At 73.0% G+C, this 102,255-nt stretch carries 91 protein-coding genes and 9 tRNA genes; 56 read left to right on the top strand and 44 right to left on the bottom strand.

Annotated elements, in window-relative coordinates; translation table 11 throughout:
- The 6 genes from EIO00_RS16595 to EIO00_RS16570 all read left to right on the top strand — a co-directional run.
- Positions 1–146 (top strand): PfkB family carbohydrate kinase (locus EIO00_RS16595; RefSeq protein ID WP_277752889.1); only part of this gene is annotated, 146 nt, incomplete at its 5' end.
- Positions 147–268: 122 nt separating this feature from the next.
- Complete coding sequence (locus EIO00_RS16590; RefSeq protein ID WP_140179960.1) at positions 269–1,036, top strand: SDR family oxidoreductase; 768 nt, start codon at positions 269–271, stop codon at positions 1,034–1,036.
- A 69-nt stretch (positions 1,037–1,105) separates the two neighbouring features.
- A complete protein-coding gene (locus EIO00_RS16585; protein ID WP_140179958.1) occupies positions 1,106–2,038 on the top strand; it encodes a Ppx/GppA family phosphatase in 933 nt (310 codons plus the stop codon).
- A gap of 212 nt (positions 2,039–2,250) precedes the next feature.
- Complete coding sequence (locus EIO00_RS16580; RefSeq protein ID WP_140179956.1) at positions 2,251–4,290, top strand: protein kinase domain-containing protein; 2,040 nt, start codon at positions 2,251–2,253, stop codon at positions 4,288–4,290.
- Positions 4,291–4,418: 128 nt separating this feature from the next.
- On the top strand, positions 4,419–4,904 hold the full coding sequence (locus EIO00_RS16575) for a DUF485 domain-containing protein (protein WP_140179954.1): 486 nt from the start codon (positions 4,419–4,421) through the stop codon (positions 4,902–4,904).
- Positions 4,901–6,586 (top strand): solute symporter family protein, encoded by a 1,686-nt coding sequence (locus EIO00_RS16570; protein WP_140179953.1) that lies wholly within the window; start codon positions 4,901–4,903, stop codon positions 6,584–6,586. The genes EIO00_RS16575 and EIO00_RS16570 overlap by 4 nt, the downstream gene beginning before the upstream one ends.
- A gap of 44 nt (positions 6,587–6,630) precedes the next feature.
- On the opposite strand, the gene EIO00_RS16565 is transcribed toward EIO00_RS16570, so the two are convergent.
- The gene (locus tag EIO00_RS16565; protein WP_140179951.1) at positions 6,631–7,434 is read right to left on the bottom strand and encodes a universal stress protein; all 804 of its coding nucleotides are present in this window, start codon (positions 7,432–7,434) and stop codon (positions 6,631–6,633) included.
- A gap of 278 nt (positions 7,435–7,712) precedes the next feature.
- On the opposite strand from EIO00_RS16565, the gene EIO00_RS16560 reads away from it, so the two are divergent.
- The 4 genes from EIO00_RS16560 to EIO00_RS16545 are packed head-to-tail and all read left to right on the top strand — an operon-like array spanning position 7,713 to position 11,751.
- On the top strand, positions 7,713–8,639 hold the full coding sequence (locus tag EIO00_RS16560) for a viperin family antiviral radical SAM protein (protein ID WP_140179949.1): 927 nt from the start codon (positions 7,713–7,715) through the stop codon (positions 8,637–8,639).
- Positions 8,636–10,438 (top strand): prenyltransferase/squalene oxidase repeat-containing protein, encoded by a 1,803-nt coding sequence (locus tag EIO00_RS16555; protein ID WP_140179947.1) that lies wholly within the window; start codon positions 8,636–8,638, stop codon positions 10,436–10,438. The genes EIO00_RS16560 and EIO00_RS16555 overlap by 4 nt, the downstream gene beginning before the upstream one ends.
- A complete protein-coding gene (locus EIO00_RS16550; protein WP_140179945.1) occupies positions 10,435–11,295 on the top strand; it encodes an inositol monophosphatase family protein in 861 nt (286 codons plus the stop codon). The genes EIO00_RS16555 and EIO00_RS16550 overlap by 4 nt, the downstream gene beginning before the upstream one ends.
- A 33-nt stretch (positions 11,296–11,328) precedes the next feature.
- Complete coding sequence (locus EIO00_RS16545) at positions 11,329–11,751, top strand: ChaB family protein (protein WP_140179943.1); 423 nt, start codon at positions 11,329–11,331, stop codon at positions 11,749–11,751.
- Between the two features lie 11 nt (positions 11,752–11,762).
- Here EIO00_RS16545 and EIO00_RS16540 read toward each other — a convergent pair whose 3' ends face one another.
- The 3 genes from EIO00_RS16540 to EIO00_RS16530 form a co-directional block, all read right to left on the bottom strand.
- Positions 11,763–13,046 (bottom strand): ABC transporter substrate-binding protein, encoded by a 1,284-nt coding sequence (locus tag EIO00_RS16540; protein WP_140179941.1) that lies wholly within the window; start codon positions 13,044–13,046, stop codon positions 11,763–11,765.
- Entirely contained in the window at positions 13,043–15,403 is a 2,361-nt protein-coding gene (locus tag EIO00_RS16535) for a vWA domain-containing protein (protein ID WP_140179939.1), read from the bottom strand. The genes EIO00_RS16540 and EIO00_RS16535 overlap by 4 nt, the downstream gene beginning before the upstream one ends.
- Before the next feature lie 146 nt (positions 15,404–15,549).
- The gene (locus EIO00_RS16530; RefSeq protein WP_161602741.1) at positions 15,550–16,119 is read right to left on the bottom strand and encodes a GNAT family N-acetyltransferase; all 570 of its coding nucleotides are present in this window, start codon (positions 16,117–16,119) and stop codon (positions 15,550–15,552) included.
- Between the two features lie 93 nt (positions 16,120–16,212).
- Here EIO00_RS16530 and EIO00_RS16525 point away from each other — a divergent pair, with 93 nt between their 5' ends.
- A complete protein-coding gene (locus EIO00_RS16525) occupies positions 16,213–17,154 on the top strand; it encodes a zinc-binding dehydrogenase (protein ID WP_140179937.1) in 942 nt (313 codons plus the stop codon).
- A 9-nt stretch (positions 17,155–17,163) separates the two neighbouring features.
- Here EIO00_RS16525 and EIO00_RS16520 read toward each other — a convergent pair whose 3' ends face one another.
- On the bottom strand, positions 17,164–18,165 hold the full coding sequence (locus tag EIO00_RS16520) for a zinc-dependent alcohol dehydrogenase family protein (protein ID WP_140179935.1): 1,002 nt from the start codon (positions 18,163–18,165) through the stop codon (positions 17,164–17,166).
- Positions 18,166–18,595: 430 nt separating this feature from the next.
- Here EIO00_RS16520 and EIO00_RS16515 point away from each other — a divergent pair, with 430 nt between their 5' ends.
- Positions 18,596–19,873: a tetratricopeptide repeat protein gene (locus EIO00_RS16515; RefSeq protein ID WP_241661397.1), complete on the top strand. Its 1,278-nt coding sequence runs from the start codon at positions 18,596–18,598 to the stop codon at positions 19,871–19,873.
- Between the two features lie 63 nt (positions 19,874–19,936).
- Here the strand turns inward: EIO00_RS16515 and EIO00_RS16510 are convergent, their stop codons facing one another.
- The 4 genes from EIO00_RS16510 to EIO00_RS16495 form a co-directional block, all read right to left on the bottom strand.
- The gene (locus tag EIO00_RS16510) at positions 19,937–20,281 is read right to left on the bottom strand and encodes a hypothetical protein (protein ID WP_140179931.1); all 345 of its coding nucleotides are present in this window, start codon (positions 20,279–20,281) and stop codon (positions 19,937–19,939) included.
- A 580-nt stretch (positions 20,282–20,861) separates the two neighbouring features.
- A tRNA-Val gene (locus EIO00_RS16505) sits at positions 20,862–20,933 on the bottom strand.
- Positions 20,934–20,944: 11 nt separating this feature from the next.
- Positions 20,945–21,015, bottom strand: a tRNA-Cys gene (locus EIO00_RS16500).
- A 27-nt stretch (positions 21,016–21,042) separates the two neighbouring features.
- Positions 21,043–21,115: transfer RNA gene (locus EIO00_RS16495), tRNA-Gly, on the bottom strand.
- A 130-nt stretch (positions 21,116–21,245) separates the two neighbouring features.
- On the opposite strand from EIO00_RS16495, the gene EIO00_RS16490 reads away from it, so the two are divergent.
- Positions 21,246–21,782: a DUF6328 family protein gene (locus EIO00_RS16490; RefSeq protein WP_140179930.1), complete on the top strand. Its 537-nt coding sequence runs from the start codon at positions 21,246–21,248 to the stop codon at positions 21,780–21,782.
- Positions 21,783–21,904: 122 nt separating this feature from the next.
- Positions 21,905–22,390, top strand: coding sequence for an MSMEG_6728 family protein (locus EIO00_RS16485; RefSeq protein ID WP_140179928.1), 486 nt, complete (start codon positions 21,905–21,907; stop codon positions 22,388–22,390).
- Positions 22,391–22,410: 20 nt separating this feature from the next.
- Here the strand turns inward: EIO00_RS16485 and EIO00_RS16480 are convergent, their stop codons facing one another.
- Together EIO00_RS16480 and EIO00_RS16475 are read right to left on the bottom strand one after the other, a co-directional pair.
- A complete protein-coding gene (locus EIO00_RS16480) occupies positions 22,411–23,082 on the bottom strand; it encodes a DUF6766 family protein (RefSeq protein WP_140179926.1) in 672 nt (223 codons plus the stop codon).
- Between the two features lie 96 nt (positions 23,083–23,178).
- Positions 23,179–23,577: a hypothetical protein gene (locus EIO00_RS16475; protein ID WP_140179924.1), complete on the bottom strand. Its 399-nt coding sequence runs from the start codon at positions 23,575–23,577 to the stop codon at positions 23,179–23,181.
- 644 nt (positions 23,578–24,221) lie between these two features.
- Between EIO00_RS16475 and EIO00_RS16470 the strand changes: the two genes are divergently transcribed.
- Positions 24,222–25,208, top strand: coding sequence for a YbgA family protein (locus EIO00_RS16470; RefSeq protein ID WP_241661396.1), 987 nt, complete (start codon positions 24,222–24,224; stop codon positions 25,206–25,208).
- A 191-nt stretch (positions 25,209–25,399) separates the two neighbouring features.
- Here the strand turns inward: EIO00_RS16470 and EIO00_RS16465 are convergent, their stop codons facing one another.
- On the bottom strand, positions 25,400–26,296 hold the full coding sequence (locus EIO00_RS16465; RefSeq protein ID WP_140179922.1) for an aldo/keto reductase: 897 nt from the start codon (positions 26,294–26,296) through the stop codon (positions 25,400–25,402).
- Positions 26,297–26,593: 297 nt separating this feature from the next.
- Here EIO00_RS16465 and EIO00_RS16460 point away from each other — a divergent pair, with 297 nt between their 5' ends.
- From EIO00_RS16460 to map, 3 genes are all read left to right on the top strand, one after another.
- Complete coding sequence (locus EIO00_RS16460; protein ID WP_241661395.1) at positions 26,594–27,325, top strand: helix-turn-helix transcriptional regulator; 732 nt, start codon at positions 26,594–26,596, stop codon at positions 27,323–27,325.
- Positions 27,326–27,513: 188 nt separating this feature from the next.
- Positions 27,514–27,984 (top strand): SRPBCC family protein, encoded by a 471-nt coding sequence (locus EIO00_RS16455; RefSeq protein WP_140179919.1) that lies wholly within the window; start codon positions 27,514–27,516, stop codon positions 27,982–27,984.
- Between the two features lie 117 nt (positions 27,985–28,101).
- Complete coding sequence (gene map / locus EIO00_RS16450; RefSeq protein WP_140179917.1) at positions 28,102–28,869, top strand: type I methionyl aminopeptidase; 768 nt, start codon at positions 28,102–28,104, stop codon at positions 28,867–28,869.
- A 115-nt stretch (positions 28,870–28,984) separates the two neighbouring features.
- Here the strand turns inward: map and EIO00_RS16445 are convergent, their stop codons facing one another.
- Complete coding sequence (locus EIO00_RS16445) at positions 28,985–30,037, bottom strand: hypothetical protein (RefSeq protein ID WP_140179915.1); 1,053 nt, start codon at positions 30,035–30,037, stop codon at positions 28,985–28,987.
- Between the two features lie 91 nt (positions 30,038–30,128).
- Positions 30,129–32,474, bottom strand: coding sequence for a Sir2 family NAD-dependent protein deacetylase (locus tag EIO00_RS25285; RefSeq protein WP_161602740.1), 2,346 nt, complete (start codon positions 32,472–32,474; stop codon positions 30,129–30,131).
- A 555-nt stretch (positions 32,475–33,029) separates the two neighbouring features.
- Between EIO00_RS25285 and EIO00_RS16435 the strand changes: the two genes are divergently transcribed.
- Both EIO00_RS16435 and EIO00_RS16430 read left to right on the top strand, forming a co-directional pair.
- Positions 33,030–33,105: transfer RNA gene (locus tag EIO00_RS16435), tRNA-Met, on the top strand.
- Between the two features lie 141 nt (positions 33,106–33,246).
- Positions 33,247–33,323 (top strand) — tRNA-Arg (locus EIO00_RS16430).
- A gap of 236 nt (positions 33,324–33,559) precedes the next feature.
- On the opposite strand, the gene EIO00_RS16425 is transcribed toward EIO00_RS16430, so the two are convergent.
- The 3 genes from EIO00_RS16425 to EIO00_RS16415 all read right to left on the bottom strand — a co-directional run bounded on the left by EIO00_RS16425 (position 33,560) and on the right by EIO00_RS16415 (position 33,804).
- Positions 33,560–33,631 (bottom strand) — tRNA-Val (locus EIO00_RS16425).
- Between the two features lies 1 nt (position 33,632).
- Positions 33,633–33,707 (bottom strand) — tRNA-Cys (locus EIO00_RS16420).
- Positions 33,708–33,731: 24 nt separating this feature from the next.
- Positions 33,732–33,804: transfer RNA gene (locus tag EIO00_RS16415), tRNA-Gly, on the bottom strand.
- A gap of 151 nt (positions 33,805–33,955) precedes the next feature.
- Between EIO00_RS16415 and EIO00_RS16410 the strand changes: the two genes are divergently transcribed.
- The 3 genes from EIO00_RS16410 (at position 33,956) to sthA (ending at position 37,341) form a co-directional block, all read left to right on the top strand.
- Positions 33,956–34,975 (top strand): chorismate-binding protein, encoded by a 1,020-nt coding sequence (locus EIO00_RS16410; protein ID WP_140179912.1) that lies wholly within the window; start codon positions 33,956–33,958, stop codon positions 34,973–34,975.
- Positions 34,938–35,762 (top strand): aminotransferase class IV, encoded by an 825-nt coding sequence (locus EIO00_RS16405; protein WP_422100050.1) that lies wholly within the window; start codon positions 34,938–34,940, stop codon positions 35,760–35,762. The genes EIO00_RS16410 and EIO00_RS16405 overlap by 38 nt, the downstream gene beginning before the upstream one ends.
- A 163-nt stretch (positions 35,763–35,925) precedes the next feature.
- The gene (gene sthA / locus EIO00_RS16400; RefSeq protein ID WP_140179910.1) at positions 35,926–37,341 is read left to right on the top strand and encodes a Si-specific NAD(P)(+) transhydrogenase; all 1,416 of its coding nucleotides are present in this window, start codon (positions 35,926–35,928) and stop codon (positions 37,339–37,341) included.
- 7 nt (positions 37,342–37,348) lie between these two features.
- Here the strand turns inward: sthA and EIO00_RS16395 are convergent, their stop codons facing one another.
- Positions 37,349–37,768 (bottom strand): SsgA family sporulation/cell division regulator, encoded by a 420-nt coding sequence (locus EIO00_RS16395; protein WP_140179908.1) that lies wholly within the window; start codon positions 37,766–37,768, stop codon positions 37,349–37,351.
- A gap of 601 nt (positions 37,769–38,369) precedes the next feature.
- Between EIO00_RS16395 and EIO00_RS16390 the strand changes: the two genes are divergently transcribed.
- Positions 38,370–38,813, top strand: coding sequence for a PGPGW domain-containing protein (locus tag EIO00_RS16390; RefSeq protein WP_140179907.1), 444 nt, complete (start codon positions 38,370–38,372; stop codon positions 38,811–38,813).
- Positions 38,814–38,873: 60 nt separating this feature from the next.
- Here EIO00_RS16390 and EIO00_RS16385 read toward each other — a convergent pair whose 3' ends face one another.
- Positions 38,874–40,175 carry an alpha/beta fold hydrolase gene (locus EIO00_RS16385; protein ID WP_140179905.1) on the bottom strand — a complete coding sequence of 434 codons (1,302 nt, stop codon included), beginning with the start codon at positions 40,173–40,175 and terminating at the stop codon, positions 38,874–38,876.
- Between the two features lie 464 nt (positions 40,176–40,639).
- On the opposite strand from EIO00_RS16385, the gene EIO00_RS16380 reads away from it, so the two are divergent.
- Positions 40,640–40,993 (top strand): STAS domain-containing protein, encoded by a 354-nt coding sequence (locus EIO00_RS16380; protein WP_140179903.1) that lies wholly within the window; start codon positions 40,640–40,642, stop codon positions 40,991–40,993.
- A 33-nt stretch (positions 40,994–41,026) separates the two neighbouring features.
- Here EIO00_RS16380 and fahA read toward each other — a convergent pair whose 3' ends face one another.
- The 4 genes from fahA to EIO00_RS16360 all read right to left on the bottom strand — a co-directional run bounded on the left by fahA (position 41,027) and on the right by EIO00_RS16360 (position 44,891).
- Positions 41,027–42,214, bottom strand: coding sequence for a fumarylacetoacetase (gene fahA / locus EIO00_RS16375; protein ID WP_140179901.1), 1,188 nt, complete (start codon positions 42,212–42,214; stop codon positions 41,027–41,029).
- Positions 42,211–43,059, bottom strand: coding sequence for a hypothetical protein (locus EIO00_RS16370; RefSeq protein WP_206664161.1), 849 nt, complete (start codon positions 43,057–43,059; stop codon positions 42,211–42,213). Before EIO00_RS16370 ends, fahA begins: the two co-directional genes overlap by 4 nt.
- Positions 43,056–44,252 (bottom strand): homogentisate 1,2-dioxygenase, encoded by a 1,197-nt coding sequence (locus tag EIO00_RS16365; protein ID WP_140179898.1) that lies wholly within the window; start codon positions 44,250–44,252, stop codon positions 43,056–43,058. Before EIO00_RS16365 ends, EIO00_RS16370 begins: the two co-directional genes overlap by 4 nt.
- Positions 44,253–44,351: 99 nt before the next feature.
- Positions 44,352–44,891 (bottom strand): MarR family winged helix-turn-helix transcriptional regulator, encoded by a 540-nt coding sequence (locus EIO00_RS16360; protein WP_140179896.1) that lies wholly within the window; start codon positions 44,889–44,891, stop codon positions 44,352–44,354.
- 108 nt (positions 44,892–44,999) lie between these two features.
- On the opposite strand from EIO00_RS16360, the gene EIO00_RS16355 reads away from it, so the two are divergent.
- The 3 genes from EIO00_RS16355 to EIO00_RS16345 are packed head-to-tail and all read left to right on the top strand — an operon-like array spanning position 45,000 to position 47,101.
- A complete protein-coding gene (locus EIO00_RS16355) occupies positions 45,000–45,440 on the top strand; it encodes a hypothetical protein (RefSeq protein WP_140179894.1) in 441 nt (146 codons plus the stop codon).
- A 51-nt stretch (positions 45,441–45,491) separates the two neighbouring features.
- Positions 45,492–45,794, top strand: a complete 303-nt coding sequence (locus EIO00_RS16350) for a hypothetical protein (protein ID WP_140179892.1) — start codon at positions 45,492–45,494, stop codon at positions 45,792–45,794.
- Between the two features lie 29 nt (positions 45,795–45,823).
- Complete coding sequence (locus EIO00_RS16345; RefSeq protein WP_140179890.1) at positions 45,824–47,101, top strand: hypothetical protein; 1,278 nt, start codon at positions 45,824–45,826, stop codon at positions 47,099–47,101.
- 17 nt (positions 47,102–47,118) lie between these two features.
- Here EIO00_RS16345 and EIO00_RS16340 read toward each other — a convergent pair whose 3' ends face one another.
- The 5 genes from EIO00_RS16340 to EIO00_RS16315 form a co-directional block, all read right to left on the bottom strand.
- On the bottom strand, positions 47,119–47,595 hold the full coding sequence (locus EIO00_RS16340) for a YbaB/EbfC family nucleoid-associated protein (protein WP_140179888.1): 477 nt from the start codon (positions 47,593–47,595) through the stop codon (positions 47,119–47,121).
- Between the two features lie 278 nt (positions 47,596–47,873).
- Positions 47,874–48,419, bottom strand: coding sequence for a carboxymuconolactone decarboxylase family protein (locus tag EIO00_RS16335; protein ID WP_140179886.1), 546 nt, complete (start codon positions 48,417–48,419; stop codon positions 47,874–47,876).
- 121 nt (positions 48,420–48,540) lie between these two features.
- Positions 48,541–49,461, bottom strand: coding sequence for an NADP-dependent oxidoreductase (locus tag EIO00_RS16330; protein ID WP_140179884.1), 921 nt, complete (start codon positions 49,459–49,461; stop codon positions 48,541–48,543).
- A gap of 131 nt (positions 49,462–49,592) precedes the next feature.
- Positions 49,593–50,645, bottom strand: a complete 1,053-nt coding sequence (locus EIO00_RS25825; protein ID WP_206664160.1) for a nucleotidyl transferase AbiEii/AbiGii toxin family protein — start codon at positions 50,643–50,645, stop codon at positions 49,593–49,595.
- A 474-nt stretch (positions 50,646–51,119) separates the two neighbouring features.
- Positions 51,120–51,593, bottom strand: coding sequence for an SMI1/KNR4 family protein (locus EIO00_RS16315; RefSeq protein WP_161602738.1), 474 nt, complete (start codon positions 51,591–51,593; stop codon positions 51,120–51,122).
- A 244-nt stretch (positions 51,594–51,837) separates the two neighbouring features.
- On the opposite strand from EIO00_RS16315, the gene EIO00_RS16310 reads away from it, so the two are divergent.
- A complete protein-coding gene (locus EIO00_RS16310) occupies positions 51,838–55,428 on the top strand; it encodes a WD40 repeat domain-containing serine/threonine protein kinase (RefSeq protein WP_161602737.1) in 3,591 nt (1,196 codons plus the stop codon).
- A 1,200-nt stretch (positions 55,429–56,628) separates the two neighbouring features.
- On the opposite strand, the gene EIO00_RS16295 is transcribed toward EIO00_RS16310, so the two are convergent.
- Positions 56,629–57,231, bottom strand: coding sequence for a 2'-5' RNA ligase family protein (locus EIO00_RS16295; protein ID WP_140179876.1), 603 nt, complete (start codon positions 57,229–57,231; stop codon positions 56,629–56,631).
- A gap of 451 nt (positions 57,232–57,682) precedes the next feature.
- Between EIO00_RS16295 and EIO00_RS16290 the strand changes: the two genes are divergently transcribed.
- Complete coding sequence (locus tag EIO00_RS16290) at positions 57,683–58,123, top strand: tyrosine-type recombinase/integrase (protein WP_140179869.1); 441 nt, start codon at positions 57,683–57,685, stop codon at positions 58,121–58,123.
- 59 nt (positions 58,124–58,182) lie between these two features.
- Here the strand turns inward: EIO00_RS16290 and EIO00_RS16285 are convergent.
- Positions 58,183–58,254 (bottom strand) — tRNA-Val (locus tag EIO00_RS16285).
- A 75-nt stretch (positions 58,255–58,329) separates the two neighbouring features.
- On the bottom strand, positions 58,330–58,959 hold the full coding sequence (locus EIO00_RS16280) for an alpha-ketoglutarate-dependent dioxygenase AlkB (protein WP_140179867.1): 630 nt from the start codon (positions 58,957–58,959) through the stop codon (positions 58,330–58,332).
- 76 nt (positions 58,960–59,035) lie between these two features.
- Here EIO00_RS16280 and EIO00_RS16275 point away from each other — a divergent pair, with 76 nt between their 5' ends.
- Both EIO00_RS16275 and EIO00_RS16270 read left to right on the top strand, forming a co-directional pair.
- Positions 59,036–59,614, top strand: a complete 579-nt coding sequence (locus EIO00_RS16275) for a hypothetical protein (protein ID WP_140179865.1) — start codon at positions 59,036–59,038, stop codon at positions 59,612–59,614.
- 47 nt (positions 59,615–59,661) lie between these two features.
- A complete protein-coding gene (locus tag EIO00_RS16270) occupies positions 59,662–60,222 on the top strand; it encodes a copper resistance CopC family protein (protein ID WP_241661394.1) in 561 nt (186 codons plus the stop codon).
- A gap of 110 nt (positions 60,223–60,332) precedes the next feature.
- On the opposite strand, the gene EIO00_RS16265 is transcribed toward EIO00_RS16270, so the two are convergent.
- The 3 genes from EIO00_RS16265 to EIO00_RS16255 form a co-directional block, all read right to left on the bottom strand.
- Positions 60,333–61,349, bottom strand: a complete 1,017-nt coding sequence (locus EIO00_RS16265; RefSeq protein WP_241661393.1) for a polysaccharide deacetylase family protein — start codon at positions 61,347–61,349, stop codon at positions 60,333–60,335.
- An 8-nt stretch (positions 61,350–61,357) separates the two neighbouring features.
- Positions 61,358–62,983 (bottom strand): putative glycoside hydrolase, encoded by a 1,626-nt coding sequence (locus tag EIO00_RS16260; protein ID WP_140179861.1) that lies wholly within the window; start codon positions 62,981–62,983, stop codon positions 61,358–61,360.
- A 236-nt stretch (positions 62,984–63,219) separates the two neighbouring features.
- Positions 63,220–63,774 carry a hemerythrin domain-containing protein gene (locus EIO00_RS16255; RefSeq protein WP_241661392.1) on the bottom strand — a complete coding sequence of 185 codons (555 nt, stop codon included), beginning with the start codon at positions 63,772–63,774 and terminating at the stop codon, positions 63,220–63,222.
- Positions 63,775–63,957: 183 nt separating this feature from the next.
- Here EIO00_RS16255 and EIO00_RS16250 point away from each other — a divergent pair, with 183 nt between their 5' ends.
- The 6 genes from EIO00_RS16250 to EIO00_RS16225 all read left to right on the top strand — a co-directional run bounded on the left by EIO00_RS16250 (position 63,958) and on the right by EIO00_RS16225 (position 69,120).
- A complete protein-coding gene (locus EIO00_RS16250) occupies positions 63,958–65,169 on the top strand; it encodes a hypothetical protein (RefSeq protein WP_140179860.1) in 1,212 nt (403 codons plus the stop codon).
- Between the two features lie 198 nt (positions 65,170–65,367).
- On the top strand, positions 65,368–66,651 hold the full coding sequence (locus EIO00_RS25645; protein WP_140179858.1) for an FUSC family protein: 1,284 nt from the start codon (positions 65,368–65,370) through the stop codon (positions 66,649–66,651).
- A gap of 66 nt (positions 66,652–66,717) precedes the next feature.
- Positions 66,718–67,056, top strand: a complete 339-nt coding sequence (locus tag EIO00_RS16240; RefSeq protein WP_140179856.1) for a PadR family transcriptional regulator — start codon at positions 66,718–66,720, stop codon at positions 67,054–67,056.
- Positions 67,053–67,892 carry an ATP-binding cassette domain-containing protein gene (locus tag EIO00_RS16235; RefSeq protein WP_140179854.1) on the top strand — a complete coding sequence of 280 codons (840 nt, stop codon included), beginning with the start codon at positions 67,053–67,055 and terminating at the stop codon, positions 67,890–67,892. The genes EIO00_RS16240 and EIO00_RS16235 overlap by 4 nt, the downstream gene beginning before the upstream one ends.
- Positions 67,889–68,575, top strand: a complete 687-nt coding sequence (locus tag EIO00_RS16230) for a hypothetical protein (protein WP_140179852.1) — start codon at positions 67,889–67,891, stop codon at positions 68,573–68,575. The genes EIO00_RS16235 and EIO00_RS16230 overlap by 4 nt, the downstream gene beginning before the upstream one ends.
- 161 nt (positions 68,576–68,736) lie before the next feature.
- Positions 68,737–69,120, top strand: coding sequence for a DUF3618 domain-containing protein (locus EIO00_RS16225; RefSeq protein WP_140179850.1), 384 nt, complete (start codon positions 68,737–68,739; stop codon positions 69,118–69,120).
- A gap of 68 nt (positions 69,121–69,188) precedes the next feature.
- Here the strand turns inward: EIO00_RS16225 and EIO00_RS16220 are convergent, their stop codons facing one another.
- On the bottom strand, positions 69,189–70,199 hold the full coding sequence (locus EIO00_RS16220) for a CHAP domain-containing protein (protein WP_140179848.1): 1,011 nt from the start codon (positions 70,197–70,199) through the stop codon (positions 69,189–69,191).
- A 295-nt stretch (positions 70,200–70,494) separates the two neighbouring features.
- Here EIO00_RS16220 and EIO00_RS16215 point away from each other — a divergent pair, with 295 nt between their 5' ends.
- A complete protein-coding gene (locus EIO00_RS16215; protein WP_140179847.1) occupies positions 70,495–71,355 on the top strand; it encodes a spermidine synthase in 861 nt (286 codons plus the stop codon).
- An 810-nt stretch (positions 71,356–72,165) separates the two neighbouring features.
- On the opposite strand, the gene EIO00_RS16210 is transcribed toward EIO00_RS16215, so the two are convergent.
- Positions 72,166–73,398: a VldE C-terminal domain-containing protein gene (locus EIO00_RS16210; RefSeq protein WP_241661391.1), complete on the bottom strand. Its 1,233-nt coding sequence runs from the start codon at positions 73,396–73,398 to the stop codon at positions 72,166–72,168.
- 286 nt (positions 73,399–73,684) lie between these two features.
- Between EIO00_RS16210 and EIO00_RS16205 the strand changes: the two genes are divergently transcribed.
- Positions 73,685–74,023, top strand: a complete 339-nt coding sequence (locus tag EIO00_RS16205; protein WP_140179845.1) for an ArsR/SmtB family transcription factor — start codon at positions 73,685–73,687, stop codon at positions 74,021–74,023.
- A 7-nt stretch (positions 74,024–74,030) separates the two neighbouring features.
- Here EIO00_RS16205 and EIO00_RS16200 read toward each other — a convergent pair whose 3' ends face one another.
- Both EIO00_RS16200 and EIO00_RS16195 read right to left on the bottom strand, forming a co-directional pair.
- Positions 74,031–74,876, bottom strand: coding sequence for a DUF4253 domain-containing protein (locus EIO00_RS16200; protein ID WP_140179843.1), 846 nt, complete (start codon positions 74,874–74,876; stop codon positions 74,031–74,033).
- Between the two features lie 196 nt (positions 74,877–75,072).
- Positions 75,073–75,474 carry an ATP-binding protein gene (locus EIO00_RS16195; protein ID WP_161602736.1) on the bottom strand — a complete coding sequence of 134 codons (402 nt, stop codon included), beginning with the start codon at positions 75,472–75,474 and terminating at the stop codon, positions 75,073–75,075.
- Between the two features lie 525 nt (positions 75,475–75,999).
- On the opposite strand from EIO00_RS16195, the gene EIO00_RS16190 reads away from it, so the two are divergent.
- Entirely contained in the window at positions 76,000–77,016 is a 1,017-nt protein-coding gene (locus tag EIO00_RS16190; RefSeq protein ID WP_140179839.1) for a 3-oxoacyl-ACP synthase III family protein, read from the top strand.
- Positions 77,017–77,019: 3 nt separating this feature from the next.
- Positions 77,020–79,353, top strand: coding sequence for an AMP-binding protein (locus tag EIO00_RS16185; RefSeq protein ID WP_241661390.1), 2,334 nt, complete (start codon positions 77,020–77,022; stop codon positions 79,351–79,353).
- A gap of 43 nt (positions 79,354–79,396) precedes the next feature.
- Here EIO00_RS16185 and EIO00_RS16180 read toward each other — a convergent pair whose 3' ends face one another.
- Together EIO00_RS16180 and EIO00_RS16175 are read right to left on the bottom strand one after the other, a co-directional pair.
- Positions 79,397–80,068, bottom strand: coding sequence for a TetR/AcrR family transcriptional regulator (locus EIO00_RS16180; protein ID WP_140179837.1), 672 nt, complete (start codon positions 80,066–80,068; stop codon positions 79,397–79,399).
- Positions 80,069–80,299: 231 nt separating this feature from the next.
- On the bottom strand, positions 80,300–81,523 hold the full coding sequence (locus EIO00_RS16175) for an acyl-CoA dehydrogenase family protein (protein ID WP_140179835.1): 1,224 nt from the start codon (positions 81,521–81,523) through the stop codon (positions 80,300–80,302).
- Positions 81,524–81,580: 57 nt separating this feature from the next.
- Here EIO00_RS16175 and EIO00_RS16170 point away from each other — a divergent pair, with 57 nt between their 5' ends.
- From EIO00_RS16170 to pta, 3 genes are all read left to right on the top strand, one after another.
- On the top strand, positions 81,581–82,336 hold the full coding sequence (locus EIO00_RS16170) for an SDR family oxidoreductase (protein WP_140179833.1): 756 nt from the start codon (positions 81,581–81,583) through the stop codon (positions 82,334–82,336).
- 22 nt (positions 82,337–82,358) lie between these two features.
- Positions 82,359–83,315 (top strand): quinone oxidoreductase family protein, encoded by a 957-nt coding sequence (locus tag EIO00_RS16165; protein WP_140179831.1) that lies wholly within the window; start codon positions 82,359–82,361, stop codon positions 83,313–83,315.
- 128 nt (positions 83,316–83,443) lie between these two features.
- Complete coding sequence (gene pta, locus EIO00_RS16160; protein ID WP_140179829.1) at positions 83,444–85,489, top strand: phosphate acetyltransferase; 2,046 nt, start codon at positions 83,444–83,446, stop codon at positions 85,487–85,489.
- Here the strand turns inward: pta and EIO00_RS16155 are convergent.
- Both EIO00_RS16155 and EIO00_RS16150 read right to left on the bottom strand, forming a co-directional pair.
- Positions 85,465–86,139 carry a response regulator gene (locus tag EIO00_RS16155; protein ID WP_140179827.1) on the bottom strand — a complete coding sequence of 225 codons (675 nt, stop codon included), beginning with the start codon at positions 86,137–86,139 and terminating at the stop codon, positions 85,465–85,467. The genes pta and EIO00_RS16155 overlap by 25 nt on opposite strands.
- Before the next feature lie 46 nt (positions 86,140–86,185).
- Positions 86,186–87,457 (bottom strand): sensor histidine kinase, encoded by a 1,272-nt coding sequence (locus EIO00_RS16150; protein ID WP_241661389.1) that lies wholly within the window; start codon positions 87,455–87,457, stop codon positions 86,186–86,188.
- A 135-nt stretch (positions 87,458–87,592) separates the two neighbouring features.
- Between EIO00_RS16150 and EIO00_RS16145 the strand changes: the two genes are divergently transcribed.
- From EIO00_RS16145 to EIO00_RS16135, 3 genes are all read left to right on the top strand, one after another.
- Positions 87,593–89,056, top strand: a complete 1,464-nt coding sequence (locus EIO00_RS16145; protein ID WP_140179825.1) for a sugar porter family MFS transporter — start codon at positions 87,593–87,595, stop codon at positions 89,054–89,056.
- 291 nt (positions 89,057–89,347) lie between these two features.
- Complete coding sequence (thrS, locus tag EIO00_RS16140; RefSeq protein ID WP_140179823.1) at positions 89,348–91,324, top strand: threonine--tRNA ligase; 1,977 nt, start codon at positions 89,348–89,350, stop codon at positions 91,322–91,324.
- Positions 91,325–91,425: 101 nt separating this feature from the next.
- Positions 91,426–92,010, top strand: a complete 585-nt coding sequence (locus EIO00_RS16135) for a hypothetical protein (RefSeq protein ID WP_140179821.1) — start codon at positions 91,426–91,428, stop codon at positions 92,008–92,010.
- Between the two features lie 27 nt (positions 92,011–92,037).
- Here the strand turns inward: EIO00_RS16135 and EIO00_RS16130 are convergent, their stop codons facing one another.
- Positions 92,038–92,676 carry an Asp23/Gls24 family envelope stress response protein gene (locus tag EIO00_RS16130; protein WP_140179819.1) on the bottom strand — a complete coding sequence of 213 codons (639 nt, stop codon included), beginning with the start codon at positions 92,674–92,676 and terminating at the stop codon, positions 92,038–92,040.
- A gap of 245 nt (positions 92,677–92,921) precedes the next feature.
- Here EIO00_RS16130 and EIO00_RS16125 point away from each other — a divergent pair, with 245 nt between their 5' ends.
- Positions 92,922–93,461 (top strand): HIT family protein, encoded by a 540-nt coding sequence (locus EIO00_RS16125; RefSeq protein WP_241661399.1) that lies wholly within the window; start codon positions 92,922–92,924, stop codon positions 93,459–93,461.
- A 34-nt stretch (positions 93,462–93,495) separates the two neighbouring features.
- On the opposite strand, the gene EIO00_RS16120 is transcribed toward EIO00_RS16125, so the two are convergent.
- Positions 93,496–95,643: an elongation factor G-like protein EF-G2 gene (locus tag EIO00_RS16120; RefSeq protein ID WP_140179817.1), complete on the bottom strand. Its 2,148-nt coding sequence runs from the start codon at positions 95,641–95,643 to the stop codon at positions 93,496–93,498.
- 329 nt (positions 95,644–95,972) lie between these two features.
- On the opposite strand from EIO00_RS16120, the gene pgsA reads away from it, so the two are divergent.
- The 7 genes from pgsA to EIO00_RS16085 all read left to right on the top strand — a co-directional run bounded on the left by pgsA (position 95,973) and on the right by EIO00_RS16085 (position 102,202).
- Complete coding sequence (gene pgsA / locus EIO00_RS16115) at positions 95,973–96,608, top strand: phosphatidylinositol phosphate synthase (RefSeq protein ID WP_140179966.1); 636 nt, start codon at positions 95,973–95,975, stop codon at positions 96,606–96,608.
- On the top strand, positions 96,605–97,522 hold the full coding sequence (locus EIO00_RS16110) for a phosphatidylinositol mannoside acyltransferase (protein WP_175596249.1): 918 nt from the start codon (positions 96,605–96,607) through the stop codon (positions 97,520–97,522). The genes pgsA and EIO00_RS16110 overlap by 4 nt, the downstream gene beginning before the upstream one ends.
- The gene (locus EIO00_RS16105) at positions 97,519–98,682 is read left to right on the top strand and encodes a glycosyltransferase family 4 protein (protein WP_140179815.1); all 1,164 of its coding nucleotides are present in this window, start codon (positions 97,519–97,521) and stop codon (positions 98,680–98,682) included. The genes EIO00_RS16110 and EIO00_RS16105 overlap by 4 nt, the downstream gene beginning before the upstream one ends.
- Complete coding sequence (locus EIO00_RS16100) at positions 98,682–99,218, top strand: LemA family protein (RefSeq protein ID WP_140179813.1); 537 nt, start codon at positions 98,682–98,684, stop codon at positions 99,216–99,218. Before EIO00_RS16105 ends, EIO00_RS16100 begins: the two co-directional genes overlap by 1 nt.
- Positions 99,219–99,394: 176 nt before the next feature.
- A complete protein-coding gene (locus EIO00_RS16095) occupies positions 99,395–100,411 on the top strand; it encodes a DUF3048 domain-containing protein (protein ID WP_241661388.1) in 1,017 nt (338 codons plus the stop codon).
- 116 nt (positions 100,412–100,527) lie between these two features.
- Entirely contained in the window at positions 100,528–101,466 is a 939-nt protein-coding gene (pdxS, locus tag EIO00_RS16090; protein ID WP_140179811.1) for a pyridoxal 5'-phosphate synthase lyase subunit PdxS, read from the top strand.
- A gap of 97 nt (positions 101,467–101,563) precedes the next feature.
- Complete coding sequence (locus tag EIO00_RS16085) at positions 101,564–102,202, top strand: DUF6928 family protein (protein ID WP_140179809.1); 639 nt, start codon at positions 101,564–101,566, stop codon at positions 102,200–102,202.
- Positions 102,203–102,255: the final 53 nt, after the last annotated feature.

Genomic DNA, 102,255 nt, shown 5'->3' with positions numbered 1-102,255 from the left:
ACGCGTTCACCGCCGCGCTGTGCCTGCGGCTGGCCCGCGGCGACGACCTGGTCGCCGCCGCCCGGCTGGCCGTGCGCGTCGGCGCCGCCGCCGTCCGCCGCGCGGGCGCCCAGCCCTCTTTCCCCACGCCCGCCGACCTGCCCTGACCGGCCCTCCCCGGCGCCCGTCGACTCCGGGGAGGGCCGCCCCTGCCGCCCCGGGCGCCGACAGGAGGAGCGGATGGTCCACAATGCCGGGAACGTTCCGTCTGCGATCAGGGGAGGGAAGCGTGGACCTGTTCGACCTGACCGGGAAGGTCGCCGTCGTCACCGGGGGCACCCGGGGCATCGGCATGATGATGGCCCGCGGACTGCTGCAGGCCGGGGCGCGGGTGCACATCAGCTCCCGCAAGCCGGACGCCTGCGCCGAGGCCGCCGAGGAGCTGTCGCAATACGGCGAGGTCAGCGCCATCCCCGCGGACCTGTCCACCGAGGAGGAGTGCCTGCGGCTGGCCCGTGAGATCGGCGAGCGCGAGCAGGCCCTGCACATCCTGGTCAACAACGCGGGCGCGACCTGGGGCGCGCCGCTGGAGGAGTATCCCGCCTTCGCGTGGGACAAGGTGCTCGACCTGAATCTCAAGGCCCCGTTCTTCCTGACCCGGGCGTTCCTGCCGATGCTGGAGGCCGCCGCCACCCACGACGACCCGGCCCGCGTGATCAACGTCGGCAGCATCGACGGGCTGCACGTCCCGCTGCTGCCGACCTACGCGTACTCGGCCAGCAAGGCCGCCCTGCACCACATGACCCGGGTGCTGGCCCGCGAGCTGGGGCCCCGCCGCATCACCGTGAACGCCGTCGCGCCCGGACCGTTCGAGTCCAAGATGATGGCCGCCACGCTGGAGGCCTTCGGGGAGCAGATCGCCGCGGCGGCGCCGATGCGGCGCATCGGACGGCCCGACGACATGGCCGGGGTGGCGATCTACCTGTCCAGCCGCGCCGGCGCGTACGTGACCGGGGCGGTGATCCCGGTGGACGGCGGGCTGGGCACCACCGTGTGACCTTCAGGCGCCCTCGGTGTGACCGTCCGGTGGATCACCGCGCCGCACCGGTTCGATACCGTCGAGATCATGCGACTCGGCGTGCTGGACGTGGGCTCGAACACCGTGCACCTCCTGGTGGTGGACGCGCACCGGGGCGCCCGGCCGCTGCCCGCCTACTCCCACAAGGAGGAGATGCGGCTCGCCGACCTGCTGGACGGCGACCGGATCAGCAAGGAGGGCCGCCGGCTGCTGACGTCCTTCGTCCGGGACGCGCTGCGCATCGCCGAGGACAAGGGGGTGGAGGACCTGCTGGCGTTCGCCACCTCCGCGGTGCGCGACGCCGCCAACGGCGAGGAGGTGCTCGCCGAGGTCAACGCCGCCACCGGGGCCGGTCTGCAGGTGCTGCCCGGCGAGGAGGAGGCGCGGCTGACGTTCCTGGCGGTGCGCCGCTGGTTCGGCTGGTCGTCGGGACGACTGCTGGTGATCGACATCGGCGGCGGCTCGTTGGAGATCGCCTCCGGCATCGACGAGGCCCCCGACGTGGCGATCTCGCTGCCGCTGGGGGCCGGCCGGCTGACCCGCGACCGGCTGGCCGGGGACCCGCCGGACCCCGAGCGGCTGCGCGAGCTGCGCCGCTACGTGCGCGCCGAGATCGCCCGCCACGTCGGCGAGGTGGCCCGGTACGGCCCGCCCGATCACGCGGTGGCCACCTCCAAGACCTTCAAGCAGCTCGCCCGCATCGCCGGCGCCGCCCCCTCCGCCGAAGGCCCGCTGGTCAAGCGGGTGCTGCGGCACGAGGACCTGATCGGGTGGAGCGAGAAGCTGGCCCGGATGACCGCACGGGAACGTTCCGAACTGCCCGGGGTCTCCCAGAGCCGCGCCCCGCTGCTGCCGGCCGGCGCCATCGTCGCCGACGCCGCCATGGACCTGTTCGGGCTCGGTGAGCTGGAGCTGTGCCCGTGGGCGCTGCGGGAGGGCGTCATCCTGCGCCGTCTGGACGCCATCTCCGCCGACCGCTGAAGGCGCCGCCCTCTCCGCAGGCGGCGCCCGGCTCCCGCGTGGAGGCGCGGCGGGCGCCCCCGGCCGGCCCGGCCTGCGGGCGCTCGTGAACCAACGGAGGGTCCGACACATCTATCGATGTGACGGCAAACACCGATATCGTCCGCTTGGTCCGCTGTGCGCCGGGCGGGCGGCGGACGGCTCCCGGGCCCGGGCGGAGAGGCGGATCGACCATGGACGACGGACGGCGGCGCGGGCGGGCGCTCGGTCCAGACGATCCGCGGCGCATCGGCGCGTACGCGCTGGAGGCCAGGCTCGGCGAAGGCGGCATGGGGACGGTCTACCTCGGCCGCCGGCCGGGCGGGCCGCCGGTGGCGGTCAAGGTGATCCGGCCCGAGCTGGCCGGGGACGGGGCGTTCCTGACACGGTTCCGCGACGAGGTGCGCAGCGCCCGGCGGGTGGCGTCGTTCTGCACCGCGCAGGTGCTCGACCACGGTGAGGACGACGGCCGCCCCTACCTGGTCACCGAGTACATCCAGGGGCCGTCGCTGCTGCAGCATGTCTCCGAGCACGGGGCGCTCACCCCCGGGCAGCTCCACGGCGTCGCCGTGGGGGTGGCCGCGGCGCTGCTGGCGATCCACTCGGCCGGCCTGGTGCACCGCGACCTCAAGCCCGGCAACGTGCTGCTGTCCCTCTCCGGACCCCGGGTGATCGATTTCGGCATCGCGCGGGCGCTGGACGCGGCCGACGTCCACACCCGGACCGGACAGGTCATCGGGAGTCCCGGATGGATCGCCCCGGAGATGATCCTCAACCGGCCGGTCACCCCCGCGGCGGACGTGTTCGCCTGGGGCTGCCTGGTGGCGTTCGCCGGGAACGGCCGCAACCCGTTCGGACACGGCACCTTCCAGGTGATGGCGGCGCGCGTGGTGCACGCCGAGCCGGAGGTGGGGACGCTGCCCGAGCCGCTGGCCTCGCTGGTGCGCCGCGCCCTGGCCAAGGACCCCGCCGCCCGCCCCACCGCGCAGGAGCTGCTGCTGTCGCTGGTCGGCGGGAGCGGCGAGTCGGCGGCGGCCAGCACCGTGGCCGAGGCGTGGGGCGGCACGCCGCCCGAGGAGGAGGAACGGTCCGCGCCCGCGGGCGAGACCGCCGCCGACCCCGAGACCGTGCAGACCGCGACCGGGCGTCAGGCCGCGGCGACCGTCGCCGACACCCGGCCGGCGCCCTCCCCGCAGCCGCCGCCTCCCGAACCCCGTCCGGACACCGACCCCTCGCCGTCGGCCGAGCCCACCGCGCCCGCCGGCCGAGAAGGGGACGCCGGGCGCCCGCCGCGGCGCCGGATCCCGGCCCTCGTCGCCGGCGCGCTGATCGCGGCGGCCGGACTGGCGGCGGCGATCCTGATCCCCGACGGCGACGGCGGCGAGACCGCCTCCTCGGGACCGCCGGACGACCCGATGCTGGTCCGGATCGACTTCGCGCCCGGCTGGGCCGAGGAGTGCCACGCCCGGGTGGGCCGGCTGACACCCGGCCCGACCGTCGCCCAGGCCCGGCCGATCCTCCAGGGCGAGGGGTGCGACGTGCTGCCGCGGTGGTCCCCCGACCGGGACCGGATCGCCTTCACCCGGTGGCGACCGGGCGCCGACGCCTCCGAGGTCTGGGTCATGAACGCCGACGGCAGCGGGCTCCGCCGCGTCGGGCCGGGGGTCGTGCCGCGCAGCCGCGTGGCCTGGTCACCCGACGGCCGGCGTCTGGCGGCGATGGTGAAGGTCGACGGCGTCCCGCAGCTCCACGTGAGCGAGGTGGCCACCGGACGCACCGTCCAGCTCACCCACGACGAGGCCGCCAAGGACGACCCCGCCTGGTCCGCGAACGGCAAGATCGCGTTCTGGAGCAGACGGGACGGCACCCGCCAGATCTACTGCCTGGACCCCGACAAGCCCGACAAGGGCTGGACCAAGCTGACCGACGCCCCCCACGGCGCCGCCGACCCGGCGTGGTCGCCGGACGGCGATGAACTGGCGTTCACCCTCATGAACGGCGAGGGGAAGGCCGCGGACATCGCCGTGATCGACGCCGACGGCTCGAACCTCCGGCGGCTCACCGCCGACCCCGCGCACGACATGGACCCGACCTGGTCTCCGGACGGGAAGTGGCTGGCGTTCGTGCGCGGTCCGATCGCCACCCCGCAGATCTACGCGGTGCCGGTCAAGAAGGGAGAGGCCGGCGCCCGCCCGCTCGGACCGCCCGGAGTCGGGCATCCCGCCTGGTCCTGATCCCGCCGGGCCGGCCGCCCCGTCCCGGGACCCCGATCGTTTCCGCGAACCGTTCGTACGCTCCGTGATGCTCTGATCTCATAGAGGAGTGTTCGGTCCGGGGGCGCCAGGCCACAGGGGGGAGACGCATGACGGTCGATTACGCGGCCATCGCACGAGACGACCGGTTCCGGGCGCTGCGGGTGCGGCACCGCGCGCTCACGCTGATGACGGCCGTGCTGGCGCTGGGCTGGTATCTGGCGTACGCGCTGTTGTCGGCGTTCGCCGGGGAGCTGATGGAGCGGCCGGTGCTGGGGGAGTTCAACGCGGGACTGACGCTGGGGCTGCTGCAGTTCGCCGTCCCCTGGCTGCTGGCGGCGCTGCACGCGCTCTACACGCGGTTCGCCCTCGACCCCTTGGCCGATGAGCTCCGGGCGGAGGCCGGGCGCGCGACCACCGCGCGTCTGCCCGTCGTGCCGCCGACGCCCCCGGGGCCGCCGGCCGCCGAGCGCGCGCCCGCCGTCCCGGCCCCGCGGCGCCGTTCGCCCTCGCCCGTCTCCGGGCTGCGGCGCGACGCGGTCTCCGGGGAGTGGACCGACCTGGGCCGCCCCGTGCCGAGGCGCACGAGCCGATGAACCCCCCGGCCACCGCGGACGACGGCGGGCGGGTGCTGACGCTGGGGCTCTTCCTGGCCTTCGCGGTGATCACCGTGGGCGTCGCCGTCCGGGCGCGGCGCGGCGCCCGGGACGCGGAGGGCTTCTTCGCCGGGGACCGATCCTTCTCCGGCCCGCAGAACGGGCTGGCCTTGGCCGGCGAGCACTTGTCCGCCGTCTCGCTGCTGGGCGTCGCCGGGATCATCGCCCTGTCCGGCTACGACGGCTTCCTGTACGCGATCGGGTTCCCGGCGGCCTGGACGCTGACCCTGCCGCTGGTCCGGCAGATCCGCAACGCCGGCCGGTTCACCCTGGCCGACGTGGTGGCGTACCGGATGCGGCGGCCGTCGGTGCGCATCGCCGTCGCCGTCTCCACCCTCACCGTCTCGGGGTGCTGCCTGCTGGCGCAGATGGCCGGCGCGGGCGCACTGGCGACGCTGCTGCTCGGCGCGCACTCCGGCGGCTCCCTCGGCGGCGTGTCCGCCGACGCCGCCCGTGCGGCCGCCGTCGTCGCGGTCGGGCTGCTGACGGTCTGCTGCGTCGCCTGCGGCGGCATGAAGGGCGCCACCCGGGTGCAGATCCTCGGGGCGGCGCTGCTGATGGCGAGCGCGGCGGTGATGACGGCGCTGGTGCTGGCCCGGTTCGGGTTCGACGCCGGGGCGATGCTCGGCGCGGCGGCCGAGGCCAGCGGGCACGGCGACGACTTCCTGGAGCCCGGCCTGCGGCACGGCCGGGAGGAGGACGGCGACCCGGCCGCCGTCCTGCTCGCCGGGCTGGACTTCCTCAGCCTGGCGCTGGCCCTGGTGCTCGGCACCGTCGGGCTCCCGCACGTCGTGGCCCGCCTCCTCACCGCGCCCGACGGCCGGGCCGCCCGTCGGTCGGTGCACTGGACGATCGGTCTGGTCGGCGTGTTCTCCCTGATGACGTCGGTGCTGGGGTTCGGCGCGGCCGCCCTGGTGGGCCCGCGGGCCGTCGCCGCCGCGGATCCGGCTGGCGGCACCGCGGTGCCGCAGCTGGCCCGGGCGCTGGGCGGGCAGGTGGGCGGCCCGTCCGGCGGGGAGGCGCTGCCGGCGCTGGTGGCGGCGATCGCGCTCACCGCCCTCGCGGCGGCGGCGTCCGGGCCGATGATCGCCTCGGCGACCTCACTGGCGCACGACCTCTTCGGGCATGCGCTGATGGACGGCAGGCCCCGGGAGGCCCAGCAGGTCGCGGCGGCCCGGGCGGCGGCGCCGCTGATCGGCGCGGCGGCGGTGACGACGGCCGTGTTCGCCCGGAATCTGGACGCGGCGTTCCTGGTGGCGCTGGCGTTCGCGATCGCGGCCTCGGCGCATCTGCCCGTGCTGGTGCTGGCGTTGTGCTGGCGGCGCTTCACCGCCACCGGCGCGGTGTGCGGGATCTACGGCGGGCTGGCGGGGGCGCTGCTGCTGGCGGCGTTCTCCCCGGCGGTCTCCGGCAAGACCGACCCGGTCACCGGGCGGAGCCTGTCGCTGCTCCCGGCCGGGGTGGACTTCCACTGGTTCCCGTTGGAGAACCCGGCACTGGTGTCGATCCCGTTCGGGTTCCTGTGCGCGGTCGCGGGAGCGCTGCTCGGCAGGGAGAAGGCCGACCCCGCCCGGCACGCGGAGCTGTCGGTCCGCTCCCTCACCGGGATCGGTGCGCGCTGACCCGGCGCGGATCCGGCGGACCGCCCCGCCGGATCCGCGCCGGGTCAGCCCGGGCCGCGGGGCAGCACGGCGACGGGGCAGGGGGCGGCGCGCAGCACCTTGAGCGCCGTCTCGCCCAGGAACACCCGATGCACGGCGGCGTCCTCGCTGCTGGCGCACACCAGCAGCTCGCCGTCCAGCCATTCGGCGGCCGCGAGCGCGGCGGCCACGTCGCGCCCCGGGGCCAGCTCGGTCTGCACCGCATCGGGGTCCAGCCCGCCGGCCTCGACGGCCAGCGGGACCGCCAGCGCCAGGTCGTCGCGCAGCGCGTCCCGGTCGGCGTCGTCCAAGGCCAGGGTCAGCAGCCGCAGCGGAACGCCCAACCGGTCGGCGGCGATCGCGGCGCGCTCCACCGCCTCGTCGCACTGCGGCCGGTGCACATAGCCGACGGTGATGCGTTCCAGCCGTTCCGGGGGACGGTGGCCGGAGGGGGTGAGCAGCACCGCTTCCGAGGAGGCGTGCAGCAGATGGTCGGCGACGGCGCCGACGGCGATCTGTCCGCGGGCGCCTCCGCCGGCCGAGCCGATGACGATCAGATCCGCCCCAGCCTTTCCGGCCAGCACGCTCAGCCCGCGGCCGACCCCTCGGCTCTCCTGGACGACGAAGTCGGCGGGCTCCCCGTCGAGCACCGCCGCGGCCCGGCGCAGCGTGTCGGCCGCCTCGCCCGCCGCGCCGACCCGGCCGGGCGGATGGACGGCGGCGACGGTGAGCCGGCCGCCGGTCAGCGCGACGATGGCGCGGGCCAGCGCCAGCGCCTCGTCGGCCTGCTGGTCGGGGACGTACCCGACCAGCACGTGCGCACCGATCATGCGGGAGGGCATTCCCGGGAGCCCCGCGGTCATTCACCCGCCGCCGACCGACTCCGGTAAACACGCTTTGTGGCAGGTGACACGGTTTTCCCGGACGGCGCGGACGGCCGGCGGGAGGGCAATCCGAAACACCGCCTCGGCGAACCGGTAACTTGACACACAACACGATATTTCTGTGATGAAGCCTCGATCTGCGACGTTCGGTGTGTTTATCCTGTGGTCAGGGTCACAGCCGTCAGGCGGCGACGAATCCGCCATCACCCAGGGAGCCCGCGCCGGTGCTTGTATCCGACTCCCCGCAGGTGCCGGTCGAGACCGTCAACTTCCATCTGTGGCAGCCGTGCAACATGAGCTGCCGATTCTGTTTCGCCGCCTTCCGTGACGTCCGGCGCACCGTGCTGCCGGAGGGGCATCTGCCGCGGCGCGACGCCGAACTGGTCGTGACCCTGCTGGCCGAGGCGGGATTCCGCAAGCTCACCTTCGCCGGCGGAGAACCGCTGCTGTGCCCGTGGCTCGTCGACCTGGTGACGCTGGCGCACCGGCTCGGCATGGTCACCTCGGTGGTCACCAACGGAAGCCTGCTGGACGAGGCGATGCTGCAGCGGCTGCGCGGCGTGCTGGACTGGATCGCCGTCAGCGTCGACAGCGCCCGCCCGCGGACGCTGCGCGCGCTCGGCCGCGCCACGGCGGGCCGCGTCATGACGCCCGCCGAGTATCTGACGCTGTGCCGTCGCATCCGCGAGCTGGGCTTCCGGCTCAAGGTGAACACCGTGGTGACCGCCCGCAATTGGCGCGAGGACATGGTCGACTTCATCATCGCGGCCCGGCCGGAACGGTGGAAGGTGTTCCAGGTGCTGCCCGTGGCCGGGCAGAACTCGGGTAAAGTCGAACCGTTGTTGGTCACCCCCCGACAGTTCGCCGACTTCGTTTCCCGCAATCTCCGCGTGGAGTCGGCGGGAATCCGGCTGATTCCCGAGGACAACGACGTGATGCCCGGCAGTTACGCCGCCCTCGACCCCGCCGGACGGTTCTTCGACTCGGTCGATCCGCGCGGGTACACCTACAGCGAGCCGATCCTGAAGGTCGGAGTGCACCGCGCCATTTCCCAGGTGCGGATCAGCCGGGAGAAGTTCCTGGCCCGCGACGGCCTGTACGGCCTGCCGCTTCCCGCGCCCGCCGCGGCCGAGGAATCGGGCGGCCGATGAGCGTCCCCGAGCTCCGGCGGCCCGCCCCGCCCGGCGGATCGCCCGACGCCCGACCCGTCCTGGTCGATCTGGTCCTGCTGGACGCCGACGGCGAGCACATGCTGGTGCACGACGTCGGCGGCCGGCTGACCCCTCCGCGCCTCACGGCGGCCGGCGACCCGCCCGGACACGACCCGCAGGAGCTGAACGCCCTGGTGCGCGAGCTGGCCGCCCGGCATCTCGACGTGGAGATCGAGCCGCTGGGACTGCTGGACGCCGCCGTGCGGACCGACCGGCACGACGGCGCGGCGCACCTGACGGTCGCCGCGGTGCTGCGCGGCGACCCGCCCGATGACGCGGGGCGGACGGGCCTGCGGCCGCTGCCGGTCGCCGACCTGCGGTCACGCCGCCGCGACCTGCACCGCCCCGAGCACTTCGAGGCCGCCCGCGACTGGCATCGCGCCGCCCGGAGCGCGCCGGGACTGGCCGGCCGGATCGAGGACGCCCTGCACCGGGCGGCGGCGTTCGTGGAACGCCGCCGCACCGTCGAATCCGGCCGCTGGGGCTGGGATCAGTACCTGCAGCGACGCGGCTCGATCGGCACCATGTCCACCGCGCACGGGGTGCTGATCAGCCTGCACGGCGCCCGCGACCGCGCCGGCGAGCAGGTCGAGCGCGGCCTGGAGACGCTGCGCGGCATGCAGAACGACGACGGCGGCTGGCAGATCAAGTGGTCGCTGGTGGGCGGCACCGCCGATGTGTCGATCACCGAGAGCACCTGCGCCTGCCTGTGGGCGTTCCACGAGGCCCGCCGCGGCCCGGGCGTCGAAGAGGCCGTCGACCGCGGGCTCGCCTGGCTGGAGCGCCGGCAGCGGCAGGGCGGCTGGGCCTCGACCGGCCTGGACGAGGGGCGCCCGCTGGTGTTCCCGACCGCGTGGGCGGTGCGGATGCTGGCCTGCCACGGCCGCACCGAGGCGGTACGGCAGGGCGTGCAGTGGCTGCGGGCCGCCCAATGCCCGGACGGCGGCTGGGGCGCCACCAGCGCGGCCGACGACGGGACCGTCTCCTCCTCGCCCGCCTACACCGCGGCCGCCCTGCTGGCGCTGTGCCGGGCCGGGATACCGCCCACCGACCGCACCGTGGCGTCCGGGTGCGAATACCTGCTGCGGACGTTCCGGCACGACCGGCCCGAGCCGTGGGAGCCGACCTCGTTCACCACCCCGGTCGACCCGCAGCGGCCGGTGCACATGGACTTCCGGCATTTCGCCACCCCGTGGGCGCTGGCCGCGCTGTGCGAATGCGGGTACGACCTGAGCCACCCGGTGGTGCTGTCGGCCACGCTGCGGCTGCTGGATCTGGAACGCCCCGGCGGCGGCTGGCGGTCCACCCTCACCGCCCCCGACGTGACCCCCATCTGGGCGGTGCACGGCGCGGTGTTCGCGCTGCGCACGGTGCTGGACACCGGCGCCCGCGACCTGGCTCCGCTGGTGCTCAGCCGTCATCGCGAGGCCGAACGGGCCGCCCTGGCCCGGCTGTCGGGCGGGCTGGTGGGCCACGCCCGCGCCGTCGAGCGCCGGCGCACCTGGCGGCACCGGATGACCACGATGTGGCTGGCGCTGCTGACGGTGACGGTGCTGCTGCTGGTCCTCGGCCAGCTCGGGGTATTGGAGCATCTGCAGTCCCCGTCCGGACGCGACAAGCTGCTCGCCGGGGCGACCACGGTGCTGGTCACCGTGCTCGGAGCGCTGGCGCCGGCCGTCCTGGCGGAGGAATATCGAATAAGGCGCAGCCGGGGCCGGGACAGGGAGACTCCCCCATGAACGTGATCACCGACGGACACGCCGCCGCCTGGACGTCGCAGTTGTCGGCCGCCCGCAGGGCCGTCGCGGAGGCGGGCGCGGCCATCCGCGACCAGTTCGGGCAGCGGTTCATCAACGCCTACAAGGGAGCGCACGACGTCCAGCTGACCGCCGACCTCATCGCCCAGAAGGTCATCGTGGACGAGCTTCGGGACGCCTATCCCGGCTACGGGATCGTGGCCGAGGAGGACGGGCTCGGCCGGTGGGGGGACGAGGAGTTCCTGTGGGCGGTCGACCCGTTGGACGGCACCAACAACTTCGGGTACGGCATCGCGCACTGCGCCCTGGCGATCTCCCTGTTCCACGACGAGGACGTGGTGCTGTCGGTCGTCGCCGACCCGCTGACCGACCGGACCGTGCACTGCGTGCGGGGCGGCCGGCTGGAGCCCGCCCCCGTCCCCGCCGCCGCGGTGCCGCTGCACCGGGCGACGCTGTCCCTGGTCACCGGATACGCCGAGGACGGCCGCGCCTGGGGTCACGGCTTCGCCGGGTGGATGAGCGAACGCTGCAAGCGGGTGGTCAACATGTGGGCGCCCGCGCTGGACCTGGCGCTCATCGCGTGCGGGGCGCTGGATGCGATGGTGTGCCGGGACGCCGCCCTGCTCGACGTGTGCGCCGGCATGTTCCTGGTCGCCGAGTCCGGCGGCCATGTGCTCGGGATGGACGGGGAACCGCTGACGGCGCGCCGCTCCATGCACGAGCGGCCGGTGTCGTTCGTCGCCGCCCGCAGCCCCGTCCTGGCCGCCGAGCTGCTGGAGCGGGTCCGCGCCTATGACGCGCTCCACCGGCCTGCGCATGAGAGGGCCGTGGCCGGGTAGACCCTGCAGGTCGTCGCAGGGAAGGAGAGGCAGATGCCCGGCCGCCAGGAGCTCCCGTCCACGGTGCGGCGCTCCTCGGAGAAGGCCAAGCGGACCTGGACCAAGGCCCACGACTCGGCCGTCGAGGAGTACGGCGAGGGCGAACGCGCGCACCGCACCGCGTTCGGTGCGCTCAAGCACATGTTCGAAAAGATCGGCGACCGCTGGCTGCCCAAGGGTGGCAAGAAGGCGGGCGAGGTCACCGGCCCCTCCGACGAACGGGCCGCCGCCTCCCGTTCGCGTTCCCGCACCGTGCCCAGCGCCGAAGGCGTCGACGCCAACGCCAGCAAACAGCACCTGTACCGGGTCGCCAAGCGCCTGGACATCCCGGGGCGCTCCCGGATGTCCAAGGACGAGCTGGTGAAGGCGATCAAGAAGGAGAACCGCCGGCGCACCGCCAAGGCGCGCAGGTCCTGACCGACCTGCGGCTATCCGGCGGAGGTCGGGCCGCGCAGCTCCCCGACCAGATCCGACATCCGGTGCGCCACCGCCGACGGATCGGTCAGCGTGGGGTACAGGTGCTCCTGCACGGTGTTCGACAACCAGTCGTAGTCCGGGGTGACCGGCCGGGTCCGGGCGCGTTCCACGGTCCGGCGAATCTGCGGCAGATGCGGATAGGCCCGCACCAGGGTCGGATCCTCGTACAGGGCCCGCCGCGCGGGGGCGAACCCCGCCCCGGTGAACAGCGCCCGCTCGCTGGACTCGCTGGTCAGGTAGCGGATGAAGGCCCGGGCGGTGTCCCGGTTGCGCGAGCAGCGCGACAACGCCAGGTTCCACCCGCCGAGCGCCGACGGCCACGGCAGCGGCGCCACGCCGAACTTGCCCAGCACCGGTGAGCCCTGGGCGCCCAGCAGCCGGTACGCGTACGTCCAGTTCCGCATGAACAGGGCGCGGCCGTCCTGGAAAGCGGTCCGTGCCCCCTCCTCGTTGTAGTCGACCGAATCCGCGAGGATCCACCCCTCGCGCAGCCCTTGGGGGATCCGCTGGAAGCCGCGGACGGCCTCGGCCGGGTTCGCCACCGCCTCGCCCTTGTCGTTCACCACGTTCCCCCCGGCGGCCCAGATCGCCTCCAGGGCGTTGACGGTGAAGCCCTCGTACCGGTCGAGCTGGGTGACGTATCCGGCCAGCCCGTGCCGGGGCGCCACCGTCATCGCCTGGCGGCGCAGCTCCTCCCAGCTCTGCGGGGGGCGCATCCCCTCGGCGTCGAGGACGTCCTTGCGGTAGTACAGCAGTCCCACGTCGGCGCGCAGCGGGATGCCGTACTGCCGCCCCCGGTACCGGCCGGTCTCCAGCGTGGTCGGCAGGAACTCCTTCCCATCGAACTCGTCCGGGTCCAACGGCTCGATGTACCCCCAGTGGGCGAACTCGGCGGTCCGCACCACGTCCAGGGCGATCACGTCGATGCAGCCGTTCGCGGCGGACGGGGCGGCCACCGCGTCCTGGGCGCGGGCGGCCAGCTGGGCGCGGTGGTCGTCGGTGGACTCCGGAAGCTCCACCATCCGCACGTACTGGCCGGGATGATCGGCGTTCCACCGGTTGACCAGCGCCTTGATCTGTGCACCCTGGCTGGTGTCCCGGCCGTCGGCGAACACGATCGTCCCGCGGCGCCCGCCGTCCGCCGGGGCGCAGCCGGCCGCCGCCAGCGCCACCGCCATGATCGCGCACAGCAGGGCGCGCACGCCCGCCGCCGTGGATCCGCTCGAGGACGTCATGAGTGCGGGACACCCCACAACCCCGCCGCGATGCCGTCCAGCGCGCGGCGCATCCCGGCCATCCCGTCGACCTCGTAGCACTCGCCGCCGCTGTCGCGGGCCACCTCGTCCAGGCCCGACGCGCAACCGTCCGCGCGGAACGCGATCACGAACAACCGCACCGGGTCTCCGGCGGCCAGCCGGTCGGCCAGCGCGGCGGTGCTGGGGCCGTCCGGGTCGGTGCCGTCGGCGATCGCGATGACCGCGTCCGTGGTGTCCGGTCCATCGTCGTCGTCGCGCAGCCGGTCCACGGCGGCGCCGATCGCATCGTGCAGCGACGGGGCGGCGTCCACGGCGCGCAGCCCGCGCAGCGCGCGCTCCATGTTCCTGCGATGCCCGGTGGTCGGCCGTCCCAGCGGCAGCAGCAACCGGTGGTCGCGGCTCCCGGACAGATCGGCGGCGAAACCCATGAGCCCGATCTCATCGCGGGCGCCGACCAGCCGCAACGACAGCCACACCGCGTCCACCGCCGCCGCCAGGCGGGTGCCCTTGTGGTAGGGGAACGGCTCGGACATCGTGCGGGACTGGTCGATCGCCAGCAGCACGCGGGCCGAACGGCGCACCCGGTCCCAGGTCTCCAGCAGAGCCCGGTCGTCGAACAGGCCGTACTGCTCGCGCACCGGCGGCCGGGAGGGCACCGGCGAGTCCCGGTCGGGGCCGGCGCCGGTCGGGTCGCGGTACCCGGCCTGCCGCAACCGCTGCCGCGCCTGATCGCTCAGCAGGTACCGGTAGAACTCCTCGATGGCCACGCTGCGCGCCGGGCTGCGCGGCGGCTCCGTCCGGTCGATCACCACGAACGGGTGGTCCAGCAGCGGGGCCCCGTCCTCGGCGTACAGCGGCACCAGCTCCGGGGCGGTCGACGACGGTCCGCACCGCCCGCCCAGCGGCTCCCCGCCGCGATAGTCCAGAGCGATCTTCTCGGAGACCAGGAACGTGGTGCGGCGCAGCTCGCTGTCGGGCGGGGCGTTCCGCAGCGCGCACAGCAGCCGCACCGGGTCCTCGTCGCCGTGGGTCATGATGTGCTCGACGGCGTGCAGCCGCTGCGGCACGCCCGCCGCGCCCATCGTCTCGGCGGTCAGCGCCCCCACGTTCAGCGTCGCGCGGTACAGGGCGACCGTGGCGGCCAGCCCCACACTGGAGGAGCGGGGCGAGGGGCGGGCGAAGGACACCCCGTCGGGGAGCCGCCGCGGCCAGTCCAGCATGTCCTCCCAGCGGTAGGCGCCGGCCTCCAGCCCCAGCCTCTCGACCAGCCGCCGGGGCGCCGCCGCCACCACGACCGACTGGGCGATGGAGCCGAGGGAGTGCACCGAGACCCCCGGGGCCCGGCCGTCCTCCAGCAGCCGCCGCAGCCGGGAGACCTCCAGACCGGAGTCGGGCAGCCATACGTCGGCTTCGGCGGACACCTCGCCCTGGTCCCCGTCCAGCCAGCCCTGCGCGAGGGAGTCGTCCACCGCGCCGGCGAACGGCACCGCCGCCACCCGCACGTGCGCGGTCGGGCAGCCGTCGGCGTCCCGGGAGACCCGCTCGAAATCCCGGGACACCGTCCGGATCACGCTCTCCTTCTCCGCCGAGACCAGCACCCGGATCTCGGCGGGCGGGCGCGGGCATCCGCCGAGCCGGGCGTCGCCCCCGGCAGTGAGGGACAGGACGAGTAGCAGCACGACGCCCAGGGCGCCGGCGGACCGGGTGAACGGCCCGACGGGCGGTGTCCACGGCCGCGGGATCGACCGGTCGCGGGAGGAGTCGTCATCGCGATTCAGCGGCTCGGGCAGCCTGATCCAGGCGTTGCCGGACTGATCGCTCTTGAAGTCGAACGTCACCCGGCGATAGTCGCGGTGCTGGTGGTTGTGGCTCTTCCGGGCGACGTTCTCGAATATCCAGTCCGACACGATCAACGCCAGCGGCGCGGAGGAGGCGGCCAGTTCCTCCTTCAGCTCCTGGGCGTCGACCATCCGGCGGGTGGTGATGATGGCGTTGCCGCTGTACCCCTGGCCGTCCCTGGTGACGTCGCCGAAGTGGATCGCCGCGCGCAATCGGATCCGCGCCTCGGGCCGATGGCGGGCGTTGTGCTCGCGAAGTTCCCTGGCCAGGTGCCCGGGCAGCGGCCAGACCAGGCGCTCGCGGTGCTCCTGGGGGAGCAGCATGAGGCAGCCGTCGCCGCGGTCCTCGTAGTGGCAGGCGTCCCAGTTCAGACCGGAGTCGGCGAACGCCTTCCGCAGCGCCCGTTCCAGCCCCCGGCGGATCTTCTCCTGGTCGTCGGCGGTGCGTTCAGGCGAACCGAACCCCTGGACGTCAACGATGAAGATCGTTTGATCCATCAGGCTCCTGGTCCGCGACCGTGCCGCCCTCACCGGTGGTCAACGGGCGGCACATCCCCGAGCGAGCATAGGGCGATCATCATGCCGCCCGTGTCCCGCAGATCATAATCTGCCGATTTTCGTGATTGCATTGAAATGCGGTCGTATCACCCAGGCCTTTTCCGGTCGTCCTTCACCGGCCGGTCACTCCGGTAGTCGGCGCCGGTCAAGGCGCAGATCCGCATCGGCTCGCCGTTCGGGCCGGTGGTTTCCCCGACCGGCACCAGACCGAGCTTGGCGGTGACCCTGGCGGAGCCGATGTTGGCGGCATGGAATCGGGCCACCACGGCCGCCGCCTCCAACCGGTCGAACGCCTCGGCGAGCATCGCGGAGGCCGCCTCGGTGGCGATCCCGCGGCCCCACGCGTCCGGCGCCACCCACCAGCCGATCTCCAACGCGGGCTCGGGGATCCCGGCGACCGGCGAGGCGGGACGGATCAGCGACACCAGCCCGAGGAACGACCGGTCCCGCCGGTCGTGGACGGCGCGCCAGCCGAATCCGTGGTCGGCCCAGTGCCGCAGCGCCTGCACATGCCGGCGGGCGGCGTAGCCGGGGCTCCACACGCCGGTGCTGATGTAGCGCATCACCCGGCTGTCGGTGGCCAGCCGGAGCAGGTGAGGGGCGTGCCGCTCCTGCCACGGCTCCAGCAGCAGGCGGCGGGTGGTCAGTGTCAGCACGCGGCGAGCGTACCGCCGCGCGGAGGAGTTGACCTTGAGCGCGCTTGAGGTCGCAGGTTGGTTCCCGATTCCGATCAGGGAGAGGTGGGACGAATGCGCGCGGTGTGGATGCGAGAGACCGGCGGCCCGGAGGTGCTGGTGCCCGGCGAGGCGCCCGACCCGGTGGCGGGACCGGGGCAGGCGCTGATCGAGACGGCGTTCGTGAACATCACGTTCGTGGAGACCCAGATCCGTGCCGGGAAGGGGCCGTTCGGGCCGGTGGAGACGCCGCTGATCCCCGGCAACGGCGTGGGCGGCGTGGTCGTCGCGGTGGGGGACGGCGTCGACCCCGACCTGGTCGGCGCGCGGGTCGTCACGAGCACGGGGGGCTCCGGCGCCTACGCGCAGCGGGTCGCCGTGGACTCCGTCGGGGTCTTCCCGGTGCCCGACGGGCTGGCGCTGGATGAGGCGGTGGCGCTGCTGGCCGACGGGCGCACCGCGACCATGCTGGTGCGGCACGCCGCGATCAAGCCCGGCGAGCGGGTGCTCGTCGAGGCCGCCGCCGGCGGGGTCGGCACCCTGCTGGTGCAGCTCGCCCGGGCCGAGGGGGCGCACGTCGTGGCCGCGGCGGGGGGTCCGCGCAAGACCGCCCTGGCCCGTGAGCTGGGCGCCGAGACGGCAGTGGACTACCGGGAGCCGGACTGGACGCGGCGGGCGGGTGAGGTGGACGTCGTCTTCGACGGGGTCGGCGGCGACATCGCGCGGGCCGCGTTCGGCCTGCTCGCCCGCGGCGGCCGGATGATCAGCTACGGCCTGGCCAGCGGCGGCTGGGCCCCTGTGGAGGAGGACGAGGCCGCCGAACGCGGTGTCACGCTCCTGCGGCCCGAGCCCGATCCGCGGGAGCTGCGCTCCTACACCGAGCACGCGCTGAAGGAGGCGGCGGCGGGCCGGCTGCGCCCGGTGATCGGGCAGCGCTTCCCGCTGGAACGCGCCGCCGACGCGCACGCCGCGATCGAGTCCCGCGCCACCGTCGGCAAGACCCTGCTGGTGGTCTGAACGCCGCGGTCAGCGCTCGGGGATCAGCACGGCGGCTCCGTTGACCCGGTCGGCCGCCAGATCGGACAGCGCCCTGTCGGCGTCGGACAGGCCGTAGGAGACGGTGGCCGCTTTGATCGGCAGCCGCCCGGCCAGCCGCAGGAACTCCTGCCCGTCGGCGCGCGTGTTGGCGGTCACCGACCGGACCTGCCGTTCCTGGAACAGGTGCCGCTGGTAGTTCAGCGTCGGGACGTCGGACAGATGGATCCCGGCGATGGCGAGGGTGCCGCCCCGGTCCAGTCGCTCCAGCGCGGCGGGCACCAGCTCGCCGGCGGGGGCGAACACGATCGCCGAGTCCAGCGGGGCGGGGGAGCGGTCGAAGGAGTCGCCCGCCCAGGCCGCTCCCAGCTCCAGCGCCAGCCTTCGGGCCGCCGGGGAGCGCGTGAACACGTGCACCGCCGCGCCCTCGGCCAGCGCGATCTGCGCGGTCAGATGGGCGGACCCGCCGAACCCCCAGATGCCCAGCCGGCCGCCCGGCGGCAGCTCGGCGCGGCGCAGCGCGCGGTAGCCGATGATCCCGGCGCACAACAGCGGCGCCAGCTCCACGTCGGTGCGTCCGGCGGGCAGGTCGTAGACGTAGGCGTCGGGCGCGATCGCGTACTCGGCGTAGCCGCCGTGCGCGTCCCATCCGGTGTACTTCGCCTGCGGGCACAGGTTCTCCGCGCCGCGCCGGCAGTACGGGCACGACCCGCAGGTGTACCGCAGCCACGCGACCCCCACCCGGTCGCCGGGGGAGTGCAGGCATCCCGGGCCGGCCGCCACCACCTCGCCGACGATCTCATGGCCCGGTGTCACGCCCGGCAGGCGCACCGGGAGATCGCCTTCGGCCACGTGCAGGTCGGTCCGGCACACCCCGCAGGCCCGCACCCGCAGCAGCAGCTCGCCCGCACCCGGTTCGGAGGGCTCCCGTTCCACCGGCTGCAACGGCCCCGTGGCCATCGGTCCCGGAGACGTCACGCTCCACGCTCGCATGACACCACCGTAACGATGCGTCACCGCATCGACGGCTGTCGGCCCGCGTCGCGCCCCTTGTTCGATTCCGGCGCGCGTCGGCGTCGACCGCGCGGGAGCGCATCGAGCACGCATATCGCCGGAACCCGAGGGAGCGCGGCGACCCGAGGGAGCACGGCGCAGGACGTCGTTTCCCCGGCCCGGGGATCGCGTCCGACGATCGTCCGTTCCTGTCGAGGGCGTCGGAAACGGCCGTGACGTGGGTCCGGGACAGGGACCCGCATGTCGCGGGATCTTTACCGAAAAGTGAAAGGGTGAAGGAAATCCCTTTTCGGGAAGGGGTGTTCCCTCGCCGCGTCGGCGACGGATCCTGCGAGACCCGGAATGGGTGCAACGAACGGGAGGAAAATCGGATGATCGCCGTATGTCCGGCGAAGTAGCGTACGTCGGCATGGACGACGATCTCGCCAAGGCCCACGAGCTGGCCCAAGCCGGTGACGTCCCCGGGCTCATGCGGCATCTGCGCCTCACCGCCGAGCGGCTGCCCGTCGGGGACGTCGCCCCGCTCGTCGGCCGGGCCGCCGAGCTGATGGGCTTCACCGATCTGGTCCGGGCCGCGTCCGCCGTGGCGGCCGATCCCCGCGACCCGCGGGCGCTGTTCGACTACGGCTACGCCTGCGTCGAGCACGGCGCCTTCGCCGTGGCCGCCGTGGCGCTCCGGGAGGCGCTGGCCCTGGCTCCCGGCGAGATGGGCATCGTCCGTGAACTGGTGACCGCTTTGGAGAGCGGCCACCGCCACGGCGAGGCCGTCACCGTCCTCACCGAGCACGAGGCGCTGCTCGCCCCCTGGCCGGATCGCTACCTGCTGGCCTACAACGCCCTCCTGGCGGGGGACATCGACCGCGCCGCGCAGGAGGCGTCCGCCCTCCCCGTCCCCGACGACGAGCGCTGGTCTCCCGCGCGGGACCGTCTCGCCCGGATGATCGACCGCGCCCGGGCGGCGCGTTCGGCCGGTCCCATGGACTCTCGGGACCTGCGCGGCTGGCAGTTCGCCATGACCGGCGGCATCGTGCTGACGCTGTCGCCGTTCGGGTTCGGCAGCATGATCGGGCGCTACGCCTACACCACCGACTCCTTCGGCCAGTGCCACCGCGCGCTGTTGCGGCTGCGCATGGTCCTGGAGGCCGCGGGCCGCATCCCCCGGACGGTCTCGCTCCTGCCCGATCAGGGCAGCCGTGCCCTGGGGCTGGCCGCCGCCCGGTTCCTCGCCCTCCCCGCCGAGGAGTTCGACCCCTCCCGCACCGACACCCTCGTGGTCGCCTACGACCTCGGCGACGCCTCCGAGGAGCTGCTGTCGGCCCTCTACCGGCGCACCTCCGGCCAGATCCTCTTCGAACACGCCACCTGCTGGACCGACCCGTCGGGCGTCAGCGCCGACATCAGCACGTTCCTCCACCAGGTGGCCATCGCCCCCTGGGACGAGAAGACGCTCTTTCGGCCGGGCGGTGAGAGCGAGACGGTTCCTCCGGACACCCGGCCCCCTGAAGAGCTGGCCGCCGACATCCTCGCCGCCGACCCCGCCCCCGTCCCCGGCGACGGCGAGGCCCCGCCTGATCCCGACGAAGCCCTCACGGCCTTCGTCGCGAGGGTCGCTCACCTGTGGCCGGCCCAGGGGCCCCGGCGCAGCGTCGACTCTCCCGGACCGGTCCCCAGCGCCCGCTTCGCCTGACGGACCCGGCGTCCGCGGGATCGGCCGGGCGGCGCCGCAGAGGGCCTCCCTCCGGCCTCCTTCTCAGGAGGACACCCGGCGTCGCGAGCCCTTTCGGTCCCGGCCGGTCGACTCCAGCCGGCGCCGCAATCGCTCACCGGCCAGCGCGACCGCCCGCTCCATGGCCGGCGCGGCGGCCTGCGCGTCCGCACAGCGCCCGGCCAGCTCCACCCGCATCCGCACCAGCGCCGGGCTCGGCCCCACCGGATCGGTCCGCCGGTCCAACGTCACGTGCACCGACAGCACCCGGTCGGGAACGCGGGCCAGCACCCGTCTGACCGTCTCCTCGGCCCGGTCCACATCCTGCGGCGTCACCCGCTTGGACGTCGTGAACCGCATCCCCGGCGGCACCGGGACGGCTCGGGGCATGGCGACTCCCCCTGGATCTCCGCGGCGGGGCGGGGCCGCTCCGGGACCGGCCGCCCACGACTCGACGCCTCGGGAACACGGGACCGACCCCGCCCCGCCGCTGCGGAAACGCTGCTCGACTCAGGGCTCCTACCCCGAGGAGGACCCGGCCACCCTTCCCCGGCGATGAGGCGTTCCGCCGCATCCTCCGGACCGGACCGCGAACCCCACCGGAACCCGGCTGGAGCCGGGCCCGCATCCCGCCGAGACCGCCCGCCCGCAGCCCCGGCCCGAGCGGAGCCGGCCCATCGCCGGTGCGTCCGCCCCGGACGCCCCCGCCCACCGGTCTGGCCCCGCGGCCTCGGGCGCGCACGCCCGTCCGCCTCGACCGGAGCGGCCCGTCGGGCCCGGCGCCGCCGGTCGGCGGCGGTCCGGTGAGGTTCACGGTCCGCGCGGCCGACGACCGCCGGAAGCCCGGAAGAACCGAAGGGAAGGACCGGAAAACCGAAAGGGACGAAAGCGGGTGACGAGCGCGACATGAGTACGGGCCGGTGCGGAACGACGCCTTTCAGACGTCGGACGCACCGGCCCGCCGAACGCGTGGGCGATACTGGGATTGAACCAGTGACCTCTTCCGTGTCAGGGAAGCGCTCTCCCACTGAGCTAATCGCCCATGTCAGGTAGAGGTGGAGACGGGATTTGAACCCGTGTACACGGCTTTGCAGGCCGTTGCCTCGCCTCTCGGCCACTCCACCGAGTGAGGCCGCGCTGCGGGGCCCCAGAGCGGACGACGGGATTCGAACCCGCGACCCTCACCTTGGCAAGGTGATGCTCTACCAACTGAGCCACGTCCGCTTGCCGCTTCCGAGTCGTGCTCGGCGCTGCACTGGTAACTGTAGCGGAATCCGCGGGCGGATGCGCACCTGGCGTGTCCGCGCCCGCGAAGATCGGGTTTACCCGGGTCTGGCGGCGGTAAAACACGCCCATGACGAGTGAAGGTCCGCGGCTGCGGACGGCATCTCCCCCCGAGACCCCGGCCGAACGCGCCGACCGCAACTTCATGGAGCTGCTCCAGGGGTTCCGGGTCGCCGTCACCGGGGTCCAGGTGCTGTTCGCGTTCCTGCTGACCGTTCCCTTCGCCCCGGGGTTCGCCAAGGTCGATGCGGCCGACCGCGGTTTGTTCTACGTGGCGCTGGTGAGCGCCGCGGTCGCCTCCATGCTCTACATAGCCCCGGCCGCGCAGCACCGGGTGCTGTTCCGCAGGGGCATGAAGGAGAAGCTGGTCCACCGGGCCAACCTCTACGGGATGATCGGGACGTCGGCGCTGGCGGTGTCGATGATGGCCGCGACGCTGCTGGTGCTGGACTACCTGTTCGACGGGGTGCTGCCGGTCCTCACCGCGGCGGCGCTGGCCGCGCTGGCGCTGTGGCTGTGGTTTCTGGACCCCTTGCTGCGCAGGAGCCGCGGCGGTGGCGCCCGCCGGATCGACGAGGGGCCTCCGGGGGCCGGCGCGGCCGGATGAGGCCGTTCGAGGAGACGTGCGGAACGGCCGGAGGCCGTGGGCGTGGACGGGACCGGGGCGCAAGGCCGCGGATCACGGGCAGGGAAGGCGGACGACTCCGTGCGATCGGGAAGGGAACGCTGATGCAGACGTTCCTGCCGTATCCGGATTTCGCGGCCACCGCACGGGTGCTGGACGCCCGGCGCCTGGGCAAGCAGCGGGTGGAGACCGTCCAGGTGCTGCGCGGGCTCACCGTTCCCGGCTATGGCTGGCGGCGGCATCCGGCCGTGCGGATGTGGGCCGGTTATGAGGAGGCCCTGACCCGTTACGGCCTGGAGATCTGCCGTGAATGGTGCTCCGCCGGTCGCGCCGACACCTGCGCCGCGACCCTCCTCGCCGACCTCGCCCGGGGCACCGGCGTCCGCCGCGTCCGCACCCAGGAGGATCTGGAGCGGGCGGGCGAGCTGCCGCCCTGGCTGGGCGACCCCTCCTTCCACCGCAGCCACCAGTCGTCCCTGCTGCGCAAGGACCCCGCCCACTACGGGCCGCTGTTCCCCGGCGTCCCCGACGACCTGCCGTACGTGTGGCCCGCCTCAGACCGCCCCGCCCGCCTTCCGGACGTTCTGTGACCGGCCCTCGGCGCCGGGGATCAGCCCTCGACGTCGGTCGCGCCGTGCGGGGCGCCGACCGGTTTGGACTCCGGCGACCCCCGCTGCCGCAGGTAGATCGACAGCACGACCATCGACGCCACGGCCAGGAACTCCGACTGCCAGTTCTGGAACGTGCGGTTCCACATGTCCGGGGACGCCAGGTACTCGCCCCAGGAGAGGTCGTCCTCGTAGCGGGCGAGCCTGTCGGAGTTGTGGGCCGCCCATCCCGCCACCGACTGGGCCGTCCACGACAGCACGAAGAACGCCCCCATCACCAGGCCCAGCGACCGGGAGAACACCAGGCCGCGCAGCCCGCCGGCGCGGGCCCACTCCGGAGAGTCCGCGGCGGCGTGCCGCCCGACCCGCTGCTCCTCGTCGCTCTCGGCGCCGGCCCTGCGCGGCTCCTTGGACTCCGGCGACCCGCGTTGCACCAGCCACACCGTCAGGAAGATCAGCAGGAAGAACTGCAGGTACTCCGACTGCCAGTTCTCGGCCACGTCCACCGCGTAGGACGCGGAGGTGACGTACTCGCCCAGCGAGATCGCGTCGGCGCCCTCGGCGCGCTGTCGTTCGTTGCGGTCGGCCAATCCGGCCAGCGCCTGCCCGACCAGCGCCCCGGCCATCAGCAGCAGGAAGCACAGCGTCAAGGAGTTGCGGCGCAGGAAGCCCATGCTCTCTCCGCTCAGCGGTGCAGCAGCCCGATCGTGATGAAGCAGGCGTTGCCGAGCACCACCACCGCGATGATGAGGAAGAAGATCGCCCGCATCTCACGCCTCCACATCACAGTCGTACGGACGGCCGGGACGCGGCCGGCATCCTGCGGCGGCGACCTTCCAGCCCAGCCCGGACAGCCTCACCAGGAACACCGTGTCCTCGCCGGCCCGCAGCCGCGCCCGGTCGCCCCAGACGCGGACGTCATGGATCGGCCCGCCGCGCAGCCCCAACGTGAGGATCCGCTCCGGGCACCGCGATCCGCCGGTCTCCACGCTGGAGACGGCCTTGGGCGACAGGGCCGCGCACGCCGCCCGGCCGTCGCCCCGCTGCACCGCGGCGAACAGGGCGGTGGCGGCCTCCGCCGCCCCGGCGTCCCGGACGGAGCATGCAGCGGCCACGGCGGCCACGGTCAACAGCGCCGAGACCGCGTGACCGCGGGCGGTGTCCGGCATGACTGCTCCGTTCCCGGGAGAATCCTCGGATATCGCCCCGGCGCCGTGGCGGGCCGTCGGCCGGCGCCGAACCGCCCCGGACCGGGGCGGTGGAGCCCGTCGCCCGGCCGAGGGCATGCGACGGAGTCCGCCCCCTCGGCCGTCATGTGAGGGGCACCAGCCGATCCGATCGGATGCGCATGCCCCCCACAACGTCCTCCGAAGCCCCGCACGGCCCCCGGAGCGGTGCGCTCTCATGGACCTCCCGGTCTCATGGGCGGGGCGTTCGCCCGCCGGGGGCCTGGCGGCGATCCAGGGAGCGCGGCCTCGGCCCGGGAGCGCGGCGGCCGGTCATCTCGAGGCCCCAGGCCACGGTCGTCGCCCCGGGAGGGCCCGGGCATGGGCGTGGTGGAGTGCGCCGCCCGGGCCCTGGCCCGTGCGCGGCGGGATCAAGGCGGCCGCGCCTGCGCGGGCTCGCGGAGGGCTCCACGGAGAACGGCCCGACGGGACGGGATTTTCATCACTTTTGTCCTTCTTGCAGGTGCTTGTAGGTGCTCGTCGCCGTGGACGGGAAAGGAACGGTCGAACGACCAGCGACGTGGAGTGGTGCGCATGATCCCAGGACGGCGACCGGACCGCGGGCCGTCCGGAAGGCGAGAGCCCTCGTGAGCGCTCCCGCGCCCGCCACCGGACGAGGACACCCCCGTCCCCGGCTGGCGGTGTCCAGCTGCCTGCTGGGCGCACCGGTCCGCTACAACGGCGGCCACAGCCGCGACCGGTTCCTCACCGATCAGCTGTCCCGCCACGTCGACTGGGTCCCGGTCTGCCCGGAGATGGAGATCGGTCTGGGCGCCCCCCGGCCCACCCTGCGCCTGCTCACCGACGGCAGGCTCGTCACCAAGGACGGCTCGGCCGACCACACCGCCGCCATGACCCGGCTGGCCGAGGAGCGGATCCCCCTGCTGGAAGGGCTGGACGGGTATGTGCTCAAGTCGCGTTCTCCCAGCTGCGGGCTGCGGAACCTGCCCCGGTACGCGCCCGGGAGTCCCGACGGGCACGACGACGGGCGGCCGGCGGACCGCCGGGGCCGCGGCCTGTTCGCCGACCTGATCTGTGACGCGCTCCCGGAGCTGCCCGCCGAGGAGGACGGCAGGCTGCGCGACCCGCGGCTGCGCGAGCACTTCATCGAGCGCGTGTTCGCCCAGGCCAGACTCCGGGAGCTCTTCAGCGGCGGCTGGCGCCCCCGGGACCTGGTGGAATTCCACGGCAGGCACAAGATGCAGCTGCTGGCGCACGCACCGGTCGGCTACCGCGAGACGGGCCGGATCGTCGCCCAGGCCGGGGCCCGGGATCCCGCCGAACTGGAGGCCGACTACCGTCGCGCGTTCACCGCCGCGCTGGCCGTGCGCGCCGACCGCGGCCGTCACGTCAACGCGCTCCAGCATGTCCTGGGGTTCGTCAGCGGCCGCCTCGACGCCGTTCGCCGCCGCGACATCCTCGCCGCGATCGAGGCGTACCACTGCGGCCGGGCGCCGCTGAGCGTCCCGATCGCCCTGTTGCGCCACCACGCCGAAGGCGAAGGGCTCGGCTATCTGTCCCGGCAGACCTATCTGGACCCCTTCCCGGCCGACCTCTTCGCGCATCGCCCCTAGGCCGCGCCCCGGGCGGGCGGAAGTCCGCGGCGTTCGAGGCGTCGAGGGCGCCGGCCGTCTGCGAGGCCCCCGGGTGCGGGGCCGCTCCGCGGCCCGCCCCCGTCTCCCCGGGGACCTCGCCGCGCCCGGCCCGCCGTGCCGACGTCCGTCCCCCTTCGGAGCGCCGCGCGAGCGGGCCGGGCGGGCCGGGCTCAGAAGGCCGGGGCGCCCAGATGACCGGCGTTCTCCAGAGCGGCCAGGTCCTCCTCGTCCAAGGCGATGCGGCCGGCGGCCACGTTCTCCTCCAGGTGCGCGAGCGAGCTCGTGCCGGGGATCGGCAGCATGCGGTCGTAGCGGGCCAGCAGCCACGCCAGGGCGATCTGGGAGGCCGAGGCGTCGTGCTTGGCCGCCACCGACGCGATCACCGGGTCGCTCGCGAGGGCCTGCGGACCGCCGGTGAACGCCGAGCCGAGCGGGTAGTAGGGGACGTAGGCGATGCCGTGCTCGCGGCACAGCTCCAGCACCGGCTCGTCCTCACGGTTGCCGATGCCGTAGGGGTTCTGCACCGCGGCGATCGGGGTGATCGCCAGCGCCGCCCGGAGGTCGTCGACCGAGGCCGTGGACAGGCCGATGAGGCCGACCTTGCCCTCCTTCCGCAGCTCGGTCAGGGCGCCCAGCTGATCGGCCAGCGGCACGGGGGCCGGCCCGCCGCCCCCGACCCCCAGCCGCAGGTACACCAGGTCGATCCGGTCGCGCCGCAGGGTGCGCAGATCCTGCTCGAGGGTCGCCCGGAGCTGCTCCGGGCGGGAGGCGCGGACCCAACCGCCCGTCTCGTCGCGGGCGCCGCCGACCTTCGTGGCGATGAGGAGGCCGGTCGGGTAAGGGTGCAGCACCTCGGCGATGAGCTCGTTGACGACGTCGGGGCCGTAGACCTGCGCCGTGTCGATGTGATCGACGCCGAGTTCGACGGCGCGGCGCAGGACGGCGCGGGCCGCGTCCGGATCCTTGGGCGGCCCGAACACCCCCGGGCCGGCGAGCTGCATCGCGCCGAACCCGATGCGTCGTACGGCCTTGTCACCGAGGGAAACGGTCTGCTCGATCGCTGTCATGGCTCGAGCATCGGGCCCGCTCACCCCCACGGCCAGAGGCGGCGTGATCCTGGGACGCACAGACCCACCCTTCCGGCGCGCCTCGCGCCTACCGTGGAACCATGACCAAGAACGGCGAGCTGCAGGAGTTCTTGCGCACCCGGCGTGCGCGGGTGCGGCCCGAGGACGTGGGCATCCGGACCGCCGGCCGGCGCCGCGTCCCGGGGCTGCGGCGCGAGGAGGTCGCGATGCTGGCCGGGGTGAGCCTGGACTACTACACGCGCCTGGAGCAGGGACGCCGGAACCTGNCTGGCCGGGGTGAGCCTGGACTACTACACGCGCCTGGAGCAGGGACGCCGGAACCTGCAGCCGTCCGACCAGGTGCTCGACGCGATCGCCCGCGCCCTGCGGCTGGCCGAGGTCGAACGGCGGTACCTGCACAACCTCGTCCGCTCTGCGGCCGCCGCCTCCGAGCCCGCCGAGCCGCGGCTCGCGCCCCTGGACGCGGCCACCCGGCTGATGCTCGACGACCTCGGCATCCCCGCGATCGTGGTCGATGTGCGCGGCGACGTCCACGCGGCGAACCCCCTGGGACGCGCCCTGCTGCCCGGCCTGGAGCCGGGGGCGAGTCATGCGCGCTGGGTGTTCCTGGACCCCGCGGCGCGCGAGCTGCTGGTCGACTGGGAGATGCACGCGCGCGTGACCGTCGGCGTCCTGCGCGAGGCCGCCGGCCGCTACCCGCGCGACGGGCGGCTGCACACGCTGATCGGCGAGCTGTCCGTCGCCAGCCCTGAGTTCCGCACCTGGTGGGCCGAGCATGAGGTCGACACCCGGTGCCGGGGGCCCAAGCGGTTCCGCCACCCCGTCGTCGGCGAGCTCACCCTGCACGTCGAAGCGCTGCAGCTCCAGGACGGGGAGCGCTGGATCTACGCCTACTCGGCCGAACCCGGCTCCCCTTCCGCGGAGGCGCTGTGCCTCCTCGGCGTGTGGGCCGCGACCGAGGACGCGGCTTTGAAGCGGCGCCCCGCCCAGCCGACGGCCGCGCCGTGACGACGAGCGGTCCGGCGGAGAGGCGACGCGGCTCCGGCGGCCTCCGGGCCGTCCCGATGCGCTCGTGGGCGTCGACGGCGATCCCCTCGGCGCGGGAGCCCTCCCCCGTGCCGTCCAGTTCGATCGGCCTGTCCGGGCAATCCACCAGATACGACACCGGATACGGCACGAGTGCGAAGGAGCACATCATGGCCGAGACTGAGTTCGTCATCGAGCCCGGCAGGCAGGACATCGTCATCAAGCGGGTCTTCGACGCGCCGCCGGACGCGGTGTTCGAGGCGTTCACCGACGCGGAGACCGTCGCCCGCTGGATGGGGCCGCGCGGCTACACGCTGTCCATCGATCGCTGGGACGCCCGGACCGGCGGCTCCTACCGGTACGAGACGTCCGGCCCGGACGGCAGCGACGGATTCCACGGCAGCTTCCACGAGGTCACCGCGCCGCGTCGGATCGTGCAGACCTTCGAGTGGGAGGGACTGCCCGGTCACGTCACGCTGGAGACCGCCGAGTTCCAGCGGCTGGGGGACGGCCGGACCCGGTACGTGGGCACCTCGGTGTTCCAGTCCGTGGAGGACCGCGACGGGATGGCCGCCTCGGGCATGCGACAGGGCGTGAACGAGGGCTTCGAAAAGCTCGACGAGATCCTCGCCTCCCGGTGAGCGGCCGGGCGGACACGGCGGGACGCGTGCGCCCCGCCGTGCCGGCGTCGGCGGACGATCACGGATTGGAATAGTAATACCAGTATTACTATCTACCAGTTCGTGGAGAGGACATCCGTGATCGAGCTGAAGACGCCCGGGGAGATCGACGCCATGCGAGCGGCGGGCCGGGTGGTGGCCGCCGTTCACGCCCGGATCCGCCGGGCCGCCGCGCCCGGCGTGTCGTTGCGCGAGCTGGACGAGCTGGCCCGCACGATCATCGCCGAGGCGGGCGCCGGCTCGTCGTTCCTCGGCTACCACCCTCCGTTCGGCGCCACTCCGTTCCCCGGCGTCATCTGCACCTCCGTCAACGGCGTCCTCATGCACGGCCTGCCCACCGATTACCGGCTGCGCGAGGGGGACCTGCTCAGCGTCGACTGCGGCGCCCACATCGACGGCTGGCACGCCGACGCCGCGGTCAGCTTCACCGTCGGCGCCGCGCGCCCGGAGGACCTGGCGCTGATCGAGACCGCCGAGCGGATGCTCGCCGCCGGCATCGCCGCCGCGGTCCCCGGGGCCACCCTCGGAGACGTCGGGCACGCCATGTCCCGGGTGGGCCGCTCGGCGGGCTACGGCATCCAGAACGACTTCGCCGGCCACGGCATCGGCCGTGCCATGCACGAAGATCCGTTCGTGCCCAGCGAGGGCCGCCCCGGCCGCGGTCTCCGGCTGCGTCCCGGCCTGGTCATCGCCATCGAACCCAGCCTGATGGCCGGTGGCCGCGACGAGTACCGGATCGCCTCCGACGGCTGGTCGGTCTGCTCCGCGGACGGCGGCAACGCCGCCCACGTCGAGCACACCGTCGCCGTCACCGACGACGGCCCTCAGATCCTCACCCTTCTCTGACGCCCCGCGGCGCGAGGGGTCGTCACGGGCGCCGGACCCGGGGCGGGGATGCGCCCGGGACGCGTCGTCATCGGACACCCCTGAGGAGACCCCGCCTTCGGGCGGGGGAGGAGGCCTACTGAAAGGGCGCGCTCCAGGGAGCGGAACGGCAGCGCTCGTAGATAGCCCGCAGCCACGGCTCGCGGACCGCGGGCAGCCGCGCCAGGGTCTGAAGGAACACCTTCCCATCGGGGCGGAACGTCCGGTCCGGCGGCATCGTCGCCCCTTCCATGAAGTCGCCGGCCGCCTCCCCGTCTGTCGCTCTGGGGGCCGGGCGCCGCTCCCGCGGGAAGGCCAGCGGGAACCACACCCCGGCGGCCAGCGGCACGATCGTCCCGGCGGCGCGGGCCCACGGCTCGCCGGTCTGCGGGTGCCGGGGGACCATGACGATGTCCGCGTGCGCATCGGGCAGCCCCGGCCCGGCCGGCGCGAGGGTCTTGGCCGGCGATCCCGCCGGGACCGGCTCCCGGACGGCCCGCCCGAGCGTCAGGGAGAACAGGCGGCCCCGGGGGAGCGCCACCCCCGCCCCGCCCGACGCCGCCAGCAGATGCGCCAGCGCGACCGCCGCCGAGGCCGCCCACCGCGGGCTCCACCGGCCGGACTCCTCCACCGGCGGGATCCACGGCGGATCCTCCAGGAGCTCCGCCCAGCCCGCCACCGGCCGCTCGGCGCCGTCGTCGACCCGCCGTACGGCCTGCGGCTCCAACCAGACCGCCTGCCAGAGCCCGCAGTCGTCGATCCGCGTGGCCACCGCCAGGCCGCATCGTCCGCACATCATGTTCGGCCCGTTCATGCCCGCCAGGCCGCAGCAGTGGCCGTCGTCCCACTCCGGGACCGGCACGGTGCCGCGGACATCGCCGGGCGCGAGCACGATCCTTCCCCGCGGTCCGTCCGACACGACGTCCCGCCGCGCATGCCATCCGCGCGCCGCCGCCCCCGCCTTTCCGACCTCCTCCCAGGCCAGCCACGGCGGCCCGCCCGGATGGGGGTCCACCGCGTACGTCCCCGGCTCCATCGCCGCGGGCAGCAGGCCGTACCCGTACTGCTGATGGACGTGATCGGGCAGCTCCACCCGGGAGACCGGGACCGTCAGCACGGCCGAACAGCCCGCGCACGCGAAAACCGCCATCGGCTCCCTCCGCGGACATGATCTCAGCCGGATCCCCCTTGTGCCCGTGCATCGAGAGCCGTCCGGCCCGCGGGCGCACCGCCCGGCGGCTTCAGCCGCCGTCCGGACGCGCCGTGCGGGCGGGGCGGGCGCTTCGGGGGAGGTCGCGGGCCGCGGCCCCGGCCGGAGCCTCCGCGAGGCGCGCGGCCAGCTCGGGCGCGCCGGCCCCGGACAGCACGACCGGGGCGTGCCCCCAGGCGCACAGCCGGGACGCGGCGATGGTGGAACGGCGACCCGACGCGCACGCCACCAGCACCGGCCGGGCGGGATCCAGCCCTTTCGGCGGCCCCTTGGCGAACAGCTCGGGCAGGAACCTGCGGAAGGACCCCGGGACGACGCCCTCCTCGTACTCGGAGGGCATCCGAACGTCCAGCACCTGGACGTCGGGCCGCCGCGCCATCCGCACCGCCGCGTCCAGATCGGCCACCCGGAACGAGACGGTCTCGACCCCGCTCAGATCCGTCACCACCCCGGCCACCGCGTCCAGTCCGACCCGCGCCAGCTGGGTGACGGCCTCGGTCACGTCCTGTCCCCGCTCGGCGACCAGCACCAGCGGCGTCCTGGGCGACAGCAGCCAGCCCGCCCAGGAGCCGAAGTCCTCGCCCAGCTCGATCCCCACCGCGCCCGGCAGGAACCCGGCCGCCATCGCCTCCCGCGGCCGCATGTCCACCACCTGCACGTCCGCCGGCAGGCGTGCGGCGGACAGCACCGGCACGTCCGGCGAGGGCATCGGCGGCCCTCCGCGCACGTTCAGCGGGCCCATGCGCCGATAGAACGCCGGGATCGGCCGGGGATGCGCCAGCAGCCGCCGGGCGAACTCCTCCGGCGACCGCACGGCCAGCAGCGGGTTGCCGTCCGCCTCCGCGCCGATCGTGGAGGTCGCCGCCCCCGGCTCGGCCGTCGTGCACAACGAGCCGCCCCCGTGCGTGGGCAGCACCAGCACCTCGCGCGGCAGGCCCGCCAGCCGGTGCAGCGACCGGTGCTGCAGCCGGGCCAGGCTGGCGGCGCGCTCCTCGCCCAGCAGGTCGGTGCGTCCGGCCGAGCCCACCAGCAGGCTCCCGCCGGAGAACAGCGCCACCGGGACCCCGTCGATCAGCACCAGGTAGCTGGTGTGCTCCGGGGTGTGGCCGGGAGTGTGGATCGGCCGCAGCACCAGCCCCGCCTCGCCCTTGATGTCCTCCATGTGGAAGGCCGGGATGTGCGGGTAGGCGGGCGCGGCCGCGGCCGGCATCACCAGCTCCGCGCCCGTCCGGCGGGCCGCCTGCCAGGCCCCGGAGACATAGTCGTTGTGCAGGTGGGTGTCGGCGACGAACCGCAGTGTCACGTTCCGCTCGGCCGCCGCGTCCAGGAACCGGTCGATGTCGCGTTGCGGGTCCACCAGCACCCCGATCCCCTCGTGCACCAGCAGATAACTGGTGTCCCCGAGTCCGGGGGTCCGGAACGGCACCACGTCCATGGTCGCCTCCTTCACCGGCGATGGGCCGGGACGAGGGACACCCTTCCCCTTCTGCGGGAAGTCACCTCCGCGCCGGCGCCCGGCCCGGCGGACCGGTCCGCGGGCGGCCTCCACCCCCACCGGTCCGCGCCCGCCGGCGGGCCGCTCGAGGGGGGCCGCCGGCCCCTCCGGGCGCTGGGCGGCGGCCGACCGCAGAGCCGCGCAGATCCGGGGGAGCGCGGTGCCGATGGGCTCGCGGACGACCTCGGCGACCGGCTCGTCGCAGGGGGTGGGATCGCGGTTGACGATCACCAGCGTCGCCCCGTGCTCCACGGCGAGGGCGCACAGGCCAGCGGCGGGCTCCACCGTCAGCGACGTGCCGACCGCCGGGAACAGCCGGCTGCGGGCGGCGACGTTCCGCGCCGGCGACGACGTCTCCGGGTCGAGGAACTGGCCGAACATCACCACGGACGGCTGGAGGACGCCGCCGCACCCCGGGCAGGGCGGGTCGCCGACGCCGGCCGCGACCCGCTCCAGCGCGCGGGCCGTCGGCTCGGTCGCGCCGCAGCTCAGGCAGTGCGTCGTCGCCAGCGTGCCGTGCAGCTCCACCGCCTTGCGCGGCGACGACCCCGCCTTCTGGTGCAGCCCGTCGACGTTCTGGGTGAGGATCCGCACCGCCACGCCCGACGCCTTCGGCTTCGCCGGCGCCCGATGCGCGGCGTTCGGCCGCACGTCGGCCCGGTACGGCTCGCCGATGTGCCGCCAATGGCGGCGTCTGACCTCGGGGTCGGCGACGAAGCGCTCATGGGGGAAGATCTCGGCCGGCTCCGGATCCCGGGTCCATATCCCCGACGGCCCCGGTAGTCCGGGACGCCGGAGTCGGTGGAGATCCCCGCCCCGGTCAGCACGACCATCCGAGAGACCCGCGCACCCGCTCGGGCGGATTCTCGTGCGCCTTCTCATGCATGTCGGCCGCGTTGGCCGCCGCGCAGATGAGCGGCGATCGGATTTGATCCCGATGCGCCGGGAAATTCCGTTGACCCCGGGCGAGGGGGAACGTACCGTGATGGTGACGCCGGAAAGGTCGGAGGTGATGACGTGAACAGGCGCTTCGCCGCTCGCATGCGGCCGGCGCCGCGGTGCGGCATCGCTCCGGACGACGCCTTCGAATAGCCCTTTCCCGCTGTTCGAAGGCCGTTCCGGAGGACATTCGGAGCGGCTTTTCTCATGGCGTCGGACGCCGTCCCGGGGACGCCGGCACGTCCGCGGTGCTCTGCGGAGACCCCGCTCGGGGCAGCGTCGTCGAGCGGGTCGTCCCGCCGTGACAATTCCATAGCGGATGACGTTTCCCGGCCCGGAGCCGACATTCCCGGGTCGTCGCGGGACGCGGAAATCGACGGGCTTCATACGGCCGGAGGACCGCGTTCGGCGGATTTCCCGGCAGCCGCCGTACGTCCCGCCGCAAGGGGCCCGGATTCGCGTCGGGCGATGCGGAGGGAAAACGTTTCAGCGGCTCGGAGCGCAGTGGGGGAGTTCGGTCGTCCCCGCGGGTCTCATAAACCCGAGATCGCCGGTTCGAATCCGGCCTGCGCCACTGATGTCATCGCTATGACCCGATGCCGCCCGTCACGGGCGGCGAGCCGGCGGGCGGTGAGACGCGGACTCGGCCCCGCCCGTCCGGCTCGCTCCGTCGGCGGCACGGTCGTCCATACGGCCGTGCCGCCGACGGAACGATGCCCTCGTGGTCCAACCGGACAGGACACCGGCCTTCGAAGCCGGCGGGTGCAGGTTCGAGTCCTGCCGAGGGTGCCATCGCGCGGGATCCTCCGGACGGGCGGGGCGGCCCGGCCGGCCGGATGCGTCCGGAGTGCGGGGCGCCGTCGAGCGGCGCGGTCACGCCCGGGCGATGGGGGAGCGGCGCGTCATCCGGCGGCCGGAGAGGGCCCCGGCCGGTGTGCGGTCTGGAAAGGTCCGGAATGCCCGAAAATGCGTACGGGCCGGTGCGGTCGGCTCCTGTCGTCGCCTTCCACACCGGCCCGCCGGTCGCGTGGGCGATACTGGGATTGAACCAGTGACCTCTTCCGTGTCAGGGAAGCGCTCTCCCACTGAGCTAACCGCCCGAGGTGGAGACGGGATTTGAACCCGTGGTTGTACGGCTTTGCAGGCCGTTGCCTTGGGCCGCTCGGCCACTCCACCGCGTGAGGCCCCGCGGCCTCCTAGAGCGGACGACGGGATTCGAACCCGCGACCCTCACCTTGGCAAGGTGATGCTCTACCAACTGAGCCACGTCCGCCTGTCGCTCCCGGAAGATCCCCCTGCGGAAGATCCGCCGCTCGCTGACGCAGAAAAGACTAGCGAATGTGGGCCGCTTCCCCAAACCGGTTTCCCGCCGAACCGGCGACCAGGGGGGACGCGCGGCGCGTCGCAGGCGGGACACTTGCCCCATGACGGACGCGTTCGCCCATGTCGGAGGGGTGCTGGCCACCGGGCTGGCCGAGGTGACCGCCGATCTGACGGCGCTGGAGTCGAGCGGCTGGTGGGCGGTGGCGGTGACCTATGAGGGCGAGGTCGCCTGCGCGCGCTTCACCGACGTGCGGCGGGCGCCCCACCCCCGTGGGCCCTGGCGGGGACCGAGGCCGGGGGAGTGGACCTCGTCCCTGGACGAGGGCGCCTATCTGGCGGGGGTCCGGGAGATCCGGGACGCGATCGCCGACGGGATCGTCTATCAGGCCAACCTGTGCCGGGTGCTGTCGGCGCCGTCGCCGCCGGACGCGGACCTGACCGGCCTGGGGGCGCGGCTGGCCCGCGGCAACCCCGCCCCGCACGCGATGACGCTGCGGCTGCCCGGCCTGCAGATCGCCTCGGCCTCGCCGGAGCTGTACCTGTCGCGGAACGGGGACGTGGTCGAGTCCAGGCCGATCAAGGGGACCGGGCGCACCGAGGCCGACCTGCTGCCCAAGGACCGCGCCGAGAACGTGATGATCGTGGATCTGGTCCGCAACGACCTGGGCCGGGTCGCCGAGGTCGGCACGGTCGAGGTCCCGGCGCTGTGCGCGGTGGAGCATCACCCCGGCCTGGTGCATCTGGTGTCCACGGTGCGGGCGCGGCTGCGGTCCGGCGCGGGCTGGCCCGAGCTGATCGCGGCGACCTTCCCGCCGGGCTCGGTCACCGGCGCGCCGAAGTCCAGCGCGCTGGCGCTGCTGGACCGGCTCGAGCCGGAGCCCCGGGGGCCGTACTGTGGGGCGGTGGGCTGGGTGGACGCCGACGCCCGGCGCGGCGTCCTGGCGGTGGGCATACGCACCTTCTGGGCGCAGGAGGGCCTGCTGAGATTCGGAACGGGGGCGGGCATAACGTGGGGGTCGGAGCCGGCCCGGGAATGGCGTGAGACCGAGCTGAAGGCGGCTCGGCTGTTGGAGGTGGCTGCAGGTGAAGATCTGGGTGAACGGGGTGCTGCGCGACCCTGAGGACGCCCGCGTGTCGGTGCTCGATCACGGGATGCTGGTGGGCGACGGGGTGTTCGAGACCGTCAAGGCGGTACGGGGAGAGCCGTTCGCGCTGACCCGCCACCTGGAGCGGCTGGCCCGGTCGGCGGCGGGGATCGGGCTGCCCGAACCGGACGCCGACATGCTGCGGGAGGGGGTGCGGCGGACGCTGGCGGCGTCCCCGGACTGGCCGCTGGCCCGGATCCGCATCACCTACACCAGCGGCGCCGGCCCGCTGGGGTCCGACCGCGGGAACGAGGAGCCCACCGCGACGATCATCGTGGCGGAGCAGAAGCCGCTCCCCCCGGTCACCGAGGTGTGCGTGGTGCCGTGGCGGCGCAACGAGCACGGCGCCCTGGCGGGCCTGAAGACCACCTCCTACGCCGAGAACGTGCTGGCCCTGGCGTACGCCAAGAAGCGCGGCGGCGGCGAGGCGATCTTCGGCAACATCGCCGGGAACCTGTGCGAGGGCACCGGCTCCAACGTGTTCGTGGTCCGGGACGGGCGGTTGGTCACCCCGCCGCTGTCGGCGGGATGCCTGGCCGGGGTGACCAGGGCGCTGGTGCTGGAGTGGTGCGGCGGCGAGGAGGAGGACGTGCCGCTGGAGGAGTTCACCGGCGTGCAGGAGGCGTTCCTGACCTCCACGACCCGCGACGTCCAGCCGATCAAGGCGATCGACGGGGTGGAGCTGCCGGCCGCCCCGGGCCCGGTGACCGCCAAGGCGATGGAGGTCTTCGCGGCCCGCTCCGCCGAGGACGTCGACCCCTGATCGACGGCCGCCCGCCGCGGCCCGCGGCCGATCCGGAGACCGGCCCGAGGAGGGCGATCGCAGGTGTGCGTCTGCTTGAGACGGGTTTGGTGGGATCTCCTCCCATAAGACACGATCGTTGAAATTCCTCCGCGGTCGCCCGATGGTCGGCAGACTGAGGGGCGTGTACGACTTCGACATCCTCGTGCTCGGATCCGGGCCCGGCGGCCAGCGCGCGGCGATCGCCGCGGCCAAGCTCGGTCGCCGTGTCGCGGTCGTCGACCGGCGGAACATGATCGGCGGCGTCTGCATCAACACCGGGACCATCCCGTCCAAGACGCTGCGGGAGGCCGTCCTCTACCTGACCGGGCTGAACCAGCGCGAGCTGTACGGGCAGAGCTACCGCGTCAAGGACGAGATCACCATCGCCGACCTGACCATGCGCACCCGCCACGTGGTGAACCGCGAGGTGGACGTGGTGCGCAGCCAGCTCTCCCGCAACCGGGTCACCGTGCTGACCGGCACCGGCCGGTTCCTGGACCCCCACACGGTGGGGGTGATGGACGAGACCGGGCACGAGCGCAAGGTCACCGCCGACAAGATCGTCATCGCCACCGGCACCCGCCCCGCGCGTCCGGACAGCGTGGAGTTCGACGATCAGACCGTGATCGACTCTGACGGGGTCCTGCGGCTGGAGCGGGTGCCGGACACGATGGTGGTGGTCGGCGCCGGCGTGATCGGGATCGAGTACGCCTCCATGTTCGCCGCGCTGGGCACCAAGGTCACGGTGGTGGAGCGGCGCGAGCGGATGCTGGAGTTCTGCGACCTGGAGATCGTCGAGGCGCTCAAGTACCACCTGCGGGATCTGGCGGTCACCTTCCGGTTCGGGGAGACGGTGCGGGCGGTGCAGCGGCGTCCGCGGGGTGCGCTGACCGTACTGGAGAGCGGCAAGAAGATCCCCGCCGACACGGTGATGTACTCGGCCGGGCGGCAGGGCGTGACCGACGAGCTGTGCCTGGAGGCCGCCGGGCTGAGCGCCGACGCCCGCGGCCGGATCGCCGTGGACGAGCGATTCCGCACCCAGGTGCCGCACATCTACGCGGTCGGCGACGTGATCGGGTTCCCGTCGCTGGCGGCGACCTCCATGGAGCAGGGGCGCCTGGCGGCGCACGACGCGTGCGGAGAGCCGGTCAGCCGGATCCACGACCTGCAGCCGATCGGGATCTACACCGTTCCGGAGATCAGCTTCGTGGGGCGGACCGAGGATGAGCTGACCGCCGCCAAGGTTCCGTTCGAGGTGGGGGTGGCGCGGTACCGGGAGCTGGCCCGCGGGCAGATCATGGGGGACTCCCACGGAGTGCTCAAACTGCTGGTGTCCCCTGAGGACCGGTCGCTGCTGGGGGTTCACGTCTTCGGCACCGGGGCGACCGAGCTGGTGCACATCGGGCAGACCGTGATGGGGTGCGGGGGGACGGTCGACTATCTGGTCGACGCCGTGTTCAACTATCCGACGCTGGCGGAGGCGTACAAGGTCGCGGCGCTGGACGCGACGAACAAGCTGCGGCAGATCGCGCTGCTCGAACAGGAGCCGGAGCGGTAGGCGGGGCTCAGGAGGACCACAGCAGGTTCTCCAGCTCGGCCTCCATGTCGATGAACTCCGGCTCCCTGCCCGCGGGGACCACCTTGTAGGTGCGGTGCAGGAAGTCGGCCATCGGCGGCAGCGGCACCTCGAACAGCGCGTCCCCGAAGGGGGAGGACAACGCGATGTGCACGATCCGGTCGTCGTCCGGTTCGCCCGGCCAGACCTGCACGTCGCCGTCGCCGACCCGGCGGACGATGCCGACGGTGAGCAGCTCCCGTGCGAAGATCCACTCCACCGGATCGTCGTTGCCGGCGTAGAACAGCATGCGGACGGCGTACGGATCGTCGGCCGCGTACTCCATCTCGGCGAGCAGGGGAACGGTCGTGCGATCGGGGACGACGAGCCGGAGGGCGAGCTCGGCCGAGACGATCGTGCTGCGGTTCATGGCCCAATTCCTTAGAACGTCGGTCCCGCTCGCGCGGGCTCCTCCATCGGAGCTGAACGGATTCCCTGCCTCCCATGTCCCCGGGTTCCACCTGGCGTAACTGCGCGAACTTGCGGGAACACTCCTCTGCTGTCGTCCGTCGCGGTCCTTCCCCTGTTCCTAAGAACAGTGCCCTGACCTGGGCGGATCATTCCTTGGCATCCTTCTCGCCCGGAAGGGCGGAGATTTCCGCCGTGTCGCATGCGCGGTGTCCCGCTGGTCCCGGTCCGCCGGATCCGTCCTCGGCTCGCCGGACCCGGGCCGGGTCGCCGGTGCCGGAGACCCGATGCGATCAGGCCGGTGGAACGAATACCGTGAACCGGGCACAGGGCCGGTGCGTCGTACCCGGTGCGGTCGGCCGGGGGCGGGCGGACGGCCGTGCCGCCCGCCCCCGGACGGGCGGGCACTGATCAGTACTCTGAGACGTCAGGCCGTGTGGAGCGGAAAACGACCGTGGCCTTCGGCCGGGGAGAGCACATGAGGTTCCAACGTGGCGAGCGGTGACGACGGACGCACGAGACAGGCCGAGATGATGCGCCAGACGGCCGAAGCGGTCGGGGACATGGCAGAGGACGCGGGGGAGGCCGTCAAGGACGCCACCGAGGCGGTCGCCGGCCGGTTCCAGCGGTTCCGCGCCTTCATCCGACGCAATCGGCTGCTCAACACCACCTGGCGGATCGGGGTGTTCACGGTCGGCGTCACCGTGCTGGCCGGCGGGCTGGTGATGATGATCGCCCCCGGCCCCGGCATCCTCGGGATCATCGTCGGGCTGGCGATCCTGGCCACGGAGTTCGCCTGGGCGCAGCGGGCGCTGCACCGCGCCAAGGCCGCCGCGGAGAAGGCCAGGGAGAAGGCGCTCGATCCGCGCACGAAGAGGCGCAACACGATCCTGGCGGTGGTCGGCGGCCTGCTGGCCGGCGCCCTGATCATCGCCTATCTCGTGATCTACGAGTTCACGCTGCCCTGGAACATCACCGACTACACCCCCTGGGACGCGAAGCCCTGAGCGCGAGCGCACCGAGGGCTCCGGCGCACCGCCCCGGAGCCCTCGTCGTGAGGCCGCCGGTCAGCCCAGGTGATCGTCGAACTGCAGGCTCATCCGATGCCCGCTGGAGGGCAGGCCCGGCACCGTCAGCGTGTCGACCTCGCCGTTCCCGCCGCGCGGGCGGACCGTCACGGTCACCGGCCGCCCGACCGGGACGTACACGTCCATCCCGGTCATGAAGGGCTGGCCGAAGAACGGCTGAAGCGGCTCGGACAGGTCGGTGATCCGGTCGACGCCCGCGTCGAACGCGAAGATCCCGATGACGCGCTCGGCGCGCGGGGCGTTGGCGGCGTTCAGCACCTCCCGGCCGTTGATCCGCAGCGAGTCGCCCGCCGCGCCCTGGTCGCCCCACCACTCGCGCTGCCGGCTGATCACCAGATTGACGTGCCGGTCCCCGGTCTCCATCAGTCCCGACAGCCCTTCGCCGGGGCGGCCGGTCAGCAGCCGCACCAGCCGGTCGGAGCGACGGAACGGCTGGAAGTACAGGTGGTGCACCGAGGTGGGACTCCACACCAGGGCGAACTCGTAGTGCGCGTCGGGCCGGGCCGGGATCGGCCCCCACGACCCGTCCCGCCCGGTCGTCCGGATCGCCACCGGGAGGCGGGTGCGGCGCCGGCCGGTCCGCGGGTCCACCTCATAGACCTCCAGCCGCACGCCCGCGGCTCCGAGGTTGCTGGGGAACAGCACGGCCCGGCCCGAGAGGGCGATCGCCCCGCGTTCCGCGGTGATCTCGGTGGTGCGCGGGGCCCGGCCGGTGAAGAACGCGAAGAACTCGGCGAACGTCTCCTTCGAGGTGACCACCTCGGTGTGCGCCTGGTCGGGGAGGCGGACGTTGCGGGCGCCGCCGATCCGGCGCTCCGGCGAGCCCTCGCCCCAGACCGCCAGCGTCGGCACCCCGCCGGGCGGGTCGGCCGACGGGGCCCCGTCGAGGTTGACGTAGTGCGCGACCTTCGCCGCGCGCTTCGGCGAGCTGCGCAGATACTCCTGCATCAGGACGGTGCCCAGCGAGTGCGCCAGCAGGTCCACCTTGTCCGCCCTCGACCTGGCCAGCAGCCGGTCGATCCGGGCGTCCAGGGCCGCGTACACCTCTTCGCGGGTGTTCTCCTGGAACAGCGAGTCGTACTCGTGCGCCTCGATCAGGTCGCCCCGGTAGCCGTTGGAGGTCAGCCGGCGCGCCTGGGTCTCGAACTGACCGCCCGAGCCGCTGAACCCGTGCACGAAGATCACCGGTCTGTGCGGTGCGCGCGCCCGGGCCTGACCCGGCGGAGCGAGCGCCCCCGCCAGCAGCAGCGTCGCCAGCAGCGCCACGAGCCTGCGTACCATCGCGCCCTCCTCGTCGTCGGGCACAGCGTCCGGCGGGCGCGCCGCGGGGGTCAACGGCGCCGGGCGCGTTCTGTGCGCGCGCCCATCCGGGGCCCGGCGGGGGCCTGGAGGGCCACAACCGCTCCGCGCCGACGCCGGCCGGCGAATCGCCCGCCCCGCTCCTCCGCAGGGGGTCGGTTCCTCCCCGTCCGACGGCGGGTCTCCTCGGAGGCTTTGATGATCGTCCGGCCGGAGAAGGAGTGGGGTACAGTCGGATTTGTACTGTTTTGTCGATTCATGGGGTGACGACCCCGCCGCCGGGCGCCCGACGCCGCTTCACAACACGATCCGCTTCCCCCAGGCGGCGATCCGCATCGAACGAGCAGCACGCTCCTCGCGCCCGGCCCGCACCGGCCGCGCCGTCGGCGAGGACGTCGACCGGCCCGCCCCCCGGCCGCATCCCCGATCATGCATGGGAGGTCCGTATGGACCTGCGCACGATCTTGAACCCCGAATACGGTCAGATCATCGCTCGGGTGGTCGGCACCGTGGACGCGATGACCGCGCACCGGCTGTGCATCGACCTCGTCCGCGGGCTCCTCCTGGCCGAGGACGGCCTGGTGGTGGACCTGTCGCGGGTCGGCTTCATGGACTCCGCCGGGCTGCGCGTCCTGATCGCCGTCCGCCGCCGCGCCCGGCTGCACGGCAAGTCCCTGGCCCTGGTCGGCCCGCGTCCGCAGCTCCGCAAGCTGCTGCAGGCCAGCGGGTTCTACGGCTACTTCGACATCCGGCCGATGGGGCCGCGGCCGGTCCGCGCGCATCGCCCGACCGGCCGCTAGCCCCCGCGGGTCCCCGGGAGACCCGCAGGACGGTCAATCGTCCTCGCCCGGGCGGGCGGGCAGCACCCGGCCGCGCACCTCGCCGAACCCGATCCGGCCGCCGCCGGCGGCGGGCGCGGTGGCGGTGATCACCACCTCGTCGCCGTCCTCCAGGAAGCCGCGCGGCCGCCCGTTCACCTCCATCGGCTCCCTGCCGTTCCAGGTCAGCTCGATGAACGCGCCGCGCTGGTCGCGCTCCGGCCCGGAGATCGTGCCGGAGGCGTACAGGTCGCCGGTGCGCACATGGGCGCCGTTGACCGTCATGTGCGCCAGCATCTGCGCCGGCGACCAGTACATCTCCCGGTACGGGGGACGGCTGACCTCTTGGCCGTTCCACCGCACCGACAGCTCCACATCCAGCCCCCACGGCTCGTTCTCCCGCAGGTAGGGCAGCGGCTCGGGGTCCTGCGGCGGAGTCTCGACCCGGGCGGCCTCCAACGCCGCCAGCGGCACCACCCACGCCGACACCGAGGTCGCGAAGCTCTTGCCCAGGAACGGTCCCAGCGGCACGTACTCCCAGGACTGGATGTCGCGCGCCGACCAGTCGTTGACCAGCACCGCCCCGAACACGTGGTCGGCGAAGTCGTCGCAGCGCACCGGGGAGCCCGGCGTGGAGCCGACGCCGACGACGAAGCCCAGCTCGGCCTCGATGTCCAGCCGTCGCGACGGCCCGAAGAACGGGGCGTCGGCGTCCGGCGGCTTGAGCTGGCCGCACGGGCGGCGGATGTCGGTGCCCGACACCACCACCGTCCCGGCGCGGCCGTGGTAGCCGACCGGGAGGTGTCGCCAGTTGGGCATCAGCGGGGGAGCCCCGGGCCGGAACAGCCGCCCCAGGTTGGCCGCGTGGTGCTCGGAGGCGTAGAAGTCCACGAAATCGCCGACCTCGAACGGCAGGTGCATCCGCACCCCGTCGACCGGATGCACCGCCTCGTCGGGGATCCGGCCCGACACCAGCTCGGCGACCCGCTCGCGCACCTCGGCCCACCGCCGCGGGCCCTGGGCCATGAACGGGTTCAGCGACGGGGCGGCGAACACCTCGTCGCCGAGCGCCTGCGCCAGGTCCACCACCCGGTCCGCCACCCGGACCCCGACCCGCGGCGCCGTCTCCGGCGTGGAGAACACCCCGTACGGCAGGTTGGCCAGGCCGAACGGCGAGTCGTCGGGGATGTCGATCGTCGTCACCGCAGGGCTCCTTCTCCGACGTACGAGAGCGGCACCAGGCCCAGCTCGGCCAGTTCGGACACCGGTTCGGCGATGCTGCACGTGCCGAAGGACAGGAATCGGGACCGCACCTGGCGCGCCCGCCGCGGTCCGGCGGCGGTGAGCCGGTGGACCAGCGCGGCACCGTCGCGTTCGGCCAGGATGCCGGCCAGCGTCCGCTCGTCCGCGCCGCTCAGGGCGGCGTCCACGGCCGCCAGCAGGTTGAGGAACCCGTGCTGCTCGAACCCGGTGTCCGGATCGGTGTTGCGCACCGCGTGGTGCAGCCCGGCGGTGGCCTTGAACGACACCCCCGCCTTGACCGTCGCGAAGATCGCCTCGGCCAGCTCGCCCTCGCCGGGGTGCATCTCGGCGGTGAGCCCGCCGGTGCGGAACTTGGCCCGGAACCGCGGCCCCTGGCAGGCCGCGATCAGCGCGTGGCGGCGGCCGTCGCGCGGGATCTCCACGAACACCGGCAGCTCGCCCACCGTCTCCAGGGCCCGTTCCAGCTCGGCGAACAGCCGTCCCGGCGTCATCTCCTCCGGGACGGCCACCTCGACCGCCCGCACCCGCACCGGCAGCCCCGCCGCCCGGGCCAGCGCCGGCAGCAGATGGGAGGGCCCCTCCGGCAGGGTGATCACCACGTCCAGCGCGGGCAGCTCGACTGGCTCCGCCAGCGCGGCGGCGGGCAGCACCAGGGGGCCGACCAGGTCGGCGTAGGGGGCGGCGCGGTGCCGGGCGTGCGCGTCGATCGCCTCCGGCAGCGGCATCGAACCGGGCGGGAAGACGGCGGCGTCGTCCAGCAGCCCCGTGAACCAGGTCTCGTTCACCGCGGCCCCCGTCCCGCCCACGTCCAGGCGTAACCGGGGTCTTCGACGGCCAGGCCGCCCTCGCCCAGCTCCAGCGGCCGGAACGTGTCCACCATGACCGCCAGCTCGTCGAAGAAGTCCTTGCCGATGCCGCCCTCATAGGCGCCCGGCTGCGGGCCGTGCGCGATCCCGCCCGGGTGCAGCGACACCGAGCCCGGCCCGATCCCCGAGCCCCTGCGGGCCTCGTAGTCGCCGCCGCAGTAGAACATGACCTCGTCGGAGTCCACGTTCGAGTGGTAGTAGGGCACCGGGATCGCCAGCGGGTGGTAGTCGACCTTGCGGGGCACGAAGTTGCACACCACGAAGCCCTGACCGGCGAAGACCTGGTGGACCGGCGGCGGCTGGTGCACCCGCCCGGTGATCGGCTCGAAGTCCTCGACGTTGAACGTGTACGGATACAGGCACCCGTCCCAGCCGACCACGTCGAACGGGTGCCGGGCGTACACGTACCTGGTCCCGGCGACGCCGCCGGGGACGCGGTGCTTGACCAGCACCTCCACGTCCTCCCCGTCGACCAGCAGCGGCTCCTCCGGACCGTGCAGGTCGCGCTCGCAGTACGGGGCGTGCTCCAGGAACTGCCCGGCCTTCGACAGGTAGCGCGGCGGGGGCTGGATGTGCGAGGACGCCTCGATGCAGTACGCCCGCACCGGACCGTCCCCGGCAGGGATCCACCGGTGGGTGGTGCCGCGCGGCAGCACCACATAGTCGCCCTGCCGGAAGTTCAGCACCCCGAAGACGGTCTCCACGCTGCCGGTGCCGGACTCGATGTAGACGCACTCGTCGCCGATCGCGTTGCGGTACAGCGGCGAGGCCTGTCCGGCGGCGACGTAGAAGATCCGCACGTCGTCGTTGCCCAGCAGCAGCCGCCGGCCGTTCACCGGATCGCGCCCCCGCCACTCCTCGCCGGGGAACAGGTCGTGGGTCCGCAGGTGTCGGGGCTTGAGCGGGTGGTTGGGCTCGGTCTTGCAGTCGGGGAGCGTCCAGGGGGCGGCGTCCACGATGGCCGACGGGATGTGCCGGTGGTACAGCAGGGCGGAGTCGCTGGAGAACCCCTCCTCGCCCATCAGCTCTTCGTAGTACAGGCCGCCACCGGGCGCATGGTGTCGGGTATGCCGTTTGGGCGGAACGGAACCGACTCGCCGGTAGTAGGGCATGATCTCGCCTCCCGAGCCGTCACGGCCTTGTGGGCCTCCGGCGTGAAATAGTCAAATCATTGACCAACTATCCGGCAGGTCTCCGACTCCGGTCAAGGGTCACCGGCGGCCGCGCACGTCGAACTGGTGCCGGTCGGTGATCAGCTTGTCCAGCAGCATCACCAGGATCCGCTGCTCGGTCTCGGTCAGCACGGACGTCCACTCCAGCTCGCGACGGCGCTGCGCCTCGAAGGTGGCGGCCATCTCCCGCCGCCCGCGCTCGGTCAGCGACAACAGCACCGCACGCCGGTCCCGCTCGTCGGGGGTGCGCCGCAACAGCCCCTCGGCGACCAGCGGCTTGCTCAGCGCGGACACCGCCGCCCGGCTCATCCCGGTCAGCTCGGCCGCCTTCTTGGCCTCCAGCGGCCCGGCCAGCCAGGTGACGAACAGCAGCCGGAACGCCGACCACGACCGCCCCCGCGGCCGGTGCACGGCGGCCTCCAGGTCGTAGGTGACGATGTCGGAGGCCCGGTTGAGGGTCAGCAGCACCTGGGTGGCCAGCCCGTCGCCGAACCCGTGCTCGCGCAGCCGCCGTCCCGCCAACTCGATGAACGACCAGAAGTCCAGCTCGGGGGCGGGGTCCACCTCGTCATCGGCCATGCCGTCACCTTATCGAAATAGTCAAAGGTTGAACTATATTGCGGCAACGATCTGTTCTACCCTCTCGTCGAAAAGACCCGACGCGCCGCGTGCGCCGTGCTCCATGGGGTGGTCGTCATTCCCGGATGGTCCGCCGTCACGTCGTTCCTCTCCGCGCCCCGTCGAGGCGCGGCGCTGCTGGTCGCCGTGCTGTGCCTGCCGGGCTGCGTGCCGGGCTCCGACGACCCCACCGCCCGCGACCCGCTCGATTTCACCATCACCTCGGCCCACGAGGACGACTGCCTCAACCGGGCGGCCGTGATCGTCGACTGCGACGGCGAGGACGCCCATTGGCGGGTCCTGCGCGCGACCCATCAGGCGGACGTGCCGAAGGACCTGGGCGAACTGCGCCGTGAGCTCCTTCACACCGGCCCGGTGGTGCAGCGTCACTGCGGCGACGTGCCCGGCGCGAACGGGATCGCCTGGGTCGACCACTTCGGCTATGGCAGCAACCACGGCCGAGACGAAAGATATCGATTCCAGATATTCTGCCTCGCCAAGATGCGATGATGCGGGCACGGGCGTCACCGTCCGCATCCACGACCGTCGGGAAAGGTGGGCATGGGCAAGGGAATCGAGGTCAACAGGACCCACATCGCCAAACACGGCCGGGACATCGAGACCAACGTCAAGCCCCACCTGTCCACCGCCCGCGAGGAGCTGAACAGCGGCGGCACCATCGAGGGCGGTGATTTCAGCATCACCTGCACGATGGCGGCGATGACGTACCCGACGGCCCTGCAGTTCGCCTACGAGGACCTGAACACCCACCTGCAGATGCTCGACGGCCTGGTGAAAGGCATCGAGACCACGGTGAAGAACTACCAGTCCGCCGAAGAGCACAGCACCATCCGGCGGGTCTGAGACGGCCGGCGGCACGCGACGGGGATCTGATGAGCGCCTTCAACTCCTACAACGCCCTGATGGGCACCGCCCAGCTGGAGACCGATGTGGCCCAGTTCATCCTGCCTCCGGCGGTGATGATCGGCTTCCAGTTCCGGCTGGCCAAGGGAAACCCGCTCACTTTGGAAAGCGCCGCCCAGAAGTGGGACAAGGCCTCCACTGAGATCGGCAAGACGGTCGAGCAGCTGCGCGGCTCGCTCCGGGCGGTCCCCGCCACGGCATGGGACGCCGACGACCGGCGGGCTTATGAGACCAAGGTCGACGAGCTGTGCTCACAGCTGACGATCATGCAGGTCTTCTGCAAGATCATCAGCATCGCGCTGCTGGTGCTGGCCTGGGCGCTGTTCGCCTTCGCGATCTTCGCCGTGGCGATCGGCACCTTCCTGGCGGGCCTGGCCGCGGTCGCCGTCGCCGCGCTGGCGGGGGTGTTCACCGCCCCCGTCTACGCCAAGTGCCTGGCGATCGCCGGCACCTGCCTGACCATCACCTACGTGGCCACGGGAATCCTGGCCGCCGCCGCCCAGCTCGCCGCCGGGGTCTTCCAGGGCGGCACGATGGTCAACGCCGCCCTGCAGCACTTCAAGGGCAACGAGGCCGCCCTGGGCGACTTCGCCCAGGCCCAGCTCACCGCGTCCGCCACCGCCCTGGCCAACCTGGCGCAGAACGCGGTGAACGGGGCGCTGGCCTTCCGCACCACGCCGGGCGCGACCGCTCCCGGCGTCAAGACTCCCGTGCCGTCGATCGACCTGGACGCCGACCGCAACGCCAACCACACCTGGAACGTGGGCGGCGGCGCCACCGTGAACGCGGGCGGCATGAGTCACACCGTGAACGGGCACGTCAAGTGGGGCGACGAGGGCTTCGCCGGAGGCGACCTGTCCTACCAGGGCAAGCATGACGCCAGCGGGCTGTCCTTCGGCGGCAACGTCGAGTACACCGACGAGGACGGCATCGGCCGGGGCAAGGACGGCAGCTTCAAGTACGGGGCCAACGTCGGCTGGACCACCCCCGGCAGCTACACGCCCAACCCGCAGCAGCCCAATTCGCCGAGCGTGTCGCTGCCGAACGTCGGCGTGACCGGCGGCATCTCAGGCGAGCACAATTTCGAGACCGGTCAAGGCAAGGTCGAGGGGTACGGCAGCGTCCAGGCGCAGGGCGGCGACGTCCACAAGCGGACCGGGACGGTCGAGTACGGGGGGCCGGACGGCGTCAAGACCTCGTCCAAGGTCGAGACCCCCTTCGGGACCACCGAGCACAAGAGCAAGTAGCGCTCGGGCGGGCCGCCTCAGCGGGGCGGCCCGGAGCGGCGGTACTGCTGCATCACCTCCTGCATCCGCTGCTGCTGGACGCCCAGCTCGTGCGCCAGCTCCCGCATCTGGCTGGCGAACCCGTTGGCGATCTTGTCCAGGGAGGCCAGCGCCTGGGCCGGGTCCAGCCCCTCCTCCTCGGGGTTCTCCGACATCGGGAACTGGGCGCTGGTCAACTCCCGCACCTGCCGCTGGAAGTCCTCGGAGGCGGCGTTGACCGCCGTGCGGATCTGCTCGGCCAGATCGGCCGAGGGCAGCCGCAGCGCCCGCGGGTCCAGCTCCAGCTTGGTCAGCCCGCCCTCGGCGCTGTACTCGGCGACGATCCGCCCGTCGGCCGCCTCACCGCGACCGGTGATCTCCTTGATGCGCTCTCGCATCTCGGTGAAGCCGCCCATCATCGCCTCCATGTCCTGCTGGAAGCTCTCGAAGCCGGCTCCGAGCCCGAAGTCCGTCATCTGTCGGGTCGCCTTTCGTGATCGGGTATGCGGAGATCGTAGCGGTCGGGGCGGTCGCTTCGGGCACGACCGATCCGGACGCGGCCGTCACCGCGCCGCCGCCCCCGGCCGGGACGCGCCCGTGACGATCGACGAGATCCGCGGCCCGGTGAACGGATACGCCGCCCGGGAACAGCGCGCGTTCCCGGCCGGCATGCGGAGCGAGGAGCGCCGCCGATCCTCGCCGAGAGGACCGCCGGACGGCGCCGGGCCGCCCCGCCGGTCCCTCAAGGCGGGGCTCAGACCCGGAAGACCCGCATCTGCAGCGCCAGCGTCGCGTAGTAACCCACCAGCGTCGTCAGCTCGAAGACCGCCTCCCGGTCCAGCGGCGGCACGCACGCCGTCCAGGTCTCCTCGTCCACGTCCCCCGCCACCAGCGCCCGGGTCAGCCGGAGCGCGGCGGCCTCGTGCGGATCCTCCGGCTCCAGCGGCGCCCCTTCGGCGATCGCCGTCATCTCCTCATCGGTCAGCCCGACCGCCCGTCCCACCGCCTCGTGCGCCTGCCGCTCGAACGCGCTGTCCCAGGCCGCCGCGACCGTCAAGATCGCCATCTCCCGCACCCGGTCGCTCAGCCCGCTCTCGTACCGGATGGCCGCCCCCAGCCGCTGCAGGGCGTCCCCCACCAGGGGCGACAGCAGGAACTCGTTGAACGGGCCGAGCAGCACCCCTTCCTCCGACACCAGCCGGAACGGCCCCCCGGCGCGCGGACCGGCGGTGATCGCCCGGTAGAGCTCCAGCCGTTCCCCGTCCAGCTCCTCGGGCCGGAACGCCCGCTGACGCGTCATGCGCACCCTCTCATCTCGTCGTCCGCCGCCGCACCGGGCCCGGCCGCGCATCGCCGCCGGGCCCGGTGCCCGCGGTCCCCGCACCGCGGGGAGGCCTTCTCGACCGGTGGGGGAGTCCTCGTCAGGAGACGGAGAGGACGATCTTGCCCCGGGTGCGGCCCGTCTGGCTGAGCCGCCAGGCCTCCGCCGCCTCCTCCAGGGGCAGCACCTTCTCCACGGGCACCGTCAGCCGCCCGGCCTCGACGAGGTCGGCCAGCCCGCTCAGGCCGGCCGAGTCGGGCCGCACCCATACGTACCGCCCGCCCCACTGCGGGGCCTCCCGATCGACCACGGACACGATCCGTTCGACCTGCGAGGCCGCCTCTCGCGAGACGTCGGCGGTCCCGCCCACCAGGTCCAGCACGGCGTCGACCCCGCCGGGCGCCGCCTTCCTGACCCGTTCGGCCAGCCCGTCCCCGTAGGCCATCGGCTCCGCGCCCAGGCTCCGCAGGAAGTCGTGGTTGCGCTCACTGGCCGTGCCGATCACCCGTGCGCCGCGGGCGACCGCGATCTGCACCGCCAGCGACCCCACGCCGCCGGCCGCCGCGTGCACCAGCACCGTGTCCCCCTCGCCGACGCGGACCCGGTCCAGCGCCTGCAGGGCGGTGAGCCCCGCCAGCGGCAGCCCGGCCGCCTCCTCCCAGCTCATCGAGGCGGGCTTGCGGGCCAGCAACCGCACGTTCGCGGCCACGTACTCCGCGTACGCCCCCAGCTGGACCACGTCCTTGCGGATGTACCCCATGACCTCGTCGCCCACGGAGAACTCGGGAACGTCGAGCCCCACCGCCTCGACCACCCCGGCGACGTCCCAACCGGGGATCAGCGGCCACCGGGTCTCCATCATCGCGTCCAGCCGGCCTGCGGCCAGCTTCCAGTCCACCGGGTTGACCCCGGCCGCCCGTACCCGGATCAGCACCTCGCCGGGCGCCACCTTCGGCTCCGGACGCTCGCTCACCCGCAGATCCTCGGGCCCTCCGTACCGCTCCAGCGTGATCGCCTTCATAGAAACCTCCGAGACCCCGCCTTCACGCGGGGAGGAACCGGACCCCTGCGGCGCAGGGCACGGACCGGTGATCGGTCACCGGGCGAATCACCGGCTCCATCGAGATCTTCAACTGATCGTGCTCTAGGGTGTCAGGCGTGGCGCAGGCCGTGAAGCAGGCCCGCGAGCACCGCTTCCGCCCCGCCTCCGAGCAGGCCGGAGAACTGCTCCGGACGTTCGGCTGCGTCCGCCGGTCTCCAAGGGCCCTCGAAGAACGCACCCGCGCCTGCCGGTCGTTCTACCCGGCGCCGCGACGTGCAGCGCCGTCCGGACGCGCGATCGCGTGAATCCGCAGAGCGCGGGTGCCGGGGAGGCCCCGTCTCCGGCGCGTGCGGGCGGCGCCCCCGGTGAGCGCCGAGGTGCCGGATCGCGCGGCCGGCGATCCTCAGCGGAACACGGGGGCCAGCGCCGCATGAAGCCGGCCGAGCCACTCCTCGGCCGTCCCCCGAGCCCGGGGGGCAGGTCGCCTGGAAGGACCGCCAGTCGACCTCCCAGCGGAGGATCGACGAGGGATCGAGGCCCGCCGACCCCGGTCCCAGGGCCCGCCGGAAGACCTTCTCCAGCAGCGGGCGCGACAGCGCCGTGCGCTCCGCCTCGGCCAGCAGGACCGCGTCGTACAGGTCCTTGCCCCGGCACCGTCTCTCGGTGAGCCGGTCCGTGTGCAGCCACAGCAGTTTCCACGCCAGCGAGAGCTCCGGCCCGGCGGCCGGCACCACCGAGGGCTCACCGCCGTCGGCCCGCGGCACCGCCGCCGGGACCGGGGCCTCGGGAAGCCACTCGTCCCGGGCGAAGTCCAGCTGCACCCGGCCCGGCGGCAGCCCTTCGGCCTGCCAGGAGATCACGAGCCGGACGCCCGAGGCGTTGTACAGCCGGTAGTAACCCCCCAGCACGTCACGCTCGGCGGAGGCCGGGTCCACCAGCACGCCGGGCGCGGCCTCCGGTCGCCGGGTGAGCAGGCGGATCAGTTCCTCGTACAGGCCGATGCCGGGATCCTCGCGCAGCGGTTCGAGGACGTAGTGCAGTCCTTCCGGCGGGAGCGCCGGATGCAGCCCGCCGGTGTCGAACTCCTCGTCCCGCCACATCTCGTACGCCGCCGCGCCCTCGGCGGCCTCCGGCCACTGCTGCACCGTCTCGAGGGCGTCCACATAGGGGTACGGATGCAGGGGGGGTCCACCGGGACGATCGGAGGCGGCGGGAGCACCCAGTCCAGGTCCGCGGGCTCCCGCGCGGCCTCTCCCGCCCATGCCAGCATGGCCATGCTCCCCCGCAGCACCAGACCGTTCGCCCACGCCGGCTCGGCCATCACGCTCAGGACATGGTCGAGCACCGCGCGCCGGGCCGTCCGCCACCGCCCGGCCTCCTCCGGATCGGCGAACTCCGGCTCCGTCGTCGGCCTGTCCGTCGTCGGGCCGTTCATGGCTGTGCTCCCCGCCCGGTCATGTCGGGAGACCCTAGGGAACTCCTCTGACATTCCGCGTGATCTCGGCGGTCTGCCCGTCCGCTCCCGCGGACACGGAAGCCGTGACGATGCGCCGGCCGCCCCGGCGGACCCACCGGCCCGGAAACCCGCCCGGAAGGACGCCTCGGCCCCGAGTCTTGTGGCGTCAGGACTTGTGGCGTCAGGAGAGGCCGAGCCGACAGCGGCGCAGCGCGTAGTCCCCGAAGTCCTCGGCCAGACGTTCTGGTCCGCCGCGGGCCTCGGCGCCCGGATCCCATGCGACCACCGGATATTCGCCGTCCGCGTTCTGCTCCGCGCTGTCCAGCGCGATGATGCCGCCCATGCCGTCGTATTCGATGACGAGCAGATTCGGCGGGAAACGCTCGTCCTGGCGGGCGTCCAAGGTCTGCGACACCGTCCCCAGCAGCCGGTCGCCCCGCGCCGGCGTCCGGTAGACGCCCAGCAGCTCCACCCCGCCGGCCTCGCAGCTGCCCAGTTCGCGGAGGAAGAGCCGATAGGACGGCGGGAACGTCGCCGCCAGCTCGGCTTCGGCGCAGGCGATGTCCTCCTCGCTCAACCCGCCGGTGAAGTTGCACTCGTCAGGATTTCCCCTGATCAGTTCGATCAGCTCCCGCACCGAGTCGACGCCGCTCATCTCGGGGGCACCGTCCGGTTCCTCTCGACGATCACGGTCTGCGAGACGGTTTCGGGCGGTCCGCATCGCACCGGGCCGCGTTCTCGCGGAGGCCATGATCGCCTCCTGCGGGCGCGAACGTCGAATCGGACCTAGAGGGCGTCTGTGGGCATCGCCGATAAAAAGTGCAGGTCATATCGATGATGGAGATCCGCTAAAACTTCACATCCCGGTGCGGCGTCTGAAGAGGCGGAAAGGAGGAGACATGGGCGCCGCGCCGCTCGTCCCCGGAGACCCTCGTCAGCTCGGCAAGTACTGGGTGGCGGGCCGGCTGGGGGCCGGTGGGCAGGGAGTGGTCTACGAGGCCTACGACCCGGCGGGCACCAGGGTGGCGATCAAGACGCTGCACGGGGAGCTCCTCGCCGACGCCCGCCGGGAGATGCTGGCCAGGGAGGTCCGGGCGTTGCGGCGGGTGGCCTCCTTCTGCACCGCGCGGGTGCTGGAGGCGGACCTGGAGTCGACCCCGCCGTACGTGGTCAGCGAGTTCGTGCCCGGTCCCGACCTGCAACGGTCCGTCGACGGCGGCGGCGCCTACACCGGGGACGCGCTGCAGCGGCTGGCGGTGGGGGTGGCCACGGCGCTGGCGGCGATCCACCAGGCGGGGGTGGTGCACCGCGACCTCAAGCCGGCCAACGTGCTGCTCGGCCCCGACGGGCCGCGGGTGATCGACTTCGGCCTCGCCCGCACCGAGGACATGACCCGCAGCCGCACCGGGATGAAGGGCACCCCGCGTTACATGGCGCCTGAAGTGATCACCGGCGGGCGTGCCGGCCCGGCCGCGGACGTGTGGGCGTGGGGTGCGGTGGTGCTGTTCGCCGCGCTCGGCCGTCCCCCGTTCGAGGGCGACGGCATTCCGGCCTTGATGGACGACATCATGAACCGCCGGCCGGACCTGGACGTCCTTCCCGAGCCGCTGCGTTCCGTCGTGGCCGCCGCGCTGTCCAAAGATCCCGCCGAGCGTCCCACCGCGCGGCAGGTGCTGATGTCGCTCATCGGCGGCGCGGAAGGCGACGCGGAGACCGGTGTGCTGCTGGCCGCCGGCAGCGAGGCCGCCGGCGGCGCGCTCACCGATGCGGCTCCGCCGCTCTCCCTGGGCGAGGAGGCCGAGGCGGTCTACGCGCGGCTGGATCCGGCGGCCCAGGAGGCCGTGCCGCGGGTGCTGCTGCGGATGGTGCTGCCGGGCGAGGGCGCCGCCGACACGCTGCGCAAGGCGCACGCCGCCGACTTCGCCGACGATGAGGCCGCCGGACGGGTCGTCGAGGCCTTCACCGCGGCGGGACTGCTGGTCGCCGAGGACGACACCGTGGCGATCGCGAACGCCGCGCTGCTGCGCGCCTGGCCCCGCCTGCGCGAATGGGTGGACGCCGATCGCGACGGGCTGCCGATCCACCAGTCGCTGGCGGAGGCGGCCCGGATCTGGGATTCCGGCGGCCGCAAGAGCGGCGACCTCTACCAGGGCACCCGGCTGCGCCTGGCCCTCGACTGGGCGGCCACCGGCCGCCGGTATCTGATGCCCAACGCGGTCGAACGGGCCTTCCTCGAAGCCGGCGCCGCCCTGACCAGACGTCGCATCCGGCTGCGCGGCCTGGTCACGGGGGCGCTGGCGGTGCTGCTGGTCGTGACGATCGCCGCCATGGCGGTGGTGGTCGAGCAGCACCGGACCGTGACCCGCCAGCGCGACCAGGCGGTCGCCGTACGACTCGCCGACCGCTCCCAGGAGCTGCGCGGCACCGATCCGCGCACCGGCCGGCGGCTGGCCGTCGCGGCGGGCGCCCTGGCCGACGACAAGGAGACCCACCAGGCCATGCTGAGCGCCCTGTACCAGTGGCAGCACGACGTCTTCGTGCCGCCGGGCGGGACGCGGCGCAACGCGGTCACGCTCAGCCCCGACGGCGACACCGTGATCTCCGGCACCGGCACCGCCGTGCGGATGTGGGACGCCGAGACCCACCGGGAGATCCGCGAGTTCCCCGCCGACACCCGCGTCCCCCATCCCGTGGCCCTCAGCCCGGACGGGCGCACCGCCGTCACCAGGGTGACCCCGAACAACGGTCAGCTGTTCGACGTCGCGACCGGACGCCCGATCGGCGGGGATCTGGGTCCCGGGCAGCACCGGTTCCGGTTCAGCCACAGCGGGAACCTGCTGATGGTCGACAGCGGCTCCATGGTGCTGAAGCCGAACGGCGAACCCCAGGTCCGCAAGGACGGAAAGGCGGAGCTGTGGGACGTCCGGTCCCGGCGGGTGCTCCTGGACTGGGACGAGGAGGTGATCGAGTGGGCGGTGAGCCCTGACGACCGCTACGTCGCGCTCTCCTTCGACCGCAGATTCGAACTGTGGGACCTCGCCAGGGGCGCGAAGGTTCCCGCCTCCTGGCTCCCGGACGCCCTCGAAGACGAGCAGATCCGCAAGGTCGCCTTCGGCCCGCGCGGGCGGAACCTGATCCTGGTGACGGCCAAGGACGTCTGGTCCTTCGACCTGACCGCCGACCCGGTGACCGTGTCCTCCTACACCGGTGCGCGACTCGTCCTCGACCAGGCCTTCCCCTTCCAGTGGCCGGACGTCCCGGCGTTCAGCTCCGACGGGCGCTACATGGCCATCGGCTTCACCATGTGGGACCTGCAGGCGGGCGGCGGCGAGCCCATCATGGACTACCGGATCGACAAACAGGTCGCCGTCGACTGTCGATTCGGCCGCGACGACCGCGCCCTGCGCTGTGTGATGGGGAACGGCAGCGTGGTTTCGATGGACGTCGCCGAATTCACCGAACGCACCCGGCTTCCCATCTCGGAGTCCAGAAGGCTCGGTGATGCCACGAGGTTCAGCGGAAACGGGGAACTGCTGGTGCTTTTCGACGACGGCGAAGCCGACCTCTGGAACGTCCGCCGTCGCGCCATGGAACCCGGCCGGCTGAAGACCGACCTGCCCTATGGAAGCTTTCTTGCCCGTGATGTGGCGCTCAGTCCCGACGGACGCCGCCTGGCGATCCGCGTGGGCGAGGACACGGACGCCAGGATCGAGGTCTGGGACACTCGCACCCGCGGCCGCGTCGCCTCCCTGCGCCCTCCCGTCGGCTCCCTGCTGAGCCCCGTGCCCCCGGCCTTCTCCCCCGACGGCAGGACCGTGAGCGCCGTGGTGGGAGAAGAGCTGTGGACGTGGAGCGTCGCGTCCGGGGACGTCCTGAACAGGATGGAGATCCGTGCCTCGGAGGTCCAAGGCGAGCTGTCCGAGGCGACCGTCGCCTTCACCTCCGACGGCCGCTTCGTCGCCGTGGGCGGCTATGGCCTCGTCGAGTATCCCTCGGGCCGGGTGAAGTCCGGTCCGCTGCCGTTCACCCGGCTGTGGGCGCTCAGCCCCGACGGAACGAAGGCGTTCGGGGTGACGGACTCGCAAGAGGCCGTCCTGTGGGACGTGAACCGCCGGAGCGCCCTCGGCCCCGCCATGAGCGCCCTGCAGGACGAGCGTCGCGTGCCGCTCGTGACCGCCGCGGCCTTCTCGCCCGACGGCTCGCTGCTGGCCACCGGCGACAGGGAGGGGAGGGTGCGGCTCTGGGACACCGCCACCGGCCGCCAGTTCGGACTGATCGTCGCCACCCACGCCGACGAGGTCAAGGACCTGGTCTTCTCCGCCGACGGCGGCGTCCTGCACAGCGTCGCCAGGGACGGCCACATCCGCACCAGCCCCGTCTCCCCGCAGCGGGTGCGCGCCGCGCTGTGCGAGAAGGCCGGCGAGATCACCGAGCAGGAGTGGAAGCGGTACATGCCGCAGGTCCCGTTCCGCCGCGTCTGCCAGGAGTGAGGGGCTGGCCCCTGCCGCTCCCGGCCGGCGTGCGGGGAGGGGTGCGGTCCGGCCTTCGGAGCACACGGCCCGGGGAGACGCCGAGGCCGCCGAGTCCCGGCGGCTCCTCAAGCTTCCGCAACGCCGTGTCGCCGCCCTGGCCGCTCTGTGGGACCGCACTCGCGACGCGCGGGCGGCCCGGCCGGACGGCGTCCTGGTGTTCGCCGCCCGTACCGGCGACCCGCTCAGCGCCGGCAACGTCCGGCGGGAGTTCCGGCGTGTGATCGATCGCGCCGGGCCGGTCGGCGCCGGGTGGACCCCTCGGGGGATGTGGGACAGCTTCATGTCGGTGCTGTCGGACAGCGGCGTGCCCTTGGAGCACATGTCCCGCCTGGTCGGTCACAACGGGACGACGGTCACGGAGAAGGCGTACCGGCGGCAGATCCGGCCCGTGATGGAGGAGGAGGCGACCGTCATGGATCGCATCTTCCCGGAGGCCGGGTGGATCCCCGGAGGGCAGGCGGACCACTTAGTCAGGCAGTTGGTCAGGCATCCGCCCGGATCGACGCCCGCACAACGGAAGAGGCCGGTTCCCCTTGTATGGGACCGGCCTTTGACCTGGTGAAACTCTGGTGGGCGATACTGGGTTCGAACCAGTGACCTCTTCGGTGTGAACGAAGATCATCGAACGGTTGATCACGCTCGTAGTCCGTTTGACCTGGCGAAACGGTCCATGTTCGTCTGTGAGGGTCCAGCGTGGTCCGCGCCGGTTGTCACCCAGTTGGTCACCCCAGGGAGTGTTCGACGGCCTGCACGCTGGAGCTGGACGGTTCCGGACTTGCGCGGGGGCGGGGGCCGCTAGCCTGAACCGGCGAACGGGCTGGCGCTGCCGCCTGCCCGCATGGCCCGAGGGGCGGCCCCCGCGAGGGGTCCCCGCGCAAGGCGGGAACCGGTCAGCGGCACCCACGCCCAGCCCCCGGCGCTCGGCCACCCGGCGGCCTGCACGGTACGTGCGACTGAGCGCGGCCCGGAACTGGTCCTCCTCTTGCGGGCGAGCCGACCGGCTGTCGGCCGGTCTCCCGGTGGAGCGCCAGCGGAGGGCGGGAGCCGGCGCCGAGTCGGCCGCCCGTGCGGCCCGCTTGCCGGGCCGCCTTGAAGACGTACAGAAAGTTCTCACAGACGCCGTTGCGCCTGGTGGTGCTCTGAGGGCTGGTTGTCTGCTCAGATGTCCAGGCCAGCCAAGGGGACCGTGTGGACGGTTGACCACTTATAGATGTGGTCTTCTCGGCGGAGCAATACGAGTTCCACTTGGGAGACCTGGACATCGACTGGCGGCAGGCCCCGCAGGGACTCCACCGCTGTGATCAGCTCCTCGGCAGGCACCTTGCTGTTGCAGTAGGCGATTCCGATGTGCGGCCGGAACTCTGCTTCCTTGCATGCTGCCCCGCGTACGGTCCTGACGGCCTTCTGCAGACGCTGGTGCAGCTTCACGACCGGTTCCCAGGGGGCGACGCTGAAGCGTACGGCACCGGGTGAACCGGCAAGTGGCCCCACCGTCAGCGTGAAGGGCTCAAGGTCGGCGCATGAGCGCATGCCTGCTGCCGCCACTAGGTCTACCTCATCGGCCGACAGCTCGTCTGACCAGCCGATCTTTGGCAGCGTGAGATGCAGGCCATCGAGCGGCACCGGGTCAAGGTAGGACAGCCGTAGCTGATCCTGGCAGTAGCCGGCAAGCTCCCGTAGGTCGGGGGAACTGAACGTCAGGTACCAGTAGTAGGCCTGTCGATCCGGGGTCCAGCCTGGGCGATCCCAGTGATCTTTCATCGAGGTCAGCTCCGCAAAGCGGAGCCAATCCTCATGCTGGGGGGACAGTGTTGAGCCTTGGGTCACCGGCGCTCCGCGGCTCGCAGGGTCTCGGCTACTTCGACGATCTCGGGCAACTTGCTCCAACGCGAGGCGACGGACAAGAACTCTCGGCTTCGGCTGAGTACCGAGGTGATTGGACGCTCAGCCGAGATGGTCAAGGCGTCTGTGACGAGCCGTCCGGCCTGTTCCGGCTCTGGCCGCTCGGCAACCACCAGGGCAGTGGCGATGTCCAGCCGCACCAAGGACTGGCTCCAGCAGGACTGTGACGACTCGAAGACAGGCATCGCCTGGTCAGCGTACTCCTGAACCCGTTCCGGCTGGCGGAGAGCCACGTAGGCCGTAGGAGTGGCGGCCAGTCGGTGAGGCCGGATGGGAACACGAGGAGTTCGCGGTTCACGTCTGGCGGTCCGTGCGTGCCAGCGGGGACACCAAGACCGCCAAGTCTCGCCGGACGCTCAAGCTCCCACAGCGCTGCGTCGATGCCCTGCAAGCGCTGTGGGTACATCTGGAGGCGACCCGGGAGGACTGGCAGGGTGACGGGCTGGTATTTGCCACGCGGACCGGCGGGCGACTCAGCGCCGGCAACGTCCGGCGGGAGTTCCGGCGCGTGATCGCTCGGGCCGGTCTGGTTGCCGCAGAGTGGACGCCCCGGGAGATGCGGCACAGCTTCGTGTCGGTGCTGTCCGACAGAGGTATCCCACTGGAAAGTATCTCCCGGTTGGTCGGACACAGCGGAACCGGTGTCACAGAGACTGTGTACCGGCATCAGATTCGGCCGGTCATCGACGATGGCGCGACGGCGATGGATCGCATCTTCACCGCCGTACGGGAGCCCAACGGGGAGCCATAGTCACCCAGATAGACACTCAGCCCCCTAGTCCGATGATCGGATTAGGGGGCTGACCTGTGTGGGCGATACTGGGTTCGAACCAGTGACCTCTTCGGTGTGAACGAAGCGCTCTCCCACTGAGCTAATCGCCCTTGGCGGCCGCTCGGGGCGTGCCGTCGGAAGAAAGAGTAGCGCATCCCGGGAGCGGTTCGCGCATCGTCAAGGGATCAGTGGACGCCCCGCGGACGGAACTGGACGCTGATGCGAGGGCCGACGGGACGGCCGGTCTTGGGGACGGCGTGCTCCCAGGTGCGCTGGCAGGAACCCCCCATGACGAGCAGATCGCCGTGGCCGAGGGTGCGGCGGACGGTCCGGCGGTGATCGTCCCGGGGGCGCAGGGCCAGGGTGCGAGGGGCGCCCAGGGAGAGGATGGCGACCATGGTGTCCTCGGTGGCGCCTCGGCCGCCGGTGTCGCCGTGCCAGGCGACGCTGTCGCGGCCGTCGCGGTAGAGGCAGAGGCCGACGGTGCGGAAGGGCCAGCCGGCTTCGCCGGCGTAGTGGGCGTTGAGGGCCTCGAGCGCCTCCCGCAGGACGGGGTGGGGGAGGGGGGCGCCCTCGTCGTAGCGGGCCAGCAGACGGGGGACGTCCACGATCCGGTCGTACATGCGGCGGCGTTCGGCGCGCCAGGGGACGACCGTCAACAGGTGCTCGAAGAGGTCGTCGGCGCCGAGGAGCCAGCCGGGGCGCAGGTCGATCCAGGCCCGGTGGGCCAGCGGGGTGCGGTGCACCGTGTCGCCGAGCGGACCGGGCCGGGGGTCCTCGTCACAGCCGAGCAGGGACGCCTGGAACGCCGTCATGACGCCGAGTCTAGGCCAGAGATCGAACCTGTGTTCGACAGTGGGGTGGGGGCCCGGGTGGCATGATGGAGCCGTCATGCCCGTACGTCCGCCCGCCCGCCTGTTGCGCGCCTCGGTCTTCGCGGCCGTGTGCGTGTCCTTGACGCTGATCGGGCACAGCGCGGCGTCGGGCGCGACGGACGCGCGTGCGGCCGTCCTCACCGCGGCGATCGGCTGGGCGGGGACGACGGCGGTGGCCTGGGTGCTGTCCGGGCACGAGCGTTCGCTGCCCACCATCCTTGGCGGGCTGCTGGGCGGACAGTTCGGGCTGCACGTGCTGTTCTCGGCCGTGCAGGCGGACCAGGGGCCGCCCGCCGCCGCGCACGCCGTGCACGTCGGGCAGGCCGCCGGGACGAGCGGCCCTCGGATGACGCTGGCGCATCTCCTCGCGGCCGTCGCGGCGGCGTGGTGGCTGCGCCGGGGCGAGCGGCTGGCCTGGTCGCTGGCCCGGCGTCTGGCCGCCTTCGCCCTGGCCGCGCTGCCCGCGCCGCCGGAGCCGCTCCCGGTCCCCGATCGCCGGCTTCCGCCGCACCCCGACACGCCGTCCCGGCCGCGGAGGACGGAGATCCGCCACTCGGTGGTGCTGCGGGGGCCGCCTCTCGTTCGGTGCGCGTGACGACCAGAGGACACCGGCCGAACGAAGGAAAAGGACACCAGGACACGATGACGCATGCCCGCAGACTGCTGCCCGCCCTGATGGCCGCCCTGCTGATCGGGCTGGCCCCGACCGCTCAGGCGCACACCTCCCTCAAGGAGTCCTCGCCCGCCGACGGGCAGACCGTGGCGCCGCCGAAGGAGGTCGTGCTGACCTTCACCGACGAGGTGAACCGGTCGATCGAGCCGCGGGTCGTGGTGACCGGCCCGGACGGCGCCGAGCACCAGAGCGGCGGGGCGGTCGCCGAGGGCGCCGTGGTGACCCAGCCGCTGGCGGCGGAGCTGCCGCCCGGCGAGTACACGGTCGGCTGGCGGGTGGTCGCCCGGGACGGCCACCCGATCTCCGGCCGCTTCGCCTTCACCGTCGAGGGGCAGGCCGCCCCCTCGACCCCGGCCGACCGGTCCGCGCCGTCCCAGGAGACCGCGTCGACGCCCGCCGCCGTCCCGGCGGGGTCGCAGGACGATCAGAACGGCGGAGCCTCCTGGTGGTGGGTCATCCTGGCGGTGCTGGTGATCGCCGCCTTGGCCGGCGGGGCCGCCGCGCTCCGCAGGCGACCGGCGAAGGACTGAGACCCGGCCGAGGAGAGCCGAAGGAAAGGTCCCGCCGCGACCGGGCGGCGGGACCTTCGTCTTCGGCGGGACCGGGCCCGCGGAGCGTCGGAGCGGGAGGCGGCCCGGGCTCAGTAGGGTCGGGCGAGCTTCCGCCAGGCCGGGGCGATCTGAGCGGTCGTCCCCCGCGGATAGGAGATCTTCGTCGGGTCCCCGTCGGAGGTGTAGCGGTCGACCTTGCCGGAGGCCAGGTCGTTCAGCCACCGGGTGGAGGCGAAGTTCGCGTCCGGTCCCTTCGGACCCTGCGAGCGGATCCGCGGGATGTTCTGCGGGTCGAACGACGCGTCGAACACCGACGGCGAGGGGTTCGACCCCACCAGGAACACCCCCAGATGCTGGTATCGGACTCCGCCGTGCTCACCGTGCACCGCCAGCGACGGCGGGTTCGGCTTGATCCCGAACGGCAGCGCCAGCGTCCGCACCGTCGCCCCCGGCACGGCGGCGGTGATCGCCTTCTGGTTGGCCGCGATCTCCCGCTGCACCGTGGCGGCGTTGGAGGAGCCCAGGTTGACGTGCGTGGCGGTGTGGTTGCCGATCTCGAAGCCGTTCCGGTGCAGCCAGGTCAGCGTCCGCCGCCCGTCCGGGTCGTTGAACGGCGCCGAGTTGACGAACATGGTCGCCACCGGCCGGAACCCCGGATGCCGCCGGGCGACGTCCAGCAGGATCCCCACCGCGGTGTCCGGCCGCGGGGCGCCGTCCGGCCCCAGGGCGAACTGGCTGATCGTGGAGTCGTCGAAGGTCAGCACCACCGGATGCTTGCCGGCCGGGATGTCGATCCGCCCGGTGACGAACTCGGTCGCGGTGATCGGCACATAGTCCTCCCGCGCCAGCCGTTCCAGCTCGGCCCGGAACTCGGCCGGGGTCCGGTCGTACACGCTGGCGGGCTTGGGCACGATCTGGTGGTACATCAGCACCGGCACCCGGCCGAGCTCGTTCGCGCGCACCGACGCCGGGTCCACCGGTCGGGCGGACGCGTCGGCGGTCTTCCCGGCGGCCTTCCCGGCCGCGTCGCCCGCCCGTTCGGTGGAGTCTCCGCAGGCCGACACCGCCAGCGCCCCCGCCGACACGATCGCCGCGAGGCGCGTCATCGTTGCGTTCATGCGCTCTTCCAGTTCTCACGGGGCTCGAGGGCCTCGGGGTGGTAGCGGCAGGCCGGGTCCCACAGCAGGAACGATCTGCTGCCGGTCTTGGCGGCGGCGTCGATCTGCGCCCTGACCTCGGCCTTCCCGTAGGGGTGTCCCAGCGAGAAGTCCTGCAGCCACGGGATGACCTGCGCCGAGGTGCCGCGCAGCACCTTGTGGAAGGTCAGCATCGAGGCGTAGACCGTCTTGTACGGCTGCGCGTTGGGGTTGCCGATCCCGAACTCCCCAGGCGCCCAGTGCGACGGGTACAGCATCGGCGCGACGTAGTCGACGTGCTTGCCGATCTTGGCGATGTCCTGGCCGATCTCCAGCGGCCGGGTCGCGGCGATGCCGTAGACCGAGGCCCCAAGGAACGCCCCGTGGGGGCGGACCAGCCGTCGGGTCTCGGCGATGAACGACGCCACGCTGTCCTCCACCGACCCCTTGAGGCCGGGGAAGCGCATCGACTTCAGCGGGCCGTCCGGGCGGCGCACGTAGTCGTACAGGATGTCGTCGAATCCGAGCTTGACCGCCTCCACCGCGAGGTCGATGTTGTACTTGCGGACCTCGGGGTTGGCCAGGTTGGTGAACGACTGGGCGCCGTAGTGCGCCCCGTACGCCTGGCCGCCGGGGGTCTGCACCAGGCGGTCGCGCTTGCCCGCCTTCCAGGACGCCCGGCCCAGCTGCGGGTCGCGGAAGGCCACGATCCGGCCGATCACCCGCACGTTCATCCGGTGCAGCTCGTCGATGGCCTTGCGGGCGTCGTAGATGGGGCGGGCCGCGCCGACCTCGCGGGCCAGCGGGACCTGCGAGGCGTAGCCGATGATGCCGTCCTCGTCCTTGATGTCGAGCTGGACGGCGTTGATCCGGCCCTCGCGGATCATCGTCAGCACGCGGTTGCGCAGCGTCTCGGACGCCCACGCCAGGGCGGTCACGTGCACCGCGCGGATCTCCGGATGCGGGACGACGACGGGGATGTGCCGCTCGAGGCGGTTCCCGGCGGCGTCATAGGCGGTCAGCCGCACCGCGTCCGGCGGCGTCCGGTACCGCAGCGTGAAGCGGCCCTTGTCGAGCTTCACCGGACGTCCCTCGTGGAGCAGCCGGCTCCCGCCGCGGAGGCGGCCGGTCACCGTGAACGGCTCGCGCAGCGAACGCGCCTGCAGATGGGCGGGCCTCCCGTCGGCGGCGGCGGGCCGTAGCGCGTCGACGGTGATGGACGGCGGCGTGGCGTCCACCCGGAAGGTGCGGGTGACGGTGCCGCCGGTGAGCGGGAGTCCGCCGGGCGCGGTGACGGTCAGCTTGTGCTCGCCCTCCGGCAGCGGGCCGAGGTCGGCGACGAGCCTGCCGCCGTGGGACCGCAGCTCCAGCGGCCGGCCGTCGAGCCGGGCCCGCACCTTCCCCGGCCTGTCGGTGGTGACGGCGACCGTCTGGGCGCGCGCCTCCTCGCGGTTGAGCACCGCCCTGTCGCGGACGGCGGCCACGTGCAGCTCCGGACCGGCGATCTCCTTGATCACCAGTCCGGCCGTGACCAGGGCGGCGGTGACCGCCGCCGTCGAGCCCGCGGCCACCGTCCAAGGCCGCGCGCTGTTGATCGTCTTCATCGCCTGAGAAACCCCCGATGCAAAGCGTAAGGAAGCGATCACTCCGTGCGACGGATAGTGACCGTGCTCGGCGAGTCCGAAACCTTGTCCGATTCGCACCGGGAGGGTTCGCCGGTCTTGTTCCGGCTTCTGCCGCAGGCGCGCGGCCTCCACCGGGAGGCCGTGGCGGATGAGACGATCGTGGAGCCGCGGTTCCCCCGCTGAACCGGCTCCGCGCCCGGGGAGCGGCGGGCCGATCAGCCCTTGCGCAGGATGTCGCGGATCCGGTCCACCATCGCGTTCACCGGACCGGTGAGCAGGTTGGCGGTCGCGCTCTCGGTGCCCGGGTGCGGGCGGGTGGGGGCGGTCGCCTCGGCGGCCTTGACCGCGCGGGCCAGCGCGGCGCGCTGGGAGTCGTCGAACTCGTCGGCCAGCCGGTAGAACTCGTACCGCTCCTCCGCCCGGGCGTGGGTGAGCACGGCGATCCGCAGCCGGTCCAGCTTGGGCAGGAACCGCGGGTCCTCCACGTCCATCCCGTCCAGCTCGGCCAGCAGCTCCTTGGCCTCCCGCTCCTCCGCGAGCCGGTCGTCGACGATGCCCTCGCCGCCGGGCAGGCTGCGCCGGGCCAGCGGATGGACGATCTCCTCCTCGGCGGTCTCGTGCACGGCCAGCAGCCGCACCAGCCGCCGGAACGCGTCCTTGCGCCGATCGCCGGCGGAGTCCATCGTCTCGGCGAACAGGTCCCGGATCTGCGAGTGCTGGGCCACCAGCAGATCGACCACGTCGTTCTTCACCATCGTCGCCTGGGCCATCGCTCCACTCCTCACAACGGTCGTCGGATGCGCGCGGCCCCCTACCCGGTGCAGACCGGGATCATGCCTGCGGTACGGCGCGTCTGTGACCAAATCAAATTTGCGGTGCGGATGGGTGAAGACCGACCGATCACCGGGTACGGCGGGCGAGCGACCGACGACACAGTGAGGTGTAGCGAAACGATGACGTTCAACCCGCTGGAGCACCGAGGCATCCCGCTGGACCGGCAGTTGCGCAACTGGCGCGAGCTCAACGTCGAGCCCGTCGACCCCGATCGCGCCGACCCCTACACCAAATGCCGCATCATCACGATGAACGGCATCGAGACCGAGGCGATCTTCTTCAGCCACCATTTCTCCCGGGTCTGTCCGGAGATGGAGGTCAAACAGCAGCTCGCCGAGGTCCGGTACATCGAACAGCAGCAGCAGAAGACCGTGAACTGGCTGCTGCCCGGCCAATCCTCGGTGCTGGAGACGACCATCGCCTATGAGCAGGTGGCGGTCGATCTGACCGGGTGGGTGGCCCGGATGGAGCCCGATCCCTATCTCAAGCAGGCCTATGAATTCGGCGTGCTGGAGGATTTCGACCACCTGTACCGGTACGCCAACCTGTACGAGATGATCGAGCACCGCAAGGCGGAGAAGCTCGTCGACAACCTCACCGAGGTGATGCCGGGCCGCCCGACGATGCTCCATCACCGGGACCCGATGGACAACGTGCGCACCCCCTATGACCGCAACCAGGCGCAGCCGATCTCCAAACTGCACGCGCTGACCATCATGGCGGCCGAGCAGCAGACCATGAACTTCTACATGAACGTCGGTCCCCAGTACATGGAGCCGATCGCGCGCCAGCTCTACCAGGAGATCGGCCTCATCGAGGAGGAGCACGTCACCCACTACGAATCGCTGGTCGACCCCGGTGAGACCTGGTACGAGCGCCTGGTCCACCACGAGTACAACGAGTGCTACATGTACCACTCGTTCATGGAGACCGAGAGCGATCCGAAGGTGAAGGCCGTCTGGGAGCTGCACCTCAACATGGAGTTGGAGCACCTGCGGCTGGCCTGCGAGCTGATGCGCAAGCACGACGGACGCGAGCCGGAGTCGATCCTGGCCCGGGAGCTGCCGCCGCCGGTCACCTTCGAGCCCAACAAGGAGTACATCCGCGAACTGCTGGCCACCCAGGTGGACCTGACCACGCTGGGCGCCGGATACGTCCGGGAGGCGCACGAGCGGTTCGAGCGGATGCAGAGCCGCATCCACGGCGACGAGAAGCCGCCGAGCGAGCGCGTGATCGACGAGCACCGCGAGATGTTCGGCCAGGAGTACCGGCTGCAGAGCGAGGGCGACCACCCGGTGCAGAGCCTGCGGGAGGTGCGCGTCTCGCGCTGAGGTCCGGCGCACGATGCGGGAACGCCGCACCGGCGGGGATCGGACACGGGAATCGAGCGGGAATAACGGCCGGAGAGCGGTGTTCGAACCTAGAGGGTCGTTGATTCCGCCCGATCGGGCGTCCGTCCGACCCGTTCCGATCCCTCGATCGCGTTCGATCTCCGTTCGATCACCCCTTTCCGCCGAGGTTCCCGCATCGTGCTCGTACGCCATGCCGTACGCCGTCGTCTTCGCACCGTCGCCCCGCCGAGGCTGATCCGGATCGCCGTCCGCAGGGCGCAGCCCGCCGCCGTCGCCATCACCAGGCTGGTGGCGACGGCGGTGGCCGCGTATCTGATGGCGCTGCGGCTGCTGGATGAGCCGGCGCCGGTGCTGGCCCCGCTGACCGCGCTGCTGGTGGTGCAGGTCTCGCTGCTGCAGACCCTGCGCAGCGGCGTCCAACGGATCGTCAGCGTCACCGCCGGGGTGATCGTCGCGGTCGTCCTGGTCGACCTGGTCGGCTTCACCTGGTGGAGCCTGGGAGCGACCGTCGCCGCCGCGCTGGCGTTGGGGCATCTGCTGCGGCTGGGCGACCACATGCTGGAGGTGCCGATCAGCGCGATGCTGATCCTGCAGCTCGGCAGCGAGACCGCCGCGCTGGACCGGATCGTCGAGACGCTGATCGGCGCCGGCGTGGGGATGACGGCCGGGCTGCTGACCTCTCCGGTGCGGGTCCGGCCGGCCGCCGAGGCCGTCGCCGAGCTCGGCCGGTCGATGGGGACGCTGCTGGAGCACATGGCCGACGGGCTGGCGGTCGAGCCCGACCGCAGGACCGCCGACCGCTGGCTGCACCGCTCCCGCGAACTGGCCCGGCAGATCCGCGAGGTCGACCGGGCCTTGACCGAGGCCGAGGACAGCGCCCGGCTCAACCCGCGCACCCGGGTCGGCTCGGCCGGGCGGGCCGGGCCGGTGCTGCGCACCGCGCTGGAGCACCTGGAACACGCGGCCGTGAGCATCCGCGGGCTCGCCCGCTCCATGGCCGACCGCACCGCCCTGGTGCACGCCGACCGAGCCGGCCTCGGCGCCGCGATGTGGGAGGCCGACGTGCGCGACCGGCTGGCCGCCGCGCTGCGTGAGCTGTCGCGCGGCACCGACCTCTACACCCGCGCCGTCACCGCGGCCACCGCCGCCGACGCCGCCCGGTGCACCGGCGACCTGGCGAGCCGGCTGTCCCGCGCCCGCCGCCGCCGCGACGACCTGGGCGGCCTGCTGCGCGAGGACTCCGGCCACTGGCCGCTGCACGGCGAGCTGCTGGTCCACCTCGACCGTCTGATCGACGAGCTGCACGCCGCCGGGCGGGGACCCCTGGCGCACCGCTCGGCGCGGCGCCGCCCGGTGATCCGCCGCTCGGTCCTTCGCATCCCCCGCGCCCCCCGACCTCCGACCCGCCCGCTGATGCGCCGGCGCCGTCGCGCCGCGGCGGCGGCCTCGCGTCGCCGCTGATCCCGCCGACGGCGGATTCCAACTAGTTTGCGGTGCTATCTAGATGGCTGTGCTAGCTTGTCGCGCGTGGATCACGAACGACGCGGCCAATGGCTGCGCGGAGTACTGGACCTGTGCGTTCTGGCCGTCCTGCTCCGCCGCGAGTCCTATGGCTACGAGCTGGCGCAGTCCCTGGACGCGGCCGGGCTCGGACCGATCCGCGGCGGCACCCTCTACCCGGTGCTGCTGCGCCTGCAACGCACCGGCATGGTCACCGCGCAATGGCGTGAAGGGGAGTCGGGTCCGGCCCGCAAGTACTACCGGATCACCGAGGCGGGCGGCGAGATGCTGCGCCGTACCGCGGCCGACTGGGAGACGTTCACGCGCGGGGTGGACACGCTGCTGCGGGAGGTGGCGACCCGATGAACACCGATGCCTGGCTGCACGCCCTGGACGGGGAGCTGCGACGGCGGGGGATCGACCCCGCCCTGGCCCGGCACGTGGTCGCCGAGGCGGCCGTGCACCTGCGCGACAGCCGGCAGGCCCCGCTGGCGGCGTTCGGGCCTCCCGACGCTTATGCCGCCGCCGTCGCCGAGAGCGTCGGATCACCCGTGCGGTCCGCGCCGCACCGCCGGTCCGCGCCCGGCCCGGTCCGGCTGGAGGCCCGCGGCATCGTCAAGCGCCACCGCCGCCGCACCGTGCTGTCCGGAGTGGACCTGACCGTGCGGGCCGGGGAGATAGCCGCGGTGGTCGGGGCCAACGGCTGCGGCAAGAGCACCCTGCTGCGGATCTGCGCCGGACTGGAATCCCCCGACCGCGGGGAGGTCCGCCTCCGCGGCACCCTCGGCTTCTGCCCCCAGGACGGCGGGACCAGCGACTTCCTGGTGCCCGACGAGCACTTCGCGCTGGTCGGCGCCGGCCGCGGCATGCGACGCGGCGCCGCCGTCCGGGCCGGCCGCGCATACGCCGCCGCCTTGGACTGGGATCCCGCCGGGGCCGGGCAGGCCCGGTTCCTGTCCGGCGGCACCCGGCAGAAGCTCAATCTGGTCATGGCCGGACTCGGCGACCCCGACGTGCTGCTGCTCGATGAGCCGTACCAGGGCTTCGACCGCGGCTCCTACGTGGACTTCTGGCGTCAGCTGTGGGCGTGGCGGGACGCCGGCAAGACGATCGTCGTGGTCACCCATCTGCTCGACCAACTCGACCGGGTCGACACCGTGCTCGACCTGACCCCGGCGCGGACGACGGAGGCGCGTGCATGATCAAGGTGCTGACAGTGGCCGAGATGACGGTCCGGGAGATCCTTCGACGCCGAGCCGTGCTGGTGATCATCCTGATGCTGCCGCTGGCGTTCTACCTGAGCCGCCGCGGCGACCACCTCGGCCAGTCCATCCGGTTCGTGTGCCTGGGGCTGGGGTGGGCGCTCAGCACGGCGGCGCTGTTCAGCGGCAGCGCCGCCCGCGGGCTGGAGCCCCGGCTGCGGCTGTCCGGGTACGGAACCGGTCATCTGTACGCCGGGCGGCTGGCCGCGCTGTGGACGCTGGGGCTGGTGCTGTCGGCGCCGTACTTCCTGCTCATCCGGGTCGACGCCGACCGGGTCGAGCACGGCGCCATCGCGCTGATCATGCTGCTGACGGTGGCGGTCGCCGCCCCGTTCGGGCTGGTGCTCAGCGTGCTGGTGCCGCGCGAGCTGGAGGGGACGCTGCTGCTGCTCACCGTGGTCGGGCTGCAGATGATGATGGACCCCGCCGGCTCGGCGGCCCGGCTGCTGCCGTTCTGGTTCAGCCGCGAGATCGCCACCTATGCGGTCGACCACACCGACGGCGGCTACCTGGCCCGGGGGCTGACGCACGGCACGGTGTGCGCACTGGCGCTGACCGTCCTGGCCATGACGCTGGCGTCGATCAGGCTGCGCCGCCGCCCGCACCTGCGCCCGGTGACCTGAGGAGCGGCGCGCGAGGGAGCGGGCGCAAGGGAACGAGTTCGCATCCGGGCCCTCAAAATCACGGCGAGTTGCGGCAAAGCGCGTGTCGTCGGACTCGTCCGCAGTGTCGCGGCAGGGAACTCCTTCGGCGAGCCGTACTGCACGTGAGGAGACAGCACGCGATGACCACCAGTGAGTCGAGGGCGGCCGCCGACATCGAGCGCACCCGTGCGGAGATCGGCGAGACCATGGAGGCGCTGGCCGCCAAGGCCGACGTGAAGGCCCGGGCCCAGCACAAGCTCAGCGAGGTCAAGAGCCAGTTCGCCGGCAGGTCCGGCCCGAGGGCGGGCACGGCGGGCGCGGGTCTGGCCGCCGTGGCCACCGCGGCGGTCGTGGCCTGGTTGTGGCGGCGCCGCCGGATGCGTCATCGCAGCGCATGGCGCCGTGCGGTTCATATGACCCGGACCCGGTCCCATGCCAAACGCAGCGGCCTGATGCGGGCCCGCGCACGGACCGGGCCGGCGGCGCGGATGCACTCCGCCCGCATCCGCCACGGCCTGCACTGACAAAGGACGCCCGGTGTGCGGCCGTGCGGGCGCCCGCACGGCCGCACACCGGCGGATCGGCATCCGGCTCAGGCGTTGAGCGAGGACGGGATCCGGTGGCCGGCCGGGAGCGCGTGCCGCTCCGAGGCCTCGGCCAGCTCGGCGTGCAACGAGTCCCAGAACGCCAGCTCCTGGTCCTCCTTGAGGTGCTCGATCCGGCCCCAGAACTCGCGGTCCTCGGCCTCGGCGGCCACCGCGGCGCTGACCGCCGGCATCGGCGCGGTGACGGCCTCGGCCCGGTCCAGCTGCTCGGGGGTGACGTCGGGCGGCAGCGCCACCGGACGGCGGTGGTGCTTGCCGCGCTTGCGGATCCGCACCGGAGAGCTCGTGGGCATCTTCGCCGCGACCGCCTTGCCGACCGACAGCGCCACCGACCCCACGACCGCCACGGCCATCAGCCCCGTCAGCACCGCGTCCTGCGGACCCGACAGCAGCGACTCGCCCTCGTCGGAGGCCTTGGCGGCCTCGCGGGTGGCGGCGGCCCGCCCCTGCTCGCCGGGCGCCTCGGTCAGCTGCCGGGGGGAGGGCGGCGGGGCGGCGTGCCTGGGGACGTACTTGGCGGTCTGCGCGGCCGGCTTCACCTTCGACGGGTAGCCGTAGCCGGCGATGACGCTCTCGTCGCGAACCTTCTTCCGCAGATGCACGCCGTCGACGTTGGCCTCGATGGTGTGGATCTTGCCGCCGTCGACCGCGGTGACGATGCCCACGTGGTCGACGGCCTCGATGTCGTTGGAGCCCTTCCAGTCGAAGAACACGATCGCGCCGGGCTCGGGTTCGCCGCCCCATGCGTCGTGGGCGGCGAACCACTTGGCGTGCTCGACGGTGGAGGCGAACCGCCCGACCTGCTCCGTCACCCCCGCCTTGTCGGCCGCCCAGGCCAGGAACATGTCGCACCAGGGCGCCGTGGTGAAGTACGGGTCGTGGTCGGCGTCGACGTGCTCGGTCCACCACTTCCCGTACTTGGTGTAGCCGCCGGCCTTCTCGGTGTAACCGAGTTCCTTCTCGGCGACTTCGAGCAGCTTTCTGCCTATCGGGTCCATGGCTCTCCGTGGAGCGCCGGTCGGGTCGGCCTCCGGTCCCGGCGCCCGGGGCCGGGCCCGCCCGTTACGCTCGGGTCCTCGACGTTCCGACGACGCGGCCGCACCGCGGGACGCGCGGCGGCCTCGACCGGACCTCCTGGTGGGGGTTGGTCACGAATCGGTCTCGGGGGAATGTACTTGAGGTAAAGCGGGCGGGCAAGTCGTCGGTCGGACTCGGTCGTCGGCGTTCCCGACATGACGGGCGGCGCGGCATGGCCGTGCGGCACCCCGCGAACCGGACAGGGAGAGGAGGCCCATGGGCCGGCGACGAGACATCCGCAAAGCGGCGCCCGAGGTCGAGCGCAGCGCCGACGGGCGGGTCGAGCTGCGCCCCGATCCCCACCGCGCCGGCGGCTGGCTGCTCACCCTCGACGGGGTCCCGCAGTCCTATGTGGACCTGGCCGACCCCACCCATCTGAGCTTCGAGTACATGCGGCTGATGGGCGACGTGGTGGACTGCGTGCGTCCGCCCGGCCAGCCGATCGACGCCGTCCACATCGGCGGCGGCGCCTGCACTCTGCCGCGCTATGTGGCGGCGACCCGGCCCGGTTCCCGGCAGATCGTGCTGGAACCCGACGCGGTTCTGCTGGATCTGGTGCGCACGCGGCTGCCGCTGCGCACCGTGCGCGGCCTGCGGGTGCGGGTGACCGACGGGCGCAGCGGGGTGGCGGCGCTGCCCGACGCCTGCGACGACCTGGTGGTGCTGGACGCGTTCGCCGACACGACCGTCCCCAAGGACCTGGTCACCGAGGAGTTCACCCGGGAGGTGCGGCGCGTGCTGCGGCCCGAGGGCGTCTACCTGGCCAACATCGCCGACGGGCGCGGCCTGGAGTTCGCCCGGCGGATGGTGGCCACGCTGCGCGGCGTCTTCGCGCACACGCTGCTGCTGGCCGATCCGGGAGTGCTGCGGGGACGCCGGTTCGGCAACCTCGTCCTGGCCGCCTCCGACGCCGAGCTGCCCGACGCGGAGCTGACCCGCCGGGCGGCCGGGGGAGCGATCCGTGCCCGCTGCATGGATTCCGACGCCCTGGCCGGCTTCAGCGCCGGAGTCGCCCCCCTGCACGGCGAGGACGTGAACGTCCCCGTGCCGCCTCGGACGCTGTTCGGCACCCCCTGAAGGGGGGTCGCGCAGCGGCTTTCGGCGGGGAGCGACCAGGGCCGGGACTCGGGAGGCGGAGCGCCCTCGATCGGGCGAACGACCTTCACGCCCTGACCCCGGCCTGCGCGGTTCGTCCTGGACGGCGGCAGGCAGGAGCGTCGGGCTTCCCCCTCCGTTCACGGACGACGGGTCTGCGGGCGGGTCGGGCTTCCCGGAAACGAGAGCCCTTGCGGGAGGCGTTTCATTGACTCGGGGGTTCTGAGGCGGCGGCTGCTCGGAAGCGACGGGCGACTGTCTCGTCGTGCTCCAGGATGTGATCGATCGTTTCCCAGTACGTCGCCGGCCAAGGGTGTTCCCGGGCCCGCTCCGGGGCGAGCCTGCGGCCGCAGAGCGGGCTGTCGGGAGCGAGGGCCGCTCCGGTCATCGCGGCCTGCGGCACAGGTCGTTCCGGCCTGTGCCGAGGCCGCCCGAGGAGGTCCGGTACGGAGGCGAAGCCCTGTACGAGCAGCCCTGTACGGGTGAGGCGAGGACGGCCTTTCTCGGCGGTCCCCGGTGAGGGGCGACCGATGACGCCGCTTCGGGTGCGGTGCTGCAGGCCGGTGTGCAGGCGGCGGCGATCATCGGCCGGGCGGCCGGCGTTGTGAGGGCCGTCGCGCACCGGGTCGGGGGCCATGGGCGGGAGCAGTGAGGTGTCGATCTCACCGTCGGGCATGTCCTCTGCGGCCGTGGTGACGAGCCCGCCCGCGGCACAGGGCGCGGTCGGCGCGTCGGGCGCCTCGGATGCGCCCGGCGTCAGGGGAGACGAGCGGCGACCGGGCCGCTCCCCGCTCAGAACACCGAGATGTGCACGTGGTCGAAGTGGTTCTGGGTGAGGGAGCCGCGGTCCTCCATGCGTCGCCAGCCGCCGCCTCGGACGTTCCAGATGTGCTGCTTCCAGATCACGTAGTGGATGCCCAGCCGGGAGGCGTTGGCGACGGCGTAGGCGGCGACCTGGTCGCCGTGCCGGAGCGCGCTGGCGCTGGGCATCCGCCCGCCCGTGCTCTCCATGAAGTCGCAGGCCCGTCCCCGTGCATGGTCCTGGGCGTCGGCGCCGGTGCGGAAGCAGCCGATGACCGGGAACGGCCCGAACCGGTTGTTGATCTCCAGCACCACGTTCCGCATCCGCGGCGTCATCTGGTTGCCGGTGATGGTGGTGACGTCGCCGCGCAGCCCGTCCGGCCGTCCCGTCACCTGAGGGGCCTGCCGCGTCCTGGACCGGGCGGTCGAGGCGAGCACCGAGGACTTGGTGCCGCGCGGCAGCGCCTTGCGCAGCCGGGCGCCGAGACGGGCCGGGTCGGTCTTGCCCGACACGCTGACGATCAGCGCGTTCCCGGCGGGCAGGCCCAGCTCCCGGGCCCGCGCACGGGAGACCACGGCGTCCACGTTCTTGATCCCCAGCGACGCGTACGCCCCCAGCCTGGCCTGGCCCGGCGCCGAGACACGGCCGGCGGGGACCGTGCCGCCCAGCGTCAGCCCGGCGGCGCGGGCCAGCTCGAACGACACCACCAGATCCCCGGCCGCGACCGTCTGCCACAACTGGTCCGAGGCGGCCGACGCCGGCGGGGCGAACGCGCGGAACGTCGACGGCTCCACCCCCAGCAGCCCCACCCGCCGCCCGGCGACCTGCACCTGGGCGGCGTCGACCACCTCCACGGCGGCGACGCCCTTGGTCCGGCGGACCCGTTCGACCGCCTCCGCGGGCAGCGTCCCGGAGTGGGCCAGCAGCAGATGCGGGGTGCGGCGCTCGCGCAGCGGGGCCACCACCGGGAGGGCGGGCCGCACCGCGTCCTGGGAGATGGACACCAGCCGGTCGTCGCGTCCGGGGGCCGGGGCGTTCCCGCCGCCGAGGTCGGCGAACGCCACCAGGCCGATGTCGGTGATCAGGGTTCCCGCCACCGCCGTGGCGATCACGGCGGGCGGCCAGCGCCGGGGCCCGGCGGCTCGTCGGGTGCGCCTGATGGTGTCTCCTCCGGCGGGGTCGTCGAGCGTCCAGCGGACGTGCGAACGAGGCGAGGATGCCATCGGTCGCTCCACGGGGGCAACCGCCCATTCCGCTCAGAGGGGAACTTGTCACATCGTGCACAAGCACGTCCCGGAATTCTGCGCCGAAGCAGAAAACCGGCTCGCCGGACCGAGGGGGAGCGGCCCTCCGAAGGCCTCCGGCGCGGGCCCGAGCGGACTCGGATCCGCTTCCCGCACCCGGGCGGGGCCCGGTCCGGCGGGCGGCTCCGACCGGCCGGCGACCTTCTCTTCACCAGGCCGTACCGGGAGGCCCAAGGGGCGGTGAACGTGCCGTAGGGTGGGCCTCATGGCCGTGTTGCACCACCCCGCACGCGAGCAGATCAGGCTCGTGGACGTGCTGTACGCCCTGGGCCACCCCATCCGGTTCAGCATCGTGCGGGCCCTGGCCTCGGGTCAGGAGACGTCCTGCGGGGCGATCGACATCCCCGCCCCCAAGTCCACCCTCACCACCCACTGGCGGGTGCTGCGCGAGAGCGGAGTGATCCGCCAGCGGCCCGAGGGCCGCAAGCTCTACCTGACGCTGCGCCGCGACGACCTTGACGCCCGCTTCCCCGGGCTGCTGGATCTGGTCCTCTCCGAGGAGCACGAGCCGACGGCGGCGGCCGACCGCGAACTGGTGCCCTGAGGGGCGGTCAGTCCCACCAGAACGACCACGAGGTCTTGCCGCGGATCTCCTCGGCGTACCCGGTCAGCGTCCCGGGGCCCTGGAACATCATGTCCGGGCAGAACGCCCAGTGCTCGGCGGCCACCTGCAGGGCGTGCCGCGCCGTCAGCGGCGGCGCGGCCACGCTCAGGTCCAGGGTGTTGAAGCCCAGCCCCACCACCCGCACCCCGAAGCGGTCCTCCCAGCCGCGCACCACGGCCGCCAGTGGGGCGGTCCACTCGTTGTGGTTGAGCGCCCCTTGCCAGCCCATCGCGGCCAGGGCGTCCGCGCCGCGGTCCACGGCCGCCAGGCCCAGTGACAGGCCCCGCCGGGCGAGCGTGCGGGCGTACCGGTCGGCGAGCTCGTCGGGGTCGTGCACCAGCGTTCCGGGCGGTGCGAGCCCCGGGCAGTGCCGGCCGAACGGTTCCAGCTCGGAGTAGTCGTCGTCGGGTTGCTGGGCGCACCAGTCTTCCCACACCTCGGCCATGAACGCGGCCGGATCGTAGTTGTCGATCTCCGACACCGGCTCGGGCGCCACCTGCCCCGCCGACCACGGCTGGGTGGACTCGTCCAGCAGCACCGGCCACAGCCCGGACCGCGGGTGCTCGGCGCGCAGGGCGCTCCACAGCTCCCCCGACACCGGATCGTCGCTCACCCAGAACGCCGGTCGGCGCACCGGGTGGCGCTGCGGATAGCCGGGGTCGGGCCACACCACGCTCCCCGGCGGCAGCTCCACCGACAGGGCACGTCCCGCGCCTCCGTCGCTGAACAGATGCCGCAGGGCAGGAGGGAGCAGCGTGGCCGACCCGGCGGGTCGGTGCTCGAGATCATCCATGTCGGGCCGTTTCGGTGCAGAGCGTGCCATAGGTCCTGGCGTGGCAGATGTTAGTGCGGTCCGGGCTTCGTGGCGGAGCCTGCGGGCCGTTCGAAGGCATCCGTGATCAGGACGTGCTCTGCCGCATCGGCGGCCCGCCGTCCGGGACGTCCGGGGGCCGCGTCGGACTCCGGACGGTCCGGCGGGCGGCGGCCGCTCAGTGGGCGGGGGCGTCGAGTTCGAACCAGGCGGTCAGTCCGGCGGCGGTGCGCACATGGTCCCATCGGCTGGCCAGCCGGTCCACCAGCAGCAGGCCCCGGCCGTCTTCGGCGTCGGTGCCGGACTTCCGCAGCGTCGGCACCGACCCGGATCCGGCGTCGGTGACCTCCACGCGCACTCCGGCCTCGGACTCCAGCACCACCACCGTGATCGGGCCCTCGCCGTGCACCACGCCGTTGGTGACGATCTCGCTGGTGAGCAGGACCGCGGTCTCTCGCCGGGGATGACGGCGCAGGGCTCGGTCGACGAATCTGCGCGCCCGGGCGACGTCCTCGGCGCTCCCCTCGAACGTCAGGATCCCGCGGACGGCGCCTACGGGTCCTATCCTGCCTGCCGGCATCATGACCTCCCCGTGCGGCCGGGGGTGCGCGTCATGGCGTGGCCGTACCCGCTGCTCGACTTGACCCGTCATGGCCGGCGCACCCGCCCTTCCGCCGACCGGACACTCCTCGGCCCCGGCGCACCGAAGGGGGGCGGCGGAACCCGCCCGATCCGTTCCGGCCTCGGTGCCGGTCGGGCGGCCCGTCGTCGGGCACGCGGCGCCGTGGAGCAGGTGAGTGCTTGGCGTCGGCGATATGAACGATGACAGGTCGATAAAGGAATCTGACCGGTCGGTAACGACGAACTATCACCTTCTTGTGCGTGATCGGTAAAATCCGAGGGATTTTCCATCCGGTTCGTCCGGTGTGCATCGGCTTCGATCCGGTAGACCGTCCCGATTGGGCTTGGTCGGGCCCGGTTTGTCGGATCGGAAACCGGTGTGATCTGGTATTCACCGCAAAGTAACGATCATGGTCTTTCGGCGGCCGTACGCGGCGGCCGTCACACCCGGCGGACGGGGGACCGTGCCGGGGAAGGGGGCGTGATGACCGAGCACGCGGTCCGGGTCGGCGTCACGGGGGTGACCGCCGTGCTGCCGGAGCGGACGGTGACCAGCGCCGAGGTCGAGGAGCGGGTCGCCCGCCACAGCGCCGGCTACCGGCCGCTGCCCGGCATCGTCGCCCGGATGACCGGGATCGACGCCCGGCATGTGGCCGAGGACGACGAGCAGGCCTCCGACCTGGCGGTGCGGGCCGCCCGGCGGCTGCTGGCGGAGCGGGGCCTGACGCCCGGCGACGTGGACCTGCTGATCTTCGGCTCGGCCAGCCGTGACCTGGTCGAGCCCGCCACCGCCCACATCGTGTCCAGCAAGCTCGGCTCCGCCTGCCCGGTGTTCGACGTCTCCAACGCCTGCAACAGCTTCCTCAACGCCGTGCAGATCGGCGAGGCGCTGATCCAGTCCGGACAGTACGGTCGGGTGCTGGTGTGCACCGGCGAGGTGCCGTCCCGGGCGATCCGCTGGAAGGTGCGCGACCTGCGGCAGTTCGTCGAGGCGTTCCCCGGCTACACCCTCTCCGACGGCGGCGCCGCCGCGCTGCTGGAGCCGGTGCCGCGCGGAGGGATCTTCCACCGCGCCTTCGCCGCCGACTCCACCGTCTGGGACGTCGGCACCCTCCCCGGCGGGGGCACCATGCACCCCCGCGACCTCGACAAGACCTACTTTCACGCCGACGGGCGGCGGCTGCGGGACGCGTTCCTGGCGATGGGCACCGGGCTGTTCGACAAGGCCCTCGCCGGCACCGGGCTGAGCTGGGACGACTTCGCCGTCGTGTGCGTCCATCAGGTCGCCGTGCCGTACCTGGAGATCCTCCGCGAACAGGCCGGCATCCCCGCCGACCGGCTGGTGCTCACCCTGCCCGAGCACGGCAACCTTGCGTCGGCGACGCTCCCGCTGCAGCTGTCGCTGGCGATCGCCGACGGACGGTGCGGTCCCGGGGACAAGGTGGCGCTGCTCGGGCTGGCCGGCGGGATCAGCCTCGGCGTGGTGTTCATGGAGCTGTAGCCGATGAAGCTGTGGGTCGTCGTGCCCGCCTACAACGAGGCGGCGGGCATCACCGCGACGCTGGAGGCCATCGCCCGCCAGCACCGCCGTCCCGACGGGGTGGTGGTCGTGGACAACGCCAGCACCGACGGCACCGCCGCCGTGGTGCGCGAGTTCGCCGCCGCGCATCCCGAGCTGCGGCTGGAGCTGCTGCACGAGTCGCAGAAGGGCACCGGCTCGGCCGCCGACACCGGGATGCGGCACGCCATCGCCTGCGGCGCCACCCATCTGGCCCGCACCGACGCCGACTGCATCCCGCCGCCGCACTGGACCGCCGCGATCGCCCGGGCGTTCTCCGACGGCCTGGAGATGGTCGCCGGCGGGCTGCGGCCCCGCACCGATGAGTTCCCCCTCACCTGGCGGGAGCGCCGGCTGCTGCCGCTGCTGCAGGAGGCGGCGGCGTTGTTCGGACGATGGCGGCCCGGCAACCGCGGCCCCGACTACCTCGGCCCGTACGTGATGAGCCCGGCCTGCACGCTGGGCATCACCGCCGACCTGTACGAGCGGTCCGGCGGCTTCCCGCGCGCCCCGATCGAGGAGGTCCACGACGACCGGGTGCTGGTCAACCGCGTTCGCAGGGTGACCCGCGCCTACGGCCGCCGCCGTGACGTGTGGGTGTACTGGTCGATGCGCCGCGCCCGCGCCTACGGGCTGCGCGGCACCCTGGCCTGGTACGCCCGCCACGGCGACCACCGCCCCGAGGTCGTCGACGTGCGGCTGCCCGCCCGGCGGCCGCATCCCCCCTCCTACGTCCCCCGCCCGCCCCGCGAGGTCGACGACGCCGACCTGGTGGGGCGGGTCCTGGCCCGGGCCGAGCGCGATCCCGGCGCGGTGGCGCTGGTGCACGGGCGGCGCGATCGCACGATGACCTACGGGGAGCTGCGGCACCGGGTGCTGGCCGTGGCGCACGGGCTGCGCGCGGCGGGCCTGCGGCCCGGAGAGGGCGTGCTGGTCGGGGTGCGGCACTCGGCGGAGACCGTGATCATCGCGCTGGCGGTGGTCGCCGCCGGCGGCACCCTGGTGATCGCCGACCCCGGGGCGGGACCGGAGATGTTCGCCGCCCGGCTGCGCGCCGCCCGCCCCCGCTGGGTGATCGCCGAGTCCGCCCTCTACTCCCTCAACCGGATCCGCGCCCTGCGACGGGTCGCGCGCCGGGCCGGCCTGTATCTGCCGGGGGTGACCGACCTGCGGATGCGGCACGTGCACGTCGGCCCCCGGCTTCCCGGCGTCCCGGCCGGGGCGCTGGACCTCGCCGACCTGATGCGCGGGCCCGCGCCCGAGCCCGCCCACCGGCGCGACCCGCAGGCCCCGGCCGTGGTCGTCTTCACCTCCGGCACCACCTCCAGGCCGCGCGGCGTCGTGCACTCGGCCGCCTCGCTGGCCGCGGGCCTGGAGCTGTGCCGGGAACGCTTCCCGCTGGGCCCCGGCGACGTGGTCCACGACGCGGGGTTCATGCTGGGGCTGCCCGCCCTCATCGCCGGGGCGCGCTGGTCCATCCCGTCCGGACGCGACCCCGTCGAGGGGTTCCTGCCGGAGGTGGCGCGCCGCGGCGTGACCCACGCCTTCTGCGTGCCGGTGCATCTGGCGCGGATGCTGGAGGAGACCGACCGGCTGCCCGGGACGCTGCGGTACCTGCTGCTGGGCTCGGCCCCCGTGTCGCCGGGCGTGCTGCGGCGGGCGCTGGCCGCGGCGGGGGAGGGCACCGAGATCCTGTCGGTGTACGCGATGACCGAGATGCTGCCGGTGTCGATCGCCGGCGCCGAGGAGAAGCTCGCACACTGGGACCGCGGCGCCGACGGCGATCTGCTCGGCGCGCCGTTGCCGGGGGTGAGCGCCCGCGTCGCCGCCGACGGCGAGCTGCTGCTGCGCGGTCCCAACACCTGCCTGGGCTACCTGGGCGAGCCGCCGCTGGAGTGGCTGCACACCGGCGACCTGGCCCGGCTGGACGAGAAGGGCCGGCTGGTCATGCTGGGCCGCAAGAAGGACATGCTGATCCGCGGCTCGGTCAACATCTACCCGGGCCTGTACGAGCCCGCCATCGCCGCGCTGCCCGGCGTCGCCGAGGCCGCCATGGTCGGCCTGTCCGACCCCGAGACCCTCGACGAGGAGGTGGTGGTCGCGGTGACACCGGACGGCAGCGTGCCCCCGGAGACGCTCCCCGAGCGGCTCAGGCGGGCGCTGCCGGAGGTCATCGACGTGGGCGCGCTGCCGGACCGGATCGTGGTGCTGCCCGGCTTCCCCCGCGCCGGCCGTTCCCGCAAGCTCGATCGCGAGGCCCTGCGGGCGCTCGTGCGCTGATCCGCCCGGGGCGGGGAGGGGGAGCCGGCGCCTCGGCCGCCGATCAGTCCTCGAACCGGATGCGTTCGCCGGCGCGGATGCGGTCCAGGCCGAGCCAGATGAACTCGACCGCCATCTCCTCGGCCTTGCGGCGGGGGGTGTCGGGGTGCTCCAGCCACCACGACACCATCGACAGCATCGACCCGTACATCAGCGGCACCAGCAGCCGGGCGCGGCGCTCGTTGGCGGCCAGCTGGGCGGGGGTCAGCGTCGGGTCGGCGCGGCGGCGGCGCAGCAGCAGGTCGGCGAACGCCTCGCCGAGCCGGTCGCGCAGCTCGCGCAGGTCGTCGCCGACCTCCGGCTTGTCCAGATGCCGCACCACCAGCGCCCACCCGGCCGGCTCGGCGGTGGCGTAGTCGAACAGCGTCCGCACCATGGCGCGGATGCCCTCCACGGGGGACCTCTTGGGGGCGACCGCCGCCACGGCGGCCCGCATCCGTTCGGTCAGCTCGGTGACGATCGCTCCCGCCACCTCCGCGAACAGCTGCTCCTTGGAGGCGAAGTGCTGGTACAGCAGCGCCTTGGAGACGCCCGCGGCCGAGGCGACGTGCTCCATCTGGGTGAGGTGGAAGCCGCGTCGTCCGAACTCGCCGAGCGCCGCGGCGAGCAGTTGCTCCCGGCGGCGGGCGTGGGTCATCCGCTGCCGGGCCCCGGCGTCCCCCGTGGTGTTCGTCATGAGATTCCTTGCAGCATGCAGACCTCCACCCGGTGGAGGAATGCGACACAAAGCGCGCAGATCAGTGTACGGTCGGTCACGCCCGAGGTCGGAGAGCCGGGCCGGCCCGCCCGCGGCCCGGCGGAACGCGCGGCCCGAGGAGCCGCGCGCGGCCTCGGGGCCGGACCGACGCGGAGGCCGCCGCCGGTGAGACGGCGGGCCGGCGTTCCCCGACGGCGGCCGTGGCGAGGGTCAGGCGTCGAGGTACTTGCCCAGCTCGGTACGCGCCACCGAGCGCACGTGCACCTCGTCGGGACCGTCGGCGATCCGCAGGGTGCGCAGTGAAGCGTACATCCGGGCGAGCGGGGTGTCGCCGCTGACGCCGGCGGCGCCGTGCACCTGGATGGCGCGGTCCACGACCTCCAGCGCGACCCGCGGCGCGATCACCTTGATCGCGGCGATCTCGCTGCGGGCGGCCTTGACCCCGTGCTTGTCGATGAGCCAGGCGGTCTTGAGGGTCAGCAGCCGGGCCTGCTCGATGGCCATCCGGGACTCGGCGATCTGCTGCTGGACCACGCCCTGCCGGGCCAGCGGCTTGCCGAAGGCCACCCGGGAGAGTGCGCGCCGGCACATCAGCTCCAGCGCCCGCTCGGCGGCGCCGATGGCGCGCATGCAGTGGTGGATGCGGCCGGGGCCCAGCCGGGCCTGGGCGATGGCGAACCCGTCGCCCTCCGCGCCGATCAGGTTCTCCACCGGGACCCGCACGTCGGTGAAGGTGATCTCGCAGTGGCCGTGCTGGTCCCAGTACCCGAACACCGGCAGCGGCCGGACCAGTTCGACCCCGGGGGTGTCCATCGGCACCAGCACCATGGACTGCTGCCGGTACGGATCGCCGTCGGGGTCGGTCTTGCCCATGACGATCATCACCTTGCAGCGCGGATCGAGGCTCCCGCTGATCCACCACTTGCGGCCGTTGATGACGTAGTGGTCGCCGTCCCGCTCGATCCGGGTGCTGATGTTGCGGGCGTCGGAGGAGGCCACGTCCGGCTCGGTCATCGCGAACGCCGAGCGGATCTCGCCGTTCATCAGCGGCTTGAGCCAGCGCTCCTTCTGCTCGGGGGTGCCGAACATGTGCAGCACCTCCATGTTCCCGGTGTCCGGGGCGGCGCAGTTGGTGGCCTCCGGCGCCAGGTGCGGGGAACGCCCCATGACCTCCGCCAGCGAGGCGTAGTCGGTGACGGTCAGCCCGTGGGCGGGGTCGTCGGCGTCGGGCAGGAACAGGTTCCACAGACCGCGCCTGCGGGCCTCGGCCTTCAGCTCCTCCACCACCGGCGGGACGGTGCCCTCCTGTCCGGCGGCGATCAGCTCGGCCCGCTGGGCCTCGTACACGGGCTCGGCCGGGTAGACGTGCTCGTCCATGAATTCCTGCAGGCGACCCAGGTATTCCTGGGCCCGAGGGCTCAAACCGAAGTCCATGGCGATACAGTAACTGACGCGTCAGTCACTTACGAGCTCGGGGCACTGGAGGTGCAGATGGACGCGACGAGCCGGCAGAGCCACGCCGGGAAGGTCGCCTGGATCACCGGGGGCGCCAACGGCATCGGAGCGGCCGTCGCCCGGCGGCTGGCCGAGGAGGGGGCGCACGTCCTGCTGGCCGACATCGACGCCGAACGCGGCACCGCGCTGGCCGAGGAGCTGGACGGCGCGTTCGTGCGCTGCGACGTGCGCGAACCGGCCGACAACGAGGCCGCCGTCGCCGCCGCGGTGGAGCGGTTCGGCGGACTGGACATCGCGTTCCTGAACGCCGGGGTGTCGGCGCGCACCGGGATCGGCGGCGACTTCGACATCGAGGCCTACCGGCGCGCCATGGCGATCAACTTCGACGGCGTGGTCTACGGCGTGGTGGCCGCCCTGCCGGCGCTGCGCGCCCGCGGCGGCGGGGACATCATCGCCACCGCCAGCATGGCCGGGCTGGTCGCCACCCCCTTCGACCCGATCTACGGGGCCAACAAGGCCGCCGTGATCGGGCTGGTGCGCGGGCTGGGTCCCAACCACCTGTCGGAGAACATCCGCATCAACGCCCTGTGCCCCTCCTTCGCCGACACCGCCATCATCGCCGACACCCGCGAGGACCTGGAGAAGGCCGGCTTCCCCATCCTCGAGGTCTCCGACGTGGTGGAGGCGTTCATGGCGATCCTGGCCTCGGACGGCGCGGGCGAGGCCTGGTTCGTCGTCAAGGGACGCCCCTCGGAGCCGTTCCGGTTCCGCCGCGCCCCCGGCCCCCGCTGAATCGACGAGGAGGGACACTGCGATGCGCGCGATCCAGATCACCGAGTTCGGCGGTCCCGAGGTGCTGCGACCGGCCGAGCTGCCCCGTCCCGAACCCGGCCCCGACGAGGTGCTCATCGAGGTCTCCCGGGCGGGCGTCAACTACGCCGACACCCACCGGGCCGAGAACAGCTACCTGAGCCGCTCCACCCTGCCGCTGGTGCCCGGCAGCGAGGTCGTGGGGCGCACCCCCGACGGCCGCCGCGTGGTGGCGCTGGTCGGATCCGGCGGGTACGCCGAGTACGCCACCGCCCCCAAGGCCCTGACCTGGGAGGTGCCCGAGGGGATCGACGACGTCACCGCGCTGGCCATGGTCGTGCAGGGCGCCACCGCCTGGGTGCTGCTGCGTCGCAGCACTCACATGGCGCCCGGCGAGTCCGTCGTGGTGCACGCCGCCGCCGGCGGGGTCGGCAGCCTCGCCGTCCAGCTCGCCAAGGCATGGGGCGCCGGCCGCGTCATCGCCACCGCCTCCTCCGCGGAGAAGCGCGACCTGGCCCTGGAGCTGGGCGCCGACGTGGCGGTGGACGCCGGCGCGGAGGACATGAAGGCCGCCCTCATCGAGGCCAACGGGGGCCGCCGCGTCGACGTGGTGCTGGAGATGACCGGCGGATCGGTCACCGACCAGAGCCTGCACGCGCTGGCCCCCTTCGGGCGGCTGGCGTTCTACGGGATGGCCTCCCGCAAGCCCCCGACGCCCGTCCAGCCCGCCAGCCTGATGGCGCACTCCACCACCATCGCCGGGATGTGGCTGACGCACGTGTTCCAGCTGCCCGGCGACGTCATGCGCACCGCCCTGGACGAGCTGTTCGCCCTGGCCGCCGAGGGGCGGCTGCGCGTGATCAAGGGCGGGGAGTACGGCCTGAGCGAGGCCCGCAGGGCGCACGAGGACCTGCGCGCCCGCCGCACCATGGGCAAGCTCGTCCTCGATCCGTCCCGCTGAGCGTCGCGCCGAGCACGTAATCTGGCTGCGTCCTCGCGCACCCGGCGGCGAACCCGCCGGGTGCGCGGACCCCGTTGACCGGCACCCGGGATACGGGCCTCCCTTCGGATGTTGGGACGATCACCCTTATGACGACGTGTGGGGTCTACGTCGCGGCCGGTGACGCCGCCAGCCTCAAGGCGACGATCGCGCTCGGGCTGACCGAGCTCCTGTCCCGGCGGGTCGGATCGGTCGGGGTGTTCCGCCCGGTGGTCCGCCGGGGCGTCCGCGACGACCTGGTGGAGACGCTGCGCAGCCGTTTCAAGCTGACGTGCGCCTACGACGACTGCATCGGGGTCACCTACGACGACCTGCACGCCGACCGCGAGGCCGCCGTCCGCGAGATCGAGAGGCGCTACCGCCGGCTGGCCGCGCGGTGCGCCGCGGTCGTGGTGGTCGGCGCCGACCACAGCGACGTGGGCGAGCCCGCGCCCGCCGGATTCGACGCGGCCGTCGGCGCCCTGCTGGGCGTCCCGGTGATCTGCGTGGTCAACGGGCTGGAACGCACCCCGCGGCAGACCGCCGAGGCCGTCGACCTGACCGTCAAGGAGACCCGCGGCGAGGGCGCCGAGCCGCTGGCCGTCGTCGTCACCCGCGTCCCGCCCGGGCGGCTGGAGGAGGTCCGCGCGGCCTGCGTGCGCTCCGACGACCTGCCGGTGTACGCGCTGCCGGAGGTCCCCCGGCTGGAGCGGCCGACCATCAGCGCGCTGATGGACGCCTGCGGCGGCTATCTGATGCTGGGGGAGGAGCACCAGCTCGGCCGGGAGGCGTCCGGGCTGATGGTGGGCGCGATGACGCTGCCCAACATCCTCAACCGCCTCACCGACGGCGTGGCGGTGCTGATCCCCTCCGACCGGGCCGCCGCGCTGCTGCCCGGCCTGCTCACCGCGCACGCCGCCCCGACCTTCCCGGCGCTGTCGGGGATCATCATGACCGGCGGGATGGAGCTGCCGGAATCGGTCGCCCGGCTGCTGGACGGCATGTCGGTGCGGCTGCCGGTGATCATCACCGAGGGCGACACCTTCGAGACCGCGACCCGGCTGTCGGCCGCCACCGGCCGCCGGTTCACCCCCGACGCGCACGGCAAGATCGAGACCGCGCTGGGCCTGTTCGCCGACCACATCGACGGCGCCGAGCTGGCGCGCCGGCTCGGGGTGCGCCGCCGCAGCGCGGTCACCCCGCTGATGTTCGAGTACGAGCTGCTGGAACGCGCCCGTGCCGATCGACGGCGGATCGTGCTGCCCGAGGGCGACGAGCCGCGGGTGCTGCACGCCGCCGACATCCTGCTGCGCCGCGGCATCGCGGACCTGACCCTGCTCGGCGACGAGGAGACGATCCGCACCGAGGCCGCCGAGCTGGGCCTGGACGTCTCGGCCGCCCGGGTGGTCAGCCCCTTCGACCGGGAGCTGCGGGAACGGTTCGCGGTCGAGTACGCCCGGCTGCGCAAGCACCGCGGCGTGACCTACCGGCTGGCCCGCGACCTGGTCACCGACGTGCAGTACTTCGGGGCGCTGATGGTGCACCTCGGCCTCGCCGACGGAATGGTGTCCGGTGCGGTGCACACCACCGCGCACACCGTCCGTCCCGCCCTGGAGATCGTCAAGACCGCTCCCGGTGCCGGGATCGTCTCCAGCGTGCACCTGGTGTGCCTGTCCGACCGGGTGCTGGTGTACGGGGACTGCCTGGTGGTCCCCTCCCCGGACCCCCAGCGGCTGGCCGCGATCGCGCTGTCGGCCGCCGGCACCGCCCGCCGGTTCGGCATCGACCCCCGGGTCGCGATCCTGTCCCGACCCGACGGGCCCGACGACGACGCGGAACGGTCCCGGGCCGTCGAGATCGTCCGCGAGCGCGCCCCCGGCCTGGCGGTGGAGGGGCCGGTCGCGCACGACGACGTCGCCGCCGAGGCCACCGTCTACGCCGTCCCCGACCTGGACATCGGGGACGCCCTGGTGCGCCGCCGGCGCGCCGCCGGGGCCAGCGTGATCGGCCCCGTCCTGCAGGGGCTGCGCCGGCCGGTGAACGCGCTGCCGCCGCGCGCCACGGTGCAGGACATCGTGAACGCGGTGGCGATCACCGCCATCCAGGCCCAGCCCGCCCCCGCGGTCCCCGATCAGCCCGCCAGGCCGTTCTCGTAGGCGAACACCACGGCCTGGGTGCGGTCCCGCAGGCCCAGCTTGGCCAGCACATGCCCGACGTGGGTCTTGACGGTCTGCTCGGCCAGCACCAGTTCCGCGGCGATCTCCGCGTTCGACAGGCCGCGCGCGATCAGCCGCAGCACGTCCAGTTCGCGCGGGGTCAGCGCGGCGGTCGCCGTCGGACTGGGTCGTTGATGCCGTCGGCGCCGGGCGAAGTCCCTGATCAGTCTCCGGGTGACCGACGGGGCCAGCAAGGCGTCCCCGGCCGCCACCACCCGCACCCCGTTGATCAGGTCGGCCGCCGACGCGTCCTTGAGCAGGAACCCGCTGGCCCCCGCGCCGAGCGCCTCATAGACGTACTCGTCCAGATCGAACGTGGTCAGCACCAGCACCCGAGGCCCGGTCGCACTCCCGTCGTCGGCGTCGAGCGGCTCGCCGACGATCTTCGCGGTGGCGGCCAGCCCGTCCATCTCCGGCATCCGGACGTCCATCACCACCACGTCCGGGGCCAGTTCGCCGGCCAGCGCCACGGCCTCCACCCCGTTGCCGGCCTGTCCGACCACCTCGATGTCGGGAGCGGACGACAGCAGGGCGGCCAGTCCGTCGCGGATCATCTCCTGATCGTCGGCGATCAGCACGCGAATGGTCACGATCACCACCCTAGGCGGGGACGGCCCCGGGGCGCCCCCTGCGGCGTCACTCGTTCCCGTAGGGAAGCGTCGCGGCCACCCTCCAGCCGGCGGGTTCGACGGGGCCCGCCGACAGGGCGCCGCCGAGCATCGCCACCCGTTCGCGCATCCCGACCAGCCCGTGCCCACCGCCCGGCTCGGCCGGGGCGGTGCGCGGCCCGTCGTCGGTCACCGTCACCGCCAGCGCATCCGACCGGTATGCGACCTCGACCCGCACATGGGAGCCGGGCGCATGGCGAGCGGCGTTGCTGAGCGACTCCTGGACGATCCGGTACGCCGACAGGTCCACTCCCGCCGCCACCGGACGCGGCACCCCCACGATCACCGCGTCGACCGTCAGCCCGGCCTGCCGCGCCCCGGCGACCAGGTCCTCCAGACGCTCCAGCCCGGGCTGCGGGCGCCGCTCGGCGTCGTCGTCCTCGGCCCGCAGCAGTCCCACCACCCGGCGGGTCTCGGTCAGCGCCTCCCGGGCCGCGTCCCGCACCAGCGCGAACGTGTCCTTGGCCGCCTCCGGCAGATCCGGGATCTTGTACGGCGCCGCCTCCGCCTGCATCGCGATCACCGACATGTGGTGGGCCACCACATCGTGCAGCTCCCGGGCGATCCGGGCGCGCTCCTCCAGGCGGGCCTGCCGGGCCAGATCCTGCCGGCGCAACGCCTCCTGCTCGGCCAAGCTCAGCTCGGCGGCGTACCGTCCGCCGACCGCGTCCCCGAAGCTGAGCGCCAGCACCACGATCCCGGCCAGGATCAACCCGAACCAGTCCGGCATCCCCGCCACCGCCACCGCCGGGACGAGCAGACCGCCGGCGGTCAGCGCACCGACCCCCGCCGCGACCGACCGCTCGTACCCGAGCGCGACGAAGAAGCAGATCACCACGAACGCCAGCCAGGACGTCACCGGCCACGGCCAGAAGTAGGCCTCGCGCAGCAGCAGCGCCCCGGCCAGCATGCCCGACGCGCTGATCCGCCAGGCCACCAGCGGCCACCGCCACGCCAGCGCCAGCGGCGCCGCCTGCGACACCGCCAGCAGCGACGCCACCACGGGGCGCGGCGGCGGGGCGTACAGGATCAGCGGGATGGCGATCGACCCGCCGACGAAGCCCACCGCCATCGCCAGCAGCAGCGACTGTCCCAGCCAGCGCACCCAGCGGCGGTCGGGCGTCAGCCGGCGCGGCGGTTCCTTGGGGGCGCGCAGTGCGGCGTCCGCCAACGCGCGGCGGGACATCGCATAGAGGGAGCCGGCCCTGTCGGGGCGGCGGCCTGTGGGATGCTCGCTCATCGAGCACGAGCTTAGGAGCGGTCCCGTCCGGCGGCCTGCCCCCGCAGCGGGATCTTGCGACCGGCTCCGAGGTATCACCGCCCGGACACCCGCACGACCTCGCATAAGCCCACCGGGAGCGGGCAAGCCCCGGCCATGACCGCCGAAGACAGCACACCGTCTCCCGCGTCCCCTGCGCACCACGAGCACAACACCGCCGTGGCCACCATGATCGCCTCGGCGGCGGCGGTGGGCGGATTCCTGTTCGGCTACGACACCTCCGTGATCAACGGGACCGTGGACGCGCTGCGCCGGCAGTTCGGCCTCGGCTCGTTCGTCGTCGGGCTGGTGGTGGCCTCGGCGCTGCTGGGCTGTGCGGCGGGCGCATGGCTGGCCGGGCCGCTGGCCGACCGGATCGGCCGGGTCCGCACGATGCTGGTGGCCGCGCTGCTGTTCGTGATCAGCTCGATCGGCTCGGCGCTGGCCGTCACCCCCTACGACCTGACGGCCTGGCGGCTGGCGGCCGGACTGGCGATCGGCGCGGCCTCGGTGATCGCACCCGCCTACATCGCCGAGATCGCGCCCGCGCGTCTGCGCGGCCGGCTCGGCTCGCTGCAGCAGCTGGCCATCGTCACCGGCATCTTCGCCGCGCTGCTGGCCGACTACCTGATCGCCCGGATCTCCGAGGGCGGCGCGTCCGGGGAGTTCCCGCTGGGCGGCACGGCCTGGCGGTGGATGTTCGCCAGCGCGGCGCTGCCCGCGGTGATCTACGGGGCGATCGCGCTGAGCATCCCCGAGTCGCCGCGTTTCCTGGTCAAGCGGCACCGCGAGGCGGAGGCCCGGCCGGTGCTGCGGCGGGTGATGGGGCCGGCCGCCGACGTGGAGGCCAGGATCCGCGACATCGCCCGCACACTGCGCGAGGACCGCCCGGTCCAGCTGCGCGACCTGCGCGGCCCCCGGCTGGGGCTGCTGCCGATCGTGTGGGTGGGCATCCTGCTGTCGGTCTTCCAGCAGTTCGTCGGCATCAACGTGATCTTCTACTACTCCTCCTCGCTGTGGCAGGCGGTCGGCTTCAGCGAGGGCGACGCCATGTTCACCTCGGTGATCACCTCGATCACCAACATCGTCACCACCCTGGTCGCCATCGCGCTGATCGACCGGATCGGCCGCCGTCGGCTGCTGCTGGCCGGAGCCGCCGGGATGACGGTCACGCTGGCCGTCATGACCGTCGCGTTCGCCACCGCGCCCGTCGTGGACGGCGAGCCGGCGCTCGGCCCGGTGGCCGGCCCGGTCGCGCTGGTCGCCGCCAACCTGTACGTGTTCTCCTTCGGCGCCACCTGGGGACCGGTGGTGTGGGTGCTGCTGGGCGAGATGTTCAACAACTTCATCCGGGCCGCCGCGCTGGCCGTGGCCGCCTCCGCCCAGTGGGTCGCCAACTGGCTGATCACCATGACCTTCCCGGCCATGGCCGACCTCGGCCTGGGCTTCGCCTACGGCTTCTACACGCTCTCGGCGGCCGTGGCGTTCGTGTTCGTCCGCACGGCCGTCCGCGAGACCAAGGGCCGCGAGCTGGAGGACATGGACGAGCTGTACGGCACGCCGAAGGCCCGGCGGGCCTGAGACGCGCCGGCGGGGGCGCGACGGCGGATATGATGGCGGGCATGGCAGGCGCGTTCGAGAGCATGACCGAGACCACGACTACGCCGGGCGTCTCCCGGCGGTGCTCGCTCACGCGCTGACCACGAGCGTTCGGCCAGGCCCCGGGAGCGGTCCCGGGGCCTTGGTGTTTCCCGGAGCCCGCTCCCCACAGCGGAAAGGAACCCGATCATGAAGCCGGCTGCCCCCGGTGAGGTCGGCGGCTCGATACCATCGGGCGCCGACAACCCTGACCCTTCCGACCGAGGAGAACCCGTGTCCACCGTGTCTGAGCTGCGCATCACCCTCGACGGACGCGAGCAGGTGGTGGCGGCGGGCACCACCGCGGGCGAGGCGCTGGGCGCGGACGGCAAGAACGTCATCGCCGCCCGGGTCGGCGGTGAGCTGCGCGACCTGACCTATCAGGTACAGGACGGCGACGTGGTCGAGCCCGTCGAGATCGGCTCCGAAGACGGCCGCGCCATCTTGCGGCACTCCACCGCGCACGTCATGGCGCAGGCCGTGCAAGAGCTGTTCCCCGAGGCCAAGCTGGGCATCGGCCCGCCGGTGGAGAACGGCTTCTACTACGACTTCGACGTGCCCGAGCCGTTCACCCCCGAGGACCTCAAGCGCATCGAGAAGCGGATGCGCGAGATCATCAAGCAGGGACAGCGGTTCTCCCGGCGGGCGGTCACCGACGAGGAGGCCCGCGCCGAGCTGGCCGACGAGCCCTACAAGCTGGAGCTGATCGATCTCAAGGGCGGCGCCTCGGCCGACGACGGGTCCAGCGTGGAGGTCGGCGCCGGACAGCTGACCATCTACGACAACCTGGACCCCAAGACCGGCGAGCTGTGCTGGAAGGACCTGTGCCGGGGCCCGCACCTGCCGACCACCCGGCACATCCCGGCGTTCAAGCTGATGCGCTCCGGCGGGGCGTACTGGCGCGGCAGCGAGAAGAACCCGCAGCTGCAGCGGATCTACGGCACCGCCTGGGAGTCCCGCGAGAAGCAGGACGAGTACCTGAAGATGCTCGAGGAGGCCGAGAAGCGGGACCACCGCAAGCTCGGCGTCGAGCTGGACCTGTTCTCGTTCCCCAACGAGATCGGCAGCGGCCTGGCCGTCTTCCATCCCAAGGGCGGGATCGTCCGCAAGGTGATGGAGGAGTACTCGCGCAAGCGGCACGAGGAGGCGGGGTATGAGTTCGTCTACACCCCGCACATCACCAAGGGCGCCCTGTACGAGGTCTCCGGGCACCTGGGCTGGTACAAGGACGACATGTTCCCGCCCATGGACGTGGACGGGGGCGAGTACTACCTCAAGCCGATGAACTGCCCGATGCACAACCTGATCTATCGGGCGCGCGGGCGGTCCTATCGCGAGCTGCCGCTGCGGCTGTTCGAGTTCGGGTCGGTGTACCGGTACGAGAAGTCCGGCGTGGTGCACGGCCTGACCCGGGTGCGCGGGATGACCCAGGACGACGCGCACATCTACTGCACCCGGGAGCAGATGGTCGACGAGCTCAAGAGCCTGCTGGGCTTCGTGCTGGACCTGCTGCGCGACTACGGGCTCAGCGAGTTCTACCTGGAGCTGTCCACCCGCGACGACTCCGACAAGTTCATCGGCACCGACGCCGACTGGGCCGAGGCGACCGCCGCGCTCCAGGAGGCCGCCGCCTCCTCCGGCCTGGAGCTGGTGGACGACCCCGGCGGCGCCGCGTTCTACGGCCCGAAGATCTCCGTGCAGGCCAAGGACGCGATCGGCCGGACCTGGCAGCTGTCGACCATCCAGGTGGACTTCAACCAGCCCAAGCGGTTCGAGCTGGAGTACCAGGCCGCCGACGGCAGCCGGCAGCAGCCGGTGATGATCCATCGGGCGCTGTTCGGCTCGATCGAGCGGTTCTTCGGGGTGCTGCTGGAGCACTACGCCGGGGCGCTGCCGCCGTGGCTGGCGCCGGTTCAGGTGGTCGGCATCCCGATCGGCGAGGCGCACGTGCCGCACCTGGAGAAGGTGATGGCCGCGCTGCGCGCCCGGGGGATCCGGGCCGAGGTGGACGCCTCCGCCGACCGGATGCAGAAGAAGATCCGCAACGCCCAGAAGGCCAAGATCCCGTACATGCTGCTGGCCGGGGACGACGATGTGTCCAAGGACGCGGTGTCGTTCCGCTACCGCACCGGGAGGCAGAAGAACGGGGTGCCGATCGACGAGGCGATCGAGGAGATCGTCCAGGCGGTCGAGCAGCGCGTGCAGATCTGACCCGTCGGCCCCGCCGGGCCGTCCCGTGGCCGGGAGATCGGCCGGGGACGGCCCGGCGGGTCGCCGCCCTCGACCCCCGACCACGATCAGAGGCAGAGCCGATGAAGACTGCGACGCGGCACGCCGGTCTGCTGCGGTACCTCGGGTACGGCGGCTCCCTGCTGTTGGTGGTGGCCGCGCTGGTGGTGCTGGCGCTGCCGCTGCTGAACTCCGGCGACGGAGCCCGGACGGCGGCGGACGAACGGACCTCCGGCGGAGCACGGCCGACCGCCCCGCAGGACGGCGGGCCCGCCGCGCCCGTCGACGACCCGGTCCGGCCGACCGCCGGTCGCGGCGGCACCGCCGCGACCGGCGGCGACCCGATCGACCGTCAGCAGATCGGCGGCTCCGGCGACCCGCTCGCCCAGGCCGGCGGCCAGGTCCGCCGCTACTGCCCCCGCGGCATGGGCGCCGTCCGGTACACCATGACCGACCTGCAGGTCACCGTGCAGACGTCGGGCGCATCGTTCGTCCAGGTCGAGGTCCACCTGCAGGGCCTGACCAGCCGCAAGCAGACCGCCCAGCTCAAGGGCGGGCAGCCCTACACCTTCACCTTCCGCCAGGTGCTGGCCGACCAGGTGGAGCGCATCCAGGTCCGCTCGGTGGGGGCCACCGTCCCGCAGACCTGCGACCTCCCCCTGGCCTGACCCCTGCGGCCGGATCCCGGTCCGGCCTCACATGCCCTTCCCCTGCGGAGCCCGGTGCGCGTCGGGACCGCCGGGCGGGAGCACGTCGTCGACGATCACGTTCACGGCGCCGACCCGCATCCCCAGCATCCGGCTGATCACCCGCGCCACGTTGGCCTTGAGCCGCCGGGCCGCGTCCATGACCACGCAGCCGTACTCGACCACCACGGTCAGGTCCACCGTCGCCTCGTTGTCGCGGACCCGGACCCGGACGGGTTCGTCGGCGCGCTCACTGAGCGCGGCGACGCCGGACACCTCCAGGGCGGCCAGCGCGGCGACCTTCTCCACCACCTCGTCCTCGATCGTGATCCGGCCCTTGACCACCGCGGCGGTCTCCGGCCGGTTCTCGCCCGGACCGGCCACCGCCTGATCCCCGGGCGGGGGAGGGGAGGGCGGCGGCGCCATCGGGGGCGCCGCCGTGGGGGCGCTCAGCGGCTGCGGCCCGCCCGACAGCGGCACCCCCGACGGGGGCGTCGCGTGCCGTCCCGACGGGCCCGGGAAGAACGGCGTCACCCCGCCTCCCGGCCGTCCCGCCTCCTCGTCGCGCATCCCGCCCTCGGCGGAACGGCTGTCGTCCAGATCGCTCATCGCCCGCCCCCACCGCTGTCGATCGTCGGTGCTTTCCACCGGGTCCGTCGCAGATGCCCATCGTGTCGGAATCGGCCGCCGCGGCAGGGGCGAAACGCCGTGGTTCCCCGCACCGACATCCGGCGCACGGCGTGGCCCGGCTTCAATCGCCCGCCCGTCGCTCTCTATGCTGCATTGACAGGCGAGTAAAGGAGAGCGCCGTCTTGAGCGTAGAGCCGAAGGAACCCGACCTGCCGCAGACACGTCTCGACGCGGCCGGGGGCGGAGACCAGCCGCCGTGGGACCTGGAGGAGGAACGCGGCGGAGCGGGCGTGCCCGACTCGTTCCAGCGGCTGTGGACGCCTCACCGGATGGCCTACATCAAGGGTGAGGGCAAGCCCACCGGCTCCGGGCCGGGGGACGGGTGTCCCTTCTGCGAGATCCCCGAGATGGACGACGAGGAAGGGTTGATCGTCGCCCGCGGCGAAGCGGTGTTCGTGGTGCTCAACCTCTACCCGTACAACTCCGGGCACCTGATGGTCGTCCCGTACCGGCACATCGCCGACTACACCGAGCTGGACGACGCGGAGACCGCCGAGCTGGCCGCCTACACCAAGCGGGCGTTGACCGCGTTGCGCAAGGCCAGCGGAGCGCAGGGCTTCAACGTCGGCCTCAACCTGGGCGCGGTCGCCGGGGCCGGCATCGCCGCGCACCTGCACCAGCACGTGGTGCCCCGCTGGGGCGGGGACACCAACTTCATGCCGGTGATCGGCCGCACCAAGGTGCTGCCCCAGCTGCTGCGCGACACCCGCCGTCTGGTGGCCGACGCCTGGCCGCAGGACTGAGCGCCCCGCGGCCGGGCGCCCGGCCGCGGAACGCTCAGCCCTGCTGTCCGGTGGCCGCCACCTTGTCGGCCAGGTGCGACGGCAGCGGCTCGTACCGCAGGAACCGGCGGGTGAACGTGCCGGTGCCCTGCGTCATGGAGCGCAGGTCGATGGCGTACCGGGTGATCTCCAGCTGCGGCACCTCCGCCTTGATCATCGTCCGGCCGCCGGGCACCGACTCGCTGCCCAGCACCCGGCCGCGCCGCGCCGACAGATCCGACATCACCGTGCCCACGTACTCGTCGGGCACCAGCACCTCCAGCTCGTCCACCGGCTCCAGCAGCAGCATCGGCACCTTGCTCGCGGCGTCCTTGAGGGCCAGCGCCCCGGCGGTCTGGAACGCCATGTCGGAGGAGTCCACCGAGTGGGCCTTGCCGTCGAACAGCTTGACCCGGATGTCCACCACCGGATATCCGGCCACCACGCCCCGCGCCATCTGCGTCTTGACGCCCTTCTCCACCGACGGGATGAACTGGCGCGGCACCACCCCGCCGACGATCTTGTCGGTGAACTCGAACCCCTCGCCCGAGCCCAGCGGCTCGACCTCCACATGACAGATCGCGTACTGGCCGTGACCGCCGCTCTGCTTGACGTGCCGGCCCATGCCCCGGGCGCGTCCGCCGAACGTCTCCCGCAGCGGCACGCGCAGCTCGACGGTCTCCACCTCGACCCCGTACCGCGACTTGAGCCGGTCCAGCAGCACGTCGGCGTGCGCCTCGCCCATGCACCACAGCACCAGCTGGCGGGTCTCGGCGTTGTTCTCCAGCCGCAGCGTCGGATCCTCGGCCACCAGCCGGGACAGCGCCTGGCTGAGCTTGTCCTCGTCGGCCTTGGACTTGGCCTCGATGGCGACCGGCAGCAGCGGGTCGGGCATCCGCCAGGGCGTCATCAGCAACGGCCGGTCCTTGTCGGAGATGGTGTCGCCGGTCTCGGCGCGGGTCAGCTTGGCGATCGCGCAGACGTCCCCGGCGATGCAGGCGTCGATGGTCCGCTGGTGCTTGCCCAGCGGCGAGGACAGCGCGCCGATCCGCTCGTCCACGTCGTGGTCCTCATGTCCGCGGTCGGTCAGCCCGTGCCCGGACACGTGCACCACGGTGTCCGGGCGCAGCGTTCCGGAGAACACCCGGACCAGCGAGATCCGTCCCACGTACGGGTCGGAGACGGTCTTGACCACCTCGGCCAGCAGCGGCCCGTCCGGGTCGCAGGTCAGGTCCTCGACCGGCCGGCCGTCGATCGTGGTGACCGGGGGCAGGCCGTGCTCCAGCGGAGACGGGAACGCCTGGGTGATCACCTCCAGCAGCTCCAGGACGCCGATCACCGGACCGGGCCGGTCGCCGTGCGGCACCGCGGTGCACAGCACCGGGTAGAACCCGCCCCGCGCGACCGCCTTCTCCAGGTCGGCGATCAGCGACGCGACGTCGAGCTCCTCGCCGGCCAGGTACCGGTCCATCAGGGTCTCGTCCTCGCTCTCCTGGATGATCCCCTCGATCAGCGCGCTGCGCTGCTCGGCGATCCGGTCCAGGTACTGCGGGTCGGGCTCGCACTCCACCCGCGTGCCGGAGGCGTAGTCGAAACAGGTCTGGGTCAGCAGGCCGAACAGCTTGTTCCCGACCGGGAACCAGCACGGCAGCACGCCCTCTCCGAACGCCTCCTGGCAGGCCGCCAGCACCTCGTCGAAGTCGCCCCGCTGCTGGTCGATCTTGGTGATCACCACGGCTCGGGGCATGCCGACCTGGGCGCACTCCTCCCACAGCATCCGGGTCAGCCCGTCCACGCCGTCGACCGCCGAGACCACGAACAATGCGGCGTCGGCGGCCCGCAGCCCGGCCCGCAGGTCTCCGACGAAGTCCGCATAGCCGGGGGTGTCCAGCAGATTGACCTTGACGCCGCGGTGCTCCAGCGGCGCCACCGAGAGGTTGACCGAGCGGTGCTGGCGTATCTCGACCTCGTCGTAATCGCTGACCGTCGAGCCGTCCTCGACGCGACCGGGCCGCTGGATCGTACCGGTCGCAGCGAGCAGCGCCTCGACGAGGGTGGTCTTGCCCGCCCCGGAATGGCCGACCAGCACGACGTTGCGGATCTCGTCGGGCCGGACGGCCTTCGGTGCCCTGCCCGCGGCTCCCGGGTGAGTCTTCTCCGCCATGGCTGCCTCCCTCGGACGGGCGGGCCCCTCGGGCCCGCACGGCTTCGGCCCGCTCCGGCCTCGGATCGGGCCGTTGGGGTGCCGAGTGCGGCGCCGTGGGGTGACCGGCGTCACACCCGTTGCACCACGATTTCCCGACCTGACGCCGAACACAAGGGGTCATCCCCGGAAAAGACCCAGATGTACGGCACGGGTGCGGCAAGGTGTGCCCAGACGGGGAGGCGCGGCACCGCCCCGAGGTCCGCCTGCCGCCAGATCAGCCACTACGATGGGCGCCCCGTGGCAATCCGCCCGGAGCCTTTCGTATCCCGAGACGAGAACGGATGGCGATGCTCAACAAACTGCGGCCCGCGCTGGGACGCGTCCTGACCCCGATCGGACAGGCCGTGGCGCGTACCGGAGTGTCGCCCAACATGATCACCGTGATCGGTACCGTGGGCGTGGTCACCGGCGCGCTCGGGCTGTTCCCCCGCGGCGAGTTCTTCTGGGGCACCGTGGCGATCACCGCGTTCGTCGTGTTCGACATGCTGGACGGCGCGGTCGCCCGGGTCACCGGGAAGATCTCCCCCTGGGGCGCCTTCTTGGACTCCACCTCCGACCGGGTCGCCGACGCGGCCATCTTCGCCGGGCTGATGGCCGGGCTGCTGGCCGCCGACCGCCGCCCGCTCGCCTACCTCGCGCTGTACTGCCTGGTCGCCGGGGCGGTCGTCTCGTACGCCAAGGCGCGCGCCGAAGGGCTGGGCTACACCTGCAACGTGGGGATCGCCGAACGCTCCGAACGACTGATCATCGTGCTGGTGGCGACCGGGCTCGACGGGCTCGGCGTCCCGCACGTGCTGGCCGGCGCGCTGTGGCTGCTGGCCGTGCTGAGCACCTTCACCGTCGGTCAGCGGTTCATGGCGGTCCGCCGGCAGGCGCTCGCCGACGGCGCCTCCCCGTCGCGCGTTCCGGAGCCGAGTGCATGACCCTTCCCGACCCCGCCCGAATCCGGGAGCGGGCCGCCGACGCCGCGTACGCGCTGGGCTGGAAGGTGGTCCGCAGGATGCCCGAGCGGGCCGCGCGGACGCTGTTCGCCTCGCTGGCCGACCGCGCCTGGCGGCAGCGCGGCAGGGGAGTGCGGCAGCTGGAGAAGAACCTGTGCCGGGTGCTGGGCAAGGAGGCCGTCGACGAGGAGGTCCGCCTGCTCTCCAGGCGGGCGATGCGCTCCTACATGCGGTACTGGATGGAGGTCTTCCGCCTCCCGGAGATCAGCCGTGAGCGCATCCTGAACGACATGATCGTCAGCGGCCACGAGCGGGTCTTCGCCACGCTGGACGCCGGCCGCGGCGTGGTGCTCGCCCTGCCCCACATGGGCAACTACGAGCAGGCGGGGGCGTGGGTGACGCTGCACGGCTACTCGTTCACCACCGTCGCCGAGCGGCTCCGCCCCGAGTCGCTGTTCGACCGGTTCCTGGCGTTCCGGGAGAGCCTGGGCTTTGAGGTGCTGCCGCTGGGCGGCGGCAGCACCGGCGCGATGGCGTTCGGCACGCTGGCGCGGCGGCTGCGCGCCGGCCGGCTGGTGGCCCTGGTCGCCGACCGGGATCTCACCGCCGGCGGCCTGGAGGTGGAGTTCTTCGGCCGACCCGCCCGCCTGCCCGCCGGGCCGGCCGCGCTGGCGGTGCAGACCGGCGCCGCGCTGTTCCCCGTGACCCTGTGGTACGAGGGCGACAAATGGGCGGCCCGGGTGCACGAGGAGATCCCCGTCCCGGACACCGGTGACCGCAAGGAGAAGGTCCGCGCGATGACCCAGCGGCTCGCGCTGGCCTTCCAAGAGGGCATCGCCGAACACCCCGAGGACTGGCATATGCTGCAGAAAGTCTGGGTGGAGGATCTGTCGTGAAGATCGGGATCGTCTGCCCGTACACCTGGGACGTCCCCGGCGGCGTCCAGCAGCACATCCGCGACCTGGCCGAGGCGCTGCTCGCGGCCGGGCATCAGGTGTCGGTGCTGACCCCCGCCGACGACGACACCCCCCTGCCGCATTACGTGGTCGGCGCCGGCCGCGCGGTGCCGGTGCCCTACAACGGATCGGTGGCGCGGCTGGCGTTCGGGTTCCTGTCCGCGAGCCGGGTGCGGCGCTGGATCCGCGACGGCGGCTTCGACGTGCTGCACGTCCACGAGCCCGCCGCCCCCTCGCTGGGCATCCTGGCCTGCTGGGCGGCCGACGGCCCCATCGTCGGGACGTTCCACGCCTCCTATGAGCGCTCCCGGGTGGTGTCGGTGACCGCCCCGATCCTGCAGAGCGCCCTGGAGAAGATCACCGGTCGGATCGCGGTGTCCGAGGCGGCCCGCAAGACCCTGGTGGAGCATCTGGGCGGCGACGCGGTGCTGATCCCCAACGGGGTCGCCACCGAGCGGTACGCGATGGCCGACCCGCTGCCGGGCTGGCCCGGCCGCGGCGACGGCGCCGAGCCCAGGCCCGGCGGCGGCACGCTGGGGTTCCTCGGCCGGATGGACGAGCCCCGCAAGGGCCTGCAGGTGCTGTTGAAGGCGTTCGAGATCCTCGGCCGGCGCCGGCCGGAGCTGCGGCTGCTGGTGGCCGGTCCGGGGGACGCCGACGACGTGCTGTCCAAGGTCTCCCCCGAGCTGCGCGACCGGGTGGCGCTGCTGGGGATGGTCAGCGACGAGGACAAGGTCCGCGCCTACCACTCCGTGGACGTGTTCGTGGCCCCCAACCTCGGCGGCGAGTCGTTCGGGATCGTGCTGGCCGAGGCGATGGCGGCGGGCGCCCCCATCCTGGCCAGCGACATCGACGCCTTCCGCAAGGTGCTGCAGGACGGCAGGGCCGGGGTGCTGTTCCCGGTCGGCGACCATCGGGCGCTGGCCGAGGCCGCCGACGAGCTGCTGGACGACCCGGCCCGCCGCAAGCAGCTGTCGGCGGAGGCCCGGGCGGCGGTGCGCGCCTACGACTGGTCCACCGTCGCGCGGGACGTGGTGCGGGTCTATGAGACCGTCGCGGTGGACGGGGCGCGGGTCGTCGAGGCCGGAGTCACCGCCTGATGATCCCCTCCTGGCTGCCCGATCTGCTGCTCTGGCTGGCCGTGCTGGTCCTGGCGGGGCTGTATGTGTCGTGGCGGGCGACCCGGCTGGACCGGCTGCACGTCCGGGTGGAGACCGCGCGGGCCGCGCTGGACGCCGCGCTGGTGCGGCGCGCCGCCGTCGCCCTGGAGCTGGCCGCCTCCCGGCTGCTGGACCCGGCCACCAGCCTGGTGCTGGCCACCGCCGCGCACGAGGCCCGCACCGCCGACGCCGACGGTCGCGAGTTCGCCGAGAGCGACCTGTCGCGCGCCTTGCGCGCCGTGGTCGGCCAGCCGGACTTCCGCGCCACGCTGGAGTCGCGCGGGGAGGGGACCGCGCTGCTGGACGAGTTGGAGGCGGCCTGCCGCAAGGTGACCTTCGCCCGCCGGTTCTACAACGACGCGGTGGCCGCCACCCGGAACGCGCGACGCAAGCTGCTGGTGCGGGTGATCCCGCTGGCGGGCAGGGCGCCGGTGCCCGACTTCTTCGAGATCGACGACGATCCGCCCGAGTTCTGACTTCTCCGCCGGTCTCTTCCGCCGAGCCCCTTCGCCGGGCTCCGTCGCCGGGTTCCTTCGCCCGCGGGGCGCGGCCGCCGCAGGCGAAGAAGCCCGACCTCCGACGGGTTCAAGCATCGTGTCCGGTCGGTTACTCTCGGCCCAGTTCGACGTGAAAGTCGAGGGAAGGGCTGGATGTGCGCTTTGCGGAACGCCGGGCGATCGCCGCGATGGCCCTCGGCGCGCTGGGAGCGGGGCTGACCTCCTGTTCATCGGACGGATCGCCGCCGAACGGGACCACCCGGCCGCCCATCGCCTCGGCGTCGCCGACCGCGACCGCCCTGCCGTACCACCCGTTCAACGGGGGCTCCGAGGGGCTGGACAACCCGGTCCTGGCCGTCAAGATCGAGAACACCCGGCCCGCGCTGCCGCAGTCGGGGGTCCGCGCCGCCGACATCGTCTACGTCGAGCAGGTCGAGGGCGGCGAGACCAGGCTGATGGCGATCTACTCCTCCGCGCTGCCGCGGACGGTCGGGCCGGTGCGCAGCGCCCGCGTCTCCGACCTGGAGATCCTGCGCCAGTACGGCCGGCCCGCCTTCGCCTTCTCGGGCGTGAACCCCGCGTTCAAAAGGCAGATCCGGCGCGCCCCGATCCATGAGATCTCCCAGGAGACCGCCGGCTCGGTCTACTTCCGCTCCAGCGCCCGGCGGATCCCCTACAACCTGTACGCCGACCCGCGGGAGCTGCTGAAGAAGGCGCCCCGGGCCGACCGGCCCCGGGACATCGGCTTCCGCTTCGGCCCGGCGCCCCCCGGCGGCCGGCCCACCGCGTCCTTCACCGCCCGGTGGCCCTCGGCGACCATGGGCTTCACCTGGTCGGCCGCCCAGAGGCGCTGGCTGACCACCCACGGCGGCCGCACCAACGTCGCGGCCGAGGGCGGGGTGATCGGCCCGCGGACGGTCGTCGTCCAGTACACCAAGACCACCCGGTCCCGCTACCGGGACGTCAACGGCGCCTACACCCCGGTCATCCACACCGTCGGCGGCGGCCGCGCGCTCGTGCTGCGCGACGGGAAGTCCTATGAGGCGCGCTGGTCCCGCCCCGCCGCCGATCAGGGGACGACCTTCACCACGGCGGACGGGCGCCCCATGACGTTCGCCCCCGGGCAGGTCTGGGTCGTGTTCCTCAACGAGGACGGCCCCACGATCCCCTGAGCCCCGACACCGTGTAACGCCGAACGAGACACAAGCGACACTTCGGCGAGTCGTAGTGCATGTCGGGCAGGCATACCATGGACATGCCATAGTCGTCCGTTTCGTGAGGTAACCCGGTGTCCACTGCCAGTTCCGTCCCCGCCGACCAGACCGCCCAGCCCGGCCAGACCGCCCCCGAGACCGGGACCGCCAGGGTCAAGCGCGGCATGGCGGAGATGCTCAAGGGCGGCGTGATCATGGATGTGGTCACACCCGAACAGGCCAAGATCGCCGAGGACGCCGGCGCGGTCGCGGTCATGGCCCTGGAGCGGGTGCCCGCCGACATCCGCGCCGAGGGGGGCGTCTCCCGGATGAGCGACCCCGAGATGATCGAGAGCATCATGGACGCGGTGTCCATCCCGGTGATGGCCAAGGCCAGGATCGGGCACTTCGTCGAGGCCCAGGTGCTGCAGGCCCTCGGTGTCGACTACATCGACGAGTCCGAGGTGCTCACCCCGGCCGACTACAGCAACCACATCGACAAGTGGGCGTTCACCGTGCCGTTCGTGTGCGGCGCCACCAACCTCGGCGAGGCGCTGCGCCGGATCGCCGAGGGCGCCGCGATGATCCGCTCCAAGGGCGAGGCCGGCACCGGCGACGTGTCCAACGCCGTCACCCACATGCGGCGGATCCGTTCCGAGATCAAGCGGCTCTCGGCGCTGCCCGAGGACGAGCTGTACGTGGCCGCCAAGGAGCTGCAGGCCCCCTATGAGCTGGTCAAGGAGGTCGCGCAGACCGGGAAGCTGCCGGTGGTGCTGTTCACCGCGGGCGGCATCGCCACCCCCGCCGACGCGGCCATGATGATGCAGCTCGGCGCCGAGGGGGTGTTCGTCGGCTCGGGCATCTTCAAGTCCGGCGACCCGGTCCGCCGCGCCGAGGCCATCGTCAAGGCCACCACCTTCTACGACGATCCCGACGTGATCGCCAAGGTCTCCCGCGGGCTCGGCGAGGCCATGGTGGGCATCAACGTCGACGCCCTCGCCGACCGGGAGCGGCTGGCCACCCGCGGCTGGTGACGCGGCCGCCGCTCGCCGCCCGCTCCGATGCGGGTTACGCTGGCGGCTGCCGCCCCGGCGCAGGGACGCGACGGGGCGGGCGGCAGGAGGGGAGACTATGGCCTGGTCGGTTGCGCTCGCCTGCGCCATCGAGGGGGAACCCGCCGAGGTCTTCCGCCCGGGGATGAGCCCGGACGCGGCCGCCGCCGCGGGGATCGCCCAGGGCCTGCACCCCGCCGCGGGCGTGGTGGAGACCGGCGAGACGGTGCTGGACTTCGCGCTGTGGCCGTACGAGGACGAGGTGTTCGTCGGGGCCTATGAGCGCGCGCTGCTGGTGTGCGACCGGCGGCTGTACGGGATGGACGAGGACGCTCGCCGCATCGCCGACACCGTCGGCCGCGCCCTCCCCGGCGGCACCGCCGGGGTGCTGGTCCTGCACGCCGTGGTCTCCGGCTGCTGGTTCCGCCGGTACGTGGGCGGCGAGCTGGTCCGCGACGTGTTCGTCACCGCCGAGGACGGGGTGGTGGTCGACCAGGGGGAGCGCCTGCCCGTCGAACAGCCCTACTGGAAGGCCGTCGACGCCGGCGCCCCCGACGTCCCTCTGCCCTTCGATCAGGAGGCCTTCGGGCTGGACCTGGCCGCGGCCTACATGTTCGGCCGCGGCATCGCCGACCGCGGGGAGGACGGCTTCCTCCCCCTCGAGCTGCCCCTGCGCCGCTTCGTGCTGCGCGCGCTCCGCGCCCGCGGGCGGGTGTGAGCGCCGCAGGGCCGCGGCCGGCGCGCCCGGCCGGCCGTGCGCGGCTTGCGCGC

Origin of the sequence: Thermomonospora catenispora, from assembly GCF_006363815.1 — a bacterium.
GTDB classification, from domain to species: domain Bacteria; phylum Actinomycetota; class Actinomycetes; order Streptosporangiales; family Streptosporangiaceae; genus Thermomonospora; species Thermomonospora catenispora.
Note: the sequence above shows the minus strand (reverse complement) of the source record. Positions and strands in the feature narration are given on the sequence as shown.

Coding starts and splice junctions, on each gene's coding strand:
- EIO00_RS25285 (WP_161602740.1), bottom strand. CDS start 32,474: ATGAGAAGGCGCACGAGAATCCGCCCGAGCGGGTGCGCGGGTCTCTCG.
- EIO00_RS16170 (WP_140179833.1), top strand. CDS start 81,581: ATGGACGCGACGAGCCGGCAGAGCCACGCCGGGAAGGTCGCCTGGATC.
- EIO00_RS16100 (WP_140179813.1), top strand. CDS start 98,682: ATGATCCCCTCCTGGCTGCCCGATCTGCTGCTCTGGCTGGCCGTGCTG.
- EIO00_RS16465 (WP_140179922.1), bottom strand. CDS start 26,296: ATGACAGCGATCGAGCAGACCGTTTCCCTCGGTGACAAGGCCGTACGA.
- EIO00_RS16540 (WP_140179941.1), bottom strand. CDS start 13,046: ATGACGTCCTCGAGCGGATCCACGGCGGCGGGCGTGCGCGCCCTGCTG.
- EIO00_RS16135 (WP_140179821.1), top strand. CDS start 91,426: ATGAAGACTGCGACGCGGCACGCCGGTCTGCTGCGGTACCTCGGGTAC.
- EIO00_RS16570 (WP_140179953.1), top strand. CDS start 4,901: ATGAACCCCCCGGCCACCGCGGACGACGGCGGGCGGGTGCTGACGCTG.
- EIO00_RS16310 (WP_161602737.1), top strand. CDS start 51,838: ATGGGCGCCGCGCCGCTCGTCCCCGGAGACCCTCGTCAGCTCGGCAAG.
- EIO00_RS16365 (WP_140179898.1), bottom strand. CDS start 44,252: ATGCCCTACTACCGGCGAGTCGGTTCCGTTCCGCCCAAACGGCATACC.
- EIO00_RS16260 (WP_140179861.1), bottom strand. CDS start 62,983: ATGAAGACGATCAACAGCGCGCGGCCTTGGACGGTGGCCGCGGGCTCG.
- EIO00_RS16360 (WP_140179896.1), bottom strand. CDS start 44,891: ATGGCCGATGACGAGGTGGACCCCGCCCCCGAGCTGGACTTCTGGTCG.
- EIO00_RS16340 (WP_140179888.1), bottom strand. CDS start 47,595: ATGACGGACTTCGGGCTCGGAGCCGGCTTCGAGAGCTTCCAGCAGGAC.
- EIO00_RS16275 (WP_140179865.1), top strand. CDS start 59,036: ATGCCCGTACGTCCGCCCGCCCGCCTGTTGCGCGCCTCGGTCTTCGCG.
- EIO00_RS16565 (WP_140179951.1), bottom strand. CDS start 7,434: ATGATCGGTGCGCACGTGCTGGTCGGGTACGTCCCCGACCAGCAGGCC.
- EIO00_RS16345 (WP_140179890.1), top strand. CDS start 45,824: ATGAGCGCCTTCAACTCCTACAACGCCCTGATGGGCACCGCCCAGCTG.
- EIO00_RS16555 (WP_140179947.1), top strand. CDS start 8,636: ATGAGCGTCCCCGAGCTCCGGCGGCCCGCCCCGCCCGGCGGATCGCCC.
- EIO00_RS16445 (WP_140179915.1), bottom strand. CDS start 30,037: ATGGCGGTTTTCGCGTGCGCGGGCTGTTCGGCCGTGCTGACGGTCCCG.
- EIO00_RS16150 (WP_241661389.1), bottom strand. CDS start 87,457: ATGAGCGAGCATCCCACAGGCCGCCGCCCCGACAGGGCCGGCTCCCTC.
- EIO00_RS16120 (WP_140179817.1), bottom strand. CDS start 95,643: ATGGCGGAGAAGACTCACCCGGGAGCCGCGGGCAGGGCACCGAAGGCC.
- EIO00_RS16485 (WP_140179928.1), top strand. CDS start 21,905: ATGCAGACGTTCCTGCCGTATCCGGATTTCGCGGCCACCGCACGGGTG.
- EIO00_RS16295 (WP_140179876.1), bottom strand. CDS start 57,231: ATGAAAGATCACTGGGATCGCCCAGGCTGGACCCCGGATCGACAGGCC.
- EIO00_RS16550 (WP_140179945.1), top strand. CDS start 10,435: ATGAACGTGATCACCGACGGACACGCCGCCGCCTGGACGTCGCAGTTG.
- EIO00_RS16510 (WP_140179931.1), bottom strand. CDS start 20,281: ATGCCCCGAGCCGTCCCGGTGCCGCCGGGGATGCGGTTCACGACGTCC.
- EIO00_RS16535 (WP_140179939.1), bottom strand. CDS start 15,403: ATGGATCAAACGATCTTCATCGTTGACGTCCAGGGGTTCGGTTCGCCT.
- EIO00_RS16165 (WP_140179831.1), top strand. CDS start 82,359: ATGCGCGCGATCCAGATCACCGAGTTCGGCGGTCCCGAGGTGCTGCGA.
- EIO00_RS16280 (WP_140179867.1), bottom strand. CDS start 58,959: ATGACGGCGTTCCAGGCGTCCCTGCTCGGCTGTGACGAGGACCCCCGG.
- EIO00_RS16520 (WP_140179935.1), bottom strand. CDS start 18,165: ATGCGAGCGTGGAGCGTGACGTCTCCGGGACCGATGGCCACGGGGCCG.
- EIO00_RS16585 (WP_140179958.1), top strand. CDS start 1,106: ATGCGACTCGGCGTGCTGGACGTGGGCTCGAACACCGTGCACCTCCTG.
- EIO00_RS16475 (WP_140179924.1), bottom strand. CDS start 23,577: ATGCCGGACACCGCCCGCGGTCACGCGGTCTCGGCGCTGTTGACCGTG.
- EIO00_RS16490 (WP_140179930.1), top strand. CDS start 21,246: ATGACGAGTGAAGGTCCGCGGCTGCGGACGGCATCTCCCCCCGAGACC.
- EIO00_RS16480 (WP_140179926.1), bottom strand. CDS start 23,082: ATGGGCTTCCTGCGCCGCAACTCCTTGACGCTGTGCTTCCTGCTGCTG.
- EIO00_RS16210 (WP_241661391.1), bottom strand. CDS start 73,398: ATGGCATCCTCGCCTCGTTCGCACGTCCGCTGGACGCTCGACGACCCC.
- EIO00_RS16515 (WP_241661397.1), top strand. CDS start 18,596: ATGGACGACGATCTCGCCAAGGCCCACGAGCTGGCCCAAGCCGGTGAC.
- EIO00_RS16350 (WP_140179892.1), top strand. CDS start 45,492: ATGGGCAAGGGAATCGAGGTCAACAGGACCCACATCGCCAAACACGGC.
- EIO00_RS16215 (WP_140179847.1), top strand. CDS start 70,495: ATGGGCCGGCGACGAGACATCCGCAAAGCGGCGCCCGAGGTCGAGCGC.
- EIO00_RS16380 (WP_140179903.1), top strand. CDS start 40,640: ATGGACCTGCGCACGATCTTGAACCCCGAATACGGTCAGATCATCGCT.
- EIO00_RS16255 (WP_241661392.1), bottom strand. CDS start 63,774: ATGGCCCAGGCGACGATGGTGAAGAACGACGTGGTCGATCTGCTGGTG.
- EIO00_RS16265 (WP_241661393.1), bottom strand. CDS start 61,349: ATGACGCGCCTCGCGGCGATCGTGTCGGCGGGGGCGCTGGCGGTGTCG.
- EIO00_RS16145 (WP_140179825.1), top strand. CDS start 87,593: ATGACCGCCGAAGACAGCACACCGTCTCCCGCGTCCCCTGCGCACCAC.
- EIO00_RS16580 (WP_140179956.1), top strand. CDS start 2,251: ATGGACGACGGACGGCGGCGCGGGCGGGCGCTCGGTCCAGACGATCCG.
- EIO00_RS16390 (WP_140179907.1), top strand. CDS start 38,370: ATGGCAGAGGACGCGGGGGAGGCCGTCAAGGACGCCACCGAGGCGGTC.
- EIO00_RS16200 (WP_140179843.1), bottom strand. CDS start 74,876: ATGGATGATCTCGAGCACCGACCCGCCGGGTCGGCCACGCTGCTCCCT.
- pta (WP_140179829.1), top strand. CDS start 83,444: ATGACGACGTGTGGGGTCTACGTCGCGGCCGGTGACGCCGCCAGCCTC.
- EIO00_RS16085 (WP_140179809.1), top strand. CDS start 101,564: ATGGCCTGGTCGGTTGCGCTCGCCTGCGCCATCGAGGGGGAACCCGCC.
- EIO00_RS16110 (WP_175596249.1), top strand. CDS start 96,605: ATGACCCTTCCCGACCCCGCCCGAATCCGGGAGCGGGCCGCCGACGCC.
- EIO00_RS16230 (WP_140179852.1), top strand. CDS start 67,889: ATGATCAAGGTGCTGACAGTGGCCGAGATGACGGTCCGGGAGATCCTT.
- EIO00_RS16575 (WP_140179954.1), top strand. CDS start 4,419: ATGACGGTCGATTACGCGGCCATCGCACGAGACGACCGGTTCCGGGCG.
- EIO00_RS16235 (WP_140179854.1), top strand. CDS start 67,053: ATGAACACCGATGCCTGGCTGCACGCCCTGGACGGGGAGCTGCGACGG.
- EIO00_RS16190 (WP_140179839.1), top strand. CDS start 76,000: ATGACCGAGCACGCGGTCCGGGTCGGCGTCACGGGGGTGACCGCCGTG.
- EIO00_RS16410 (WP_140179912.1), top strand. CDS start 33,956: ATGACGGACGCGTTCGCCCATGTCGGAGGGGTGCTGGCCACCGGGCTG.
- EIO00_RS16395 (WP_140179908.1), bottom strand. CDS start 37,768: ATGAACCGCAGCACGATCGTCTCGGCCGAGCTCGCCCTCCGGCTCGTC.
- EIO00_RS16455 (WP_140179919.1), top strand. CDS start 27,514: ATGGCCGAGACTGAGTTCGTCATCGAGCCCGGCAGGCAGGACATCGTC.
- EIO00_RS16270 (WP_241661394.1), top strand. CDS start 59,662: ATGACGCATGCCCGCAGACTGCTGCCCGCCCTGATGGCCGCCCTGCTG.
- EIO00_RS16335 (WP_140179886.1), bottom strand. CDS start 48,419: ATGACGCGTCAGCGGGCGTTCCGGCCCGAGGAGCTGGACGGGGAACGG.
- EIO00_RS16180 (WP_140179837.1), bottom strand. CDS start 80,068: ATGACGAACACCACGGGGGACGCCGGGGCCCGGCAGCGGATGACCCAC.
- EIO00_RS16525 (WP_140179937.1), top strand. CDS start 16,213: ATGCGCGCGGTGTGGATGCGAGAGACCGGCGGCCCGGAGGTGCTGGTG.
- EIO00_RS16225 (WP_140179850.1), top strand. CDS start 68,737: ATGACCACCAGTGAGTCGAGGGCGGCCGCCGACATCGAGCGCACCCGT.
- EIO00_RS16250 (WP_140179860.1), top strand. CDS start 63,958: ATGACGTTCAACCCGCTGGAGCACCGAGGCATCCCGCTGGACCGGCAG.
- EIO00_RS16195 (WP_161602736.1), bottom strand. CDS start 75,474: ATGCCGGCAGGCAGGATAGGACCCGTAGGCGCCGTCCGCGGGATCCTG.
- EIO00_RS16545 (WP_140179943.1), top strand. CDS start 11,329: ATGCCCGGCCGCCAGGAGCTCCCGTCCACGGTGCGGCGCTCCTCGGAG.
- EIO00_RS16220 (WP_140179848.1), bottom strand. CDS start 70,199: ATGGACCCGATAGGCAGAAAGCTGCTCGAAGTCGCCGAGAAGGAACTC.
- EIO00_RS16185 (WP_241661390.1), top strand. CDS start 77,020: ATGAAGCTGTGGGTCGTCGTGCCCGCCTACAACGAGGCGGCGGGCATC.
- EIO00_RS16315 (WP_161602738.1), bottom strand. CDS start 51,593: ATGAGCGGCGTCGACTCGGTGCGGGAGCTGATCGAACTGATCAGGGGA.
- EIO00_RS16205 (WP_140179845.1), top strand. CDS start 73,685: ATGGCCGTGTTGCACCACCCCGCACGCGAGCAGATCAGGCTCGTGGAC.
- EIO00_RS16175 (WP_140179835.1), bottom strand. CDS start 81,523: ATGGACTTCGGTTTGAGCCCTCGGGCCCAGGAATACCTGGGTCGCCTG.
- EIO00_RS16385 (WP_140179905.1), bottom strand. CDS start 40,175: ATGGTACGCAGGCTCGTGGCGCTGCTGGCGACGCTGCTGCTGGCGGGG.
- EIO00_RS16330 (WP_140179884.1), bottom strand. CDS start 49,461: ATGAAGGCGATCACGCTGGAGCGGTACGGAGGGCCCGAGGATCTGCGG.
- pgsA (WP_140179966.1), top strand. CDS start 95,973: ATGCTCAACAAACTGCGGCCCGCGCTGGGACGCGTCCTGACCCCGATC.